The sequence below is a fragment of the Rhizobium sp. No.120 genome (assembly GCF_054558365.1).
This window is the reverse complement of record NZ_BAAJNQ010000002.1, coordinates 783,752-894,089: the sequence shown is the minus strand read 5'-3', so window position 1 is coordinate 894,089 and position 110,338 is coordinate 783,752. Positions and strand designations below refer to the sequence as shown.

The window sequence follows — 110,338 nt, the reverse complement described above, 5'->3', positions numbered from 1 at the left end:
GTTCCCAGACGTCGACGCCGAGGATCGGGTCAGCACCATGAACGAGCGGGTTTTCGCCGTTCGGGGTCTTGGAGATTTCGAGCTTGCCATTCTTGACGGAAACCCATGCCCAGCCCGAGCCGAACTGGGTAGCGCCGGCAGCGGCGAAATCGGCCTTGAACTTGTCGTAACCGCCGAGATCGGAAGCAAAGGCAGCTTCGAGCTTGCCCGGCAGCTTGTTACCGCCGCCGCCCTTCTTCATCCACTTCCAGAAGTGGATGTGGTTGTAGTGCTGGGCCGCATTGTTGAAGAGGCCGGCATTGGTGCCGAAGGACTTCTTCACGATCTCTTCGAGCGAGAGATCGGCAAGACCTGCTTCGGCAGCGAGCTTGTTGCCGTTGTCGACATAAGCCTTGTGGTGCTTGTCGTGGTGATATTCGAGCGTCTCACGCGACATGAAGGGCGAAAGTGCATCGTAATCGTAAGGAAGTTCAGGCAATTCGAAAGCCATGGTCATATCTCCTCTTGGCAAAAAATTGCGTCGGCAGGTGAAGCGGAACATAGGAGCCACCGCCTGGAAGAGCAACCGGCGACATGCCAAAAAAGTTGCGTGCGGGAGCAAAAATTGCCCTATTTTTCAATCAAGTATAGCATGTACTTAGAAATTAACCTTCCGGCATATAATGATGTCCGAATTCAGGGCGAACGCTGCACCGAAAGGTCGACAAGGCATGTTGCCGAGGCTAGGTTTACGGATCTCATGGTGTGGATGAGGAATATCTGTGACGATTGCCTGTCTGCACACGGCTGAAAGCAACATCGCCGTTTATGAAGCGGCGGCGATGGCACTTGGGCTGCCTGAGGGCATGCTGCGTCATCATGTCCGCGCCGATCTTCTTCTTGCCGCCGAAGAAGCAGGGCGCCTGACGGATGCGATTTTGGCCGAAACGGCAGCGCTACTCTGGCATCTGGCGGAGGATGCCGACGCGGTCGTGCTCAATTGCTCGACGCTTGGCCCGGCAGTGACAAAGGTCGAAGCCGGTGCCGCAGCGCCGATCATACGCGCGGATGCGACGCTGGCGGAAGAAGCGATCAAGGTCGGCGGCAAAGTCATAGTGCTCTGTACGGTCGAAACGACTATCGCACCAACATCGGCACTTTTTGAAGCGGCGGCAAAGGCAACGGGAACCGAAATCGAGGTTCGACTGGTCGCTGGCGCGTGGGCACACTTCCGGGCGGGCGATCTGTCAGCCTATCTTGTCTCCATTGCCGACGCGGTAAAGGCAGCCCATGGCGAAGGCCCCGTCACTATTGCCTTCGCGCAAGCCTCCATGACCGATGCGGCACGCCTTCTTCCTGAAGGCTGTTTGCAACCGATGACCGGTCCTGCGACTGCGCTTGCAGCCGCGATGGTGAAGATTGCGCGCTGACCGCTACACACTTCGCCCGAAATAGACATTGACCTCAGCAATGCGGTCTCCGGCGAAGCGGATCATCTCAACGTTGCGAAAGCTGCCACCGTCCATTTTCTCGGCACGATAGCCAACGATAACGTCATCGCCATCGGCGACCAGATGTTCGATATGAATGTCGCGAAAGACCTTTTCCTTCGGCCAGCAATGCTCGAAATAGCTCTTGCGATCGATATGGTCGTCGCGCGGGCTGGAAAAGGTGAAATCCTGGGTTAGCATCGGATCCACGATATCGGGATGCTGCGCCAGATATGCGGCAAAGAGACGCTTGACCGTGTCGCAGCGGGCATTTTCGAGAGAGTTCATGATGTGGCTCCTCCTTTTCAGACGCACAATGTTTGCGGTGGCGCGCCAAAACTGATTGCAAAATGCAATCAGAAAATAACACAGGCCATGCGAACCAACAAGCCGCATTGCAGGCTTGGCATCGTCGCCCGTGTGGTCCAAACTTCGAAGTCACCCCAATCAGCAGAAGGCCATCGCAGTGTCCGAGGCTCATCACCACATTTTGGAAAAGCTGCGCCGCCTGGCGGCTAAGGACAATCGTCCGGTGGCTGAGCCGACCGGCATCGGCAGCTATTCCAGCCTCTTTACCTTTGTCACTCGCGAACGCGAGCGAATTGCCAGTTGCTCGTTTTCACAGGTTTCAATCGTCGCCATTCTGGAAGGTTCCAAGGAAATCGTCAGCATGGGGCGCCAGCGGTATTTTTCCGCCGGTACGGTGCTCGTGCTGCCGGCCGGCTGGAACGGCGATGTCGTCAACGACCCCGATCCACAGACCGGCGTCTATCGTGCGATCTTCATTACTTTTCCAAAGGATTTGACACGGCGGGCGGCAAAGGCCTTTCCGCCTGCCCAGATCGCTTCTCAGGCAGACTTGCCGCTCGATCCTCTACTGGCTGCCGCCATTAATCATGCAGGCGAAGGCATTGCCGGCGGCGACATGCCCATCCCGCTCATCGAGCACAGACTTCTCGAAATCCTCATGGTGCTCGGTATGCGTGGCGCCCTCCCCGGTTCGCCCGAGACCACAGCCGAGGCGGTGCGGGCGCTGGTGCGCTGGCAGCCGGATCGAGCCTGGACAGCCGATCTCATCGCCGCAGAGCTCTGCACCAGCAACGCCACGCTACGCCGCCGCCTGTCACGCGAGGGCGCTTCCCTGCGAGAGGTACTGACAAGCGAGCGCGTGGCGCTGGCCACGACACTTCTCGCCGAGGACGGGCTGTCGCTGCGTGAAGCCGCGCTGGCCACCGGTTATCGCTCGCCGCGCCGCTTTGCCGATCGACTTCGCAGCGCGTGAGCGTTCCAAGCCGTATTTTGAGCGTTTGCGCGCACTGATGCTCGAGACGAATTTGTTACACCCTGCCCTCGAAGGCTCACAGGAGCCGCAACATGAAAGGGCACATCATGAAAACCATGCTCAACCTTCTGAACGCCATCGTCATCGCAGCAGTTGTCGCCACCCCGGCCTTGTCGGCCGATCTCAAGGTGACGTTTGCAAAGAGCAATGGCCGGATGATGCTGCCGGAAAACGCCTCCTGCATTTCGACATCTTCAGACAAGTCGGCCCCCGGCCCCAACAAAAGCCTTGCCGTCTCCTGGTCGAAAGGGCCGAAGGGAACGCGCTCCTATGCACTGACTATGGTCGACCCCGACGTTCCCGCGGATTTCTCGCTGTTCAACAAGGCCGACAAGACCATCCTAAAGGACTTCAAGCGGATGGAATTCGTTCATTGGGTGCTGGCCGATATCCCGGCATCGCGCACCAGCCTTGCCGAAGGCGTGGACGGAAACGGTCCTTCAGCCAATGGCCTACCGCTCGAGCGCACGGCCTATGGGCGGCGCGGCCAGAATGGCGCCGGCGGCGGCAATTTGAAGGATGGGCCGCACGGTGGCTATATGGGCGCCTGCCCGCCCTGGAATGACGAACGTGTCCACAGCTACCACGTTACGGTCTATGCGCTTGACGTCGACCGACTGAGCCTGCCCGATCTCTTCACCCGCGCCGATCTGCTTGCCGCCGCGAAAGGTCATATCCTCGCATCAGGCAGCCAGGAACTGTTTTATACATTGAATGCAAAGGCCGAGAAATGACCGAGACGAGATGGGATGCAGCCGCACCGGCCGAGCCGGAAACCGCCCATTGGATGCGGAACCTGATCATCTGCCTCGTCGGCTCGTTCACGACGATCGTGGCGATGACGCTGCTGCTCCCCTTCCTGCCGCTCTATGTCGAGGAACTCGGCGTCAGCGACAAGGCCGCGATCGTGCAGTGGTCCGGCATCGCCTATGGCGCCACCTTCTTTGCCGCAGCCTTGGTCGCGCCGCTCTGGGGGCGGCTCGGCGATATATACGGCCGCAAGCTGATGCTGATCCGCGCCAGCCTCGGCATGACGGTCGCGATCTCGCTAATGGGCATGGCCGGCAATGTCTGGCAACTCGTGGCGCTGCGCCTCTTCACCGGTCTTGCCGGCGGCTATGCCTCGGGATCGATGGTGCTGGTAGCCGCGCAGACGCCGAAGCATCGCTCTGCCTGGGCGTTGGGCACGCTGTCGGCGGGCATCATGGCCGGCAATCTCGTCGGACCGCTGATTGGAGGCGCGCTGCCGCCTGTTATCGGCATTCGCGGTACCTTCCTGCTGGCCGGCGGCGTGATCTTCCTAACCTTCCTGGCGACGACGTTCCTGATCAAGGAAGAGAAGTCCACGGCGCGCAAGAAAGCCGCGAAGGCCAGCGGCAGCTGGGCCTCCATTCCGGACAAACGCCCCGTCGTCGCCATGCTGTCGCTCGGCCTCTTGCTGATGCTCGCCAATATGTCGATCGAGCCGATCATCACAGTCTATGTCGCGCAGTTCGTCACGGATGCCAATGTGACGATGGTCTCCGGCGTCGTCATGGCGGCCGCTGCGCTCGGCAGCATCCTGTCCTCCTCCTGGCTCGGCAAGCTCGCCGACCGCATCGGCTACTGGAGCGTCATCATGGCGGCCCTTGCTGTTGCGGCACTGCTGTTGATACCGCAGGCCTTCGTGACCTCGGCCTGGCAATTGATCGGCTTACGCTTCCTGATGGGCGTAGCGCTCGGCGGCCTTCTGCCCTGCATCACCGCCGTTATCCGGCATAACGTTCCCGATGCGGCCACCGGCAGCATTCTCGGGCTCTCCATTTCCTCGCAATATGTCGGTCAGGTGGCAGGCCCAGTCCTGGGCGGCTTCGTCGGCGGCCATATCGGCATGCGCGCCGTGTTCCTCGGAACCTGCGTGCTGCTCGCGCTTGGAGCTATCTATTGCTGGTGGGTCAGCCCGAAGAAGGAAGCTTCCGTGTAAGGATCGATGACTTTGCTTGAGTTTGATGTCTGAAAATCGATCCGAGCAACATCAAGCCGCCCCTTGTAGCCGGCCGCAGATAAAATCGACGCCAGAACGCGCGATCGCCTCCAGCGTTTCGCGCGTATCGCCTGCACGCGCTCGAACGGCAAGCGAATGCATGACAGCGGATGCCAGCTTTGCGAGAGTTGCAGCATCCGCTTCAGCCGGAAGCTCGCCCTGCTCAACCGCAAGCTCCATGCGTTCCTTTATCGCATCGTCGAATTCATTCAAGCTGCGGCGCAATACCTCCCGTACTCGATCATGCTGAATAGCCTCTGCCGTGGCCGTGCTGATCAGGAAGCAGCCACGCGCCGCGGTGTAGCCATGCAGGTATATTTTCAGAGCCTCGGCGTAGATGCGCGCGAGATTCTCCCGCAGCGTGAGGGTCGGGTTGAGCGCCTCAGACAATATATCGAGGCTGTCCTTGCGGTAGCCTTCCAGGGTGTCAAGATAGAGGTCCTCCTTGTCACCGAACGCGCCGTATAGGCTCGGCCGGTTCAGTTTCGTCGCGGCGCTCAAATTATCCAATGAGGCGGCCGAGAACCCCCTGTCCCAGAAGACCTCCCGCGCCTGCCCGATGACTGCTTTGGCGTCAAAAGCGCGTGGACGACCCTGCTTTTTCTCGCTCTTCATATTTTATACTACTTCGCACAAAAATCTTGACCGGATGAGTTTTATGCGAAATGGTACAAATATTCAAGGGATGCCGACGTCATACCTCGCGCCTGCATCGAAAAGGAGAAAAACCCATGAAACTCTACATGCACGCCGCCGCTTGCTCCCTGTCGCCGCACATCGTTTGTCGGGAAGTGGGGCTGGATGTTGAACTCGTCGAAGTTGATCGGAAGACTCATCGGACGAGTTTGGGCGAGGACTACCTTGCCATCAACGGTAATGGCTACGTGCCGGCATTGATGCTTGATGATGGGAGGGTGCTGACCGAAGGTCCTGCGATTGTGCAATTCCTCGCGGAATGTTCACCGGAGGGATCGCGCCTCCTGCCGGAGGCCGGAACCTATGCGAGAAGCCAGGTTCAATCCTATCTGAATTTCATCACCGCCGAACTTCACAAGCCAATGGCGATGCTCTTCAACGCCGCTTATGAAGGCGCTCATGCCGGCATTTATGAACTGGTATGCAAACGACTGGATTGGCTGAACAGCCGGCTCATCGGCCCCTATTTGACCGGTGACGACTTCACGGTCGCTGACGCCTATCTCTTCGTCTGCTTGAACTGGTCGCCGTGGATCAAGATCGACGTCGCGCGGAGGCCAGCGTTACAGGAGTTCATGGCCCGCGTCAGCGCAAGACCGAGCGTCCGGCACGCGCTCCAGGCCGAAGACCTTGAGGCTTTCGAGACTGATGGCGTTTTCTTCGCGCCACGATCCTACATCTCTTCGGCAGGTCGCGTAGGAACACCCGTGCGGCCATAAACAGCCGCACTCTTCCGCAGGTCCTTCTCCTTGTGAGAAGGGTTTATTCCTCGCTGGCGCTGCGGCCATGCGCCCAATTCATGTAAAGTTCCAGTGCTTTGCGGGCGACCGGTCCCTCCTGGAACTCGCGATCATCGAGACGATTGACGCTAACGACCTTGGAATAGTTGCCCGTCGTGAAGATCTCGTCGGCCGTCATGAACTGTTCGACGGATAGAGTTTCCTCTCGCACGTCGAAGCCCTCCTGGCGCAGCAGGCCGATGACGCGGGCGCGCGTGATGCCGGCAAGGAAGGTGCGGTTGGCGACCGGCGTATAGACGATGCCGTGCTTGACCATGAAGACATTGGAGGATGCCGTCTCGACGACATTGCCGTTCAAGTCGCGTACGAGCGCATTGTTAAAGCCGCGGCTTCTCGCCTCCAGGATCATGCGGCCGCTGTTCGGATAGAGCGAACCGGCCTTGGCGTCGGTCATCGCAGTTTCCGGCGACGGACGGCGGAAGGGCGAGACGGTGAGCGTGATGCCACCGTTGCCGCCGAGCGGCGCCTCGAACAGGCAGAGCGCGAAGCGTGTCGATTCAGCGTCAACGGCAACGACACTGCCCGGCGAGCCATGCTCGCCCCAATACATCGGCTTGATATAGATCGGCGTCTTGCCGTCGAATTTCCTGATGCCTTCCCAGGCGAGCGCCTCGATCTCCTGCGAGGTCTTGACCGGCTTCAGTCCCATGGCGACGGCCGAACGATTGATGCGCTGGCAATGGAGATCGAGGTCGGGCGCGATGCCATCGAACCAGCGTGCGCCGTCGAACACGGTCGAGCCGAGCCACATGGCATGCGAGGTCGGCCCGATCAGTGGCGGATTGCCGGAGAGCCATTCTCCTTCGACATAGGTCCAGGTGGTGGTGCGGGGCGACGTATCGACGGACATGGGTGTTTCCTCTCTTAACCGGCGACGACAAAATAACCGCGCAATCTTAGGGTCAAGCATAAACTACGCGGCAAATTCCATTTGCAACAAAGCGCGCGATACCGCATTCATAACGCAATTTTCATGCGTCGAAACAACAACTTGACGAATGAGTCCATCAGCGAAAGTGATGGGCCATAGGGATCGTCAGGAGAGAGGGAAATCTCCCATGAAAGCGATGTATTACGAGGCCTTCGAGGCACCCCCCGAAATCCGCACCCTTCCAGACCCGACACCAGGCGAAGATGGCGTCGTCATCGCTGTTGGCGCAACCGGGCTTTGCCGCAGCGACTGGCATGGCTGGATGGGACATGATCCGGATATCAGGCTGCCGCATGTGCCGGGTCATGAGCTGGCCGGCAAGGTGGTGGCGACCGGGCGCGGCGTTGTCCGCTTCAAGGTCGGCGATCGCGTCACCGTTCCTTTTGTCTCCGGCTGCGGCCACTGCGCCGAGTGCCACTCCGGCAACCAGCAGGTCTGCGCCAGCCAATTCCAGCCCGGCTTCACCCATTGGGGTTCCTTCGCCGAATATGTCGCAATCGACTATGCCGACACCAATCTCGTGCACCTGCCAGAATCTGTCGATGACGCGACGGCGGCAAGCCTCGGCTGCCGTTTCGCCACCTCCTTCCGCGCCGTTGCCGATCAGGCGAAGACGCGGCCCGGTGAATGGATTGCCGTGCACGGCTGCGGTGGCGTCGGGCTATCGGCGATCATGATTGCTAGCGCCCTTGGCGCCAATGCGATCGCGATCGACATTTCCGACGAGAAGCTCGCCTTTGCCCGCGAATGCGGCGCGGTGGCAACGATCAACGCAGCTGAGGTTGCCGATGTGGCGGAGGCGGTGCGCGAAATCACCAAAGGCGGCGCCCATGTCTCGATCGATGCGCTCGGCCATCCCACGACCTGTTTCAACTCCATCAAGAACCTGCGCCGGCGCGGCCGGCATGTGCAGGTCGGCCTCATGCTCGGTGACTATGCGACACCGCAGATCCCGATGGCGCAGGTCATCGGCCACGAGCTGGAAATCTACGGCAGCCACGGCATGCAGGCCTGGCGCTACGATGCCATGCTCGACATGCTCGCCGCCGGCAAGATCGCGCCACAGAAGCTCATCGGCCGCAGGATCAGCCTGGAGGAGGCTGTTCGGGCGCTGATGTCGCTTGATAAGGCTGAGGGCAAGGGCATCAGCGTTATTACACGGTTCTGATATATCCCGGTGCTATGCGCGTCGGGAGAGACGGCAAATCCAGGAAGAGGATACGCTTATGGCATGGTCTGCCGGCCAATATGTGAAATTCGAGGATGAACGCACGCGCCCGTCGCACGATCTGCTGGCGCAGGTGCCGCTGGCCCGGATCGAGCGTGCGATCGACCTTGGTTGCGGCCCGGGCAATTCGACCGAGCTGATCGTCGAGCGCTATGGTGTTGCCAGCGTCTCCGGCCTCGATAACGACGACAATATGCTGGAGGCCGCCCGCAAGCGCTTGCCCGGCACGCACTTTGAAAAGGCCGATCTCACCACGTGGCGGCCGAAAGAACCCGTCGACCTGCTTTTTGCCAACGCCGTGTTCCAGTGGTTGCCCAATCATCTCGACATCCTCGACCACCTGATGGACGGGCTGAAGCCTGGCGGCGTTCTTGCCGTGCAAATGCCCGACAATCTCACCGAACAGAGCCATCTGATGATGGAGGAAACGGCCAAGAATGGTCCTTGGAGCGAGGCTTTTGCGAAAAAGAGCGTACGCCGCAATCCCCTGCCCGCGCCCTCGGTCTATTACAACAGGCTGATCGGCAAATCAGCTCGCGTCGATATCTGGCACACCAACTATAATCACGTGCTGAAAAATGCGGCAGCCATTGTCGAATGGGTGAAGGGCACGGGCCTGCGCCCCTATCTCGACCATGCCGGCGAGGAGCATCGCGATGCCTTCACCGCCGAATATCTGAAGCATATCGAGCAGGCCTATCCGCCGCTTGTCGACGGCAAGGTGCTGTTGCGCTTTCCGCGGCTCTTCCTGGTCGCGGTGAAGAAATAGGATATTTATCAGGCGCGAAATGCCGACTGACGACGGTGCGTCGATCCCATCGACAACCGGCGTCGGCCCGCGCTAGAACATGACAAGCCAAAGCTGAAACAGCAACAGCTCCGAGGAGATAGTCGATGTCGTCCAGAAGCCCAGAATATGGCCGCCAGAAGGAGATGCGCGCATGACCACCCCCGACGTCGCACCGGCTCCGCCGCTGACATTCGTGATCTTCGGTGCTGCCGGCGACCTTACGCGGCGCCTGCTGATCCCGACGCTCATCAACATGACCCGCAGCGGGCTTATTGGCGAGGATCTGCATATTCTCGGCATCGGCATCGAGACAGGCGGCGTCGACATGCTGCTGGATCGTCTGGAATCATTTCTGAAGACCTCCGGCGATATGGACGATCCGGAGCGGCAGGCGGCATGGCAGAGCCTGCGCAAGCGCATCAGCTATATTTCCGGCGACTTCACCCAGAACGGCGTCTACAAGGAAATCGCGGATTATCTCTCGCATGCGGCCAGCGCCAACGCGGCCTTCTATTTCGCCGTGCCGCCGCGCTTCTTCGGCGACATTGCTGAAAAACTCTCCGAAAACGGGCTGATGAACGAGGCGACCGGTGCCTTCCGCCGCATCGCGATCGAAAAACCCTTCGGCCACGATCTTGCCTCGGCACAGGCTTTGAATGCGCGGCTGCTGAACCATGTGTCCGAAAGCCAGATCTATCGCATCGACCATTTCCTCGGCAAGGAAACGGTGCAGAACATCATGACGACGCGCTTTGCCAACATGATGATCGAGGCGCTGTGGAACAATAACTATATCGACCACGTGCAGATCACGGCGGCCGAACTCGTGGATGTCGGCACGCGCGGCAAATTCTATGATGCGACCGGCGCGCTTCGCGACATGATACCGAACCATCTCTTCCAGCTGCTGGCGATGGTGGCGATGGAACCGCCAAACAGCTTCGATGCCGAATCCATCCGCAATGAAAAGGGCAAGGTGCTGAAAGCCCTGCGCGTCTACTCGCGGGAGGAGGCAATCAAGAACGGCGTGCGCGGCGCCTATACGGCCGGCCCGATTGCTGGCAGGGATCTGCCCGCCTTTACCCAGACGCCCGATGTCGCACCCGACAGCAACACCGAAACCTTCGTGGCGCTGAAGCTCTTTGTCGATACCTGGCGCTGGGCCGGCGTGCCCTTCTACCTACGCACAGGCAAGGCGATGAAAGCCCGTGATACGGAAGTGGTCATTACCTTCCGGCCAGTACCCTTCGCCCAATTCCCGCGCCACGAATCCCGTCCCGAGCTGCCGCCGAACAGACTCATCATCCAGGTGCAGCCCGACGAAGGCCTCGACATGGAAATCTCGATCAAATCGCCGGGGCTGGTGCTGAAAACCGCGCCGGTTTCGCTCGACTTCCGCTATGCCGACAGTTTCGACATCGGCAAGCAGACCGGTTACGAGAGCTTGTTCTACGAACTCTTCGTCGGCGACCAGACACTCTTCCAGCGCGCCGACGGCATCGAAGCCGGCTGGGCCGCCGTGCAGCCCTTCCTCGACCTCTGGGCAGAAGGCGGCAAACCCGATCCTTACGCCCCCGGCAGCACAGGTCCTGCCTGCGCCGACGAACTCATCGAACGCGACGGCCGCAAATGGCATGAGATCGACGGGACGCCAAAGGGCAGGAAGGTTTAGAGTTGAAAGGGCCGGTGTCCATGGATACCGGCCTATACAGCCGCAACCTTATCAGTTCTTCGCCGTCGATTTTGAACAATCCACTGCGGCGATTGTGAAATTGTCCGAATTTTGAACCGTCTCTCTAAGGACGGAACAGCCAGTCGCCGCTTCCATTGCTTTCACGTTGCCAGCGTAGATGGTCGGATCAATAACAAGCAGCGATGCTCCAGTAGGGTGATTCAGGCCCGCTTGCCAGGAGTTCTTGCTCGAAAGCGGCCTCACTGAATATTCAACGCCATCGATTTTAACCACTTTTGAGCCTGGGAAATAGCTTGAAACGCCACCTTGGCAACCAGCCAATCCAATAAGTGCAAATACTGCAAAAAACCGCTTCATCTTATACTTTTACCCCGAGAAGAACTTTAATATCGACTATAATGTGCGCGCAAGAGTTGCAAGCCCGCTTCGGGGTGGCGACGTATATACATTTGAGCGAGCAATGCCCAGCGACTATATTGGCTGGCAAATCGTTATGCCGCATAGTCCATCGAATCTGCCTCCTCAAAAGCGACGGCCCTCGCCCAAGGGCGAAGGCCGAGAGATCGAAGGAATCGATGCGTAAACTGCGGAGCGCGCCTATGAAGTCAACGGATGAAACCGACGGCTATCGGCCAGTCGGCTCTCTCGTCATCAGGAGAACGCCTCTCCAGCCTCAAATGAACTGGTGCAGGCCCGGGACGGAATTGACGACTTGGTCGACCACCTCGTCGCCGGCGTGCTGGCGAGCGGTTGCAATCGTTTCCTTGGCGAGCGAGCTGATTTCGCCCATGCTGAGACCGCTGCTCATCAGCTGCTGGCCGAGTGCCATCAGGCCGCCGCCACCGCCAACTGCGCTAAGCAGGCCGCCGAGCAGGCCGCCGCCGCCCGTTTCCTCGCCGTTATATTGTGCAACGAGATCGGAGGCGCCGGGAATGGATTCGATCATCTTGGTGACGGGACCATCCGGAGCTTCGCGCTGCAGGAAACCGAGAATCATGCCGACGGCCTTTTCCGCAAGGTCGGGAGCGATGCCGGCTTTGGTCGCGATCTGATCAATAACTTCGTTCACTGTGGCCTCCTGCCTTTATAACGTTAACGTCAACGTAACTGAATGCGGCAACCGGCACAAGACGCCCCGGCGGCTATCATTCTACCAGAAGCGGAACCGCGATGCGAATGGTTGTCCCCCTTCACGCGAGTTCTTATAACAGTGTCAGGACAAATCGATGAATGGCTCCTGCAGCTTTCAGAAGCTGCTGGGCCGCCGCCCTAGTACCGGCTGATTTTGGATCGAATCGATCCAAAATCAGCCGGTACTAGGATCAAACAGGTAGAGCATGATGTCGTCTGAAAACCGGTGACACTTTTCGGCATCATGCTTTAGAGCATTTCCGCTTTTCTTCGAATCGCGAAAACGCTCTATCTTTTTGTTTTTACGCAATTCCGGACGCAAAACCGCTTCGCACTTTTGCTGGAAGTGCTTTAAGGGAGACGACGCCATGCCGCAGCAGGATGGACAGATTTTCGTCGGCGCGAGCCGCAATCCGGATGACAGCATCAACAAGGACGAATTCCTGACGCTGAGATTCGGCAACCGTCATGGCCTCGTTACAGGTGCCACCGGCACCGGCAAGACGGTGACGCTGCAGGTTCTGGCGGAAGGATTTTCCAAGGCCGGCGTGCCCGTCTTTTGTGCCGACATCAAGGGCGATCTTTCGGGTATCGCCGTCAAGGGCGAGCCAAAGGATTTCCTGCTGAAGCGCGCGGAGGAAATCGGTCTCTTGCCCTATGAGCTCGACCAGTTCCCGGTCATCTTCTGGGACCTCTATGGCGAAAAAGGCCATCGGGTGCGTACCACCATCGCCGAGATGGGGCCACTGCTGCTGGCACGCTTGATGGATGCATCCGAAGCGCAAGAAGGCGCGCTCAACATCGCCTTCAAGATCGCCGATGAGAACGGCCTGGCGCTGCTCGATCTCAAGGACCTGCAGGCGTTGCTGAACTATATGGGCGAAAACGCCAGCGAGCTCTCCACGAAATACGGCCTGATCTCGAAATCGTCGGTCGGCTCGATCCAGCGCGCCATGCTTGTCCTGGAACAGCAGGGCGCGGAAAACTTCTTCGGCGAGCCGGCGCTGAAAATCTCCGATATCATGCGGGTGAGCAATGACGGCTACGGGCAGGTTTCGGTGCTTGCGGCCGATAAGCTGATGATGAACCCGCGCCTCTATGCCACCTTCCTGTTGTGGCTGCTCTCAGAACTGTTCGAGGAACTGCCCGAAGTCGGTGATCCGGAAAAGCCGAAGCTGGTCTTCTTCTTCGATGAGGCGCACCTGCTTTTCAACGACGCGCCGAAGGTGTTGATCGAGCGCGTAGAGCAAGTGGTGCGACTGATCCGCTCCAAGGGCGTCGGCGTCTATTTCGTCACGCAGAACCCGCTCGACGTGCCGGAAACTGTGCTGGCGCAGCTCGGCAACCGCGTGCAGCATGCGCTTCGCGCCTATACGCCGCGGGAACAGAAGGCCGTGCAGACGGCGGCCTCGACCTTCCGACCCAACCCGGCCTTCGATTGCGCCACCGTCATCACCACGCTCGGCACCGGCGAGGCGCTGGTATCGATGCTCGAGGGCAAGGGTGCACCCTCCATCGTCGAACGCACGCTGATCCGCCCGCCATCCGGCCGCATCGGCCCTGTCACGGATGGCGAGCGCCAGGCCATCGTCAACGGCAGCCCGGTTGCAGGCGTCTATGACCAGACGATCGACCGCGAATCCGCCTATGAAATCCTGACGAAGCGGGCACGCAAGGCGGCCGCGCCGCAGAACGAGAGTGCCGGCGATGGCTGGACGCTGCCGGGCTTCGGCGGGGATAGCGGCAAACCCGCCGGTCGCCGTTCGGGCTATCAGCGCGAGACGATCCTGGAAGCGACGATGAAAAGCATGGCACGCACGGTGGCGACGCAGGTCGGGCGGGCGATTGTCCGAGGCATCCTCGGCAGTCTGAAGCGGTAGAAAATCACCCTCCCCTTGAGGGGGGAGGGTCGGAGCGAAGCTCCGGGGTGGGGTGATCCTTCTAAATTCAAGAATGTCACCCCCACCCGCCGCTTTGCGGCGACCTCCCCCCTCAAGGGAGAGGTGTTACTTTAGCGCACGGGCGCAACCAGTGAGAAGAACGCGCCTTGCGGATCGGTTGCCTGGACGATCCAGCTGCCGCCGGGCACCTCCATCGGGCCGTTGACGATGCTGCCGCCGCCTTCCGTGATGCGGGTGACGGCGGCGTCGATAGCGGGGACATTGATGTAGAAATTCCAGGCAGCCATCGGCATTTCCGCCGGCTTGGTCATGATACCGCCAAAGTCTCGATCGCCGATCTTGAAGATCTTGTATTTGCCCATCGGCCCCATGTCGAAATCGGAGCTCAGCTCCCAGCCGAACATTTCGCTGTAGAAATCGAAGGCCTTTGGGCCGTCGTTGGAATAGAGTTCGTGCCAGCCGAAATAGCCCGGTGTCGCAGGCGCAGGCGGCTCCCAATCCTGGCCCGGCAGCGGGGTGAACAGGCAGAAAGCAGCGCCATAGGGATCGGAGACGACGGAGAACCGGCCGACGCCTGGAATATCCGTGGGCTCGCGATAGGTCTTGCCGCCCTTGGCGACAACGGTCTTGGTAGCTTCATCGACATTGGGAACGCCGATATAGCCGGTCCAGCAGGGCGGCGTGCCCATCGACTTCGCCTCGTCAGGCAAGATCATCAAACCGGCAACAGGGCCGGCGCCAGCGCTGAACAGCGTATAGTCCATGCCGACATCAGGCATGCCGGCATCCGCCGCATCCCAGCCGACGACCTTGGTATAGAAGGCTTCCGCCGCCTTCATGTCCGTCGTCATCAGCTCGTACCAGACAAAATATCCCTTCTCTGCCATGATCTCTCTCCCTATTGTGATTGTGACGGTCATCCGTCTCATCCTGAGCCTGATGTCGGCGCAAGCACATCATGGCCGCTGAACGTGACGGTCGAACGATGGTCAGTCGGTTGAACCGTCGTTCCCCGGCGAGCAGGCTCCATGTCTTAACTAGGCACAAGGCGTAATAATTCGACCCCTCGCGCCGCATGGCGTAAATTTGGCAGTCTCGTCATGCTTCAATGGCAGCAGGAGCCCGCTTTCGCCGCCTCCTGATATTCGTCGTGGCGGCGCACGAAATCCATGGTGTGGCCTTCATTCCGGCCCTTCGGCGCATTGTCGAGGATCATCAGCGTACCGATCATTTCCTCGCCGCCGCGGGCATAGCTGGAATAGGTGTGGAAGATATTGCCGGCTTCATCCTTGTAGAAGGCGCTAAGACCAGGCAACTCGTCGTTGCCGTCGGCGGCGTTCATATCGTTGAAATTATAGAACACCTTTTCACCGGCGAGCTGCTCTTTGGTGAAAGAGACGTGATAGTCGAAATTGAAATCGTTGGAGAAGGACGACACCCAGGGAAATTTCCAGCCCATGCGCGTCTTATAGGCTTCCACCTTCTCCAGCGGCGCGCGGGACACCGCAACCAGCGTGACATCGTGGTTGTTGAGATGCGGCAAGGTGCCATCGAAATGATCGGCAAGGAAAGAGCAGCCGGTGCATCCGGCATCCCAGTCCGGGCCGAGCATGAAGTGATAGATGATGAGCTGACTGCGGCCGTCGAAGAGATCGGCGAGCGTCTTCTTGCCGTCCGGCGTGTCGAAAATATAGTCCTTATCGACCTTTACCCAGGGCAAGGCTAGGCGTTCCGCATTGACGCGGTCGCGAAGACGCGTGGCTTCCTTTTCCTTGGCGAGCAGTTGACGGCGGGCATCGAGCCACACTTCTCTGGAAACGACCTGGTTCATTGTCCGCGCCCTCCTCCGGCGTTTTCATTTCCAAATCTTGACAAATATATTGATATCAATATTAATGAATCATGTCAAACGCAGTCGAAATCCCCTTTGAAACCACACTGTTAGTGCGCGACACCTGCCTATGCCTGCATGTTCAGCGAGCAGCGCGCGCTCTTGCCCGTCGCTTTGACGAGGCGCTGCGGCCGTTCGGCCTTACCAACGGCCAGTTCTCCTTGATGATGTCCCTGAACCGGCCCGCGCCCGCGCCCATGGGATCGGTCACGGCACTCCTGGCAATAGACCAGACGACGCTGACGGCGGCCTTGAAGCCGCTGGAACGGCGGGGATGGGTAAGCATAGTGCCCAATCCAAAAGATCGCCGCGCCCGCCTACTCAGCCTCACACCATCGGGAAAGGCGGCGCTAGCCGCCGCCGTGCCGATCTGGAAGACGACGCACGCCGCCCTCGAAGAGCGGCTGCCCGACGGCAATGGCGACCGCCTGCGCAGCGATCTCGCTATTCTGCTTTGAACTGCGCCTCAGACAATCGCGGATCACCCTCGAAATCCTGCCTTTCGAAGCCGATACGCCGCCGGGGGAATTCGCAGAGCGCCTGCACGCCGACACGCGACAGCCGGATGCGCCAGGTCTGGCGTTCGACGGGTTCGCGGGCGGAGAAGGCTTTGGCCGTGAGCAGCGCTATATTCATGCCTCCGCGAGGATCACGGACAGAACGATAGAGGATTGTCTCGATGCCGCCGGCTCGGGCCGCTTCCGCAAGCGACTGGCAAGCCTCGTAGTTGATCGGATCTGTCCAGAGTTTCAGATCGCGATCCAAGGGAGGCACTGTCAGATCGATCGCCGTGTTCGTCGCGATCGCTGCAGCAAAGGCGGTATATTCCGCGGCATTGGCGGGCAACGACGTATCGGGGGAATCACGAAAGAAGAGCAGCCGATAGAAGCTCATCTCCGCCAGGGCCGTCTCCACCTGCTCCGAGGCGTAGAAAACGCCGAGCGTACGGCCGGCGCGTCGGAAACGGGAACCGTGGGGATAAATGGCGCCATAACGGAAGGGGGTGGCAAGCAGATAGTCGAGCCCGGCGCATTCAGGCGGCAGAACCGGCTTGCTTTCTTCCAGGATGCTCTCGAGAAGGGCCTGCTCCTCCAACGTATCGACAAGCTTCAGCGTCGAGACCTGATGCTGCGATTCCACCAGCCGCCAATATTGGCCGGAAATGGCCCTCGCCTCAGACGAGAGCGCGGCGGGCGTCCAGATAGGCAAGGACATCGGTCAAACCAGAAATCGAGATGATCTTGTCGATCGGCGCTGCGCCAAAGGCGATATTGCTGTTACGCAGCCATTGCCGCGCCACAGCCTCGTCACCGCCAACGATAGCGTCGAGCGAACGGAAGAGACGAACAAGAAGCACGGCAAGTTCGAAAGGCTTGCTATCACGCTCCAACAGATGATCCTGCCGCTTCATGCGCGATACCGTCGCCTCAGATACGCCGATGATGGCCGCCAGGATACGGGCGTTCAATCCCAGCCTTTCGGCAGCGTTGACGACGGCCTTAGTTATGACGAGTGCTTCGCCGGGCATCGTCCGGCCTATTGCCTGTGCCTTTATCATGGCTATTTCCTTTCCTAAGAAAAGATATAGCATTTTTCTTGCAAAAGAAAAGAAGCGGCAGATCAAACTGCCGCTCCTTTTCAATATTTCCGCATTTTTGACCTTTAATCGGCCGACGGCGCGTTGCCTTCAAACAACAGAAACCGGCACTTCAGTCGAAGTGCGCATGGCGTGGCTGTAGGGGCATACGATGTGGGCGGCAGCGGCGAGCTTTTCAGCTTCGGCCTTGTCCATACCGGGAATGTGGACAGCCAGCGAAACTTCGATGCCGAAGCCGGTACCATCTTCGCGCGGACCGATGCCGACAGTCGCCGTGACCTTGGCGTCTTCCGGAATCTTGACCTTCTGCTGGCCCGCGACAAATTTTAGGGCACCCAAGAAGCAAGCGGAATAACCTGCCGCAAAGAGCTGCTCAGGATTGGTGCCGGCCGCGCCATCGCCGCCGAGTTCTTTCGGCACGGTGAGCGTGACATCAAGGACGCCATTTTCGGAAACTGCATGGCCGGCGCGGCCACCGGTGGCGGAAGCTTTGGTGGTATAGAGAATAGGCATGTCATGTCTCCTTCGGTTGGATGAATTTTATATACATCACGATTTAATCGCGCGCAACATATATTTCGCAATTTCATTTGGGAAAAATGGTAACGCCAGGCGTTAGAGCGAAATAACCAATCCGCACGACCAGCGCCGGCAGCCTGAGGTCAAGTTGGCAGCGGTTTGAGATCGGCTTCGGGGCGCCGGGTACTTCCTGTCGGGACCGCAAACAAAAAGGGCGCCAGCGGCGCCCCTTTTTCAATAATGTGGATCAGGCCGTGACTAGGATCGGCGCTCGTTCGGGAACGCGATCATAGAGATCGATGACATCCTGGTTGAGCAGACGGACGCAGCCGGAGGAAACGGCCTTGCCGATGGAGCGCCAATCCGGATTGCCGTGCAGGCGGTAAAGCGAATCCTGCTTGTCTTCGAAAATATAGAGAGCGCGCGCTCCCAGCGGGTTCTTCAGGCCCGGGTCCATGCCGCCATTGGCGATGGAATATTTCACGAGTTCGGGCTGGCGGGCGACCATTTCGTCCGGCGGATTCCAGCGCGGCCATTTCTTGCGCCACTGGATGACTCCCCGGCCCTGCCAGGCAAAGCCTTCACGGCCGACGCCGATGCCGTAGCGCATCGCGGTGCCGCCTTGCTCGGTGACATAGAGCATGCGCTGCGTGGTGTTGACGATCACGCTGCCGGGAGCTTCACCCGTGGGGTCGATTACCCGCTGACGATAGAAGCGCGGATCGATCTGCTGATAGGGAACCGCCGGAATGATGAAGCCGCCATCCTCGACGGAGGCATAGATTACGGCCGGATCGGGCTGCTCGCCATCATAGCTGGAGAACCAGCTGCGGAACGGCCTGGGCGAGCCGGTATATTGAACCGGGCTGACGACGGGGCCGCTGTTGATGGTGGAGGCACAGCTGGCAAGCGTCGAAACAGCGCCGAGACCAGCAAGAGCGAGGAAATTACGTCGGGATAGGGATGAAGGAAGGCTCATGTCGACAGCATAGTTCCTTTGGTGGAGGAAGCGAAACCCGCGACAACGGGCTGATTCGGTTCCCCGAGAGGTTCGCAGAGACAGAAGCAAAACTAAAGAGCGCTAATCATCGCGACTATCGCACTTATGCAACATCACGAAAATTTGTGGTAAATTACCGCTACAGAACGACAATTTCCGCCTTTTCAGGCACCCGACTGTAGAGATCCATCACATCCTGATTGAGCATGCGGACACATCCAGAGGATGCTGCCTTGCCGATCGACTGCCAATCCGGCGTACCGTGAACCCGATAAAGCGTATCGCGGCCGTTCTGATAGATATAGAGCGCACGCGCGCCAAGCGGGTTGGTCGGCCCCGGATTCATGCCGCCGCGCTCGGCCGATAGCGGCCTGATCTGCGGGTCGCGTGCAACCATCTCGGCGGGCGGAGTCCAGCGCGGCCACTTTTGCTTCCATTGGATTACGCCCCTGCCATGCCAGGCATAACCGGCGGCACCTAGCCCGACGCCATAGCGCATTGCCTTGCCGCCCGATTCGACGAAATACAGGAAATGGTCGCGCGTATCGACAACGATGGTGCCGGGCCGCTCCTTGGTCTGGTAATCCACTTCCTGCCGCAGGAAGCGCGGATCGATGCGCTTGTAGGGAATGGCCGGCAGTGTGAAATCATCCTCGCTACGCTGGGCATACATCGCCTGATGCACTGGATTAAAGGTCGGCAGACCATAGGTCTGATGGAATTGCGTCTGGAAAAGATCGCGCGCCTGCGGCACCGGCTGCACCGGCAGCCGCTTCACCCTATTCGGCTCGATACCCTCGGGACGATAGAAGACCGGCGTGGTTTCCTGCACGAAACGATCCGGGTCGGTGGCACCCGTATCGGGAATGATGCTGCACGCGGACAATGCTGTCAGAGAAGCAAGAGCGAGCAGGCGGCGGGAAACGGGCAGCAGGTCGGCCATTATCGGAACCAGTTGGGACACATCGGATCGGCCGCATAATGACTGCCGCGGCTGGAGCGAGGCTGGCGTCGATCACCAAACAGCGCGAGCGAAGATATTGCATGGATCGGCCAAACTTCTGTTTTCCCGTGCGGCATCATGGGCTAGACCATTGTCGGACGGAGGATCGCATGAATATCGACAGTCTCGACTCGAGCATCTTCGGCCAGACCGACCACAACACGTGGCTGAAGCTGGTGGAGCGGGCGCTGAAAGGCAAGGATTTCCAGGAAGCGCTGGTTTCGCGAACCGACGATGGCATCGCCATCCAACCGCTTTATGAGAGATGTCGCGATTATGCGCCGCTCTCTCGCCGGCGGGCAGACCTTCCCTGGACGGTGACGCAGCGCATGGACGATCCGGATATCGAGCGGGCAACGGCACAGCTCGGCGACGATCTTGCCAACGGCGCCAACGGCATCTGCCTCACCTCCAAAACCTCCGCCTCCGCCTTCGGCACCGGCATCGACGGGCAAGGCCCCGGCCTACCCCTCGCGTTGGTGGCGATATCGCACCAAACCGCCGTCCTGCGTTTCGACGGCTTCGCAGCTGACACCGTCGACGCTCTGGTTTCTTCGCTTGCAGATCCGGCGGCCAAGACATTGCATCTCGGTTTCGATGTCTTTTCTTATGACGGCAGGCAGGCCGACTTAACAAATGATATCAAGCGCTTCGCCGAGCACAGCCTCACGGGCACGATCGTCAACGCCGATGGCCGCGCCGTCCACAATGCCGGCGGAACCGAGGCTCAGGAGCTTGCGGTGATGGCCGCCAGCCTTGTCGGCCATTTGCGACGGCTTGAAGAGTCCGGCCTTTCGCCGGAAGCATCGCTTGCAGCAACCAGTGTCTGCCTTTCGGCCGATCAGAACCAGCTCACGACGATCGCGAAGATGCGGGCGGCGCGGCTGATCTTTACCCGGATCGCCGAGGCCTGCGGCGTCACCAACCCGCAGCCGGCGCATCTCTTTGCAGAGACGAGCTATCGCATGCTGACCCGGCTCGATCCGGAGACGAATATTCTGCGCAATACGATCGCGGTCTTTTCAGCCGGCGTCGGCGGCGCCGACGAGATCTGCGTTCTGCCGCATAGCCTGACACACGGCATTCCCGATCCGCTGGCACGGCGCCTGGCACGCAACACGCAGACGATTTTAATCGCCGAAAGCCATCTCGATCATGTCCTCGACCCTGCCGCTGGAGCCGGTGGCATTGAGGCGCAGACCGATGCACTGGCCGAGCGAGCCTGGGATATTTTCACCCATATCGAAAGTAACGGCGGATTGGCGAAGGTCATTTCCAGCGGTGGGCTGGCGGCGATGGTGGCGGAGGCGCGCGAGAGCCGCATCGCCAAGCCAATCGTGGGGACGACGCTGTTTGCGATGAAGACGGAAAGGCCGGTGGCGGTTTTGGGACCTTTGGGTGCGATTGCCGGCGGGATGGGGTTGATGCCGGTGCGGTTGGATGAGGTGGTGTCATAATGGCAATTGCTGAATTCGCTGGGAGTGCGCACCCCCCTCTGTCACTTCGTGACATCTCCCCCACAACGGGGGAGATCGTTTCGCGCAAGAATTTAACCGCAGCGGGAATGGCAATCTTTGCTGCCGCAGATGCGATATTCGCTTGGGGCAGAAAGGTTCCGCGAGTTTCCAATCTCCCCCCTTGTGGGGGAGATGTCGCGAAAGCGACAGAGGGGGGTAACGCAGCCTCCACCGTCACGGAGGCATCCGCTGCATGACCAAGATTCCCGACTTCACCACCATCCCCTGGGTCAAGCCGCAAGCAACGGCGCCAACAATCGACGCCTCCACCTGGGAGACCCCCGAAGGCATCGCCGTCAAGCGCACCTATAATGAAAGCGACCTCGCCGGCCTCAACTTTCTGGACACCTATCCCGGCGCTGCACCATTTGTGCGCGGCCCCTACCCGACAATGTATGTCCAGCAGCCCTGGACCATCCGCCAATATGCCGGCTTCTCCACTGCGGAAGAATCCAACGCCTTCTATCGCCGCAATCTTGCCGCCGGCCAGAAAGGGCTCTCCGTCGCATTCGATCTTGCCACCCATCGCGGCTATGACAGCGATCATCCGCGTGTCGCGGGCGATGTCGGCATGGCGGGTGTGGCGATCGATTCCATCCTCGATATGCGCCAGCTCTTCGACGGCATTCCGCTTGATGAGATGAGCGTCTCGATGACCATGAATGGCGCGGTGCTGCCGATCATGGCGCTTTATATCGTCGCGGCGGAGGAACAGGGCGTTTCCGAGGACAAGCTGTCGGGCACGATCCAGAACGACATCCTCAAGGAGTTCATGGTTCGCAATACCTATATCTATCCGCCGCAGCCCTCGATGCGCATCGTTTCGGACATCTTCAGCTACACCAGCCAGCGCATGCCGAAATTCAATTCCATCTCGATCTCCGGTTACCATATGCAGGAAGCCGGAGCGACGGCAGATCTGGAGCTCGCCTATACGATCGCCGACGGCATCGAATATGCGCGCGCCGGCGTTGCCGCCGGCCTCGATATCGACAGTTTCGCCCCCCGCCTTTCCTTCTTCTGGGCCGTCGGCATGAACTTCTTCATGGAAGTCGCCAAGATGCGCGCGGCACGGCTGATCTGGGCCGCGCTGATGCAGAGGAATTTCGCGCCGAAGGACCAGAAATCCTTGGCGCTCAGGACCCACAGCCAGACCTCGGGCTGGTCGCTGACGGCTCAGGACCCCATGAACAACATCATCCGTACGATGGTCGAGGCCATGGCGGCAACGCAGGGACATACCCAGTCGCTCCATACCAACTCCTTCGACGAAGCGCTGGCATTGCCGACCGATCATTCCGCTCGCATCGCCCGCAACACGCAGATCCTGCTGCAGAAGGAATCGAGGACAACAGGCATCATCGACCCCTGGGGCGGCTCGGCCTATGTCGAACGGCTCACCCATGATCTCGCCGTACGCGCCCTTGCCCATATCGAGGAAGTCGAGGCACTTGGCGGCATGGCAAAGGCGATCGAGAAGGGCATCCCGAAGCTTCGCATCGAAGAGGCCGCCGCACGCACGCAGGCGCGCATCGACAGCGGCCATCAAACGGTCGTCGGTGTCAATTTTTCCAAGCCGGAGCAGGATATCGAAGTCGACGTATTGAAGGTCGACAATTCCGAAGTACGGGCACGCCAGCTTTCCAAGCTGCAACAGCTGAAGGGCACACGCGAGACGGCCGCCGTCGAGACTGCTCTCGACGCATTGACGGATGCCGCGCGCAACGGTACCGGCAACCTGCTCGACTTCGCAGTAAGGGCGGCAAGGGCAAGAGCCACGGTCGGCGAAATTTCGCTGGCGTTGGAAAAGGCCTATGGCCGGCATGTTGCAGAGATCAGGACCATCTCGGGCGTCTATCGTCAGGAAGTAGGCGATACCGATCCCGCCTTCAACAAGGCCGTTGCCAAGGTCGAAGCCTTCCGCAAGGCACGCGGCGAAAAACCCCGCATCCTCATCGCCAAGATGGGCCAGGACGGCCATGACCGCGGACAAAAGGTGATTGCGACGGCCTTTGCCGATCTCGGTTTCGATGTGGTCGTCGGCGCCATGTTCCAGACGCCTGAGGAGGTCGCCGATGTCGCCGTTCGCGAAGGCGTCGATATCGTTGGCGCGTCGTCTTTGGCCGCAGGCCATCTGACGCTGGTGCCGGAATTGAAGGAAGCGCTCACTCGGCGCCATGCCCGCAATATTCTGATCGCGGTCGGCGGCGTCATTCCACCGCAGGATTTCGCAGCGTTAGAGGCAGCCGGCGCCGACGCGATCTTCCCGCCCGGAACCGTGATTGCGGAAGCGGCGACTGCGCTGATCGAGAAGCTGATGGCGTAAGTTCGACTCCCAGAGCGGTTCGGCTTATCTCCCGCGCTGCTTTTTTAGGGAGCTGCTTTAGACGGCCACGCTCTTGAAGAACTCGATACTCTGAGCGATTTCGCCCGGCAAAGCCGAATTGTGGCTACCCGTTACCGTCGCCATTTCGATCTTCACGCCGGCGGCCGCTGCCCGTTTCGAAAGCAATGCCAGGCGCGAATCGAAATGCCCCTCTTCCGTGCCGTGAAACAGCTTTATCGGGCTCTTGAAGCTATGCGCATAGCAGAGCGGCGAACGCATCTGGTATTCGCGCGGGTTCCTGGTGTTGAACCGAATATCCTGCGGGTAGCGGCCGAAGAAGGCATAGGCATCCGGATTGCCTGATATGGGGGCGACCGCCCGGAAGCGATGGGTCGACATGGCTGCCAGCATGGCGAGCGTGCCGCCGATGCTGTGTCCGGCCAGGAACATACGGTGCGGATCGACTCCAGGCAGATGCCGCAGCCGGTTGGAAGCGGCCAGCACATCGGCAACTTCGTCGTAAAAACCCGAAAAATTGCCCTTCTGGCCGTTTTCTCCACGCATGGAGGGGATCATGACGACGTAGCCGGCCTCGACATAGGGCTTCATCAGCTGCCAATGCCCCTGGCCGATGGCATTGCCGCCATGCAGGAACAACACGGCCGGCTTCGGCTTCTCCGAACGCGTATAGCGGGAAACCCAGGCAACGAGTTCCAGCTCCTCGCCAACGCCGCTGCGATAGAAAAGCCGCTCGGCGGTCGATGGCGTCACCAAGGGTTCATAGATATCGGGAGCAGGTCCCTTGCTCACAAGGTCGGTTCGAAACAGGCGGCGTTCCTTGGCATAGTCGCCCGAAAGGAGCGGCGGAGCATCCTCGGCCTTTTCATCGCTCCGAGCGATCGCCTTTGTCTCGGCGGGCTTGCTGCCTGTGGTGCTATCATCGGCAGCCCGAACGATGGATGGCGCAAAAAGCGTGACGGCGATGCCGGCAAGAACGCCGCGGCGATTGGGACGAAATACGTTGTCGTCAGACATGGTCATGAGCTCTGTCCAAATATCCCGGCGCAGCGCAAATCTGCACGGGTTGAAAGGCAGGGCCAACTCACTTTGTGGTGAGGAATCGCCCTGCGCTATTCATCGACAACGGGAGCCTTGGCGTCAATCATCGCGATCAAAGTTTCCAGCCTGTCGGCCTCGTAGGGCGGCTTGTCGGGCCGTAGCCTTGCAATGCGGGGAAAGCGCATGGCAACGCCAGACTTGTGGCGGGTGGAGCGATTGATACCTTCGAAGGCAACTTCGAGCACGAAGCCGAAATCGCGATCGGCGCGCACGGCGCGCACAGGCCCGAAACGATCGACCGTATTGTTGCGCACGAATTTGTCGAGCACCTCCAGCTCGGCATCGGTAAAGCCGAAATAGGCCTTGCCGACCGGAACCAGCTGCTCGCCCTCCGGCGTCAGCGACCAAACGCCGAAGGTGAAATCGGAATAGTAGCTGGAGCGCTTTCCGTGGCCGCGCTGTGCATACATCAGCACGGCATCGACATTATAGGGATCTCGCTTCCATTTGAACCAGGGGCCTTTGGCGCGGCCCGCGAGATAGGCGCTGTCTTTGCGCTTGATCATCACACCTTCGATAACCGGGTCTGGCGGCGAGGAGCGCAGCCGGTCGAGCTCCTCCCAAGAAATGAAATCGACGAGCGGCGACAGATCGAAGCGGTCGTGCGGTGCTGCGTCGATAATCTCCGTCAGCCGCTCGCGCCGATCGAGAAAGCCGCGGGCGCGGACATCCTCGGCACCATCGAAAAGAAGATCGTAGGCGCGGATGAAGGCCGGGAATTCGTCCAGCATCTTTGCCGTCACGGTCTTACGATTGAGGCGCTGCTGCAGATCGGAAAAGCTGCGTGTCGGGCTGTTGGAACGCACCGTGCCGCCGACCAGCAGCTCACCGTCCATGACGCCCTCGAAATTCATGGCATCCACAACGTCGGGAAAGGCGCCGGAAATATCGTCGCCGGAGCGAGAATAGAGCTTACTCGTTTGCCCAGATCGCGAAAGCTGAACGCGGATACCATCCCACTTCCATTCGGCGGCGAAATCGCGGGGGTCGAGCCCGTGGAGATCGCCCGGCTCGACCGGGTTTGCGAGCATGACGGAATGGAAGATCGCGGGTGTAGCCAATATCGGCCGCTCGCCCTTGCCCTCAAGCCAGTGGAACAGGCTCTCGTAGGGCGGCTGCAAGCCATGCCACAACGTCTCGATCTCCGTCACATCCTTGCCGCTCAGCTCGGCCAGCGCCTGCTTGGCGAGGCGAGCCGAAACGCCGATGCGCATCGCACCCGTCGCGAGCTTTAAAAAGGCAAACCGGCCCGACGTATCCAGCCGATCAAGCAGATCACGCACGAAGCTGCGCACCTCGGTGCGTCCAAGCGCATTCATGCGGCGGATGACATCACCGAGCTTCGGCTGCTCTCCGGCAGGACGCTCGATATCGCTCTCCTTGTCCCATACCAGCGAGATCGTTTCGGCGAGATCGCCGACATAGTCGTAGGAATAGCGGAACAGCACCTCGTCCATGCGCTCGAGAACGAGCTCGCGCAGCATCGCGGGCTTGACGTTGCGCACCTCGAGCGTGCCGGCGATGGCCGCCAGTCCATAGCCACGGTCAGGATCTGGCGTATCGCGAAAATAATCGGTCAGCAGCTTCAGCTTGCCGTTGCGGCTCGGCGTCAGCACCAGGCGGTCGAGAAGATTGGCAAAGGCTTTCATCAATCGCCCTCGTCTTCATAGCCGATAAGATGCAGCGGCTTGGCGGCGATGCCCTGCAGCTCGCACCAGCGCACCAGCGCCTCTTCGCGGCCATGGGTGACCCAGACTTCGCTCGGCTTCAGATCGGAGATCGTCTCGGTCAATTCGGGCCAGTCGCAATGATCGGAGATTACAAGCGGCAGCTCGACACCGAGCTGCTTGGCGCGCTGGCGCACCATCATCCAGCCGGAGGCGAAAGCCGGCAGAGGATCGTGAAAGCGCCGCGCCCAGCGATCCTGAAACGCGGAGGGCGGACCGACGACGACGGCACCGTGGAAGATCGACTGATCGCGGCTTTCGATGGTGGCCGGCTTGATTTCGCCGAGCGCGATGCCCTGGCTGACATAATAGTCGCAGAGCGTCTCCAATGCCCCGTGAATATAGATCGGCTTGTCGTAGCCTGCATCGCGCAGGAGGCGGATAACGCGCTGCGCCTTACCGAGCGCATAGGCTCCGATCAGATGCGTTCGCTCCGGAAACTGGCGTAGCGAGGCCAGGAGCTTGCGCGTTTCGGACATCGGATCGGGATGGTGAAAGACCGGCAGACCGAAAGTGGCCTCGGTGATGAAGACATCACAGGGGACCGGCACATAGGCTTCACAGGTCGGATCCGGCCGGCGCTTGTAATCGCCTGAGACCACGATGCGCAATCCATCCTTCTCCACTGCGATCTGAGCCGAACCCAGGACGTGACTGGCAGGATGGAACTGCACCTTGACACCGTTGATCGTCACCTCCTCGCCGAAGCCCATTGCCTGCTCAGAGCCGGCAAAATCATCGCCATAGCGAATGCGCATGATATCGAGTGTCTGGCGGGTGGCGAGCACATGCGCGTGGCCGGAACGAGCGTGGTCCGAATGGCCATGCGTGATGAGTGCGCGAGCGACCGGTTGCACGGGGTCGATATGGAAGCCGCCGATCGGGCAGAACAAGCCCTCAGGCGCCGGATAAAGCAGTTGATCGGGTCTCATGATTTAAGAGGATAGCGCGGTTTGCACGATTAGGTAGCGATGGCGGCAGCTTTTTGATCGAATCCGCGCGTCAGCTGCCGATCCGGCAGATCGAAGACGAGGACATCCTCGCAATAGGGCTTCGCCTTTGCCACGACGATGCCGTTCGGATCGACGATAGCGGTGCTGCCGTAGCTCACCCAGCCATCCTCGTTGCTGCCAATCACATCCGACGCCACGACCCAGCAGCCGGTATGCCTGGCGCAGATCTGCAGTCCTGAAATGCCCGGCTTATGCCACATCTCGGCTTTGTAGGGCCTAAGCATGAGATTGATGGGATTACAGATGAGGCCTGCGCCCTTTTGGGCGAGGCGGCGCGCGGTATAGGGGTATCGGAGATCCGCGCAGATATTGATGCCGAAGCGCCAACGCCTCTCCTCCCAAATCGGAAAATCCTTTCCGGACATGCAGCCCTTCTCTAACGGATGCGCCTTCGCATAGACCCCGATGATCCGGCCGAATTTGCCGACGAGGGCACTGTTGTAGACCCCATCATCCCTCCGCTCGAAAAAGCCGACAACCGCTGTCGTTTTCCCCGCTGCGAAACGGAAGACTAGAGCGTTCAGATGCGGATCGTCCAACGAAAGCGCGCGGCGTTTGGCAACAGCTTCGTTGTAGCTGTGCCCCTGCAGATAGCATTCTGGAAAGAGGGCGAGATCGATGCCCTGCATCTCCGCCCAGGCCAGATCGCGCGCCAAAACCTCGGCCACCTGCTCGACGGCGTCGAAAAGTGCCAGACGTTGAAAGGCCGCGATCCGCATGCGGCAGGGGTAACATGCGCGGCGAGTCGTCCCTAGCGCAAATGGATAAGGTGTGGGTCATGGCCTCCACCGGACTGATAAATGAAATAGAAAGAGGTCGAGGCTCTTGGCCGACCGAAAGCGTTTGAAGAGCGGCCTCTGTATCAAAACGGCACAGGCGGGCTTGGCATGATTTCTGCTTCGTAGGCGACGTTCCAGGAGTCCGCAATGATCGAACGCCGCGCCTTCATCGCTTCCCTCGCCGCCTCGGCGTCGGCTGGCCTACTTGCGCCACGCCTTTTCGCCGCGCCGCTCGCCAAAATGGCCGGTGCCGAGCTGCGCGGGCCGATCGACGCCATTGCGCTGAAAACCACGGCGGGAGCGAGCGATTTCAAGAGCGGCAAGCTGCAAGCGATGATCGACAATGCGGCACGGACCAACATGCCGCTCTTCCTGCCGCCGGGCACATACAATATCTCCAATCTGACATTGCCCGATAACACCCGCATGACAGGCGTTCCCGGTGCTTCTCGACTCGTCTATAGCGGCGACGGTCATCTGATGAATGCGGATAAGGCAAAGCGTATTGAGCTTTCCGGCCTCGTTTTCGACGGCGGCAATCGCTGGCTTGCCGATTATGCCGGCGGTCTGCTGCAGTTTACCGGCGTCGATGAGGTGCTCATCGACAATTGCGAGGTTACCGGCAGCCGCAAACATGGACTGCAGCTGGAGCGCTGCGGCGGCCGGATCGAACGCAGCCGCATCTCCGGCGCGGCGGAAGCCGGCATTTATTCCGTCCAATCCACCGGCGTGGCGGTGACCGGCAATCGCGTCGAGGATTGCGGCAATGGCGGTATCCTCATCCATCGCTGGGACAAGGCGGAGGATGGCAGCAGCGTCATCAACAACCGCATTTCCCGCATCCGTGCCAATGGCGGCGGCACCGGCCAGAATGGCAATGGCATCAATGTCTTCCGCGCCGACGGTGTGACTATTTCAGGCAATCAGATCAGCGATTGCGCCTTCACCGCCATCCGCGCCAATTCGGCCTCGAATGTGCAGATCTCGAACAATCAATGCCTGCGTTCCGGCGAAACGGCCATCTATTGCGAATTCGAATTCGTCGGCGCCACGATCAACAACAACCTTGTCGATGGCGCAGCGAACGGCATCTCAGTCACGAATTTCGACAAGGGCGGAAGGCTCGCATCTGTGACGGGCAATGTTATTCGCAACCTGTCGCTGACAGCACCCTACGCGCAGGATGGCGGCTTCGGCATCGGTATCTCGGCGGAAGCCGATACGCTCATTGCCGACAATGCTATCGAGAATGCGCCGCTCTGGGGCATGCGGCTCGGCTGGGGGCAATATCTCCGCAATGTCGTCGCGACCGGCAATATCGTCCGGCACGTCGGCATCGGTTGCGTCGCCTCCGTCGCCGACGGTGCGGGCTCGGCGGTGATTGCAGACAATCTCTTCCAGGAAATGCAGCAAGCCGCGATTATGGGCTTTCGCTGGGATAAGCCAGCATCGGGCGACCTCATAAAGGGAGGGGCGCAGTTTCCTCAATTGACCATTGAGAACAACAGGCTCGTTTAAGCCGATCGCCAGTTCGGCTGCCGCTTTTCGAAGAAAGCGGTAATGCCTTCCTTCGCCTCCTCGGTCTCCCAGGCATCCGCCAATTGCTCGACGACATGATCGATCATGCCATCGGTAATCGGCCTGCCGACGGAGCGCGCTAAGGCCTTGGCACGGGCCGCTGCCTGCGGCGATGCTGCGAGGAAATGACGGACTTCCGCCTCCACGGCCTCATCCAGCGCCTCCTCCGCCACCACTCGTGACAGAAGACCTGTGGCATGTGCCTGCCAGGCATCGATGATCTTGCCGGAGAGGAATAGCGGACGGGCATTCGCCTCGCCGATCCGGGCGACGACATAGGGGCTGATGGTGGCAGGGATGATGCCGAGGCGCACCTCCGTCAGGCCGAAGCGGGCCGTCGATGCCGCGATCACCATGTCGCAGACGCTGAGGATGCCGATGCCGCCGCCAAAAGCGTTGCCATGAACACGGGCGATCAGCGGCTTGGGCAGCTCGTTTAGTACCTTGAACAGCATGGCCAGCCGCCGCGCTTCGGCGATGCGCCCCTCCCGCGTGGCGTCGAACTGAGCGCGCATCCAGCCGAGATCGCCACCGGCGCAGAAGCTGGCACCCTCACTCGTGAGCACGACGACACGCACCGCTTTGTCATAGGCAAGCTCATGCGTTGCTGCCGTGAGATCATCGATCATCTTAGCTGAGAGGGCATTGTGCTTTTCGCCACGCGTCAGCGTCAGATAGGCGACACCGCGCTCGTCGTTGGTGATGCGGATCGTTGGCGATATCATGCGGCACTCCTGAGGCTGCGGGCGAAAGCGGCGGCGGCCGCAAGCTTGTCCTTGTCCAGGCCGGTTTCGTATCCCTGCGCCTCGAGATAGTCGCAGACCGCCACCGTATCGACATTGCCCTTGGCGCCGGGGGCAAAGGGGCAACCACCAAGGCCGCCGGCTGAAGCATCGAAGACGCGCAGGCCGCGCTCCAGGGCAACGGCAATATTCTCAAGCGCGCGTCCCGACGTATCGTGAAAATGCCCTGCGAGAACCATGGCGGGCAGCTCGCCCAGCACGGCGCCGAGCATATGGTCGACAGCCTCAGGCATACCTCTGCCGATCGTGTCGCCAAGGCTGATTTCATAGCAGCCAAGCGCACGAAGCTGCCAGGCCACGCTGACGACATTCTGCGGGGGCACTGCGCCCTCATAGGGGCATTCAACGACGCAGCTCACATAGCCGCGCAACGGGACGCCACGATCCCGGCTGGCAGCGGCCACCGGCCGGAAGCGCTCAATGCTCTCAGCGATCGAGCAATTGATATTGCGCATGGAAAAGGTCTCGGAGGCCGAGGCGAAGATCGCGACTTCATCGGCGCCGGCGGCAAGGGCTGCTTCGAAGCCCTGCATGTTGGGCGCCAGCGCTGCATAGCGGACGCCCGAACGCCGCTCTATGCCAGCCATGACATCGGCGGCATCGGCCAGTTGCGGCACCCATTTCGGACTGACGAAGCTCGTAACTTCGATGCGCTCGAAACCGCAATCGGAGAGTTGGTTTACCAGCTCGATCTTCCGTGCGGTATCGACCGGCTGCTTTTCATTCTGCAGCCCGTCGCGAGGCGCCATCTCGACGATGGTGACGTAGTTGGAGGACTTGTCCATCATACGGCGTCCTCCGGGCGAAGCGACAGAAGCACGGCGCTTTCGCTGGTCTGGTCTCCTTCGCCGACATGGAGGCTTTCGACGATGCCATCGCGCGCGGCCGTCAGCGTCAGCTCCATCTTCATCGCCTCCATCACGATCAGCGCCTGCCCCTTTGTCACCGGGTCTCCCTCGCGCACGCGCACGATCTTGACGAGGCCCGGCATCGGCGCGATCACGCGATCGCCGCCGCTAGCCGCTTCCTCTCCTCCGTCGAGAAGATCGAGGCGATGGAAATGATGCGTCTGCCCATCGAGGAAAAAAGTCACACCTGACAATGTCTCGAAGATATCCAGTTGTGATTGCCGGCCGTCGATCTCGACGTGGCGTGCAAGGCCCTCCCCTGCGAGCAAGCGAACGAGAATGATGCGATCGTCAAAGGCGACGCTGAACAGCGACCGGCTCCTTGCAGCTACGCGGCAATTCTGATGACCACCAGCAAAATGCAGCGTGACGGGACGGCTTGCTTCGCCCCAGAGCCGCCAAGGACCGAGCGACAGCCAAGGATCATTGTCAGTGGCTTCTGCGAACCCCCCCGCCTCGACAATGGCGGCAATGGCAAGAGCCGCATCGTCGGGTTGCCGCGCCGAGGTCAGCGCTTCCACATCTCGGTCGATCAATCCCGTATCCGGTTGGCCTGCGGCGAAATCCGGCTGGCGGCTCAATCGGATGAGGAAATCGAGATTGGTCGTGGTTCCGGCAACCTGCGTCTGCTCCAGGCCTCGCGTAAGCTTCGCGAGAGCGGTTGCCCGATCCGGCGCATGTACCGTCAGCTTGGCGATCAGCGGATCGTAGTGTGGAGTTATGCTGCCGCCCTCTCGAACGCCTGAATCGATGCGGACGTCGCCTTCGGGAAAGCGCAGGTGGGAAAGCGTGCCGGTTGCCGGCAGAAAGCCGCGCGAGGGGTCCTCGGCATAGATACGCGCTTCGAAGGCCCAGCCGTTTATAGTGAGCTCATCCTGCGTTTTCGGCAGCGGCTCGCCGCTTGCGACGCGCAATTGCCATTCGACCAGATCGACGCCAGCGATCGCCTCGGTGACAGGGTGCTCGACCTGCAACCGCGTGTTCATTTCCATGAAGAAGAAGCGATCCGGCGACAGGCCGTCGGAGACATCGGCGATGAATTCGACGGTACCGGCGCCGCGATAATCGATGGCGCGGGCGGCGCGAACGGCCGCTTCGCCCATGGCGCTGCGCATCTCTTCGGTCATGCCGGGCGCTGGCGCCTCCTCGATCACCTTCTGGTGCCGGCGCTGAAGGGAGCAGTCGCGTTCGAAGAGATGCAGAGCGTTGCCCTGGCTGTCTCCAAAGACCTGGATCTCGATGTGACGCGGCTTGATCAGATATTTTTCGATCAGCACGGCATCGTCGCCGAAAGCGGATTTCGCCTCGCGCTTCGCCGCCTCCAGGGAAGCCTCGAAATCCTCCGGCTGGTCGACTCGGCGCATGCCCTTACCGCCGCCGCCCGCCCGCGCCTTGATGAGAACGGGAAAGCCGATAGCCGCCGCCTGTTCGGCAAGAAAGCCGGGCTCCTGCCCATCGCCGTGATAACCGGGAACGACAGGCACACCCGACCGCTCCATCAACGCCTTGGCGGAATCCTTGAGCCCCATGGCCCGGATCGAGGCCGGCGACGGGCCGACGAAGACGAGACCGGCGGCTTCGACCGCCTCGGCAAAATCGGCGTTCTCCGAGAGAAAGCCGTAGCCTGGATGAATGGCCTCCGCTTGGGTGCGTTGAGCCGCCGCAATGATCTTCTCTTTCGAAAGATAGCTCTCGCTCGCCGCCGCCGGGCCGATGTGAACGGCTTCATCGGCCAGCGCCGCATGCAGCGCATCCCGATCGGCGTCTGAATAGACGGCGACCGTGCGAATGCCCAGGCGCCTCGCCGTGCGGATGACGCGGCAGGCGATTTCGCCGCGATTGGCGATCAGTATCTTCGAAAACATCGGCGGACCCTATTGCGCGGCAATGACTTCGACTTCGAGCAGCCAGGCCGTATCGAAAATACCGGCAATCACGACAGTCATGGCAGGCGTGAGCGAGCCTAGATATTCGCTACGGATCTCGCGGTTCTCAATCGTATGATGTCGATCGGCAAGGAAGGTGGTGACCTTGACGATATCGTCCTTCGTCATGCCGGCCGCCTTCAGCTGGGCGTCGATATTATGCCAGACCTGGCGTGCCTGCGCCTTAAAGCCCTCCGGCAAGGCATCATCGACATCGGTCGGTATCTGTCCGCTGATAAAAAGCAAGCGCTCGAAATTCTCGAGCTTTACGGCTTGAGCATAACCGCCGCGGGGTTGCGGCGCATTCTTGGCATTGATGGCATCGCGTTTCATCTCCGTCTCCTCACATCCTGAACAGACCGAAGCATGTATCTTCGATCGGCGCGTTGAGTGCTGCTGAAAGCGAAAGAGCCAGCACGTCGCGGCTCTTGCGCGGATCGATGATGCCATCGTCCCAGAGGCGGGCCGATGCATAGAGTGGGTGGCTCTGGATTTCGAACATCTTGAGCGTCGGCGCCTTGAAGGCAGCCTCTTCTTCTGGCGTCCAAGGCTTGCCGGCACGCGCCAGCGCCTCGCCGCGTACAGTGGCGAGCACGCCTGCCGCCTGCTCCCCGCCCATGACCGATATGCGGCTGTTGGGCCAGGTCCAGAGGAAGCGCGGCGAATAGGCGCGACCGGCCATGCCGTAATTGCCGGCACCAAAGGAGCCGCCGATCAGCATGGTGATCTTCGGGACCTTGGTCGTAGCCACAGCCGTCACCAGCTTGGCGCCATTCTTCGCGATCCCTTCGGTCTCATATTTGCGGCCAACCATGAAGCCGGTGATGTTCTGCAGGAAAACGAGCGGGATCTTGCGCTGCGAGCAAAGCTCGATGAAATGCGCGCCCTTCAACGCCGACTCCGAGAAGAGAACGCCGTTGTTGGCGATGATGCCGAGCGGGATGCCATGGATATGGGCAAAGCCGCAGACCAGCGTCGTGCCGTAGCGTGCCTTGAACTCATCGAGACGAGAGCCGTCCACCACGCGGGCGATGACCTCTCGCACGTCATAGGGCGTGCGCAGATCCGAAGGGACGATACCGAGAATATCCTCGGGATCGTAGAGCGGTGCCTCGGGCGTGCGACACTCGATACTCTCGGGCTTGCGGCGATTGAGATTGGCGACCGCCTGCCGGGCGAGTGCGAGCGCATGAGCATCGTCGCGCGCCAAATGATCGGCAACGCCGGAAAGGCGCGTATGAACATCTCCACCGCCGAGGTCTTCAGCCGAGACCACCTCCCCCGTCGCCGCCTTGACGAGCGGCGGCCCGGCGAGAAAGATCGTTCCCTGCTTTTCGACGATGATGGTTTCGTCCGACATGGCCGGCACATAGGCGCCGCCTGCCGTGCAGGAGCCCATGACGACGGCGATCTGCGGGATGCCGGCGGCCGACATATTGGCCTGATTGTAGAAGATGCGGCCAAAATGATCGCGGTCGGGAAATACCTCGTCCTGGTTCGGCAAGTTGGCACCACCGGAATCGACGAGATAGATGCAGGGGAGATTGTTTTCGGCCGCAATCTCCTGTGCGCGCAGATGCTTCTTCACCGTGATTGGATAGTAGGTGCCGCCTTTAACCGTGGCATCATTGCAGACTATCATGCAATCGCGGCCCGAGACCCTGCCGATACCCGCGATAAGGCCAGCACCGGGCGCCTCATCGCCGTATAGCCCATGAGCTGCTGTCGCACCGATTTCCAGAAATGGTGTAGCGGGATCGATCAGGCCGGCGACGCGATCGCGCGGCAGCATCTTGCCTCGGCTGACATGGCGCTCACGCGCCTGTGCCCCGCCGCCCTCCGCCGCCTGTGACGCCGCAGCCTCAGCGACGCCGATCGCCTCGAGCATGGCGGCGCGATTGTCGCGAAAGCGATCCGAATGCGTCGATATCTCTGACTTCAAAACGGTCATGCGGCCTCGCCGATCAGTAAAATGGGATTCGAAATCAGCCTGTTTCGCCGAACAGCTCGCGGCCGATCAGCATGCGCCGGATTTCGGATGTGCCGGCACCGATCTCGTAGAGCTTGGCGTCGCGCAGCAGCCGTCCGGCAGGATAGTCATTGGTATAGCCATTGCCGCCGAGCGCCTGGATACATTCGAGCGCCAGCGCCGTTGCTTTCTCGGCGGAATAGAGAATGCAGCCGGCCGCGTCCTTGCGCGTCGTCTCGCCGCGGTCGCAGGCGGCTGCCACCGCATAGACATAGGCGCGCGCGGCATTCATCGTCACATACATGTCGGCAAGCTTCCCCTGCATCAGCTGGAATTCGCCGATCGATTGGCCGAACTGCTTGCGCTCATGCATGTAGGGCAGCACGACATCCATGCAGGCGGCCATGATGCCGATGGGGCCGCCGGAGAGCACGACGCGCTCGTAATCGAGACCCGACATCAGCACGCGCACGCCGCCGTCCACCTGACCGAGAACATTCTCCTCCGGCACCTCGCAATCGAGGAAGATCAGCTCCGAGGTGTTGGAGCCACGCATGCCGAGCTTGTCGAGCTTCTGGCCGACCGAAAAGCCGGGGAAGCCTTTCTCGACGAGGAAGGCGGTGATCCCGCGAGGACCGGCATCCGGAGAGGTCTTGGCGTAAACGACGAGAACATCGGCATCCGGGCCGTTGGTGATCCACATCTTGCTGCCATTCAGCACATAATAACGACCACGCTTCTCCGCATGCAGCTTCATAGAGACGACATCGGAACCGGCACTCGGTTCCGACATCGCCAGGGCACCCACATGCTCGCCGGATATGAGCTTCGGCAGATAGCGCTCCTTCTGGGCCGTCGTGCCGTTGCGGTAGATCTGATTGACGCAGAGATTGGAATGAGCGCCATAGCTCAGGCCGACGGAGGCCGACGCGCGGCTGATTTCCTCCATCGCCACGGTATGGGCGAGATAGCCGAGGCCCGCGCCGCCATAGGCCTCATCGACGGTAATCCCCAGCAGGCCGAGATCACCCATCTCCCGCCACAGATGCATCGGGAAATTGTTGTTGCGATCGATTTCATCGGCAAACGGTGCAATACGGTTGCTGGCGAAACGGCGCACCTGCTCCCGCAGTGCGTCGATGTCCTCGCCCAGCGCGAAGTTCAATCCCCCTGCAAACATCCGGCTTCTCCTCCCGATATTCCCGAACGCGCGATCCTTACGAACCTATACCTCTTTGTGCCCGCTTCAAGTTTCGGCCGCCATCATGCGGCGTCGGCAGGCATGGGCTGCTTGCCCCGTGTCTCCACAGGCGCCTCATAGGCCTTCAGCTTGTCAGCAATTCTCACCATGATCTTGCGGGCGGCCTCCTCCTTGACCGGTCCGAAGCCCCTTATCTCATCAAATAGCGAGAGGATGGCAAGGGCCTCGGCCTCGTTGTCGTGGCGCAGACCGGTAAGCACGCGTCCGGCGATATCTTCATAATCGGCAATCAGACGACGCTCCAGCCGGCGTTCCGCCATATAGCCGAAGGGGTCGAAGGGCGTGCCACGCAGCCGCTTCATCGGCGCAAGGACGCGCAGCATCGGCAGGATCCAGGCGCCGAACTCGCGCTTCTTGGGCCGTCCGTTCGGATCCTTGCCGCCAAGGATGGGCGGCGCAAGATTGAGGGCCAGCTTGAAATCACCTTCCATCTCCTCGCGCAGATGCGCCTCGAAAGCTGGATCCGTCAGAAGACGCGCGACTTCGTATTCATCCTTGTAGGCCAAGACGCGTGCATAGGTGACGGCAACGGCAAAGGGCACCTTATTCGAAAGCCGCTCTTTTACGGCAAGCGCATTCGCGTGGGCGACGAAGGCGGCATAGCGTTCGGCAAGCGCGGCATTCTGATAAGCGGTGAGATGCGCCTTGCGATGTTTGATCAGTTCATCAAGGCTCATCTCCGCCAGCGTCTTGCCTGTCTGCGGTTCGGCCATCATGGCATGCACGGCTTGCGGATCATGCGCCAGAAGCCGGCCCCATTGGAATGCCGAGAGGCTCGCCTTGACGGCAACGCCGTTGAGCTCAATCGCCTTTTCGATCGCTTCCAAGGAGAGAGGCAGAAGGCCGCGCTGCCAGGCAAAGCCGGTCAGCAGGATATTGGTCGATATGGCATCGCCGGTCACTTCCGTTGCCACGTGGCCGAAATCGAGGAAGACGGACTTGTCGCTGACAGTCTTTGCGATCGCGTGTTGGATCGAACCGGTCTTGAAATCGAAATCGCGGTTGCGAACAAAATCGGCGACCGGCATGAGGCCAGTGTTGACGATGGCTGTCGTCCGCGTCGGCGAGCAGAGCGTGATTGCATCCTTGGAGGCGCCCACCACTTCATCTGCTGCGAACAGCAGATCGGCACCGGCATTGACGATGCGCGAGGAGGTGACATCGGCCTGATTATGGCCGATGCGCAGGTGACTCATGACCGCGCCGCCCTTCTGAGCAAGGCCGGCCATGTCGAGGATCATCGGCACCTTGCCGTCCAGATGCGCAGCCATGCCGAGGATCGCGCCAATCGTCAGGATGCCCGTGCCGCCGACGCCGGCAATCGCAATGTTCCAGGGTCGATCGCCGATGACGGGGATTTCCGGCATCGGCACATCGACATCAGCATGGTCAAGCGCTTTGCGCTTGCGGCGCTTGCCGCCGTGAACCGTGACGAAGGACGGGCAGAAGCCTTTGACGCAGGAGAAATCCTTATTGCAGCTCGACTGGTTGATCTGGCGCTTGCGGCCGAACTCCGTTTCCAGCGGCTCCACTGAAATGCAGTTGGACTGCACCGAGCAATCGCCGCAGCCTTCGCAGACGGCCGGATTGATGAAGACGCGCTTGGCCGGGTCCTCCATCAGCCCGCGGCTGCGACGACGGCGCTTTTCGGCGGCGCAGGTCTGGACATAGACGATCGCCGAGCAGCCTTCGGTCTCGCGCAGCGTCAGCATCACCTGATCGATATAGTCGCGATGCAGCACCTTGACGCCGGGCGCGAGTTCCGAAGCGCGATAGGCATCGGGATTGTCCGAGAGCAGATAGATCGGCTTGACGCCCTCATCGTGCAATTGTTTCGTCACCAGTTGCGGCGTCAGGTAACCGTCGATCGGCTGGCCGCCGGTCATGGCGACGGCGTCGTTGTAAAGCAGCTTGTAAGTGACGTTGACCTTGGACGCGACGGACTGGCGGATGGCAAGAATACCAGAGTGGAAATAGGTGCCGTCGCCGAGATTGACGAACATGTGCTTTTCGTCGGTATAGCGGGCAATTGCAGTCCACGGCACGCCTTCGCCGCCCATCTGGGTGAAGGTCTCGGTGTTGCGGTCCATCCAGGTGACCATGTAGTGGCAGCCGATGCCGGCAATGGCGCGGCTACCTTCGGGGACGCGAGTGGAAGTATTGTGCGGACAGCCGGAGCAAAAGAAGGGCGTGCGGTTCAGCGGCGCCACATGACTGCGGCTGATCTGGCCGCGCTCGGCAAGATAGGCAAGCTTGGCGGCGATGCGGTCATGCAGGCCCTGATTGAGATCGAGCTTGACGATACGCCCCGCAATCGCTCTGGCGACGGCGCCAACAGTCAAGGCCGCCGAGAGGCTGAGATAGGGCTTATCGTGCTCGTCGAACTTGCCGACGATACGCGGGCGGACATCGGCGCGCCAGTTGAAGAGCTGCTGCTTGATCTGGTTTTCGATGATCTCGCGCCGTTCCTCGACGACGAGCACTTCGTCCAACCCTTCGGAAAAATGCCGGACGGCCTCCGGTTCCAGCGGCCAGGGCATGCGGACCTTCAGGATACGCAGGCCGATCGCGGCCATTTCCTTCGGCCCGATCTCCAGCTCACGCAACGCCTGCAGCACATCCTCATAGGCCTTGCCGGACGAGATGATGCCGAGGCGGGCGTTCGGCACATCATGCGTGATTTCGTCGACGCGATTGGCACGGGCAAAGGCGATGGCCGCATAGGCCTTATAGGTCTGCAGCCGATCGTCTTGGACCAGCGGCGGATCGGGCCAGCGCAGATTGAGACCGCCGGGTGGCATTTCGAAATCGGTCGGCAGGACGAACTGCCGCCTCTCCCCCGAGAGATCGACGGCCGCCGTCGTCTCGATGGTGTCGGCGATGAACTTCATGCCGACCCAGCAGCCGGAATAGCGTGACATAGCGATGCCGAGCAGGCCGTATTCGAGGAATTCGTGGATGGACGAGGGATAGATGACCGGGATGACCGCAGACATGAAATCATGGTCGGTCTGATGCGGCATGGTGGAGGATTTGGCGGAATGATCGTCGCCGGCAATGCAGAGGACGCCGCCATATTTGGAGGTTCCCGCCGCATTGCCGTGCTTCAGCACATCGCCGGAGCGGTCGACACCGGGACCTTTGCCATACCAGATGCCGAGTACGCCATCTTTGCGGGCGCCGGGGGAAAGGCCGACCTGCTGCGAGCCCCAGACGGCCGTCGCGGCAAGATCCTCGTTGATCCCGGGCTGGAAGGTGACATCATATGCGTCAAGATAGGTTTTGGCTTTCAGGAGCTGCTGATCGTAGCCGCCGAGCGGCGAACCGCGATAGCCTGAAATGAAAGCTGCCGTATTGAGGCCGGCAGCGCGGTCGCGCCGCATCTGCGTCATGGGCAGGCGCACCAGCGTCTGCAGGCCGGTCATGAAGACGCGGCCTTCCTCTGCGGTATATTTGTCGTCTAGCGATACACTGGTCGCAAGCATCTGCTCTCCTCCCGAGATCGCAGTCACGAATTGCGCTTTCTCTTCTCGCCGGAAACCTCCTACCGCTTCCAACGAAAGTCATGATGGAATTCTAACATGCACCGGCGCTAATTTCCGAACGAAGGCTGGGCGTTGGTCGCATGATTTGTAAAGAATTGGGGTAGCTGACGGATATTTTCGTGCTTCGACGCGTCGCGTGCCGGCATTCATTACGATCTTTCATCGGAGATATCAGCCGCAAGGGGTTTTACACATCCGACTCGCTCCGTAAGGTCGCGTCGACTCGAATCTGGGAGACGCACATGCTGACGATCTACGGTGTCTATCGCTCGCGCGCTTCGCGCAACTATTGGATGGCTGAGGAGCTCGGTATCGAGTTCAAATCCGTGCCCATTATCCAGGCAAGCCGGCTGACCAACCCGCTTGCCGCCGATGCGCCGATCAACACGATGTCGCCGGAGTTCCTGGCCGTCAATCCGATGGGCATGATCCCCTGCATCAAGGATGGTGATCTCGTCCTGCATGAATCGCTCGCCATCAACCTTTACCTCGCGCGCAAGCATGGCGGTCCGCTGGCTGGCAAAACGATCGAGGAAGAAGGGCAGATGTCGATGTGGACCATGTGGGCGGCAACCGAAGTGGAGCCCTACAGTGTCGCGCTGGTCCGCATCTATGATAATGCCCAGGAAAATAGTGAGGCCGGCAAGGCTGGAATCGCAGTCGCCTGCCGCTCGCTGAAGAAACCACTCGACGTGCTCGAAAAGCACCTGCAAACCCAGGACTATCTCGTCGGCAATCGTTTTACCGCCGCCGACCTCAACCTGGCCGAAGTGCTGCGGTACGCCCAGACGGAACAGGAATTGTTCGACGCGCGCCCGAAGATGAAGGCCTGGATCGAACGCTGCCAGTCGCGCGACGCGTACAAGGCCATGCAGACGACCCGCGGCAAAGAGCCAGTCTGAGAGATCCTATTGGAAGAGACGCATGCTCTCTTCCATCTCCTCGCGAATCCAGGCCTTGAAGGCGGAGACCTTCTTCGGCTCTCGCACGCCGGGGGCGGTGACGAAATAGTGGCCGAAGCCCGTCTTTACGCGGATAGCGAAGGGATCGACGAGGCATTTCTGCTGGAGGGCATAGGCAGCCAGCGTCTGCCAGGCGAGCATTACCCCCTGCCCCGCTATGGCCGCATCAAGACAGAGCGATGCATCATTGAAAATGTGCCGCTCTTCCATGCAATGGCCTGAAAGCCCGGCCTCGCGCAGCCACACCTCCCAGCCAAACATCGCATGTGCGTCTATGACGGCGGGGACTTTCAGGAGATCGGCGGGTTCGCGGAGCGTAGCGGCGATCTGCGGTGTGACGACCGGGAACACCGTCTGGGCCAGCAGCAGTTCGGCCTTGACATCAGGCCATTGCCCGCTGCCGACACGAATGCCGATATCGACATCCGACGTCGCCGGATTGATCAGCCGTGTCGTGGCATCGATGCGCAGGCGGATATCCGGATGACGGCCGGCGAAGCGATCGAGCCGGTACACCAGCCAGCGGGCCGCGAAAACCGGTGCCACAGAAATGGTGAGGATGTTCTCATCCTTGTGCTGCGCAAGTGTGATTGCCGCCGAAAGCGCCTGAAATCCCTCGCCCAATCTTGCCAGCACTGCCAGCCCCGATGCCGTTACCGTCATCCCCTTAGGCGTCCGTTCGAACAGCGGCCGACCGAGTTGCGCCTCGGCCTTGATGACCTGCTGGCTGACCGCACCGACCGTCACGCCGAGTTCATCGGCTGCCGCCTGGAGCGAACCGAGCCGCCCGACCGCCTCAAGAGCGCGCAAACCATTCAAATGAACGTTATTGAGGTTTCTCATTATAGAATATCTATATCAGCATCTCAGCATTCTCAATTGCATCGAGCGCATATTCGCGCAATTATGCACCATGGAATTGAAGACCGCCGCCGCTCGCTCGGCTGATGCCCTCATGGTTGCATCGATGCGAGCGTCCAAGGAGGCATGTCATGTCGATCTTGAAGCTTTTCTTCAGTCATCTTCTCGAAGAGGATCGCAAACCGGACAGCGATCCGTTGCAGCATCCCATGCTTGCGGCCATGTCGCTGGAAGAACTGGCAGACTTGCCACTGATGCCAGAAAACCTGGGGCGACCTGTGGACAAGCGGACCGTTCAGCCGGAAGAATGCGCATGAGAGAGTTCATCATCGCACTCAAACGCGCATGACATTAAACGTAGGCATGGACGCCATAGCGGAACGATTGCAGCGGCTGGTGGCGCAAGCCCGGCTTCCTGAGGTCGAAACTGGCCTGCATTATGGCCTGCCGGCCTTCAAAGTTGGCGGCAGGGCCTTCGTGACGGTGAAGAATAACGAGACCATCGTGGTGTCACTACCGATCGATCGCAAGGAACAGTTGATGGAAATGGCGCCGGAGATCTATTTCCAGACGGATCATTATGTCGGCTGGCCATCCCTGCCGCTGCGCATCGCTGCGATCGGCGATGAGGAACTGGAGCTACGCTTGATCGAGGCGTGGCGATACCGCGCCCCGAAAAAACTTCTGGCAATGTTCGGCTGATCAATCAGCCCTGTTCGACGGCAAGGGCCTTCTGAATGGCCGGGCGCTCGAGCATACGCTGATAGTGCGCGCTAACCTTGGGGAACTGCTTGATATCGACATTGTCTCCCGGCAGCCACTTCTCCATGGTGAAAAGGTAGCCGTCTGCGACGGTATATTGCTCGCCCATCACCCAGGGACCCTTCAGCATTTTGTCTTCGATCAGGGCGAAGCTTTCGGTCATGGTCTGCGGCACCTTGGCCTTCATCGTCTCGATGGCTGCCGCATCGTCGGTCCAGCGGTAGCCGCGTCCCTTGTGGGAATGGTTCACATGAACGGTGGAGACGATGTAGCTGTTGAAGGATTGCATCTGCGCGAACTCGAAGGGGTCGTCGAGCGGTGCCAGCTTCGCGGCCGGTGCGATCTGGGCGATATAGGCCATGATCGCGATATTCTCGGTGAGGACGCCGCGATCGGTCACCAGCGCCGGGACGCGACCTTTGGGATTGATGGCCAGATAATCCGGCTGGCGCTGATCGCCGTTGGCGAGGTTGAGGCGTCGGGGCTCGTAGGCAAGACCGGATTCTTCCAAGGCGATGAGACTGGCGAGCGCGCAGCTTCCAGGCGCATAATAGAATGTCAGCATGTTCCGTTCCTCGATTGAATTTCCTCGAGGAAGCTAAAGCGAACCCGGGCGATACGGAAGTGGCTGGCGCTAATGGGCGCCACAAAAGGTTTTGATCGATCGGGCAAGCGTGCCCATCCCCATGGGCTGGCGTAATGGGGATGGGCAGCTCACGTTCAGGCGCAGCCGGGTACGTCTTCCAGCTTGTACCAGACAGGAATGCCGCGCTCGCGGGCGATTCGAACATCATTATCCGCGCCCTTGGAATCACCCGGCAACCTGAGAACACCCTCGCAAAGCTGCAGCAGGCGGCCGGCCGTCGGGTGGAAAATCTCCTCATAGAGATCATCGCCTATGCTCTTGCCGCCGGCGGCGTGCCAGACCGGCAGGGCAACCCATTCGCCGATCATGGGAAGATGCCCGGCCTTGAACAGGGCATAGGACGGTTCTTCCAGGCGCTTGAGGTTCTCGGCCATCTTCTTCGGATCATCGCCGGTGCCGGAGCGGTAAGGTCCAGCAATCAAGATCAACATGTCATATCTCCATTCTGAATACCTGCTTCCTGCAGGAATTTGCACGAATATGCGCATATTTTCTTGAATGTCGAATCTATTCTGATAGATATACGATTATTCGTGAGATATCGTGCAGAGATCGACATGCTGACCAGCCAACGCAAAGCCCTCATCCTCGACAGATTGCGCCAGGACGGCCAGGTCATCGCCAAGGTTCTAGCCGACGAACTCGATCTGTCCGAAGACACGATCCGCCGAGATCTGCGGGAAATGGCAACGGAGAAACTGCTGAAGCGCGTGCACGGGGGCGCCTTGCCGCTCTCGCCTGAATTGCCCGATTTCTCAGCGCGGCAGACGGTCTCATCCGATGAGAAGCGACGGCTCGGCGCCTATACGGCCAACATGATCCGGCCGGGCCAGACAGTGTTTCTCGATGGTGGCACCACCAATGCCGAGATCGCCCGGCAGCTCCCGAAGGATATTGCCGTCACCATCGTCACCCACAGCCCAACGATCGCAGGCGAATTGGAGCACCATCCTCTGGCCGAGGTGATCCTGATCGGCGGCAAGCTCTACAAGCATTCGATGGTGGCAACGGGTGCTGTCGCCATGGCAGCGATCGCCTCCATAAGGGCAGACATCTTCTTTCTGGGCGTCACCGCCATCCATCCCGTCCGCGGCTTTTCGACCGGCGATTTCGAGGAAGCGGCCATCAAGCGGCATATCGCGCAGTGTTCCGCCGAAACCTATGTGCTGGCGACAGCCGAGAAGCTCGACGCGGCCTCTCCATGCCAGATCCTGCCATTGACAGGCGTCTCCGGCGTGATCGTGCCGTCCGACATTCCGGAAGAGAGCCTGACACCCTATCGAGATATGGACGTGCCGATCTTCCTGGCCTGACCGATGGCGGGATATCGGTATGCCTTGTCGTCGTCGCTGATCAAGCCTACCTGAAAAGGCCCCAGAGGTTATGATCGCCCATGAACGAACGACGCATTCATCAGCTCTTTGAAATCAGTGTCCTGTTGAAGGGCGCGCATGCTCTGATCGAATGTCTTGGCGGCATTGTGCTGGCGCTCGTCAGCACGGAGTCCATTCTTCGTCTAGCTAATAGGATCGCGCAGCCCGAACTTCTCAACGACTCCCATGATTTCATCGCGACGCATCTGCTCGGCTGGGCGCAGGACTTTTCCGTCGGCACTAAGAACTTCTACGCCTATTACCTGCTGAGCCACGGGCTGGTGAAGGTGCTGTTGGTCATCGGCCTGCTCCGAGGCAAGATGTGGGCCTATCCGGCATCGCTTGCCGCCCTAGGGCTTTTCATCGTCTACCAGCTTTATCGCTTCACCGACACACATGGCATCGGGCTCATCATCCTCACCATCTTCGACCTCTTGGTCATGGTCCTCATCTGGCAGGAATACAAGGTCGTCCGGCACCATGTACCGACTCGGAAAACGAGCGGCGGAGGCGAAGAGTAACCTATGCCGTCAGCGCCGCTGCCGGTCTGATATCGCCGACATGGATGCCGTTCCAGTTCTTGAAGGATCGGTCGGCCATCGCCATCAGGCCAGCGTGAACAGCGCTGTCCTTCTCGAAGAAGCGAGCCAATGTTGCGGCCACCATGACCTCCGCAGCACGAGTTGTGCCGTCGTCGCATTTGAGCGCAATGGCGATGCCCTGTTCGGGGATTGCAGCGCAGAACACGCCCTCGGCGCCGGTCTTGGCGAAGATGCGGCCAGGAGCGATCTGCATCAGCTTGGTGCAGACACGGTCAGTACCGGCAACATAAAAGGGTTCGGCCATGCAAGCTTCAAACAACTGGCGCGATGCCCTGGCGCGCAGCGGCTCCAAGCCGACACCGGTCGCCATCTTGGCAAAGCCATGCGCCAGCCCCTTGAGGGGCAGGGCATAGGTCGGGATCGAGCAGCCATCCGTGCCGCAATTGTCGTGCGCCAGAACAGCGCCGGTCAGGCTCTGCATCGTCTCTCGGATCTGCTGCTGCAACGGATGATCATAGCTGACGTAGTCGGTCGGCTCGATGTCCTGATGGCAGCAGGCGCAAACGAAGCCGGCATGCTTACCGGAGCAATTGTTATGCAGCGCCGAGGGCTTGTCGATGGTGCGGGCCTGATGGATAAGGGTCTTCTGATCAAAGGACCAATGCGCGCCGCATTCAAGCGTGCCGACATCGCGGCCGGCGCGCTCCAGCATCGAGGCGGCGAGTGCAACATGCTCGTCCTCGCCATTGTGCGAGGAACAGGCGAGCGCCAATTCCTTGTTGCCGAAGCCATAGGCGTCGGCGGCACCGCTTTCGACCAGCGACAGCGCCTGCATCGCCTTGCAGGCCGAACGGGGAAAAACGCCGCTTTCGATATCGCCGAGCGAGAAAACCAGCTTGCCATCGCCATCGACGACAACGACCGAGCCACGATGATGGCTTTCGACCTGGTTGCCACGGGTGACTTCGACGCAGACGGGATTGGACATGACGGAATGCAGCCTTTGATTTGCCAGACGCCCAGTGATAACCGCTGCAATCTGCATTGCCAATTACCCATGCCGGCGGGCAGCAGCAAAAAGCGGTCTCTCAAGCTGCGTCGCGAATCCTGTAGGCGCAACGCCGGGCACCGAGCAGAATATGCTCCTCCCGTTCGACTTCGGCGCCAAGCACCATGCGGAAAGTCTCCAGCTCCGATCGGCAAAAGCCGGCACAGGCAGATGCGGCGGCGCAGATGGGACAATGGTTCTCCACCAGCACCAGCGAACCGTCATCGTCCTGCCAGTGATCGGCCATGTAGCCTTCCTGCGTGCGGATGGCGGCGAGGCTTGCGACGCGCGACGGCAGATCGGCCGAGAGGTCGATCTCGCTGCGATAGCGTCGAAGCGTCTCCGTTTCGCGTGCGGAGATCACGGTGTCGACGGCCCCCTGCCCCAACTGGCTGGCCATGGTGGCAAGCAGGGTGGCGGTCAGATCCGCATGGCCATCGGGAAACTGCCGATTGCCGGCCGCCGTCAGATGCCAGAACTGTCGTGGCCTGCCCCGGCCGGCGGCAGCCTCCGCCACGGGCTCGACCAATCCCTCTTCCGCCATCTTCGTCAGCTGCTGCCGGGCCGCCTCCGACGATATGCCGAGCGCATCGCCGACAGCGGCTGCCAGCTGCGGCCCGTCGGTTTTCAACAGGATCAGGATTCGATTGACAGGTGACTGGCGCATTTTTCCAAGTTTTCTCTTGTTTTAATCCGGCAAGGATGTAATTTTCCAAATTATAACTTGGAAAATAATCAACCGCTAGGGAAAATACCGAGGATCGCCCGATGTCCAGCATCGAAACCACCGCTCCCCTCAAATCAGCCTCCATCTTCACGTTGTTCTCGCCAAGACTTCTGCCTGCAACACTGATGCTTGGCGGAGGCGTCACGCTTTATGCCGTCGAATCCTACATCACCGCCACGATTGCCCCGTCGATCGTGCGCGACATCGGCGGCCTCGAATTGTTCTCGTGGATGACGACGCTTTTCGTCGCCGCCGGCGTGCTCGGCTCTATCACGGTTGCGACCCGGCCGAAGGGAATAGGCTTGCGTGCCGTCTATGTTGCAGCGGCACTCACCTTCGGCGTCGGCAGCCTCGCTTGCGCTATCGCGCCGGCCATGCCAGTGCTGCTGATCGGGCGCGCCGTTCAGGGCTACGGCTCCGGCATGCTGTCCGGCCTCGCCTACGCCTTCATTCGCTTCATCTATCCTGAACCCCTGTGGCGCAGGGCCTCTACGCTCTACGCTGCCATCTGGGGTGTAGCGACCGTACTCGGACCGACGCTCGGCGGCCTCTTTGCCGCAGGGAGCGCCTGGCGGGAGGCCTTTCTCATCCTCGTGCCGGTAGCTGTCCTCATGGCGCTCTCGGGACGCTGGCTGCTGCCCGATGTCGCGGACGACCGGATCGATACGAGGACGCCGCTGATCCAGATCATACTTCTGCTTGCCGCAGTTCTGTTCGTCAGCATTGCCGGCACGATCGAACACGGATTCTACAGGATGGTGCTGATCGCAGCTTCGATCGTGCTCGTCGCAACGATGGTGCTGATCGAGCGCAAGAGCGAAGTGCGCCTCCTGCCCTATGGAGCCGTCATGCTCAGCAACCCCATCGCGCGGCTCTACCTGACGATATTCACGATGATGCTGGTGCTCACGAGCGACATCTATATCCCCTACTTCCTGCAGACGCTCCACGGCGTGACGCCGCTGGTCTCGGGCTATCTCGTGGCGCTGGTAGCGCTCGGCTGGACCATCGCGGCCTTCTTCAGCGCCTCGCTTTCCGGCAAACAGGCTGTTGTGGTCATCATCAGCGGCTGCATTTTGGAGACCGCCGCGACCGCATCGCTGATCCCGTTCCTGGCAACGAATACACCCTTCGACACCATTGCCAGGTTCGCACCGGCCGTGATCGCCATGTTCCTGATGGGATTCGGCGTCGGTCTCGGCTGGGCGCATCTTGTGACGAGGATCATCGGCATCGCCCGCAGGACCGAACAGGACAAGGCCTCGGCGGCGATCTCGATGACGCAGTCGCTGGGCGGCGCATTCGGTGCCGCGCTCGCGGGCGTCATCGTCAATGGCGCAGGCCTCACCCATCCGGGTGGCATTGCCGGCGGCCTCTCTGCCGCGACCTGGCTCTATGCGCTGATGGCCATACCCGGCCTCATCGCCGTCGCCCTGTCGCTGACGATCAAGCCAGCTTCAGCATGATCTTGCCGATGTGATCGCTGGTTTCCATCAATCGATGCGCCTCGACCACATCGTCGAAAGAGAAGGTCCGATAGATGACGGGGGCGACCGTGCCCTCGTCCAGCAGCGGCCAGACCTGGGAGAGAAGGTCGTCGCGGATGGCCCGCTTTTCCTCGGCCGTGCGCGGACGCATGGTCGAACCGGTCACAGTCAGCCGCTTGACCATGATCGGCGCAAGGTTGACCTTCTCCGCCACCGCGCCGCCAAGGAAAGCAATGATGGAAAGGCAGCCGTCACGGGCAAGCGAGGCGAGGTTCTTTTCCAGATAGGCGGCGCCGATCATGTCGAGGATGATGTCGACGCCATGTTCCGTCTCGGCCTTGATGACCTCGGCGAAATCCTCTTCTTTATAATTGATCGCCCGCTTGGCGCCGAGCTTCTCGCAGGCCTCGCATTTTTCCTTTGATCCGGCGGTCGCATAGACCGTCGCGCCGAAAGCGCGGGCAAGCTGGATCGCCGTCGTGCCGATGCCGCTGGAGCCGCCGTGGATCAGCACGCTTTCGCCTTCAGTGAGGCCCGCCATCTGGAAAAGATTGGCCCAGACCGTGAAGAACGTCTCAGGCAAAGCCGCTGCGCGCACCGCATCATAGCCGTTCGGAAATCGGAGCGCCTGGCCGGCGGGAAGCACGCAATATTCGGCATAGCCGCCGCCATTGGCGAGACCGCAGACCTTATTGCCGATGGCAAAGTCCGTGACGCCGGGCGCGACATCGACCACTTCGCCGGATATTTCGAGACCGAGGATCGGGCTTGCGTCTTTTGGCGGCGGATAGGTGCCTTGCCGTTGCGCCACGTCCGGCCGGTTGACGCCGGCGGCCTCGACACGGACCAGGATCTCCCCCGGCTTTAGCACCGGAAGAGGCTTTCGGGCTATGGTCATGACCTCGGGTCCGCCAAAGGACGGCAAATCCACGAAACGCATTTCCGACGGCAAGGGCATGGCGCTATCTCCTCTCCCAGCAAAGCAGTGGAGATAGTTTAGCGCAAAGCGCTTGAAAAGGACCGAGTGCCGGAGGGCGTCAATTCGTCTCGGCCAAGCCGAGGAATGCCACGCCAATGGCGCTTTCCTTTGCCTTTGCCTTAATGCCGGCAATGGAGGTGCTGACACGGTTGATATTGTCGATCACCAAGCCCTCGGGCAGCTGCAGGATGCCGATCGAGCAACGCATTAAAGGGAATTCCGCCTCGGCACCACTGCGGTCGTGGCCGCGAATGCGGCCTGCGGCACGATCCTCCGCGGAATAGAGTTCGAGAACATCCGCATGGAAATCGGCGAGCAACCGGTCCAGAACCTCGCGAAGCTCCTGTGTACTCCAGCCGCTGACGCCGATGAAGAAATCATCGCCGCCGACATGGCCGAGAAAATGGCGCTCAGCAAAGAAGTAGCGCCGCATCAATGCCGCAAATAGCGAAATGGCATGGTCCCCGAGATGGAAGCCATAGGCATCATTGAATGGCTTGAAATTGTCGAAGTCGCAATAGCAGAAATGCCTGACGTCATCGCCATCGCGGCCGGCGCTCTGCATGAAATCATGGATCGCCCTGTTGCCGGGAAGGCCGGTCAGCGGGTTCTGATCCTGGGCGATCTTCAGCTGCTTCTCGTTGATGACCTTGATGAGCGAGGCAGCAGAGACGATGCCGGCATAATGCGTGCCCTCGGTGACGATCAGGCAATCGCTGCTCTCCATATTGGCGAAAATTGTCATCAGCGTATCGGCATCGGAATCAAGCCCGACGATCGGCGCCATCTCGACGAAATGCGAAATCGACCGTTTATAGACTTTGTTCTTCAGTAGGTCGCGGCCGAAGGGCTGATAGATATATTCCTTGAGTTGGTACTCGTGGATGATCCCGCGCGGCTCGTCATTGGCGTTGACGACCGGAAAATAGGCGCGGCGCGGGTTGCGGCGGAAGAGTTCGAAGACGCTATCGATACTGTCGCTCTCGCGGATGGTCGGCAGCACCTCGATCTGCTTGCGGATGAGGATTTCATCGAGCGACTGGCTATTGCGCGTGGTCTTGCCGAGATCCTGCAGATGCGGAAAGCTCGGTTTCAGCTCGTTGACCAGCACAGCTGGGCGAGCAATGAACCAGCCCTGGACGAGATCGACGCCGAATTCGCGGCAGGTCAGGAACTCCGCCTCGGTCTCGATGCCCTCAGCGATGACGCGCGTGCCGAGGACATGGGCGATATTGACGAGGTTCCTCAGGATATGGCGCTTGCGGGCGCTGCGGTCGATATCGACGATGAAATGCCGGTCGATCTTGAGATAGTCGACCGGATAATCGGACAGCAGCTTCATCTCGCCACGGCCGACGCCGAAATCGTCGATCGCCAGTTTGAAGCCGGCATTGCGCATCTTGGCAACCAGCGCCGAAAATTCCGGCACGATGGTATTGTCGAAACGTTCGGAGAATTCGAAGCAGACGGAGGACGGCGCGATGCCGGCCTTTCTCATATGCTGCAGCAGGCCGTCGACCAGGGCCGCGCCTTGCGCAATCAGCCGGACATCCAGATTGAGGAAAAGCGTCGTGGCGGCGGTATTGGGCAGGGTGGCAAACTTCGCCAGCGCGCGGCTCGTGACCATCTGCTCCAGCCCGAGAAGCTGGCCGGTGCGCTCGGCTTCGTCGAGTATCTCCACAGGACTGCCGAAGCCGATGCGTTCCTGGCCGCGCATTAGGGATTCATAGCCGAAAACCGCGCCGGTGCCAGCCTCCACGATCGGCTGAAATGCGTTTTCGATGACGAGTTTGGCGAGAGTGACGATCTGGTCGCTGGCATATCGGCGCAAGACGCCCGGATCGATTGCGGCAGTCATGGACATGCCTATCTCCACTTGCGGATTCTGATCTAATTTATTTGAGTAAAACTTTGGATTTACCGTATTTTTCAACCTAAGATGCCTCATAAGGCGTCAACGAAACCTTTCCCGTATGTGAAAGTTTCGTGAATGGTAAAGCAATGTTAACCATTCGCGGGACGCGGACCCAGCACACGGCAGCCGAGAGGCTGCTGTCATGAGCGAGGGTTCAGTGCTGATTGATCGAGTGCCGCTCTGCCTCGTAGTCGGCAAACATATCGGCGACGCAGCGGCCGCTCTTTGCCGTCTCCCCGCCATCGTTGGCGGCATGGGGTACGTCGCAAATGTCGCCGCGCTTGCGCGCCGCATCCCACATGCGCAGCGCTTCTCGCACAACTTCGCTGCTCGAGGCATAAGTGCCGGTGTCGACCGCTGCCCGGATGCCGGCAGCTTGAAGCGGAGAGATGGAAACCGTTACCATCGGCATGATATTCCTCCCTTGACGTCGTTACGCGGAAATTTGTCTGGAAGCATGTTCCGCGGCTTCGACCAGTTTCTTCGGGCATGTCTATCGACACACACACTTTCGGATGAAGATACTGTCGTTACATCAACGCAACGCCGCTCTGCCCTACATGGCAGAGGGCTAAGAGTAACGCCGCTCACGTTCCTTGTCAAAAAGTAGCAGTCCGTTACCCCTTTCGAGCGGCGTTCTACCGCCTAAGCACAAGGCCGAAGGCCACCAGCGTCCATCCTTGGAAAATCAGGTCAAAGGCCAGGAAAAGACCAAGAATCCAGAGGCTGTTGACCGGCCAGCCAACTGCAATGGCAATGCCGGCGGCGGCGGTTGCAAGGCCGCTGATAACAATCCAAACCCAACCACGTCCCGGCTTCAGCTTGCGGCCGACCCAGACGCGAAACGTGCCGGCGATGAGCAGCGCGATGGCAAGGAACAGCGTCAATGCCTCGGAGGCCAACAGCGGATTGACGAAAGCGAGGGCACCGGCAACAGTATAGAGCAGACCGCTCAGCATCCAGAATAGAATGTGCTCCCAGCCCCTTACCTGAAAGGCATGGGCCAGATGCACGATGCCGCCGATCAGCATCAGCATGCCGATATAATAGACCGAAGCGACGGTGGCGATGAACAGATTGCCAAGCGCGATACCGCCGCAGATCAGCAGCAAGATTCCAAGCCCGACAAACCATCCCCATTTGTCACGCATCGCCGATGGGGGAACTTCATCAAGAATATCGACCATGACTGCACCTCCTCCTCTCGGGGAGTATGGCACAGAAATGTCTCGCGGAAAGAGGCTGCGAATTTTTCGTCGGTATGGCCGGCCGCGTCATTTTTTTATTGATTGATCAATCAATCAAAAATACACTCTCTTCAAGTTCGAGGATTGACGCATGCCGAAAGTCGGAATGGAACCGGTGCGCCGAAAGGCGCTGGTGGATGCTGCAATGCGCGTGATCGGCGATCACGGCTCGCTGACCGTCACCATGTCCGAAATCGCCAAGCAGGCTGGCGTTTCCCCTGCCCTTGCGCACCACTATTTTGGCAGCAAGGAACAGCTGCTGATCGAGACTGTCCGCGTGCATCTACAGCGGCTGCGCGACAGCGTCGTCACAGCGCTACGAGCCGCGAAAACGCCGCGCGAAAAGCTCTCGGCCGTCATCCGCGTCAGCTTCCAGCCCGATCAGTTCGCGCCGGAAACGATCGCTGCCTGGCTCGCCTTCTATGCCGAAGCGCAACGCTCGGAGGAGACGCGGCGCTTTCTCGTCATCTACGCACGCCGCCTGCATTCAAATCTCGTTGCCAACCTCAAGGCTCTGTGCCCTGCGGAGGATGCCGGGCGGATTGCCGAAGGTGCAGCCGCGATGATCGATGGGCTCTATATCCGGCAGGGCCTCAGATCCGCGCCGATCAGCACCGAGGCCTCGATCGCTCTGACCGAAGACTACCTGACGACCCATCTCGACGCGTTGAAAGGCTGAAGCGATGCTGACCGTCTGGGGCCGCAAATCGTCATCAAATGTGCAGGCGCTGATGTGGTGCATCGGTGAACTCGGTCTTGCATATGAGCGCATCGATGCGGGCTTTACCTATGGCGTCAACGACACGCCTGAATTCCTGGCGATGAACCCGAACGGCACCGTTCCGGTGCTACGGGATGGCGATGACGATCCGCTCTGGGAAACCGGCGCCATCCTGCGCTACCTTGCCACGCAATATGGCGAGGATGCCTTCTGGCCGAAAGACGAGCGGCGTCGCGCCCAGATCGACAAATGGGCGGAATGGGCCAAGATCAATATCGCCCTGAATTTTACCGGCCCGGTATTTTGGCGCGTGGTGCGCACGGCACCTGCTCTCAAGGACGAGAAGGCGATCGTTGCGGCTGTAGCAGCACTTGGTGCGAAGCTTGACATCGCCGAGTCGCAGTTCGGACGGCATCGCTTCCTTGCGGGCGATACTCTGACGTTGGCCGACATCCAGTTCGGGCACGTTCTCTACCGCTATTTCGACATCGGCATCCAGCGCCCTGCCCATCCACGGCTGCAGCGCTATTACGAAAACCTCACCGAGCGGCCTGCTTTCCAAGAGCATGTCATGGTGTCCTACGAAGAATTGAGGGTTCTATAATGCGCGCACAACCGAAAGCCTCGCATTTCATCGACGGAGAATATGTCGAGGACACCGACGGCACTCTTATCGAAAGCATCTATCCGGCGACCGGCGAAGTCATCGCCCGCCTGCACGCAGCAACGCCCGCCATTGTCGAAAAGGCGATCGCTAGCGCCAAGCGGGCCCAGCCGGAGTGGGCCGCCATGAGCCCGACGGCACGCGGCCGCATCCTGAAGCGGGCAGCCGAGATCATGCGCGAGCGTAACCGCGAGCTTTCGGAACTGGAGACGCTGGATACGGGCAAGCCGATCCAGGAAACCATCGTCGCCGACCCGACCTCCGGCGCCGACAGCTTCGAATTCTTCGGCGGCATCGCGGCAGCCGGCCTCAACGGCTCCTACATTCCGCTCGGCGGAGATTTCGCCTATACGAAGCGTGTGCCGCTCGGCGTCTGCGTCGGCATCGGCGCATGGAACTACCCGCAGCAGATCGCCTGCTGGAAAGGTGCACCGGCGCTGGTCGCCGGCAATGCCATGGTGTTCAAGCCTTCGGAAAACACGCCGCTCGGTGCGCTGAAGATTGCCGAAATCCTGATCGAGGCAGGCCTGCCGAAGGGCCTCTACAATGTCATCCAGGGTGACCGCGAAACCGGGCCGCTGCTGATCAACCATCCGGATGTTGCGAAGGTATCGCTGACCGGCTCGGTACCGACGGGCCGCAAGGTGGCAGCTTCTGCCGCCGGCAACCTCAAGCATGTCACCATGGAACTCGGTGGCAAGTCGCCACTAATCGTTTTCGAGGATGCCGATATCGACAGCGCCATCGGCGGCGCGATGCTCGGCAATTTCTATTCGACCGGCCAGGTCTGCTCGAACGGCACGCGCGTCTTCGTCAACCGCAAGATCAAGTCCGAATTCCTGAAGCGCCTGAAGAGCCGTACAGACGCCATGCTCATCGGTGACCCGATGGACGAGACAACGCAGATTGGACCGATGGTCTCCTGGGCGCAGCGCGAGAAGGTGCTGTCTTACATCGAAAAGGGCAAGGCCGAAGGGGCGACGCTGCTGACCGGCGGCGGCATTCCGAACAATGTCTCCGGCGAAGGCTATTACATCCAGCCGACCGTTTTTGCCGATGTCACCGACGACATGACGATCGCCCGCGAGGAGATCTTCGGGCCAGTCATGTGCGTGCTCGATTTCGATGACGAGGCCGAGGTGATCGCCCGCGCCAATGCCACCGAATTCGGCCTTTCCGGCGGCGTCTTCACCGCGGATCTCACCCGCGCCCACCGCGTCGTCGACCAGCTTGAGGCCGGTACGCTCTGGATCAACACCTACAATCTCTGCCCGGTCGAAATCCCCTTCGGTGGCTCCAAACAATCCGGCTTCGGCCGCGAGAACTCGCTGGCGGCGCTGGAGCATTATTCGGAACTGAAGACCGTTTACGTGGGCATGGGACCGGTACAAGCGCCTTATTGATCCACCTCCCCTTGAGGGGGAGGTCGTCGCAAAGCGGCGGTGGGGGTGGCCAGCCGCAACGCGTATAGCAGCAATCACCCCACCCCTGCCTGCGGCCGACCCTCCCCTTCAAGGGGAGGGTGTAGACCCTTCGATTTACGCCTATTGCCACCTGGAGCACATCGTCATGCAAGCAGATTTCGTCATCGTTGGTTCAGGCTCAGCCGGCTCCGCCATGGCTTACCGCTTGTCGGAGGATGGCAAGCATTCGGTCATCGTTCTGGAATTCGGTGGCAGCGACTTCGGCCCCTTCATCCAGATGCCGGCAGCCCTTGCCTGGCCGATGAGCATGGACCGTTACAATTGGGGCTATCTCTCCGAGCCCGAACCGCAGCTCAATAATCGCCGCATCACCGCCCCACGCGGCAAGGTGATCGGCGGGTCCTCCTCGATCAACGGCATGGTCTATGTGCGCGGTCATGCGGAGGATTTCAATCGCTGGGAGGAGCTAGGCGCCCAAGGCTGGGCCTATGCCGACGTGCTGCCCTACTTCAAGCGGATGGAGCATTCGCATGGCGGCGAAGAGGGCTGGCGCGGCAAAGATGGCCCGTTGCATGTGCGCCGGGGCGATGCCCGCAACCCGCTGTTCCACGCTTTCATCGAGGCCGGCAAGCAGGCGGGCTTCGAGGCGACGGAGGATTATAACGGCAGTAAGCAGGAAGGCTTCGGTCTGATGGAGCAGACGACGTGGATGGGCCGGCGCTGGTCTGCGGCGACGGCCTATCTCAAGCCAGCTCTGAAGCGGCCGAACGTAAACCTCATCCGCTGCTTCGCCCGCAAGATCGTCATCGAAAACGGCCGCGCGACAGGTGTCGAAGTCGAGCGGAACGGCAAGATCGAGATCATCAAGGCAAACCGCGAGGTCATCATCTCCGCCTCCTCGTTCAATTCTCCGAAGCTGCTGATGCTGTCCGGCATCGGGCCTGGGCAGCATCTGCGCGACACGGGGATCGAGGTGAAGGCCGACCGGCCGGGCGTCGGCGCCAACCTGCAGGACCATATGGAATTCTATTTCCAGCAGACCAGCTTGAAGCCGGTGTCGCTCTATTCCTGGCTGCCCTGGTACATGCAGGGGATCGCCGGCGCGCAATGGTTGTTCTTCAAGAAGGGGCTCGGCACCTCCAATCAGTTCGAGGCTTGCGCCTTCCTGCGCTCGGCGCCCGGCGTCAAACAGCCCGACATCCAGTACCACTTCCTGCCCGTCGCCATCAGCTATGACGGCAAGGCAGCGGCCAAGAGCCATGGCTTCCAGGTGCATGTCGGCTACAACCTGTCGAAATCGCGCGGCAACGTCACGCTGCGCTCCGCCGATCCAAAGGCGGATCCCGTTATCCGCTTCAACTATATGAGCCATCCGGAAGACTGGGAGAAGTTCCGCCACTGCGTGCGCCTCACCCGCGAGATCTTCGGGCAGAAGGCCTTCGACGAATATCGTGGACCGGAAATCCAGCCCGGACCGAACGTTCAGACCGACAACGAGATCGACGCGTTCCTGCGCGAACATCTGGAAAGCGCCTATCATCCCTGTGGCACCTGCAAGATGGGCTCGAAGGACGATCCGATGGCGGTAGTCGATCCCGACACCCGCGTCATCGGCATCGACGGCCTGCGCGTCGCCGACAGCTCGATCTTCCCGCATGTTACCTACGGCAACCTGAACGGTCCTTCGATCATGACAGGCGAAAAAGCGGCCGATCATATCCTCGGCAAACCGAGGCTGGCGCGCTCGAACCAGGAGCCTTGGATCAATCCGCGGTGGGAGACGAGCGATCGGTAAGATGGGCAGGCGTCAATGATAGTCTTCTTCGCGCTGATGCCTGATCGCCAGTATCGTCACCGTCTCGCTATCCTCGATTTCGAATAGAGCGACATAACCTGACGAGCCGAAAGGAATGACGAGTTCGCGGATAAATGCGTCGTCTGCCGACGCTTTGCGGCAACTGAACGGAAAATTCTCCAGAAATTCCGTTGCCTTGGCGATCGCCTGATAGGCTTTTTCCGCAAGCTCGATGTCTCTTACCAAGAGATAGTCATAGAGTCGTTCGAGATCATCGAGCGCGCCTTGGGAGTAACGCACTGCAAAGGTCATTTTTGTCCGGACGCTTTTGCAGCTTCAAGTTTGCGCTTCAGCATTCCCAGCACGTCGTCAGCGCTATGATACACGCCTGTTTTCCTCGCATCCTCCCGCGCAGCAAGGCCGCGAGCGATGAATTCGGCCCTCGTTCGCCGGTGTTCAATCTGCGCACGCAGCGAACTTTCCACAAATGCTGACAATGACTCACCCTCTCGCAGCACGCTTTCAGCAGCGGCGCGCAAGGCTGGATCAACCCTTAAGGGGGGTATGGAAGCGGATTTCATTCATCGGCTCCTTTTGCATTGCAATTGCGATACATTTTATTCGATCACTCGAAAGGGTCAACACATGGATTAAGCCTTGGCCGCAAAGGGAAATTCTGTAAGAAAGATCGCTATCGCAATTCTCTCTACGAGGTGAGCGGCCCGGAAAAATGCCTTCAGAGGGCATGCCGGCCAGCCTAACGGTCACACGTCCCATGCCCCCTATCTACCGCAAGTCCAAGCTGCTCCGCCGTTCCCGTGTTTTCTGGGGTTCCTTCAATCTCTGGCGGCCGCGTTTGGTGTTCTGGACGGGGGCTCTGGCGATCGGCGTTATCAGCGTCGGCTTTGCCAAGCTTGCCGATCTGGCGCAGCGGGCTTTTGCCGGCGTGACGCAATCGGGTGAGTGGATGTGGTTGCTGCCGCTGCTTTTGACGCCGCTCGGTTTCGTCCTGTCGGCGTATCTGGCCGCGACGCTGTTTCCCAATTCGCAAGGGAGCGGCATTCCGCAGGCGATTGCCGCGCGGCACCTGCATCATGAAGAGGATCGAACAAAGCTGCTCTCGCTCAGGCTGGCTTTCGGCAAGATCGTGCTGACCATATTGGGCCTTTTGAGCGGCGCCTCGATCGGCCGCGAGGGGCCGACGGTGCAGGTCGGCGCTTCCTTCATGCTAGCCGTTGCACGCTTCGGCGGAATGGCGCAGGCGAAGGGGCTGATCCTTGCCGGCTCCGCTGCCGGTATCGCGGCCGCCTTCAATACGCCGCTTGCGGGTATCGTCTTTGCCATCGAAGAAATGAGCCGCACCTATGAATCGCGCGCCAATGGCCTTGTGCTGACCGCGGTCATTCTTTCCGGCCTTGCCGCACTCGGCCTTTCCGGCAGTTACAACTATTTTGGCGCGGCCGACGCTGCGCCGACGATGTTTCGAGATTGGATCGTCATGCTGATCTGCGGTGTCGGCGGTGGCGCGCTTGGTGCCACTTTCAGCGGGCTGGCGCTCTATGCCGGCATCCGCATCCGCCGCTGGGCACAACCACAGCCGCTCCAGCGAATGCTGATCGTTGCCGGCCTCTGTGGCCTTGTCGTTGCCGCCGTCGGCGTGCTCTCCGGCGGGCAAACCTTTGGCACCGGTTATGAGCAAGCCCGCGGAGCCGTGGAAGGACATGCCCTACCCCTGTTCTTCTTCGTCGAGAAGCTGCTGGCAAGCTTCCTGTCGATGATCTCGGGTATTCCCGGCGGCATCTTTGCCCCATCGCTTGCAGTGGGTGCCGGTTTCGGCGGCACGGTCGGCACGCTGGTCGGCGGCAGCATCGCGCTCGCTGCGATCCTCGGCATGGCCGGTTATTTCGCCGGCGTGGTGCAGGCGCCGATGACCGCCTTCGTCATCATCCTGGAAATGACGGGCGATCATCAGGCCGTCATCCCGATCATGGCTGTATCGATGATCGGCTATGTCACGTCCCGGCTGCTTTCGCGCGAGCCCTTGTATCATGGGTTGTCCCGCGTCTTTATTGCGGCAGCGATCCGCGCCCGGCGTGCCATGGAAAAGGAAAGCAACGAAGAACCCGCCACCCACTGAATGCCGAAGCTCTGCGGAGCCTAGGCCATTAGCCTGGCGACTTCTGCATCATCAGGCTGAGCGATGGCATCGGCGATGGTTGTCGAAAAGAGGACCTTGCGGGTCGCGTCCGCCACTCGGGCAAAGACGTGGCGGATCTCGCAGGTCTGCTCACCGTCGCAATCGTCGCAGCGGCGATAGGCTGTCAATGATAGACACGGCAGCGGCGCCAAGGGGCCATCGATGACCCGCAGGATTTCGCCAAACGTGATCTCGTCCGCCGGTTTGCGCAGGAGATAACCGCCCTGCTTGCCGCGGCGACTAATGACAATGCCCTGATGCTTCAGGTCGAGAAGGATCTGTTCCAGGAATTTCTTCGGAATCTTCTGCTGGGCGGCGATGTCGGAAATCATCATCGGCTCGCCCAACTCGGATTGGGCCAAGGCAGACAGCGCCCGCAGCGCATATTTTGCTTTCTGAGTAATCATTTCGAACCGCTTCACACACACATGCGATACGTCCGGTCGAGCGATTCGGCCGGTCCGCTCCAGAACTCCTCAGCCCTCGTCCCCGGGGCGATTTCGAAGCACTCACACCCCTGGCGCACAGCCAGGAAACGTTAGCAACCCAGACTTGTTATCATTCTTCGTCGCTATGCCAATAGTTTAGCGCAAAATCCACCGCAGCGCATCATTTTGGGCATCACTTCGGATTTCCATTTGACAAGCTATGTGTAACTCTACTATTTCTATAGACATTAAAGCAAGCACTTAAACATGATCAGCCATATCAAGTGCTTCCGAAGGGCCGCTTCAGGCGGCAAAACGCCTTGGTTAACAGCCGAGGCGGCTGCTTTTCCTTATTAGCGCAGCTTCATGGAGATATTTACTCTCCAGCCGCTCCCTTTCGAAATCTATTTTTCTGTCCGCTGCCGTTGCGAACTGCGATACTCCCGGCGACATCAGGACAGGATTCCCATGACCGCCATTACCCTTATTGAAGATGCCGCGACGCTCAACAGCCAGCTTGCATCGCTCGATCTTGCCGGCCGTCTTTCTCTGGTGGCCGGTCTCGGCGGCCGCGCCGTGTTCACGACGTCGCTCGGCATCGAGGATCAGGTGATCACGGCGGAAATCGGCAATCATCGCCTGCCGATCGAAGTGGCGACCCTGCAGACCGGCCGCCTCTTCCCGGAAACGCTCGCCCTGATAGACGAGACGGAAAGCCAATACGATATTAAGATCGTCCGCTATGAGCCGGAACAGGCCGATGTAGACGCCTATGCGGAAAAATACGGCCTCAACGGTTTCTACGAAAGCGTCGAAGCCAGGCATGCCTGTTGTGGCGTGCGCAAGCTGAAGCCGCTTGCGCGAGCGCTCTCCGGCGCCAGCATCTGGATCACTGGCCTGCGCCGCGGCCAGTCCGCCAATCGCGCCGATACGCCCTTTGCGGAGTTCGATCCCGAGCGCAACCTGATCAAGATCAACCCGCTTGCCGACTGGGACATCGAGGTTATCCGCGCCTATGTCGCCGACAACAGCGTTCCGGCGAACCCGCTGCATGCACGCGGCTATCCCTCGATCGGCTGCGAACCCTGCACTCGCGCCATCAAGCCGGGCGAACCTGAGCGCGCCGGCCGCTGGTGGTGGGAAAATGATGAAAAGCGCGAATGCGGCCTGCATGTTCACGAGGAAGGCCCTGGCGCATCAGCGCAATAAAACACCCCCCGGCTCCCGCTTGTCGATCAAAGGTGCGTTTGCTACGCCGCCGATCTAGTGGGAACCAAAACATCCATTTTTTCCGGCCAAGTTTCGGTCGGGACATTTGAAAGTTCTGGAGTCATCTATGCCCGATAGCCGTCCGGATACGGAAATCTCCAATCCGCAAAGCATCAAGCCGCCCCTCGATCCGCATCTGAAAGCGCTCGAAAATGAGGCGATTCACATCTTCCGCGAAGTTGCCGCCGAGTTCGAGCGTCCCGTCATGCTCTATTCGATCGGCAAGGATTCGTCGGTGTTGTTGCATCTGGCGCGCAAGGCCTTCTATCCCGGCCGCGTTCCCTTCCCGCTCCTGCATGTGAACACCGGCTGGAAATTTGCCGAGATGATCACCTTCCGCGACGAGATCGTGAAGAAGTATGATCTCGACCTCATCGAGCACATCAATCCGCGCGGCAAGGCTGAGAATATCACGCCCTTCACGTATGGCTCGGCCGGCTATACCGACATCATGAAGACAGAAGCGCTGCGCCACGCGCTCGATGCGGGTCAGTTCGACGCCGCGTTCGGCGGCGCTCGCCGCGACGAGGAAGCCTCGCGCGCCAAGGAGCGCATCTACTCCTTCCGCACGCCGGACCATCGCTGGGATCCGCGCAACCAGCGCCCGGAACTCTGGAACATCTATAACGGCCAGATCCGCAAGGGCGAAAGCGTTCGCGTCTTCCCGCTCTCCAACTGGACCGAAGTGGATATCTGGCGCTACATCCAGGCCGAAGAGATCCCGATCGTACCGCTCTATTTCGCGGCGAAGCGTCCCATCGTCGAGCGTGACGGCATGATGATCATGGCAGCCGACCCGCGGCTGGAACTGCTGCCGGGCGAAACCAAGCGCGAGGAAGTAATCCGCTTCCGCACGCTCGGCTGCTTCCCGCTGACGGGCGCCATCCGCTCCACCGCCACGACCCTTGAAGACATCATTGCAGAGCTGGAAATCGCCACGGTTTCCGAACGTCAGGGCCGCGCCATCGACCGCGACCAATCCGGCTCCATGGAAAAGAAGAAGCGTGAAGGATATTTCTGAGATGACCGCAAACGCCAACGTCGTCACGATGCCCGTTGTTGGGCCCGCTGTTGGGTCTGCCGCCGAACCGGCCAAGGCTCTCCGCGATTCGCGCCCGCTTCGCCTGATCACCTGCGGCAGCGTCGACGACGGCAAATCGACGCTGATCGGCCGTCTCCTCTGGGATACCAAGGCGGTCAAGGAAGACCAGGCAGCCACGCTCCAGCGCGATTCCACCGGCAAGCAGAACGATCTCGGCCTTCCCGACTTCGCATTGCTGCTCGACGGTCTGCAGGCCGAGCGCGAACAGGGCATCACCATCGATGTCGCCTATCGCTATTTCTCGACCGACAAGCGCTCCTTCATCGTTGCCGACACACCCGGCCACGAGCAGTACACCCGCAACATGGCAACCGGCGCCTCGACCGCCGATCTCGCCGTGCTGCTGGTCGATGCGCGGATGGGCATCCTCGAACAGACCCGCCGCCATGCGACGATCGCGTCGCTGCTCGGCATCAGGCAGTTCGTACTCGCCGTCAACAAGATCGACCTGACGAATTACGACCGCGCCGGCTTCGAGAAGATCTCCAACGACTTCCGCGAATTCGCATTGTCGCTCGGCGTCAAGCAGATCACCGCGATCCCGATGTCGGCGCTGAAGGGCGAAAACGTCGTCTATTCCGGCCAGGCGGCCATGCCGTGGTACACCGGCCCGACGCTGGTCGAGACGCTGGAACTGGCGACCGTACGCTCGGCTCAGACGGTCGGCTTCCGTCTTTCGGTGCAGCGTGTCTCCCGACCGGGTGAGAGCTTCCGCGGCTATCAGGGCACGGTTGCCGGCGGCTCGGTGAAGCCGGGCGATAGTGTCATGATCCTGCCGTCGGGCATGGTCGCCAATGTCTCGAAGATCGTCACCTTCGATCTCGTGCGCAACGCCGCAGTCGCCGGCGATGCGATCACGCTCGTTCTCGACCGCCAGGTGGACGTATCGCGTGGCGACATGATCGTCGCCATCGACAGCCAACCGCAGACCGGCCTTTCCTTCGATGCCCAGATCGTAGCACTGCAGCCGGAAGGCATCGAGCCCGGCAAGCGCTATTGGCTGAAGAGCGGCAGCCGCCGCCAGCGCGTCCAGGTGCAGCCGATCGCCCAGCTCGAGCTCAAGACAGGTGCATGGGCACCGGCGCAGGCGCTCTGGATGAACGCGATCGGCAAGGTTCGCCTGACCTTCGACGAGACCGCCATCTTCGACCCCTATGAGCAGAACCGCTCGACCGGCTCCTTCATCCTGATCGATCCCGAAAGCAACAACACGGTTGCGGGCGGCATGATCACTGGCAAGCGTTCCGATGTCGGCGGCATCCATAAGGATGGCCAGCGCGTTCTCCTGTCCCTGCCCGCCGATCTAGCCGAGCAGATCATGGCGAGCGAACTCTTCGCCAGCCGCCGCGACGAAACGGACGTGCGCCGCGTCACCGCCGCGCAGGCTGCGGAAATCTGGGCGAACGCGGCAAGCGATATCTGATCGGCATCACATGTGATGACGGAAGGCGGCGGGCTCGGCTCCGCCGCCTTTTTTTCAATTGCAGGGCTACTCACCCAATCGCCCAATCAGCCGTGTAGCAATCGCTCCACGCGTGAGATCACTACAATATCTCGACAAGCGCCGACACCAGCCGATCGCACTCCCCATCCGTTCCAATAGTGATGCGCAGGAAGTCGTCGATACGCTCGGCGGAAAATCGTCTTACCAAAATGTTCCTGTTCCGCAGCTCTGTCGCCAGCTCCGCGCCTGGCCGGCTCGGATGCCGCGCGAAAAGAAAATTGGTGGATGACGGGAGGACTTGAAAGCCCAGCTCCCTAAGATCGGCAGCTAGCCGTTCCCGACTGGCGATGATCATGGCGCGATGGCGCTCGAACCAGTCCCGATCCTTCCAGGCCGCTACAGCACCTGCCTGCGCAAGCCGATCGAGAGGGTAGGAATTGAAGCTGTCTTTGACCCTTTCCAGTGCCTCAATGAGCGGCCTCTGCCCGACGGCGAAGCCCACTCGCAAGCCGGCAAGGCCGCGCGATTTCGACAGGGTCTGAATGACAAGCAGATTCGGATATGTGCGGACAAGTGGAACCGCGCTCTCGCCGCCGAAATCGACATAGGCTTCGTCGATAACAACGACCTGATCGGGATGATCCTTGAGGAGGCTTTCGATATCGGCCAGAGGCAGGCCGATCCCTGTTGGCGCGTTGGGATTGGGCAGAATGATTGCGCCACAGGGCTGGCGATAATCGTCAATGCGGACGCACATTTCGGCATCGACCGGAACCTGCCGGAACTCGATCGCATAGAGACGACAATAAGTCGGATAGAAGCTGTAGCTGATATCGGGGAAAAGCAGCGGTTCCTCATGGTTCAGCAGCGCCTGGAACGTATGGGCCAAAATCTCGTCCGATCCATTGCCGACGAAGACCTCGTCCTTATCGCGCCCGAAGCTTTCCGCAATTGCGACGCGCAACTCCCGCGCCGTCGGATCGGGATAGAGCCGCAGCGTGTCGGATGTAGCTTTCGAGATCGCCTCCAGGGCAAACGGCGAAGGACCGTAGGGGCTCTCGTTGGTGTTGAGCTTGATTATTCCGCCCGTGGCCGGCTGCTCGCCGGCGACATAGGGGGTCAGGGAATGAACAATAGGGCTCCAAAAGCGGCTCATCGTGATTTTCCGAATTTTGGCGGTTGGGAACCGCGGATTGCTGCGGCAGGTCTGCATAGGACGCCAACACCGTCGCAAAATCGAACTTCCGCGACAACTGTCTCTCAGGCAATTTCAGAAATTATCATTATGACCAACAGACGGTGTTCGAGCCGGCCCCAAAAGCCTCTGCCCTAAGCGGCAGTGGTCGCCGGCAAAACATCGCAACTTTTCGCAAAAAGCCGCTCGCTGAGAAAATCGACGAAAACGCGGACCTTGGGCGACATATGGCGGTTGGATGGCCAGAGCAGATGGAAATGACCGGGTTCATCAATAAAATCGTCGAGAACGGTTCTGAGCTTTCCTTCCGCAAGCGTACTGCGCACGAGGAAATCCGGCATGCAGCCGATGCCGAGGCCGGCAACGGTCGCGCCGCGCACCGCCTCCATATTGTTGCAGGAGAAAGCCGTCCGCATGCGCAGATCCGGCTCGCCCTCCGGCATGGTTAGGGGCCAGTCCAGCAGCTTACCGCTATTGGGAAAGCGAAACCTGACGGCCAGATGCTCGTTGAGAGTGCGGGGGCAATCGGGAATGCCGAAACGTTCGAGATAGCTGGGCGCCGCACAGAGCAGCATCTGAAACGGCCGCAAAGTGCGCGATATCAGCCGTGAATCGGGCAGATCCCCGCTGCGGATGGCAACATCGACTCCTTCTTCGATCATGTCGACGATGCGGTCGTTGAAATCGATGTCGAGTTCGACCTCGGGATAACGAGCAACGAATTCCGGCACGACAGGCAAGAGGAAGTGATAGCTGACGATCGGCACGCTGACGCGCAGCCGCCCGCGCGGTACGGCGACCGCCTGCGCAAGCGAGGCCTGTGCATCCTCGAGATCGTCGAGCACCCGTCGGCAGCGCTCGTGGAAAAGACGTCCTTCCTCGGTGAGCCGGATACTGCGTGTGGAACGCTGCAGCAGCCGGACGCCAAGCTGATGCTCCAGATTGCTGACCGCCTTGCCGACGGCGGAGGGGGAAAGGCCAAGCACACGTCCAGCGGCCGCAAAACTGCCGAGATCCGCAGTGCGAACGAAGGCCGTCAATCCGCTTAAACGATCCATAGACGCGCTCCATTCGAGAGTTTTCTTCCAGTATGCAAGGACGAATAGCGCAATTATCATGTGATTACAGCAAATATATCTTTCTCAGGTCATTCGAAGCGCGCAGGCGGCGGCCTTTTGGCCAGCACTCCCAGGATTGCCTGCCGCTTCCTCCCTTGCTCGAACCCAACGGTAATCCGATGACCTCTCCCCAGATAAAGGTCGCAAGTCCGACCGAGAAATTCTTCGTCCTCGTCGCCGTCTGCTGCGCGGCGGCAGCGATGCCGCTGACATTCACCGGCCCGGCCGTTGCATTGCCGGCCATCAGCCGCACGCTCGGTGGCAGCCCGATCGCACTCAACTGGGTCACCAACGCCTTCATGCTGACCTTTGGCAGCTGCTTGATGGCATCGGGGGCGCTGGCAGACAGCTTCGGCCGGCGGCGCATCTTCCTGGCCGGCGTCGCCTGCTTCGCGCTATTCTCAGCCGGACTCGCACTCGCCGGCAACATCATCTGGTTTGACATATTGCGCGCCTTGCAAGGGCTCGGCGCCGCGGCCGCCTTTTCCGGTGGCATGGCATCGCTGGCTCAGGAGTTCGAAGGAACAGCAAGAATGCGTGCCTTCAGCATCGTCGGTTCCAGCTTTGGCATCGGCCTCGCCTTCGGACCGATCGCCTCCGGCCTGATGATCGATGCCTTTGGCTGGCCATCTATCTTCATTCTCGTAGTCGCCCTGGCGTTGCTCGCACTTGGTTTCGGCGCCTGCTTTCTGCGCGAATCCAAAGATCCCGACGCAGCGGGGCTGGATTGGCCGGGCGCACTGAGCTTCACACTCGCCTTGACGCTCTTTACCTATGGCGTTCTGCGCGCACCGGAAACCGGCTGGAGCGACCCGCTCGTCCTCGCCCTTCTGGCCGGCGCCGCATTGTTCTTCCTTGCTTTCGGTATCATCGAGCGCGTGGTGAAACGGCCCATGCTGGATCTCAGCCTCTTTCGCTATCCGCGCTTCGTCGGCGTACAACTTCTCGCGGCAGCACCTGCTTACGCCTTCGTCGTATTGCTGATCCTGCTGCCGGTACGCTTCGTCGGCATCGAAGGCATGAGCGAGATTGCCGCCGGGCGGATGATGATCGCGCTTTCAGCGCCGCTGCTTATCCTGCCGATCGTTGCAGGGCTTCTCACCCGCTGGTTCAGTCCTGCAACGATCTGCGGCACCGGCCTTATCATCTCGGCGACAGGCCTTTTCTGGCTCAGCCATTTTAACGCAGGCTCGGCTCCGTCCGCCCTCATCGGCCCGCTACTGGCGATCGGCGTCGGCATCAGCTTGCCCTGGGGTTTGATGGATGGGCTCGCCGTCAGTGTCGTTCCCAAGGAGCGCGCTGGCATGGCGACCGGCATCTTCAGCACCACCCGCGTCGCCGGTGAAGGGGTCGCGCTTGCCATTGTCAGCGCCGTTCTCTCCGCCTTTATCCAGTCGAAACTTGCCGCATCGTCAGGTGAACATGCCGCTATGGCTGCACAGCAGCTCGTAACCGGCAACCTGGCAGCGGCAGCATCAAATGTGCCCGCGATAGGCCACGGAGCTCTTATCCAAGGCTATGGCGACGCCTTCAGCACCCTGCTCTGGCTCCTGACAGGCATCACTGTTCTGACAGCCGTCGTCGTCTTTTCCTTCCTCGGCCGATCCTCGGCCAGCGCTGTTGCAGCAGATGCCAAGCCACTGGAAGAAGATGAAGATAGGCTGTGCGTATCGAACGCCTGAGGAACGGTGGCGGCTGGCCGGAAAATCGCCCGGTCAGTTCCCCCGGCACCAGCATAGCAAGAAGGCCGATCGAAGGCCTAGAAACACGCCGCGTTGCAACAGAATGTTTCGAAGCCACATAAAATGTGCGCGCCAGATCCGCTGGTGAACGCTCTCCGCAGCAGCGCCAGGCTGGCGTTTACATCCGCCGCTGCTATATCATATCCCCATGATATCAGACCGGTTTTTGAAGATTATTGCCTGGACCTACATAGTGGCGCTCGTCGTCGTGACGTTCGCCCATCTCAATTGGCAGGCCGCTTTGGGCAATCCCTTCGACGTATTCCGCGCCGGTGCACTCTGCTTGGCCGGCATGCTGGCCCGGCTCGCCTATCCGCAATCGCCTTCCTTCACATGCCTCCTGATGATCGGCAGCGTATCGGCACTTTCCGTCTCGCATTTCCTGGCAAACGGCAATTATGGCTCAACGTTCGATATCATCGTCGGCATGACCAGTGGCCTCTGGGGCATCATGATTGGCTCGGCCTTGAACAAGCTCATCGGTTCAGCTTCCAAGCGGTCGGCGTCATACTAATCAAATTATAAATTACCGCTCGTTTCGCAATACAGACGGTGATGTTGCGTGGGTAGGCTCATCGTTGCTTGAACGGAGCTGGACGGCTTTTTTGAGATGCGCTACGCCCGCTCAGGTATTATTCAAGAATATTCAAATAACAAAATGCTGCGTATTGTACCATAAAATGATTATTGCGTAGCCAATATTATGCAGGACTTATCATTTCTATTCGCACATGTTGCATTTGTGCAACTTGAATTTAAAAACCACGAAAAAGTCATTCCGAGAAAAATATATCATATAACTTTGCAGGAAATCGTCTTTAATAACGACCAGAAGCGGGTGGGGCCCGTTTCTCCCGAGTCGGGGTTTTAAACAGGGATAGGGTTGAGGTACGTCGATTTTTCGGCGCGATTGCCTATGCCCAATCTATATTGGATTGGAGTTTTTATGAACATCAAGAGCCTTCTTCTCGGCTCCGCTGCTGCTCTGGCAGCAGTTTCTGGCGCTCATGCAGCCGACGCTATCGTTGCTGCCGAGCCGGAACCGCTCGAATACGTCCGCATCTGCGACGCATACGGTGCAGGCTACTTCTTCATCCCGGGCAGCGAAACCTGCCTCAAGATCGGTGGTTATGTCCGTACCGAAGGCAAGTGGTACGATGCCTACAACCCGGACAGCCACAATGGCACTCTCTGGCACACGCGCGCTCATCTGAGCGTTGATACAGCGACCGACACCGAATACGGCCCGCTGAAGACCAACACCGTCATCCGCTTCGACTGGCAGGATGGCGGCGCAACCACCACGAAGCTGCTGTTCGCAAACATCAGCCTCGGTGGTTTCCTCGTCGGTAAGGCTGACTCCCAGTACAACTCGTACATCGGTTACGCCGGCGGCGTCATCAACGACGACGTGGTCAATGACGGCCCGTACGAACTCAACCAGTTGACCTACAACTACGACGCCGGCAACGGCTTCACGGCTGTGGTCTCGGTTGAAGACAGCAACTCCGGTTCCGGCGCCAAGGGTGCCAACGGCGAAGACAGCACCAACCACTACCTGCCCGACGTCGTTGCCGGCGCTGGTTACAAGGCTGGCAACTTCGGCTTCAAGATTGTCGGTGGTTATGACTCCATCGTCGAAGAAGGCGCAATCAAGGCTCGCGTCGATGCGGACTTCGGCGTCTTCAAGGCCTTCTTGATGGGCGGCTGGAACACCGACGGCGACAAGCTCAACAAGTATGCCAACGCCAACGGCGCCGGCCCTGCCAAGGGTATCGGCTGGGGCGACTGGGCTGTTTGGGGCGGTGTGACTGTTCCGATCAACGAAAAGCTGCAGGCTAACGCTCAGGTTGCCTACACCGACTCGAAGATCTTCGCAGCGACCGCAAACGTCAAGTGGAACCCGGTCAAGAACCTCCAGATCACGCCGGAAGTTTCCTACACCAACTGGGACTCCATCAATCAGGACCAGTGGGCTGGCGTTCTCCGCTTCCAGCGCAGCTTCTAATAGCTCGTTTACGAGATCTGATCTGACTTGACCCCTGATCGGATGGAGATCGGCCTGACTTCCAGCGAAGTCAGGCCGATCCTTCCGATGCAGGGGTTAGTTATTTTTCTTGTCGGCCTGATAGCCGCCGCGCGGGAAGAGGCCCGCTAGGCCGTGCCAGATCTGGCGAGTTGCCGCAAAATGGACAACGATCTGCAATCCACAATGTGACGCCTCCATTTTTTTCTTACGCCTCATCGACACCAGGCATTTTTTATCGTAGAGACAACCCATGTCGAACATCTATGCATATTCCGCACGATTTTATTCGTACCGCTGCTCTCAGCGGAGGCGGGCCTGTGCGTAGTTAAAAGAGACACGACAGCAAAGACCCGAACCAGCCGCTAGTCTACCTGGCGGCTTTTTTTGTCGCCACGGTATGACCCCAAAAGGAACCGATACCGTGTTGAATTCCACTGATGACCTGCGCATTGTCGAGATCACGGCGCTGACGCCGCCCTCTCGGATCATAGGCGAAATCCCCCGCGACGAGGCTGTGACGGCGACCGTTACCGGCGCACGCAATGCCGTTCACAACATCCTGCATGGCGGGGACGACCGGCTGATCGTCGTGATCGGCCCCTGCTCCATCCACGATCCGGTTGCTGCGCTCGACTATGCCGCGCGGCTGAAGGAACAAAGAGATCGCTTCGCTGATGATCTCGAAATCATCATGCGCGTCTATTTCGAGAAACCGCGCACGACCGTGGGCTGGAAGGGCCTGATCAACGACCCGCATCTCGATGGCAGCTACCGCATCGAAGAAGGCCTGCGCATTGCCCGTAAGCTGCTGTTCGATGTCAACGAGATCGGCTTGCCGGCAGGCTGCGAATATCTCGATACGATCACGCCGCAATATATTTCCGACTTGGTGAGCTGGGGTGCCATCGGCGCGAGGACGACGGAAAGCCAGGTGCACCGGCAGCTGGCATCCGGCCTCTCCTGCCCGGTCGGCTTCAAGAACGGCACGAATGGCGACGTGCGCATCGCGCTCGATGCCATCATCGCGGCATCGCAGCCGCATCATTTCCCGGCCGTGACCAAGGAGGGTCTTGCCGCGATCGCCTCCACCCGCGGCAACGAGGACTGCCACATCATCCTGCGCGGTGGCAAAGAACCCAACTATGACGCCGAAAGTGTGCAGTCGACGGCAGAACAGTCCCTCAAGGTCGGGCTCGAGCCACGCATCATCATCGACGCCAGCCACGCCAACAGCAGCAAAAACCCGGAAAACCAGCCGCTTGTCGTGACATCAGTCGCGGAACAGGTCGCAGCCGGCGACCGGCGGATCATGGGCATGATGATGGAGAGCAATCTCGTGGCCGGCCGCCAGGATCTCATGCCGGGCAAGCAGCTGGTCTATGGCCAGAGCATCACCGACGGCTGCATCGACTGGCCAACCTCGGTGCGCACGCTGGAAGATCTGGCGAAGGCTGTTCGAGCACGGCGTCAGGCGCGCTGACACCTCTCTCATTCTGGGGACAGGTTCCCATCAAATGCGTCGGTAGTGTGCGAGGCTCAGATAATTTTTTCTTGGCCCGCGCACATGCCACAACTCAGCCCAGGCATCCGGCGAGCGAAAAAACAGATGGCCACAATAGAGATCGGGACCGCAATGATGGATGACGCGCTGCGAGGCGCTGTCTCCAATGCGAATGAATTCCGAAAGATTGGGGAAGCGCACGATGAGATCACCATCCGCGTCATCGAGCCGATAGGTTCGGCTGCTTCTCAGCGTCGCGTGGTCGCTTCGCGTATCGCCATGTTCCTCGAACTGGACAGGCGTGACGAACGCCTGCCCTTCGAATGTGATCAGGGAGCGATTGAAACGGTCGATGATCCGCCGCTTCACTTCCCATGCACCGAGGAAGGGGCTCAGCCGGCCAGCGCCGGCCGATCCTTTCATCAGGACGCCGCGCGCTGCGCCGCGTCAGCCTGCCGGCGGGGCAGTTTCCAGCCCGGCCGGATAAAGTGGCAGGTATAGCCGTTCGGATAGCGCTCCAGATAATCCTGGTGCTCCGGCTCTGCTTCCCAGAAATCGCCGGCCGGTGCGACCTCGGTGACGACCTTGCCGGGCCACAGGCCGGAAGCGTCGACATCGGCAATCGTATCCAGCGCGACCTGCTTCTGCTCTTCGCTGGTGTAGAAGATCGCCGAGCGGTAGCTCAAGCCGACATCGTTGCCCTGCCGGTTGCGCGTGGTCGGATCATGGATCTGGAAGAAAAATTCCAGCAGATCGCGATAGCTGATCTTCTGCGGATCGAAAATAATTTCGATCGCCTCGGCATGGGTGCCGTGATTGCGATAGGTGGCGTTACGGACATCGCCGCCGCTGTAGCCAACGCGCGTCGAGATGACGCCGTTATAACGGCGGATGAGATCCTGCATACCCCAGAAGCAACCGCCGGCGAGAACTGCACGTTCCGTTGTCATCTTACATCCTCCACTTGATCGATGTAGTCACCATAGCCTTCTGCTTCCATGCGGTCACGCGGCACGAAGCGAAGCGAGGCGGAATTGATGCAATAGCGCAGGCCGCCGCGATCGATCGGTCCGTCCGGAAAAACATGGCCGAGATGGCTGTCGCCATTCGCCGAGCGCACTTCCACGCGCACCATGCCATGCGACATGTCGGTCAGTTCGCTGACATTGGCGGGTTCGATCGGCTTGGTGAAGCTCGGCCAGCCGCAGCCGGAATCAAACTTGTCGGCGGAGGCAAAAAGCGGCTCGCCCGAGACGATATCGACATAGATGCCCGGCTGTTTGTTATAGAGATATTCGCCGGAGCCGGGACGTTCCGTGCCGCTCTGCTGCGTCACCCGATACTGCTCAGGGGTAAGCTTGGCGATGGCCTCTGCCGTCTTGCTGTATTTGCCCATTGTTGTTCTCCTTGCCCCTTGGCACGCCTTTCGAGCTTGGCCTGATGTCCTCGATGAGGACTGGAGAAGGCCGGAATAGATCGATCAACGCTAAGGGAGTGGTTGCAGAGCCAATATAGGCACCACGTGATCGATTTGCCATATCGATCACGACGGCGTGACGCCTCGCCCTTCCCGCACCCTACCTATTCGCCTCGCTCAAGGCGACATAGATCGCAGCGAGCCTCTCGATGCCAGCTTGATCGTCACCATCGAAACGGCCGGGCAGCGGGCTGTCGAGATCGATGACGCCGAAGACCTTCCCATCGCGAAAGAGCGGTACGACCAGTTCCGATCGCGAGGCGGCATCGCAGGCGATGTGCCCGGGAAAGGCGTGCACATCCTCGACGAGGACCGAACGCGCTCTTTCGACCGCCGTCCCGCAGACGCCACGACCCACAGCGATGCGCACGCAGGCCGGCTTGCCCTGAAACGGCCCCAGCACAAGCTCGTCTTCCCGCTGAAGGAAATAGAAGCCAGCCCAATTGAGGTCCGGCAGCATCTGGTAGATCAATGCGGAGGTGTTGGCCGCATTGGCAATCCAATCTTGCTCACCATCGAGCAAGGCCTTCAGCTGTTCCGCAAGTTCTCGATAGAATTCGGGCTTGCTGTCGTGCTGGATCGCTTTTTCCACGAACATGGAGTTGCTCTTTCGAAGTTCTGTCGCGAAGAAACTATCAGTCCTTCTCATCCGGCGGGCAAGGCCAGCTGGACGGCGCCTTCAGCCATGACGGCAATATGGTCGTATTGTCTCCGCAAGCCAGATTGATCTGCGCCTGCTGCAGACCGCTTGCCTTCGACAGATCGAGCCCCTCTATGCGCGTCAGATACATGAAGGCGCCACTGAAAGAGGTGGCCCCATCCATTACCGCGCCGTTCAGGGTCGCGCGCGAGAGATTGGCAAAGGAGAAATTCGCCCCCGTCAGCACCGCCTTGTCGAAATCAGCGCGGCCGAGCTCCGCCTTCTGAAAATCGGCGTTGTTGAGCTGCGCTCCGGCGAATTCGGCCCGCTGCAATTCCGCATTGGCAAACGAGGCGCCGTTAATCGAGGCGTTGCTGAAATCGGAACGATAGGCCTCGATCTTCGCGAAATTCGCGCCATCGGCCTTGGCATTTTTCAGCCAGGCACGCACCAGCGTCGCCTTTTCGAGATTGGCCGAGGTCAGGTTGGTGTCGCTGAGATCGGTGCTATCGAAATGTGCGCCAGCAAGATTGGCACCGTGAAGATCACTGCTCTGTAACATAATATTGGCCTTGCTGCAGCCGCTCCAATCCAGCCCCGGCCCGGCGACATTGCCGCAATCGGCGGCACTCAGGATATTGCTGCCGGAACCCAAAAGAAATGCGGCGCTCAACGCGAGCACTCCAAAGCAGGTTGCGATTCCCAATCTCTTCCCGACGGCATTATCACGCAAGGCATTGCTACGCCGGCGCCGCCCCATGATTGTCTCCCCGGCCAATCTGGCCACCCCGTTAACAAGACCCATTCCGCTACTCCGCTCCAGCACCTGCCAGCCGAACTCTCACCTGAGTCGGATGCACGTCCCTCTTCTTTGTATATGGTGCTTCAGGCGACAAAAAGAGCCGGTTTTATAAAAGCATATCTAAGTGCGATTGACGTTGATCCACAATGCCGGCGGCGACACGCACCTAGGCTCTCAGCCAACCATACAGCGGGCTGAAGATGATCTCAGGCCAGCCAACCTCCAGGCAGCCATATAGCGGAACGGGGCGCAGATGTTTCAGGCGATAACCACCCAATCTTCGGGCAGGATCTCGCAGCTTATTTCGGGAGAGACATTTTTCGGGAAGAAAATCAGTATTTTAGACTGGTCGGAGTGGAGTGATTCGAACACTCGACCCCCACGTCCCGAACGTGGTGCGCTACCAGACTGCGCTACACTCCGTGACCAGCGGCGCTTCTATAGACCAGCCATTTTTGATGCACAAGCACCAAATTCAAAAAAAGCATCTGATTTTTGACGAAAAGATTACAACGACATCTGCCTAGAAAATCGGCAGGAAACAGCGGCCAAAAATCCTGGCGTGCAAAAGACGCAACAGATTGAGTAAAATCCCGTTTGTACACGCGGATGGGAATTTTCTTTTGCCGGCTTTGGCGGTAAAGCCCTAAGCGGGACAGATGGAAAATGTCGTGGGACAGCGCGGCTTTTCCGCGACCTTTGCGTGACAGAAGCTCAAGGACGACACGATGAATATCCGCATGATCACCGCGGCTGGACTGTTGCTGGCACTGGCCGGTTGCAGCACCACGACGACAACAACGAAAGCAGCCCTGCCGCTACTGGCAAAGAACCCAGTTCAGGATCGCTGGCAGGGCCAGTCTGCAGGCCGCTTCTTCGCAGCTTACGGCCCGCCGATCTCCGACCGCGACGAAGGCGGCAATCGCGTCTACACCTGGCGTGGCGGCTATAAGAACGTCACCATCGTTAACAAGGAAGGCAAGAAGGCCGGCAAGCGCTCCCTGAGCTGCAAGGCCGACATCGTCACCAACCAGAGCTACGAAATCCGCTCCGTCAAAATCCTTGGCGACCAGCCTGGTGTCAGCGGACCATCCTATTGCGCCGAGCTTCTGGCGCCGCCGGAAAAGGCTGCAAAAGCTGAACAAACGGACTGAAGCCAGAAGCTTTATCCTGAGACAATATCAGCAGGCAGCCTGCGAGGGCTGCCTGTTGCTTTGCGAACAATAGTGATAGAGCAAGCGCGAAATCAAACGTCCGAGGCGCTCGAAGCGGATCTTAAAGGCTGTGAGCTTCAGATCTGTGGCGGATGCGAACAGCTCTGCGAGGACGGGCCATCGGCCGCGGGCATAAACGCCTTGTCGATCGCGTAGAGCTTGGCAAACCGCGTATCGGCAATGAGCCTCAGGCCAGGGGGAAGCTTGTCGCCGTATTGATCGGGTATGTCGGCATTGATAACCAAAAGGAAATCGAAACGACGCCTCCAGTCGACGAGATAAGGCGCTACCTCGATGAAAACCTTTAGCTCTGAAGGGCAACTCAGCAGGCCAGGGGAAATGAGATTACCCTCCGGCACGGCGATATCTCGCCATGGTGGCAAGACGTTCAGCGGCTGCTTGCCGACGGCAGTGAAAACCGTGGGCACGAAGGCATGGGCGTAAGGGATCGCAAGTGTCGGCAGATGCCGGAATGTATCCTCGTCCCAGGCATAATATCGTGTGCTTATGTTAATCGGCTTATTCGCGGGCTTATGAGCCATCGGTAAAATTGCCGATCCCTCCGGAACATGTTCGAGCACGGTGGCGACATCGGCAACGACGGCCTGGCCATGCCACCAGTTGGCCCCGATCCAGATTGTTCTGCCGAGCGCAACGGCAACCATCCCAGTGACAACGAGAACCGCTTGGCGCCGGGGCAGATTGGGCAAGGGGCACACCATAACCATCGCTGCAAGGGCCGCCATAATCGGGAAACGCCAGCTGATCCAGCCTGTTTCCATAACATGGCGTGGGGATAGGCAGGAGAGGATCAGCAAGCCAACGACTGTGACAGCCAGCCCTGCATGCAGGCGCAGCCGGTGGGTTCGAACGGCATTGGTCACGACAAGCACGAGGGGGATCAGGAACAGCATATCCGCCGGCAGCGTATAGCTCCAGAATGCCGACACCAAATTGGCGACGATGAGGAGCGGCGTATCGTTCCAGGCTGTATTGATACCACTGCCATCGCCGGGCAAGACGCGCTGGTAGAAGAACAGGCAAGTCGCCGGCAGGGCGCAGGCCAAAATAGCAACCAGAAGCCTGCAACATAGGCGCAGGAAATCGCGACATGACTTCAATGCCGCTGTCGTTGGCGAGAATTCGAGACCGCAGATAAGCGCCATGTAGAAGCCTAGCGAAAAGATATGCATGATAGTGAGCAGCAAGCCGGCGAACAGGCGCCAAACGAAGAGCACGGCCGGCTTGCTCGATTGCAGAGCATGATCGACGCTCGCGAAAAGCAGCGCCATGCCGAGCCCGATCTGAAAATTGATGAAGCCGCCGATCAGCGTCGCGCACCAGGCGAAATACAATATGCCGATCTGCCAATAATAGCCGCCGCCGTGCAGGCGCCGATGCAGGGCGATAGCCCCAAGAGGCGGCAGAACGATCGCCAGGAAGAGAACGCTGCGCGCCAGCAGCGGAACACCGACCAGCGGCCCCAGCCAATAGGCGGCGAGATCAATACCGACATTGGTGAAGGTCCTGTTCCAATCGACCGCATAGATTTCGTGAAAGGGGGGTGTGTCGATGCCGCCAGCAAGCAGCCACATGCGGGCATAATGATTAGGATAATCGAGGATCGGCGGGAATTGGAAGGCGGTGACTAAAATCGCAACCACGATCAGAAAGGCAACAATTGCCAGACCCGGCTTCTGCTTGACAATGGCGGCATCCGTATCGGCTGCTTCGCGCACGGTCGCGGAAACAGCCGCATCTTCCGATGACGGCGCGCTCGCGGATAGCTGCGGCATCAACCGTTCGCCCTCACCTGCTCCGTATTGTCAGCCGTCCCGCGAGTGCCGCTCAAGGCGCGTTCGAGCGCACGCCGCTTACCGACCGCGTCCAGATCGGAGAAGTCGCTGGGAATATCTAGCGACCGGCCCTTCTGCAGGAGGCTTTCGATCATGAACATCGGCCGCCGCTTGTTCTCCTGCACCAGACGGCCGACATATTCGCCGATAATGCCGATACAGATGAGCTGGATGGCGCTGAAGGCCGTGATGGCGGCCATGATACTCGACCAGCCGACGATCGTTTCGCCCGCAAACCAGCGAACGAGCGTGTAGAGCAGCAGCAAGGCCGCACAGCCGGCGCTGGCAAGGCCGAGCCAGGTGCTGATGCGCAAGGGCACGGTGGAGAAGCTGGTGATGGCGTCGATCGCGAAATTGATCATCTTGCGCAGCGGATATTTGGTCGTGCCGGCAAAGCGCTCATCGCGCTCATAGGGCAGTGCCACCTGCTTCCCGCCGATCCAGCTTACCATGCCGCGGATGAAACGATCCCGCTCCGGCATCGCCAGCAGAATATCGACGACGCGACGGCGCATCAGCCTGAAGTCGCCGACATCGCGCGGGATCGCCACCGACGCAAACCGCGACAGCAGCCGATAGAAGAGCCAGGCGGAGGCGAGCTTGAACCAGCTCTCTCCCTGCCGGCGCACGCGCTGGCCATAGACGACATCCGCGCCGCGATCCATAATCGGCATCATCATGAGCAACAATTCCGGCGGATCCTGCAGATCGGCATCGATCAACAGCACCCGCTCGCCGCGCGAGGCGGCAAGACCGGCGGTCGTCGCAAGCTGATGCCCGTGATTGCGCATCAGGCGTACGCCCAGCACCTGCGGCGTCTCAGCCGCGGCAGAGGCGATCACCTCCCAGGTGCCATCGGTCGATCCGTCATCCACCAGGACGATCTCGAAGGCCTCGCCGGCGATGCCCCTCGCTGTTGCCTCCGCCCGCCGGCAAAATTCGCCAAGCCCCTCCTCCTCATTGTGGCAGGGGGCAACGATGGAAAGCAGCAATTCTTCGGGGTTTTGATTCATGATCGCCTGTATCGAGATGATGGCGACTACAATGGGGGAAAATGGTCAAGCAAGGTTTAAGGATGGAAACGACCGGCTCCATATGGAAGGCAACCGAATGCCAATAGAGAGGTTGGGTCGAAATTAATCAGCGGGCCGAACGATTACAGCACAACCACTTTCCTGGTCCGATACTTTGCTCGATTTACGATCGTGAATTACTTTTGCTGCCTGACGTCCATATTCATCCGGGATATCGTTCGACGCCGCGGCAATATGCCTTTCCGTAAGACCCGGCTGAGGAGCGGGCGTTCCGGAGAGACTGATGGCCATGTTCTGAGTTTATCCGCTGAAAATTGTTACCTATCTCTCAGGAATAAAACGCAACATGTGTCCCGAACGGATTCTGATGTGGCTGGGGCGCCAGGATTCGAACCTGGGAATGCCGGTACCAAAAACCGGTGCCTTACCGCTTGGCGACGCCCCAACAGAGGAAATGGCGGTCATGCCAGCCAAATCGGCGTCTGATTAGCAAAGGTCGCATCTCGCTACAATGATTAAGTGATGCGCGGATGCATATTTCTGTGTGCTTTCTGCGCCGCTATGATAGGTCTTGCTGCACCGCATTTGAAGTGAAGAGGTCCGATGAGCCAGTTTCGCGCCCGCCCTCCGGCTATGGCCACCGTGCTTCTCGATGATGCCGTCTGCCGCATTACGCGCTGGGATTTCGAGCCGGGTGCCGATACTGGCCATCATGTCCATGGCCTTGGCTATGTCGTGGTGCCGATGACGGATTGCCAGTTTCTGCTGGAGGAACCGGGCGGCAACAGGCGCGTCGATATCGCCAAGGGCGCTGCGTATCGGCGCGAGGCGGGCATCGAGCACAATGTCGTCAATGCCGGCTCCGAGCCGATGTCATTCATCGAAATCGAATACAAGCAATCATGAGTACGCCTGACTTCGACCTTGCCTTCGAACCCGCCTATGGCCGCGCCATCCCCGTCGCGCCTGGTATCGAGCGGATGACGGTCAACAATCCCAGCGCTTTCACGTTCCACGGCACCAATAGCTACATCGTGGGCGGCTCTTCCGTCGCCGTCATCGACCCCGGCCCGGAGAATGAAGAGCATTTCGCTGCCCTGCTGGCGGCGCTGAAGGGGCGCGAAGTCACACATATCTTCGTCAGCCACACCCATCGCGATCACTCGCCGCTGGCTAAGCGATTGAAGGAAGCAACGGGGGCACTGACCGTCGGCGAAGGGCCGCACCGCGCTGCGCGCCCGCTCCATCAGGGCGAGGTCAATCCCTTTGCCGAAAGCTCCGACATGGAGTTTCAGCCGGATATCGTACTCGCCGATGGTCAAAGCGTCTCGGGAGACGGCTGGCAGCTGACGGCGCTGCTGACGCCGGGCCATACGGCCAACCACGCCTGCTTCGCGCTCGAGGGCACGGGCATCGTCTTTTCCGCCGATCATGTCATGGCCTGGGCGACCTCGATCGTCGCACCGCCTGACGGCTCCATGGCGGATTACATGGCTTCGCTGGAGCGGCTGCTTGCCCGGGAAGACCGGCTGTTTCTGCCTGGACATGGCGGGCCGGTGAAGGAGCCTGCCTCCTTCATGCGAGGATTACGGACCCACCGGCGCATGCGCGAGCGGGCCGTGCTGGAGCGCATCAAGGCAGGCGACCGGCTGATCCCGGACATGGTGAAAGCCATTTATCGCGAGACGGATCCGCGGCTGCATGGCGCAGCAGCCCTTTCGGTGCTGGCACATCTGGAAGACCTGGTCGAGAAAGGTCAGGTGGAAACCGATGGGCCGCCGGCGCTTTTGGGGGCTTATCGCCCGGCTTGAGTCTGCTCAGCTTCCGGCGATGCCGAGCAGTTCCGCATCCAGTGCCTTCAGATAGTCATCGGCCAGATCGGCGCTGACGCCGAGATCGTCCTGGCCATAGCGGGAGGCGACGCGAATATCGACGAGCGTCGTTTCCGCCTCCTCGCGAATGCGGATCAATATATCGCATGGCAGGCCGAAGATGCGGGTTCGCGTTTCGCCTTGCAGGATGACATCGGTATTCTGACGGATGAGTTCCGCCACTCCATCACGGAAGGGACGCGGGGTCGGCACTGGAATGATGGCGGGCACATCGCCGGCGACGCTGCCGTCCTGCGCCGGATTGACTGTCTGCGGGCGCGTGCGACGTTTCGGCTTTACGTTGCCATTCGGGTCCGCGACGTCGGCGCCTTCGGCCTTGACGATGGTGATGCGGCGATCATGCGCGACCTTGCGCACCGCATCCAGCACGCGGTCGGACGCACCTTCGTAACGCCGGCTGATCAAGGCGGGATAGGCCTCGAACTGCGCCTCGCGTTCCTGCTGCGTCACCAGATGGCGCGGCGGCAGCCATAGCTGCGGCGCATCCGGTGTCGCCAGCCATTCCGGCGGATCGTTGAGGTCTGTCGAAATCTCATAGATATGCGGGCGCGTCCAGTAGCGCTCGGCGCCGAGGCCGAGGATGGCGAGCGGCAGAGCGGCATAGACAAGCGCCTTGACGGCTGAGACGCCGCCGATGGCAGCGCTCTGCCAGAGCTGCGCAAGGCCTACCACCGCGAGCAGCACCGCCAGGATCGCGCAGCCGGCGGAAATCAGAAGTAGCAGCACGAAATAAGGCGTTTCCAGCGGCGCGAAACGGTGGCCGATCAGCGTCACGCCACAGAGCACCAATGCAAATGAAGCGATCAAACGCGCGGCACGGGCAGCATGTGAAACAGGACGGTCGAAACGAATGGTCATCAAAGGCTCGTCGGCACGTCGGATCGGAAGCCGGATGCACCGAATCCCGGAAAGCGACTTATGTTTAGATCAAGAAATGCCGAAAATAAATCGAATGTCACGGCATCGGTGTCCAATGTTTCGTCCAAGCTCAAACCAGTAACGCCTAGACCAAAAACGTGAGCACTTGCTTAAATTCCTAAAAAAGGCCATTCTTTAGCGTTTTATCGAGGCTGTGAAAGGACTTGATGAGATGGAACCGATGCTTTCTCAAGACGTCACTGCCAAATCAGTGCCGGCTATTGCCGGAACCGAGACGACCGACCCGTTCTTGCCGCTGGAGCTGCTTGAACTGGAGCTTTCGCTTGAGGGTTTTTCCGGTGGCGAACCTGGCTTTTGCGAAGCCGTCCGCAAGGCAGCTTCGGCCGTGCAGGGCGATTTTCTGTTCGATCTGCCAGCAGAAGGGCTGATACCCGATTGCCGCAGATTGGCGGTGCTGCGAATTCCGGAAGGAAACGCGACGATGCGCACCCTCTTTGCCGCTCTGGACGAAGATGGCGCGGAAATCCGTTTACTGCAGCCCGCTGAGGAGACCGAGCACCTTTTGCGTTTTGCCGATGCCTTCGTCGATCTTTTGCAGCGGATGCCGGCGAAGCCAAAGGAAGCGGCCTAAGCAACCTGGCTGCGGTGGCAATACGCCTTTCGCGCCACCACGCGCGACGCTATAGTCTGTGCCTGTAAATCCGCATTCAGGATAACATGTCATGCGTATCGCAGCTTCCACACTATCTCTTCTCGCCATTATGCTTGCACTCTCCTCCTGCCAGACGGCCGAGGAAATCCGGGCGGCCGACGCGTCAAGATGCAGCGGCTATGGCTTTAAGCCAGGCACCCAGAACTTTGCCAATTGCCTGATGAATCAGGATCTTAGCCGGCGCGCAGACCAGCGTGCCTTCATGGAAAGCAATGACGATTTCTTCTGGGGTCCGACCATCGTCGTCGGCGGTCCGGGATATTACTATCATCGCGGCTACTGGCGCCACTGATCCACGAACATCCAGATGTGGAGAATCAGGCTCGTCCCCTGATTGCCGCCTGGGCTGCGGCTAACCGCGCGATCGGCACGCGGAACGGCGAACAGGACACGTAGTCCAGCCCGATATCCTCACAGAAATGGATAGACGCGGGATCGCCGCCATGCTCGCCGCAGATGCCGAGCTTCATGTCGTTGCGCGTACGGCGGCCGCGCTCCGACGCGATGCGAATGAGTTCGCCGACCCCGTCGAAATCGAGCGATATGAAAGGATCATGCTCGATAATTCCCTTGCGCTGGTATGTCGGGATAAAGGCGGCAGCGTCATCGCGTGACATACCGAAGGTCGTCTGCGTCAGATCGTTCGTGCCGAAAGAGAAAAACTCGGCAGCCTCCGCGATGATATGGGCCCGCAAGGCGGCACGTGGCAGCTCGATCATCGTACCGACGAGATAGTCGATCTTCATCTTCGCTTCGGTCATCACGGCACGCGCCACCTCGTCGATGCGGGCCTTGACGTAATCCAGTTCCGAGCGCAGGCCGACGAGCGGCACCATGATCTCGGGCACGACCGCCGCGCCCGTTTCACGCGCGGCCAGAACCGCGGCCTCGAAGATAGCGCGAGCCTGCATCTCGACGATCTCCGGATGGGAAATCGCCAGACGACAGCCGCGATGGCCAAGCATGGGATTGAACTCGTGCAGCGCATCCACCCGCTGGCGCAGCGCGGCCGGCTCCATGCCCATGATGCCGGCAACCTCGGCGATCTCCTCATCCGTTTTCGGCAGGAACTCGTGCAGTGGCGGATCAAGCAGGCGGATCGTCACGGGCAAGCCATGCATGATGGTGAAGAGGCCAGTGAAATCGAGCCGCTGCATTGGCATGAGCTTGGCGAGGGCGGCGCGGCGCCCCGCTTCGTCCTCCGCAAGGATCATCTCGCGCATCACATGGATACGGTCGCCTTCGAAGAACATGTGCTCGGTGCGGCAAAGGCCGATGCCTTCGGCGCCGAAGGAACGGGCCGCGCGCGCATCGGCAGGTGTGTCGGCATTGGTGCGTACCGTCATGCGGCGCGAGCGGTCCGCCCAGGCCATGATGCGGCCGAAATCGCCTGAGAGTTCCGGCTGGATCATCGGCACTTCGCCCTTCAGGACCTGGCCGGTAGAGCCATCGATCGTGACGATATCGCCCTTCTTCAAGGTGACGCCAATGCCGATCAGCTTTTCATTGCGCATGTCGATGCGCATGGTTCCGGCACCGACGACGCAAGGAATGCCCATGCCGCGGGCAACGACGGCGGCGTGACTGGTCATGCCGCCGCGGGTGGTCAGGATCGCCTCGGCGGCATGCATGCCGTGAATATCTTCAGGGCTCGTCTCGATCCGTACGAGAATGGCTTTGCGGCCTTCTTCCTCGGCAATGATCGCCTCTTCGGCGGTGAAGACGATTTCGCCCGTGGCGGCCCCCGGAGATGCGGGCAGGCCGGAGCCGATGACCTCGCGGCGGACACGCGGGTCAATTGTCGGATGCAGAAGCTGGTCCAGCGACGTCGGATCGATGCGGGAAACAGCTTCGTCCTCCGTGATCAGCCCCTCGTCGACCATGTCGACGGCGATCTTCATCGCGGCCTTGGTGGTGCGCTTGGCATTGCGGGTCTGCAGCATCCAGAGCTTGCCGCGCTCGATGGTGAATTCCAGGTCCTGAACGTCGCGGTAGTGCGCTTCCAGCTGCGCGCAGATGTTCCTGAACTCGGCAAAGGCTTCCGGCATCAGCTTTTCCATCGATGGCTTGTCATAGCCAGACGCGATGCGGGCGGCTTCCGTGATGCTTTGCGGCGTGCGGATGCCGGCAACGACATCCTCCCCTTGCGCATTGACGAGGAATTCGCCGTAAAGCTCCTTCTCCCCCGTCGACGGATTGCGCGTGAAGGCGACGCCGGTGGCCGACGAATTGCCGAGATTTCCGAACACCATTGCCTGAATGTTGACGGCGGTTCCCCAACCCTCGGGAATATTGTGCAGATGACGATAGGTGACGGCGCGGGCATTCATCCAGCTGGCAAAAACGGCGCCGACAGCGCCCCACAGCTGAACCTCCGGCTCCTGCGGAAAGGCCTCGCCCAATTCTTCCTCGATGACCGCCTTATAGGTCGAGACGACGTGCTGCCATTCGACGGCGGTGAGATCGGTGTCGAACTCATGGCCGAACCGCGCCTTTTCATCCTCCAGAATCTCTTCGAAAACCTCGTTATCGAGACCCATGACGACATCGGCATACATCTGGATGAAGCGGCGGTAGCTATCCCAGGCAAAGCGGGCGTCGCCGGCATCGTGGCCGAGCGCCTGCACCGTGGCGTCATTGAGCCCGAGATTGAGAACCGTATCCATCATGCCCGGCATCGAGGCGCGGCCGCCCGAGCGCACGGATACCAGCAGTGGCCGCTCGGTATCGCCGAACTTGCGTCCGGTAATGGCCTCCATCCGCTGCAAACCCCGCATGACCTGGGGCTTCAGTTCTTTGGGAATCTTGCGGCCGTTCTTGTAATAGAAAGTGCAGACATCGCTGACGATCGTCAGCCCCGGCGGGACCGGCAGGCCGAGATTGCACATTTCCGCAAGATTAGCGCCCTTGCCGCCGAGCCGCTCAAAATCGCCGGCGCCCCCCTCGGCCTTGCCGTCGCCGAATGTGTATACCCAATTCGTCATTGTCTCCGTCCAACTCCTCCGGTTGAACTTAATTCACTGCAGCACAAATGAAAATCGACAAATACGGCAAAATGTTGCACCGCACAATAAATATGACTCGAAAGCTCCCGATTTCAATCGATTGATCGAAATCGAGAGCCTTCCGGTCCATGGCTAAGCTTGCGGCGCGCGCTTGGCGAGAATCTTGTCGATGCGCATACCGTCGAGATCGACAATCTCGAAATGCCAGTCACCGTAGGAGAAACTCTCCCCCACCTCGGGCAGATGGCCGAGCTGGTAGAGAGCAAAGCCGGCGAGCGTATGGAAATTGACCTCCTCCTCGCTGAAACGAAGGCCCAGCCGCGCGAAGGCATCATAGACGGGCATCATGCCTTCCATCAGCAGCGATCCGTCGGCCCGCTCGACGACATCAGGCGTGTCGTTGTCCATATCGGGCAGATCGCCCGCGATCGCCTCCAGCAGGTCCGTCTGCGTGACGATGCCTTCCAGACTGCCATATTCGTCGATGACCATGGCAAGGCGGACTGGCGCGCGCTTGAAGTTTTCCAGCACCTTGAAGACGGCCGTGGATTCATGAACGACCAGGGGCTGGCGGATGACGGCCATCGGGTTCAGCGGCTCGCCGTTCAGAAGCTGGTCAAGCAGATCCTTCTTCAGAATCATGCCAATCGGCTCGTCGATCGATCCGCGTCCGACGAGAAGCTGCTCAAACCGGCTTTCGCGGATGGTTTTCTGCATTTCCTCCGGCGGGTCCTCAGCATCGATCCATTCAACCTCGAGCCGCGGCGTCATGATATCGGACACATCGCGGTCGCCGATATTGAAGACGCGCTCGACCAGATCCTGCTGCGCCTGTTCCAGCAGGCCGGCCTCCTGGCTTTCGGCGATCAGGAGCTTGATCTCGGCCGGCGAATGCAGCGAACCCTCGCCTGCGCCAGGGCGCAGCCCGAAGAGGCGAAGCACGAGATTGCCGAGGCCGTTCAGTACCGAGATGGCCGGCCGCAGCAGGAAGAGGAACAGGCCGAGCGGGCGCACGACACCGAGAGCTGTGCCCTCGCTGCGCTGCAATGCCAGGCTCTTCGGCGCAAGTTCGCCAAGGACGATATGCAGCGCCGTGATGATGATGAAGGAAATGGCGACGGCAATCGCGTGCGATCCGGCAGCTGCCCATGTCCCGGGAAGAAAATCAAGCAGCGGCTCGAGCAGATGAGCAAGAGCGGGTTCGCCGACCCAACCAAGAGCGAGCGAAGAAATGGTGATCCCGAGCTGCGTGGCGGCAAGGTTGGCATCGAGATTATCGACCGCCTTCTGCAGCGCCTTGGCGTTCATGCGCCCTTCGGCAACGAGCTCCGTCACGCGGCTGCGGCGAACGGAAACCAGAGAGAACTCGGCCGCAACGAAAAAACCGTTGGCAGCGACGAGGAGCAATACGGCAAGTATTCCGAGGATATCGAAAATACCGCCAGTCGAGTCAGACATACTTCCCTTCCGGGCGGATCAGCGCCCATGTTGTTGATCGAAAAACGAAACTAGCACGCTTTCACGACGCGCGGCAGCCGACACGGCAATTTCTTGTCGAAACGGGAATAGTTTTCTCAATCCAGGCGTGGAACAGCGCTCAAGCAATTTCGCGCAGCTGCTCGGCGGTTTGCAGATCGACGGATACAAGCTGCGAGACGCCCTGCTCCGCCATGGTCACCCCGAAGAGCCGGTTCATGCGCGCCATGGTGATGGGATTGTGGGTGATGACCACGAAACGGGTCTCCGTGGAGGCAGCCATCTCGTCCATGAGGTTGCAGTAGCGCTCGACATTATGGTCGTCGAGCGGCGCGTCCACTTCGTCCAAAACGCAGATCGGCGCGGGATTGGTGAGGAACACGGCAAAGATCAGTGCCATGGCCGTCAGCGCTTGCTCGCCGCCCGAAAGCAGCGTCATTGTCTGCGGCTTCTTGCCCGGCGGGCGGGCAAGGATTTCCAGGCCGGCCTCCAGCGGGTCATCCGACTCGATCAGCTGCAACTCCGCGGTGCCACCGCCGAATAGATGGGTGAACAGGCGCTGGAACTGGGCATTGACAACGTCGAAGGCAGCGATCAGGCGCTCGCGCCCCTCGCGATTGAGGCTCTGGATCGCGCCGCGCAGCTTCCGGATGGCGTCAATAACGTCATCGCGCTCCTTGATTAGCGCCTGCAGCCGCTCCGTCAGCTCCTTGCTTTCCTCCTCGGCACGCAGATTGACGGCACCGAGACGCTCGCGCTCGATCTTCAGCCGCTCCAGCTCGCGCTCGACTTCGCGGAGGTCGGGCACGTTTTGCGATACTGAAAGCCCGGTCAGGCGCATCGCCTCATGCGGCTCGACATTGAGGGACTGGCGGATGCGCAATTCGCTTTCCTGCCGACGCTCACGCGCCGACACCAGCCGCTCCTCGACGCGGCCGCGCTTTTCCCGGCTTTCGGCGAGCTCGGAGAGTGCCGTCGCCGCATGGCGATCGGCTTCGCGCTGGATGCCTTCAGCTTCAGCAAGACGGGCTGCGGCCTGGCGGCGGGCTTCCTCCGCCTTCTGAAGCTCGTTCATCAAGGCGCGACGCTTGTCATCGAACTCATCGGGGGCGAGATCGAGTTCAGCCGCTTCGTCTCGCGCTTCCTCTTCACGGTCGCGCAGCGTCTGAATGTGTTCCTCGGCGCTGGCGGCGCGCTGGCGCCAGGTATCGCGCTCCTGCCGGATGGCCAAAAGACGGCGCTGCCGCGCTTCGTTTTCGCGGTTCAAACCCTCATGGCGGGCGCGGGCTTCGGCCAGGACGCCACGATCCATCGCGACTTCGGCCTGCTGGTCACGCAGCTTCAGATCGATAGCATCGAGATTCGGCGCATCTTCCAGTTCGATGCGAGCATTTTCATCTTGCATGACAACATCTTCCAGCTGCTCCTGCAGCCGGCTGACGGCCTCGACGATCACGTCGCGGCGGCGGATGAGATCGCCGGAAGCGCGCTCTGCGGCGGCGAGCGCTTCGCGCGCCTCGGCCAAATGCCGCACTGCAAGGCGGCTGGCGTCACGGGCAGTTGCGAGATGTCCTTCTTCTGCCCGGATCGCATCAGCGGCTGCCGACAGGCGCTCCTCGGCCTCGGCTAGCACATCGCGCGCAAGCTCCGCTTCAGCTTCCAGCTCTGAAAGACGGTTCTTCTGCGCGAGCCGCAGGGCAGCCGCACTCGGCGCGTCCGCGCCGGTGACATGACCATCCCAGCGGAACACGGCGCCATCCCTGGTCACCAGCCGCTGCCCCGGCTTCAGTTCCGGCATCAGCCGCAGAGCGTTTTCAGCCGAAACGATGCCAATCTGGCGCAGGCGCCGCGTCAGCGCGGCCGGCGCGCCGACATGGGTGATCAAGGGTGCGGCACCTTCCGGCAGGGCCGGATCGCCGGCACCGCTGCCATTGTCGGACCAATAGACCGGCGCCTTGGAGTCGAGCGAGGATTCCAGATCATCCCCGAGCGCTGCGCCAAGCGCCGTCTCAAAGCCGCGGTCAACGCGCAGCTCCTCAGCCACGGATGAAAAAGCGCCTGACGTATCGCCCGCCGCCAGCATCTTGGAAATTGTCCGCGCTTCGGTTTCCAGCGCATTCAGGCGCGCCCGCGCCTGCTCGACCGGACCACGCGACAGCGCTTCGGTTTCACGCGCCCTGGCAAGAACGGCTTCGACGCGCTGAATCTCACCTTCAGTATCCGCAACGACATTCTCAGCCGCTTCGACCATGTCGCGCTTCTCACTGGGGTCGGGCAGATCAGCCATTTTTTTGTCGATGGCGGCAAGCTCGTTGTTTGCTTCGTCGACCTGCCGCTCAAGTCGCATCTTGCGATCGGCGAGATCGCGGATGGCGCGCTCCAGCTGATTGCGGGCGGCCGCGGCTTCGGCGCGCTCCGCAGTCAGAGCAGTAAAGACTCGCTCGCTGTCGGCGAGCTTGGCGGCGGCCTCCTCGAAGGCGATACGCGTCTCTTCCGCAAGCCTGCCGGAATCGGCAAGAACATCAGCGAGGTCGGCTTCTTCGGCGTCCAGCTTTGCCAGAATAGCGGCATTGTCGGCGACAAGGCGCTGTTCGCGACTGATGTCCTCCGCCAGCTGTGCCAGCCGTCGGATCAATTCATCGCGCCGGCGCAGGATGCGGTTGACATCTTCCTCCAGCTGCGAGCGGGCAATCTGCAGACGCTGCAGGGCGGCAGCGGCCTTCGCCTCATCGTCACGCAGCTCCGGCAGCTTGAAGCTGGCAATACCCTGCGCTTTTGCCGCCTCCATCTGGATCTGCGCCTTTTCGGCGACGAGTATGGTTGCCTGGTTCAGCGCGCTATCTGCCTCGGCCTCTGCTTCCTTGGCCTGCACCCAGCGGATATGCAGCAGCATGGCTTCGCGGGCGCGGATGTCGGCCGAGAGCATCTTGAAACGGTTGGCCTGGCGTGCCTGGCGTTTCAGGCTCTCGATCTGGCTTTCAAGCTGCGACGTCACATCATCAAGCCGCTCGAGATTGCTTTCGGCCGCACGCAGGCGCAGCTCGGCTTCATGACGGCGCGAATGCAGGCCGGAAATGCCCGCCGCCTCTTCCAGAAGCTGGCGTCTTGCTTGAGGCTTTGCCTGAATCAGCTCGCCGATACGCCCCTGCCCGACCATAGAGGGCGAGCGGGCGCCGGTGGAGGCATCGGCGAACAGCAGCTGCACATCCTTGGCGCGCGCTTCCTTGCCGTTGATGCGATAGATCGAGCCCTGCTCACGCTCGATGCGGCGTGTCACCTGGATTTCGTCGCTGTCGTTGAAGGCGGCGGGAGCGGTGCGATCGCTATTGTCGAGATAGAGGCCGACTTCTGCGGTGTTGCGAGCCGGGCGGTTGCCAGATCCGGAAAAGATCACGTCGTCCATGCCGGAAGCGCGCATGTTCTTATAGGAATTCTCGCCCATGACCCAGCGCAGCGCTTCGACAAGATTGGACTTGCCGCAGCCATTCGGGCCGACCACACCGGTCAGGCCGCGCTCGATGACGAATTCCGCCGGTTCGACGAAAGATTTGAAGCCGACAAGTCTCAGCCTGTTGAATTTCATAGGCTGATCTCCACCCTCGCCTCGAGGGGGCGGATCGGACCGAAGGTCCGGGGTGGGGTGATCAAGCGTTCACCCCGGGAATCACCCCCATCCGCGCGTTCCGCGCGACCTCCCCCCTCAAGGGGGAGGTGATAGAAGGTGGGCGTGCGGCCTCGGCCGCCCGCCTGTAATCGATAAAGGCGCGGATCAGAGCAGGCTGTCGATAAGCTTCGACATGGCAGCAACAGACATGTCCCCTGCATAGCGCTTGCCATTGATCAGGAAGGTCGGCGTGGCATTGACGCCGAAATCCTTGGCTGCGCGTTCCCGTACAGAGTTGACATCATCCAGAAGCTTCTGGTTCGTCAAGCATTTCGTGAAGCTATCCTCAGTAAAACCAGCGAGTTTCGACATCTGGAGCAATGCGGCACGGCCGTCGACATCTGGAGAAGCCCAGGCGATCTGCTGCTTGAACAGCATTTCGACCATCGGCATGTACTGTTCCTGCGGGGCGCAGCGAGCCAGCATGAAGGCCGCGGCAGCGCGCGGATCGAACGGGAATTCGCGGATGATGAAGCGAACCTTGCCTGTATCGACGTATTTCTGCTTGATGGTGTCGAAAGTCGTGACGGCAAAATGCGCGCAGTGTGGGCAGGTCAGCGACATATATTCGACGATCTTGACGGGCGCATCTTCCTTGCCGAGTGCGATCTCCGGCAGCGCGCCGGGCTTCAGCACTTCGTTCATGTCGACATTGCCGTCCGACGGTGGCACTTCATCTTCTGCAGTCGCAGCGGATGCGGAGCCTGCAACGGCAGAAAACGCCACGGAGAGGGCTGCAACGGCAGAGCCGCCCAGCAGGTGGCGTTTGGTCAAGAGCATGTCGGACATCGGCATAGAGTCACCCGTCGTTAAAGAGGTCTTCGAATGTTTCATGCGATATAACGGCAGCTTGCCGCTAACAAGGCACGGTTGGCCAACTTTCTTCAAAGAATTGTGACCTGGGAAAGACAGACAACTTAAATTCTGTCCACAATCGGCCAAACCGACCGTCTAGCCTACCTTATCGCCGCCTCCAGGCCATCGCAGTGCCCAAGCGCTGAACGGCGGCTCTGATCTTCTCGTCCTCGATGCCATCCATCATATCGGCCAGCTTGCGCGCCGCCTCGCCCTTCAAGGGCGGTGGTGTGCGGGAGCGTTTCGAGGCGACCGAGACCGGCTTCTGCACGATACGGATCTGATTGACGGCATAGAAGCCGAAGAAGCTGTTGATGCGCTGGATGAGCTCGCCTTGCGCATGGGTCAGGAAGAGTGCGCGGGCGCCCTCGCAGGCGATCGTCAGCACGCCGGGCTGATAGCGGTCGTCCATGCCTGGGCCGGTTCGCTTCGCCCAGGCAATCTTCTCCGGCCGCGTGCAATCCGCAAAGTCCTCGCCGGCGATCTCGTCCCAGCAGCCAAGCAGCGTCGTGTTGATGCCCGCGCGCTTTGCCAGCACCGGATCGACGATGCCGTTGGTCAGCTCGGAAATCTGCTTTTCGCCTTTTCGGGGATAACTCATTTCAACCGGGTCTCTACACAGGCTTTATGCGTCCGGCACCTTGATCGCCCGACGCAGCTTGGCCAAGTATAGAGCACTTCCTCTCGACGCGGCAAATCATGACCACGACTTTAGAATCCCCCACGGCCGCATCGCTGCTTGCCTGGTACGACCGCCACCACCGCGACCTGCCCTGGCGGGTCTCGCCGTCGATGGCCGCGCGCGGCGTCAAGCCCGATCCCTATCGGGTCTGGCTGTCGGAAGTCATGCTGCAGCAGACGACGGTGCCCGCGGTCAAAGCCTATTTCGCGAAATTCCTGGAGCGCTGGCCGACTGTCAATGATCTCGCTGCCGCGGCAAATGAAGACGTCATGGCGGCCTGGGCAGGGCTCGGCTACTACGCGCGTGCCCGCAACTTGAAGAAATGCGCCGAGGCGGTTGCAGCCGATCATGGCGGTCACTTTCCAGATACTGAGGAAGGTCTGCGCGCGCTGCCCGGCATTGGCGATTATACATCTGCCGCCGTCGCCGCCATTGCCTTCGATCGCCAGGCGGCCGTGATGGACGGCAACGTCGAGCGCGTCATTTCGAGACTCTGTGCGATTTCGGCGCCTTTGCCCGGCGCCAAGCCGCTGATGAAGCAGAAGGTAGCCGCGCTGACGCCCGCCGACCGGCCGGGCGATTTCGCTCAGGCGATGATGGATCTCGGCGCGACGATCTGTACGCCGAAGCGCCCGGTCTGTTCGCTCTGTCCCTTCAACGGCGCCTGTCAGGCGCTGGCTGCACATGATCCCGAACGTTTCCCGGTCAAGGCAGCCAAGAAGGAGAAACCGGTGCGCCAAGGTGCGGCCTTCGTCGCCGTCAATGACGACGGGGAGATCTTCCTGCGCCGCCGCATCGACAGCGGGTTGCTGGGTGGCATGACGGAAGTGCCGACAACCGGCTGGACGGCGCGGACCGACGGCGAGACCGGCATCGAGGCAGCCCCCTTCCCGGCTGACTGGCAGCCGGCAGGCACGGTGACGCATGTCTTCACGCATTTCGAATTGAGATTGTCGATCTGGCGTGCCAAGTCGGTGTCGCAGAATGACAACCATGACGGATGGTGGGCGCCGGTTACAAATCTTGAAGACGAGGCACTGCCGACAGTCATGAAAAAAGCGATCACGCAGGCTATTCCAAATGCGTTCGCAAAAATGCCTTTAGAGCAGAAATCAGGAATTCATTCATGACGACGGAAATACGGCATATCGTTTTCGATATCGGCAAGGTTCTCCTCCACTATGATCCAAACCTTCCGTACAGCCGGATCATTCCGGACGATGCCGAGCGCCAATGGTTTTTCGCCAATGTCTGCACTCATGAATGGAACCTTGAGCAGGATCGTGGCCGCACCTGGAGCGATGCCGAGGCGCTGCTGATCGCCGATCATCCCGAACGGGAGGAACAAATCCGCAGCTTCCGCAAATATTGGCACGAGATGGTTCCGCATGCCTATGACGACAGCGTCGCCATTCTGGAACAGCTTATCGCGGAAGGCCGCGACGTCACCATGCTGACCAATTTTGCCTCCGATACGTTTCGTGAGGCGCAGGAGCGCTATCCCTTCCTCAAGAAGCCACGCGGCGTGACGGTTTCCGGTGATATCGGGCTGATCAAGCCGGATGTCGCGATTTATGATACCCACGCCAAGAGCTTCGACCTCGATCCGGCCTCGACGATCTTCATCGATGATTCCTATCCGAACGTCGAAGGCGCGCGGGCTGCCGGATGGCATGCAGTTCACTTCACCGGTGCCGAGAAGCTGCGCAGCGATCTCGCCGGCCATGGCATAAAGGTATGAACCGATGACCTTCGATCCCGCACAACGTATCGACCTGTTCCATGACGCAATCAATCGCCTCGACTATGAGGCGATCGAGAACTTCTTCGCCGAGGATGCCACCTATGTTTCGAACGGCGTCGGCAGTCTTGCCGGCCGTGCGGCGATCATGGAAGCCTTCCGCGGCTATTTCGATACGTATCCAGATCAGACCGCATCAAACTCCCTGGTGGAGACGCTGACGCCGCTATCCGGCCGCGCCGTCTGGTCGGTGCGGGCAACCAACAGCAAGACGGGCAAGCCGCTGATCCGCGAAGGCGAGGAAACGATCACGTTTAACGAAGACGGCCGTGTCGTGCGCGTCGATGTCACGGATTATCAGGACTTCTAAAATCTGAGACTAAAGACGCGCAGGGCCTTGCCGGATAGATCGTCCGGCAAGGCCCTGCGCATTTCACCTTCTTCCCTGACTGGAGGTACACGGCGGAAGAAGGCGGATATGTTTGCGGGAAATGGCTGAAGCTACTCAACCTTGGCCAGATCGCTGCGGATTATGGCTCTGAGTTCATCGATCGGACGCAGGGAACGGCCGTCGTCGAAATGCCAGAACATCCACCCATTGCATGCATCAAGGCCTTGAACTTTCGCGCCAAGGCGATGAATGGAACCGGCCTCGCCGCCGGAAGCGACCGTGCCGTCGGCGCGCACGATGGCGCTATAGCGGCGCTTGGCATCCGTCAGCACCTGGCCCGGCTTGATGAGGCCACTTTCGATGAGCACGTTGAAGGCGACGCGGACTTCGGCCTTCTTGCCGGTCATGACGGTCAGTTCCGCCTTGCCGAGCGGTTCGACGGCGGCGATACGGGCGCTTGCTGCGTCGATGTAGTCCTGCTCACGCTCGATGCCGACGAAGTGGCGGCCGAGACGCTTGGCAACCGCACCGGTCGTGCCCGATCCGAAAAAGGGATCGAGAATGATGTCGCCAGGCTTGGAAGACGCCATGATGACACGGGCCAGTAGCGCTTCCGGCTTCTGCGTCGGATGCACTTTCTTGCCGTCGTCGCCCTTCAGCCGCTCATTGCCGTTGCAGATCGGAAATAGCCAGTCGGAGCGCATCTGCACATCGTCATTGGCGGCCTTCATGGCATCGTAGTTGAAGGTATAGCCCTTGGCCTTGGCGTTCGGGCTTGCCCAGATCATCGTCTCATGCGCGTTCTGGAAGCGGCGGCCCTTGAAATTCGGCATCGGGTTGGTCTTGCGCCAGACGATGTCGTTCAGGATCCAGAAGTTCAGATCCTGCAGCGTAGCGCCGACGCGGAAGATATTGTGATAGGAGCCGATGACCCAGATCGTGCCCGTCGGCTTCAGCACGCGGCGGCAGGCGAGTAGCCAGGCGCGGGTGAAGGCGTCATAGGCTTCGAAGGAGGCGAACTGGTCCCATTCGTCATCGACAGCGTCGACCAGCGACTGATCGGGACGGTGCAGCGTACCGCCAAGCTGGAGATTGTACGGCGGGTCGGCGAAGATGACGTCGACGGATTGATTGGGCAGTGCCTCAAGAGCGGCCACGCAATCGCCCTTGATGATCGTGTCGATCCAGGACCCCGGAACGGCTGAAGTCCTGAGGTCGGCAAGCGGGAAAACTGACGCCATGTGATACTCGCTGTTACACTTACTCGGTGCTCTTAACTGAGTGTTATGGTTACCCAACTTGGTTACCAAAGGCTAAAGCGGCGTCATATTTTCTGCATTCCCGAGGAAACTTTCGGGAATGCAGGCCTCATCGAAAAGCGCTATCGCGTTGAAAGCCCTAGATATCGTGGACTGCGTGACTGTCGTCGGGCGCTTCCGCGCGTTCCGTCATACCGTAATCGCGAAGCACCTGTGCGACACGCAAACGATAGTCGGTAAAGACCGTCTTGCGCCCCGCTTTCTGGGCGGCGCGATGCGCCTCCCGGTTTCGCCACTCACGAACAGCCGTCTCGTCGCGCCAGAAGGACAGCGACAGGATCTTGCCCGGCTGGGTGAGGCTCTCGAAGCGTTCGATGGAGACGAAACCGTCGATCGCTTCCAGTTCTGAACGCAGCCTTGCGGCAATGTCGAGATAGTGCTGGCGTTCGTCTGGATGGGGAATAACTTCGAAAATGACTGCGATCATGGCGATATCCTCGGAGCATGCGGCAGGGAGATATTTTTCAGGAAGATGCGATCCTCCTGCAAGATGAAACGCTCGCGGCGGGCAAAATCGAGATTGGCCTGCGCTAGGGGATCGGTGGCGAGGCTCTTGCGATAAGCCTCGTAGGCGGCGAGATTTTCGATGTTGTAGATGCCGTAGGCCGTCGTCAGCGAGCCCTCGTGCGGGGCGAAATAGCCGATCAAGTCGGCGCCATTGCGCGGAATGATCTGGCCCCAGGCCTTGCCATATTCCGCGAAGGCTTCCTGCTTGAACGGATCGATCTGATAGCGGATAAAACAGGTAACCATTGGCTTTCTCCTTTGCTGATGCTGCTGTTTTCTCACATTGCAGCACGGAGATGGTTCGGTTACGATCGAAGTATGAAAGAAGGTCCAGACATAGCACAGATCGGCTCGCTGATCGGCGATCCCGCGCGAGCGAATATTTTGACAGCGCTGATGGGCGGCCGGGCGTTGACGGCAACGGAACTGGCGGCGGCGGCCGGCGTGACGTTGCAGACCGCGAGCGCCCATCTTTCCAAGCTCGAAGCGGGCGGCTTGCTGGCACAGCGCAAGCAGGGCCGCCATCGCTACTTCACGCTGGCAGACGATCGCGTCGGCAAGCTGCTCGAGGGTATCATGGGTTTTGCCGCAACGCGCGGCCACCTGCGCCATCGCCCCGGCCCGAAGGAGCCGGCCTTGCGCAAGGCACGCATCTGCTACGACCATCTAGCCGGCGATTACGGCGTGCGCATGCTCGACAGCCTGATCGAGGCCGGGTCGATCTCCGCGGTGGGCGAAGGTCTGAGCCTGACGGCCGATGGCGAAAGGCATTTGGAATCGATCGGCATCGACGTCTCCGGGTTGCGTTCGAGCCGCCGCCCGCTTTGCCGATCCTGCCTGGACTGGAGCGAGCGGCGCGCGCATCTCGCCGGCAGTCTCGGCAAGGCGCTGCTTTCGAATTTCCTAGACAAGGGATGGGCGCGGCGCACCGAAAACAGCCGCTCGATCTTCTTCACGCCCGAGGGCGAGCGCCGCTTCCTGGCGCTCTTTCCTATCGAAATGGGCGATGAGAGTTCGCCGCCAAAGCGGATAATGGGTTCTAAACTGTCCCGACCAGAACACCGCTGAAATTGCCGGCGGCAATGCGGCTACAAAGCTCGCTCCATTCACAGCCGCGACAGGCATGACGTATCTCGCCGTTCGCGAAGTTGCGCCGCAACTTTGCAAGCAGGCTGGCATCGGGCACCAATACAGCGCCGATGCCGATCTCCTCGCCCAGCAAAGCCGCGATATCGGCAAGGGCAGCCGCATCCCGTTCGATAACGGAGGCCTTGAAGCAATGCGGCTCCTCCTCGCCGAGCAGCGGCGCGCAGATATCGTCGGGATCGGAAACCAGCTTGATCTCCTCCCCTTTCGACAGCCGCTCGGCGATGCGTCGATAGTTGTCGGTGAAGGCAGGCGTATAGCCTTCACCGACGAAGGTCAGCATGCACAGCAGATGGTGGGCGCGAAGCCTGACGGTCAATTCAGGCGCGCCTTGCCGCCATAGACCTGAACGGTCTTCAGCACGGCGGCCGCAAGGGCTGACTTCAGCACTGCGCCTAGAATGAAGGGCGCCACGCCAAGCAGCCAGCCCTTTTCCGCACCGATCAGCGCTGCAAGCCAAGCCCCGCCAATCGCAAGGCAGAGAAGGTTGGCAGAGAGATGCGCGAGAAAGCTGCGCACGACACGATTTCCGCTCCAGCCACGCTCGGCAAGCCAGCCAACAAGGGCGGCGATGATCGGGAAGGAGGCCAGATAGCCCGCTGTCGGCCCCATGAAGGGCGCAACGCCGCCTGCCCCGCCAGCGAGCACCGGAAAACCGATCGCGGCTTCGCTCAGCCAGGCGAGAACCGTAACTGCGCTAAGACGCCAGCCATAAAGCGCGCCGATCATGGTGATCGCGAATGTCTGCATGGTGATCGGCACCGGCACCATTGGAACCGAGATTCGCGATGCGAGCGCCAGGATCAGTGTTCCGGCGAGGACAAATACGGTCTTGGCAACAAGCGAACGTTGACCAAGGCGAAGCGGATCGAAAGCGACTTCATCATGATGCTGCGACAGGGACATAGGCTCTCCTTTCAAAATTATAGATAATTTTTTAGTACGATCTATTTTATGAGAGAGATCGAGAAACCAGGCAAGTGGCCACGACGCCAATTTCCGACAACACGCGGGATCACATTGAAAAATAAGGCCAATAAAATTCCAGAAGCGCGGCCGACTGCCATCGATCATCGAACAAAGCAGCCACGTCGACGTGGCGAGCATTCTCTCGGAGCACCGCCTCCTAGAGAGCGCTCGATCATCTGCCTTGAAATTATCTATAATTTTTACCCAACGATTGCGAAGGCGTCGCGTGTCGATCCCGAAGGCGTGCGCACCGGCGCGCGGCCGATCCATTGCACATGCTTCTGCAGGATAGCAGCCGCCTCGTCGGCCCGCCCCTGGCGGAGTGCCGCCAGAATGGCGCGGTGGTCATGATCGGTGCGTTTTTCCCAGCCGGATTGCCAGGCGGAAAAGAGAAAGCGGGCGCTGGCGGCATGCAGGTCATCGATGGCGGCAAGCAGACGTGCCATGCCGCAGGGCGCCAGGATCAGGCGATGGAAGCGACGATTGGCCTCCTCCCAGGCGTGGACATCACCGGCGGCATCGCCATCACGCGTCGCCTGCTCGGCCTCGTCCAGAATGGCTGACGTCAGATGAGGAGCCGCGTGCTTGAGCGCAAGGCCTTCGAGGGCTGCGCGCATCTCAGCGACCTCACGGACCTCCTTGAGATCGAAGGAGGCGACACGAACGCCGCGGCGCGGCAGGCTGATCGCCAACCCCTGCGCTTCCAGCCGCCGGAACGCCTCGCGCACGGGCACATGGCTGGTGCCGAACTCCTCGGCGATGTGATCCTGCCGCAGACGGGCATCGGGCGCGATCTCGCCGCGGATGATGCGGTCGGCTAGCACCCGGCTGATGCGGCTGGCAATAGTGTCGTCGCGCTCCTTGGCCATGGCCGATCCTTAAAGGTGGGTCAATCCGATGTCGAGGGCCGATGTCGAGGGCCGATCTCGGGCGACAAGAAATCATCATCACCTCCTTTGCGCATTTCGACCCTTTCTCTCACTGCAGCGCAGCCATGCCCGCCAATTGGTTGAGCTTTGCCGACATATCGTGTAAAGCCCGGCGGTCATTTTCAGAGCATGTCCCGAAACACCAATGGTTTCCTGGTGCGTGCCGAACCCAGCCACATCAAAGGCAGCAATTTCATGAGCAATGGCTTCGACCTCATCATCTTCGACTGCGACGGCGTTCTGGTCGATTCGGAAATCATCGCGGCGCAGGTAGAATCGAAGCTGCTGACCGATGCCGGCTATCCGATCAGCACCGAGGAAATGGGCGAACGCTTCGCCGGCATGACCTGGCGCAACATCCTGTTCGAAGTCGAGCGCGAGGCCAGCATCCCCCTCTCCGCATCGCTGCTTGATAAATCCGAAAAGCTGGTCGACCTGGCGCTTGCCAGCGACGTTCAGCCTATCCCTGGCGTTCCGCTGGCGCTGTCGCGCCTGCCAATGCCGCGCTGTATCTGCTCGAATTCCGGTTTCGCCCGCATCGAGATGATGCTGACGAAAGTCGGCTACTTCAAACTGTTTGCTCCGAATATCTTTTCCGCCAAGGATCTCGGTGCCGACCGCGTAAAGCCCAAGCCGGACATCTTCCTGCATGGCGCCAAGCAGATGAATGTCAGCCCGACCAATACGATCGTCGTCGAAGATTCGATTCACGGCGTTCAGGCGGCGCGCGCCGCCGGCATGCGCGTCATCGGCTTCACCGGCGCATCACACACTTATCCCTCTCACGCCGATCGTCTGACCGACGCTGGCGCCGAAACGGTCGTCAGCCGCATGACCGACCTGCCGGGCGTCGTCATGGCGCTCGCGGAATGGGATGGCGTCCTTTAAGACGGACTGAGATGCAGACCAAAGGAAAAGGCCCCGCCGATCGGTGGGGCCTTTTCCTTCAACCCATAGCTGACCCTCGCACGCTAAGCGGGAGTCGCAGTCAAAAGCTCAGAACGTGATGCCGAAAAGTGTAGGGCTTTCGGACGACATCACACTTTACTTCTTTGACTGTAGAGCGGATTTAGATTTTAGGTCGAATAGACCTGAAATCATCCGGCTCTAGTGACGCTTCTTGCGCGCCGGCTTCGCACCCTTCACAGGCTTCTGCGGGCCTTGATCAAAGCCGATCTGGACGATGGTGAAGCCGCCGGAGCCGCTTGCAACTTGGATGTCGTTATCGGTGAAAAGGAACTGCGCCGTCGTCTCGCCCGGCGGGATTTCCGCCGTGTACATAATAGTCTTGCTATAGAGCGCATTGTCGTTGTCCATGACGGCAACGTGGATCGGCAAGGTTATCTTGCCGGAGCTACCCATGGGACCGGAAACCACGCGTCCCTGCGCCACGACATGAATGCCGAGGTTGGTGCCATCCGTGGTGCACTGGCGGGTCGCCTCAGCCAGCGAAGCTTGATAGATCAGCTGTTTCGGATCGTCCTTGGCACCTTTGGCGTAGGTGCGATAGACCGAATCCTCGTCGCGGATGACAGCCTGAGGGCACTTGCCCGCAACATAAGACTGGCCACCGGTCGGAGCTGCCGTCGCGGCGCTCGCCTGCGGCGCTACCGTGACATCCGTTGCCGGCTGCTTTTCATTGTTGCCACCGATGCCAAGAGTGCTGCAGCCCGTCAGCAATGCCAGAAGCGAAGCGGAGAAAAGACGACGCGAAACCTTGCCAAACACTATTATTCCACCCTCTCCATATATTTCACATTATCGGCCCGCAGCCTGTCAAACGGGCCTTTTATGACACTTGGCGATGGTCTATACCAGCGACGCAGCGAAAAATCGATTGGGTAGACACCGTTTTGGCTCACTTTTCGAGATCGACAGATTGCCACAAACGGCCTCCGCCCGACGCACATCCCACGCGCCTTGCGCAAACGCGAAAACCACGCGGCTGATCCGACGCAAAAAGACCGGCCGCCGCCGCTTCGTTCCTCTACCCTCTCTATCGATCACTCAGGCAATTTTGCGACCAAAGGAATTCTAAACCGTGGACTACATTTCAACGCGGGGAGAAGCCCCTGCCCTTGGCTTCTGCGACGCCCTCCTGGCCGGCCTTGCTCGTGATGGCGGGCTTTATGTTCCCCGTGAATGGCCTGTTTTGACGAAGAAGGAAATCCGCGCGTTCCGCGGCAAGAGCTATCAGGATGTTGCCTTCGCCGTCCTTTCGCCCTTCACCAACGGCGAGATCCCGGCTGACCTCTTCCGCGGCATGATCGATGATGCCTACGCCACCTTCCGGCATCCGGCCGTGGCGCCGCTCGTCCAGACCGGCCCGAACAGCTTCGTCATGGAGCTTTTCCATGGCACCACGCTCGCCTTCAAGGATGTGGCCATGCAGCTGCTGGCGCGGCTGATGGACTATGCGCTGGAGAAGCGCGGCCAGCGAGCCACCATCGTCGGTGCGACCTCGGGCGATACCGGCGGTGCGGCGATCGACGCCTTTGCCGGACGCGAGCGCACCGATATCTTCATTCTCTTCCCGCATGAGAAAGTCTCGCCGGTGCAGCAGCGGCAAATGACCACCTCGACGGCGGCAAATGTTCACGCGCTGGCGATCAAGGGCAATTTCGACGATTGCCAGAACCTCGTCAAAGCCATGTTCAACGACGTAGCCTTCCGCGACAAGGTCAGGCTTTCGGGAGTCAATTCCATCAACTGGGCGCGAATCATGGCGCAGGTAGTTTACTACTTCACGACAGCTGTCGCCCTCGGTGGCCCTGACCGAAAAATCTCGTTCACTGTGCCAACAGGCAATTTCGGCGATATTTTCGCCGGTTACGTCGCCAAGCGCATGGGCCTGCCGATCGAAAAGCTTGTTATCGCCACCAACGAGAACGATATCCTCGCACGCATGCTGAAGACCGGCCGCTATGAGATGCGTTCCGTCAAGGCAACTACCTCGCCGTCGATGGATATCCAGATCTCCTCCAACTTCGAGCGGCTCCTGTTCGAAGCGAACGGCCGGGACGCCTCCAAGGTGCGCGCCGCGATGGAGAGCCTGAAGCAGTCGAACGGATTTTCGGTCAGCGAAGAGGCTCTGAAGTTCATCAAAAAGGATTTCCGCGCCGGCCGCGCCAGCGAGAAGCAGGTGGCCGAAACGATCCGCAAAACCCTTGCCGACACAGGCTATCTGCTCGATCCGCATACGGCGATCGGCGTCTTCATTGCCGACAAGAACGAGCGTCCCAGCAGCCCGATGGTGACGCTTGCGACAGCACACCCGGCAAAATTCCCCGCCGCAGTAAAATCCGCATCCGGTATTGACCCGGCGCTTCCGACGTGGCTTGCTGGTCTGATGACCAGGGAGGAGCGTTTCGACATTCTCGATCCGGAACTTAAAGCGGTTGAAAGCTTTATCGGCAAGCATATCCGGACCGGCGAATAACAGACGCGGAAAGACAAGCGATGACAGTGGAGTGCACCCGGCTAGCGTCCGGGCTGACAGTAGCGACCCAATCGATGCCACACCTCGAAAGCGTGGCACTCGGCGTTTGGATCAAGTCGGGCTCGCGTAACGAAACCGAAGCAGAACACGGTATCGCGCATCTGCTCGAACATATGGCGTTCAAGGGCACGGCGCGGCGCTCCGCCCGGCAGATCGCCGAGGAAATCGAGAACGTCGGCGGCGAAGTCAATGCCGCCACCTCGACCGAAACAACTTCCTATTATGCCCGCGTGCTGAAGGATCATGTGCCGCTCGCCGTCGATATCCTTGCCGATATTCTGACTGAGTCGGCCTTTGACGAGGAAGAATTGGCGCGCGAAAAGCAGGTCATCCTGCAGGAAATCAATGCCGCCAACGACACGCCAGACGATGTCGTCTTCGACAAGTTTTCCGAGGTCGCCTATCGTGGCCAGACGCTCGGGCGCGCCATTCTCGGGACGCCGGAGACCGTCGTCTCCTTTTCGCCGGAACAAATCCGCCATTACCTCGGCCGCAACTACACCACCGACCGCATGTTCGTCGTGGCGGCCGGCGCGGTCGACCATGAAAGCTTCGTGCGCCAGGTCGAGGAGCGGTTCTCCAGTCTTCCGACGAAACCGTCAGCTCCGCCCGTTATCGAGCCTGCGCGCTACATCGGCGGCAACATTCGCGAGACGCGCGACCTGATGGATGCGCAGATCCTGCTCGGCTTTGAAGGCCGCGCCTACCACACCCGCGATTTCTACTGTTCGCAGATCCTCGCCAACATTCTCGGCGGCGGCATGTCCTCGCGCCTGTTCCAGGAAGTGCGCGAATTCCGCGGCCTCTGTTATTCGGTCTATGCCTTTCACTGGGGCTTCTCCGACACGGGCATCTTCGGCATCCATGCCGCGACCGGCGGCGAGAACCTGCCGGAACTGCTGCCGGTCATCGTCGACGAGCTGCACAAGTCGTCGCATGATATCCAGCAGCAGGAAATCGAGCGCGCCCGCGCCCAGATCCGCGCACAGCTGCTGATGGGTCAGGAAAGCCCTGCCGCCCGTGCCGGCCAGGTCGCAAGGCAGATGATGCTTTACGGCCGCCCCATCCCGAACCAGGAGATGCTGGAGCGCCTGGAAGGCATTACGATCGACCGCCTGACGGATCTTGCCGGCCGCCTGTTCTTCGATACAGTACCGACGCTTTCTGCGATCGGGCCGCTGGAGCAGCTCGCGCCGATGGAGGACATTGTCACCTCTCTGTCGTCGCCGGTCCCTGCCTCCAGAAGCGCAAGCGGCTAAGGGCATGCCGCGGGCCTATGGGTGCAATTCTCGGGGGAGTGCTTGGCGGCATGCAAAAATCTGTCTTTCGGTTTCTCTCACGTCATTCGGACGCGGTTGAACTCGAAAACGACAATTATTTGCTGCGGCTGCCGCGCTACTCCGATTTCAATCAATGGCACAAGCTTCGGGCGGAAAGCCGTCGCTTTCTCGAACCCTGGGAACCCACCTGGCGACATGACGAGCTGACCGAGGGCGCCTATCGGGCGCGCATCATTCGCGGCAAGCAGGAATACAGCTCCGGCCAGGCCATACCGCTCTTCATTTTTCTCCGGGAAAACATGACGCTGGTTGGCGGCATCACGATCGGCTATATTCGCCGCGGTGCCGCGCAGAGCTGCATGATCGGATATTGGATGGGCGAGCGCTACTCCGGTCAGGGCCATATGTTCGCCGCACTTCAGTTGGTTATACCCTATATCTTTTCCGGACTTGAGTTGCACCGAATTGAAGCAGCCTGTATTCCGGATAACGAGCGTAGCATGCGGCTTTTGCAAAAAGCCGGTTTCCAGCGGGAAGGTCATTTGCGCGGTTATCTTAAAATCAACGGTCAGTGGCGCGACCATGTGATGTTTTCAAGGTTGGCATCCGACACCAACCCGAACCGAAGCCCCGACCAGCGATGATCGCCGGATCCCTGCAGACGTGGCCGATGGGCCGGCGGCTACGCGCCGTAATCGCAACGCTTGCGGCCGCCATGCTGATGTTGATCGCCGGAATGGCTGACGCAGCCGAGCCCGTGAAGATCTCACGCGACGATACGGCGCTCGATCTCACAGCGACGACCGAAATCTACACCAATCAGGGTGAAGCCTTCCAGGTTTCGACGGCAGCCGGTGCCGACGGCATCCGCCGCCGCATCGAGGTTCGCTCCTCCTCGCCCAATCATCAGGGCGACTGGGCGGTTTTCGCGCTCGCCAACGTTTCCGAAGAGCAGCTGGAGCGCGTCATCGTCGCACCGCATTTCCGTCTCGTGAATTCAAAGGTCTTCTGGCCCGATCTCGGCTCGCAGCGCATCGTCGCGATCACGCCGAGCGAAGGCTTCGCCCTCGACCGCCAGCCGAGCGACGAAGCCGACGTCTTCCGCATCACGCTCAACCCCGGCGCCGTCGTCACCTTCGTTGCCGAGCTTTCGTCGCCGAACCTGCCGCAGCTCTATCTGTGGGAACCGAACGCCTACAAGGATACGGTCAACGCCTTCACGCTCTATCGCGGCATCGTGCTCGGCATTGCCGGGTTGCTGGCGGTGTTCCTGACCATTCTTTTCGTGGTTAAGGGAACTTCCATGCTGCCGGCGACGGCCGCACTCGCCTGGGCGGTGCTCGGCTATATTTGCGTCGATTTCGGCTTCCTCGGCAAGCTCATCAGCATCACGTCAAGCGACCAGCGAATATGGCGCGCCTGCGCGGAGGTAGCGCTCGCGTCGAGCCTGGTGATCTTCCTCTTCACCTATCTCAATCTCAATCGCTGGCATGCCCATCTCGGTTATGTGACACTTGCCTGGGTGCTCGGTCTCGCACTGCTCTTCGGCGTGGCGATCTACGATCCGTCGATTGCGGCCGGCATTGCGCGGCTGTCGCTGGCGCTAACGGCAACGGCCGGCCTGCTGCTCATCATCTATCTCGGCTTCAGCCGTTATGATCGGGCCATCCTGCTCGTGCCCGCCTGGGCGCTGATCCTCGTCTGGCTGTTCGGCGCCTGGATGACGGTCATGGGCAAGCTCGACAACGACATCATCCAGCCTGCCCTCGGCGGCGGCCTCGTTCTCATCGTCCTGCTGATCGGCTTCACCGTCATGCAGCACGCCTTTGCCGGCGGCGCATTCCAGCAGGGCCTGTTCTCGGATCTGGAGCGGCAGTCCCTGGCGCTCACAGGTTCCGGCGATACCGTCTGGGACTGGGACGTGGCGCGCGACCGCGTGGTGACGACGCCGGATATTTCAATGAAGCTCGGCCTTTCGCCCGGAACCATGCATGGTGCGGCGCGCAACTGGCTGCCGAGACTGCATCCCGACGACCGAGACCGGTTCCGTGCCACACTCGACGTTCTCCTGGAACATCGACGCGGCCGGCTGAACCACGAATTCCGCATTCGTGCGGAGGATGGGCATTTCCATTGGCTGTCGATCCGCGCCCGGCCGGTCCTGGGCTCCAACGGCGAGATCATTCGCTGCGTCGGTACGATCGTCGACATCACCGAACAGAAGAATTCGATCGAGCGGCTACTGCACGACGCCGTGCACGACAATCTCACGGGACTGCCAAACCGTCAGGTCTTCCTCGATCGCCTGCAGGCGGTTCTAACACTTGCCTCAGATGGCAATCAGCTCAGGCCGACGGTCATCGTCATTGACATCGACCGCTACAAGCTTGTCAACGATACCCTTGGCTTTGCCGCGGGCGACAATATCCTGATCGCGCTGACGCGGCGTCTTCGCCGGTTGATGAAGCCGCAGGATACGCTCGCCCGCCTTTCGGGCGACCAGTTCGGCCTCATCCTCGTTTCCGAACGCGACCCCGCTAAGGTCGCCGACTTCGCCGATGCGATCAGCAAGGCGATCATGGTACCGATCAATTTCGCCAACCGCGAAATCATCCTGACGGCATCTGTGGGACTGACGTCCTGGGTGGATCAGCAGGAGAACGCGGCGGGTATGCTGAGTGACGCGGAACTTGCCATGTACCGCGCCAAGCGCGCCGGCGGCAACCGCGTCGAGCCTTTCCAACCGGCCTTCCGCAGCTTCGGCACCGATCGGCTGCAGCTCGAAACCGATCTGCGCCGTGCAGTCGAACGCAAGGAACTCTCGCTTGTCTATCAGCCCATTGTTCGGCTTGAGGACGCAGAGGTCGCTGGCTTCGAGGCGCTGATGCGCTGGGAGCATCCGAAGCGCGGCAATATTCCACCATCAGAATTCATCCCGATCGCCGAGGCCTCCGACATCATTGGCCCGCTCGGCATGTTTGCGCTGGAGCAGGCAACGAACGATCTGATGGCATGGCAACGGCAGACCGGCGATCTGCCGCTGTTCGTCTCCATCAATCTTTCCAGCGTGCAGCTGCTCAACAACGAGCTTTACGACGATATCCGGGCTCTGCTCGCCAAAACCCATTGCGATCCGAGCCGTATCAAACTGGAGCTGACGGAATCGCAGGTGATGGAGAATCCGGAACAGGCGCGCCTCGTGCTCGACAAGCTGCGGGATGCGGGCATCGGCCTGGCGCTCGACGATTTCGGCACCGGCTATTCCTCGCTCGCCTATCTCACCCGCTTCCCTTTCGATACGATCAAGCTCGACAAGGCGATGGTCCGCGACGATAGCGACAAGAAGGCTGTCCTGTTGCGCTCGGTCATTTCCATGGCGCGCGAACTCAACATGCGCGTCGTCGCTGAGGGCATTGAATCGGAAGAGGACGCGCTGGAACTCGCCAAGATCGGCTGCAGCTACGGCCAAAGCTTCATCTTCGGGCCGCCTATGGGATCGGATTCGGTAATCCGTCTGCTCAAGGAACGCTTTCCGCTAACGAAGCGCGCTTAGCGTCATCAGTAACGGCAGCGCCGATCAGGCGCTGTCGATCAATTCCCTGATATAGTCGAGCTTGGCGACCACCGGCGGCGAGAGGATGAAGGGATAGGAATCCGGCTGCCCCATGCTGCGCTGGATGGAATTGATCGCTACGCTCAAAGGGATCCAGGCGCTGACGAGCTGCTCGGCGCTGTCAGCCTTGTAAGGATTGAAATCTACTTCCGCCGCCATCTCGTGATAGCGATGGGGATCAATCGCCAGGCCGAAGGAGCGCGCCGTTTCCAGCGTATCGACGATGTGCAGATAATGCGCGAAACATTCGGCGAAATCCTCCCAGGGATGGGAGCTGGCATAGGCGCTGATGAAACTTTCCTGCCAGTTCGCCGCAGGCCCGTTCTCGTAGTAAGCCTGAAGTGCTGCGCCATAATCGGCGCGCTCATCGCCAAAGACGGCGCGAAAGGCATCGAATTGCTCGCGATCGCGGACAAGCTTGTTCCAGATGAAATGGCCGGTCTCGTGACGGAAGTGGCCGAGTAAGGTGCGATAAGGCTCGTTCATGGAGGTGCGCGCCTGTTCGCGCGTCACATCATCGGCCTCGGCGGCACGAATGGCGATCAGTCCCTCCTCATGGCCCGTCATTGCCGGGACCACAGTATCGCCCTGCACTTCATCTTCGAGGAAATCGAAGACGAGCCCACCTTCGGGGTCCTGCTGACGATCCGGATGCGGCAGATTCCACCGCAGGAGCGAATAAAACAAATGCCGCTGCGCCTGGCTGATGCGCCGCCAGCGATCTATGCCCTGTTGCATGCCGGTATTCGGCACGAGACGATTGTGTCGGCAAGCGATGCAATAGAGTTGCGGGTCGTCCACATCGATGAGCCAATTGCAGATGTCGAGTTCGGCATTCGCGCAAAACCGAACATGCTGGGCTGGCTCGGATACCAGATGCCAATTTGCAGCATCTTCAGCTTCCAATGCATATACCGCCAAGCGATCAGGGGCAAAACCGAGCTGATGGCCGCAGCGGATGCATTGCCTGTTATCGAAGTGGACGGGTTGGCCGCAATGATCGCAGGTGAAAAGCCGCATGCTTCCCCTCGGAAAAACTATTGGCTGACAGTAAAGAGCCTGCCACGTTTCCGTAACAGGCCCTTCCTCCCATTACCGCCACTGCAACGTCAGTGCTGACGGAGCGGCGATCTTGGTTTCGCAAATTCAAGCAGTCACATCCGGTCGACTGCGCCCTTGACCTTATCCTTAGCCTTGCCGACGGCGCTCTGCACCTTGCCTTTGGCTTCCTGGGCAGAACCCTTGGCGCGCATTTCCTTGTCGTTGGTCGCTTTACCGGCTGCCTGCTTGGCTTTGCCGGCGATTTCGTTGATCTTACCGGACACCTTGTCGGTCGTACTGCTCATCTCTGACGCCTCCTGGTCTGGGACGGCGGAATTGCCGTCGCTGACAGGAAAACGTCCCCTATGCTATTTCGTTCCAAAATAGCGGCATATCGGCTTAGCTATGGCCCGCCTGCAGCGACAGCATCGCAGGATTGATGCCCATCAGAGCCAGAGCACGATCATACTTGTTGTCAAGGCTGCGATCGAAGATTAATTCTTCGTTTGCCGGGCAGTTCAGCCAGCCATTGTTGCCGATCTCGGCTTCGAGCTGGCCAGCGCCCCAGCCGGCATAGCCGAGCAGCATGGTGGCGCGCTTCGGGCCGCTCCCCTTGGAAATCGCCCGAACGATATCGAGCGTCGCCGTCAGGCTGATGTCATCACTGACCGGGATGCTGCTGTCGCTGATGTAATCGTCAGAATGCAGGACGAAACCGCGGCCGCTTTCGACGGGGCCGCCGGTCTGAATGGGGAAATCGCGCGCCCTCTGCGGCAGCACGATGGCATCGTCGTCCTTGATCATTTCGAGATGCAGTAGAACATCGGTGAATGTCAGCTTCTGAGCCCGGTTGATGACGAAGCCCATGGCTCCGGCATCGGAATGGGCGCAGATATAAACCACCGTTCGATGGAAATTCCGATCCTCCATGCCCGGCATGGCGATCAGGAACTGACCGTCGAGAAAACCTCTTTCGCGTCTATTCTTCAGCGTCGATAGGGACATCGTGCCTCCTGACCGCAGCTCGTAACTGCGCCGCCTATGATCAAGATGGGGCAATGTCATAAATCAATCAACTGAAAATGATCATTTGCTTCTGCGGCCGTGCTGGCTCCCGGCAGCTCGATCGGCTAAATCCTTGTGGCATGATCGAATTCAGGACCATTACCCGCCTGTCGGGGCTTCTCGCCACTTTGTTTTTCAGCGCCTTAGCGGCCCGCGCCGCAACAAGCGAGTGGATGGACAATCAGGGCGGCAGAATGCGCCTGATCGCACTGGCGCCGGACGCAGAAGGGCATATCCGTGCCGCCTTGCAGATCGAGCCGGAGCCGGGCTGGATCACCTATTGGCGCGAGCCTGGTCAGGGTGGAATTCCGCCGCAGATAACGCCGGCACCCGGCAGCGGCGTAACATTGGAAAGGGCGGCGTACCCGGTCCCGAAGCCGATCAGCGTCGGCCCTATCCAGGAAATCGGCTACGACGCGCCTGTCACCTTTCCGCTCGATCTGCGTGTCACCGGGAAGGCGCCGGAAAAGCTCGAGCTGACGGCTTTCATCGGCCTCTGCAAGGATATCTGTATCCCTTTCCAAGCGGGATACTCCCTGCCCTTGCCGGCAAATGCACAGCCGACCTCGCGTGAGCTGGCCTTGCTCGATGCGGCAAAGGCGGTGCTACCCCAAGCTCCCTCCGCGGATTTCGCCATCCAGAGCCATCAGCTCTCCGCCGATACCAAGAGCCTTTCGCTGCAGCTGACGCTGCCGGGAGCGAGTGGAAAGGCACCCGAAATCTACGTCACGGGGCCATCGGGCTACGTGTTCTTTCAACAGGCAAATGCAAAGCGGGAGGGAACCGCCTTCTCGGTGGATATGGAGATCGGCAAGCTGCCGAAGGATTATGATCCGAGGGGCAAAAGCTGGGGCATCCTCGTCGTCGATGGCGATCGGGCGATGGAAACCACCCTTGCACTTGAGTAGACCGGGCCTATAGTTCTCTAGACCTTTTTCAAGCCATCGGCGGCCGTTCGAGCGCCCCGAAACAACGACCCAAGGAGAGA

General features: G+C 60.1%; 108 protein-coding genes and 2 tRNA genes (1 of these 110 only partly in view). 46 read left to right on the top strand and 64 right to left on the bottom strand.

The window, feature by feature from the left end; translation table 11 throughout:
- On the bottom strand, nt 1-490 hold the 5' portion of the coding sequence (locus ACYJRZ_RS10055; protein WP_015339177.1) for a superoxide dismutase. The gene continues 113 nt to the left of window position 1, outside the view; 490 of the gene's 603 nt are visible here — the first part of the coding sequence; the start codon lies at nt 488-490; its stop codon lies off the left edge, out of view.
- Between the two features lie 271 nt (nt 491-761).
- Between ACYJRZ_RS10055 and ACYJRZ_RS10050 the strand changes: the two genes are divergently transcribed.
- The gene (locus ACYJRZ_RS10050; RefSeq protein WP_459458473.1) at nt 762-1,409 is read left to right on the top strand and encodes an aspartate/glutamate racemase family protein; all 648 of its coding nucleotides are present in this window, start codon (nt 762-764) and stop codon (nt 1,407-1,409) included.
- A gap of 3 nt (nt 1,410-1,412) precedes the next feature.
- Here the strand turns inward: ACYJRZ_RS10050 and ACYJRZ_RS10045 are convergent, their stop codons facing one another.
- Nucleotides 1,413-1,757 (bottom strand): nuclear transport factor 2 family protein, encoded by a 345-nt coding sequence (locus tag ACYJRZ_RS10045; protein WP_459458471.1) that lies wholly within the window; start codon nt 1,755-1,757, stop codon nt 1,413-1,415.
- A 178-nt stretch (nt 1,758-1,935) separates the two neighbouring features.
- Here ACYJRZ_RS10045 and ACYJRZ_RS10040 point away from each other — a divergent pair, with 178 nt between their 5' ends.
- The 3 genes from ACYJRZ_RS10040 (at nt 1,936) to ACYJRZ_RS10030 (ending at nt 4,774) form a co-directional block, all read left to right on the top strand.
- Nucleotides 1,936-2,751: a helix-turn-helix domain-containing protein gene (locus ACYJRZ_RS10040; RefSeq protein WP_459458469.1), complete on the top strand. Its 816-nt coding sequence runs from the start codon at nt 1,936-1,938 to the stop codon at nt 2,749-2,751.
- A 107-nt stretch (nt 2,752-2,858) separates the two neighbouring features.
- On the top strand, nt 2,859-3,545 hold the full coding sequence (locus ACYJRZ_RS10035) for a YbhB/YbcL family Raf kinase inhibitor-like protein (RefSeq protein ID WP_459458744.1): 687 nt from the start codon (nt 2,859-2,861) through the stop codon (nt 3,543-3,545).
- On the top strand, nt 3,542-4,774 hold the full coding sequence (locus ACYJRZ_RS10030) for an MFS transporter (protein WP_459458467.1): 1,233 nt from the start codon (nt 3,542-3,544) through the stop codon (nt 4,772-4,774). The genes ACYJRZ_RS10035 and ACYJRZ_RS10030 overlap by 4 nt, the downstream gene beginning before the upstream one ends.
- Before the next feature lie 51 nt (nt 4,775-4,825).
- On the opposite strand, the gene ACYJRZ_RS10025 is transcribed toward ACYJRZ_RS10030, so the two are convergent.
- The gene (locus tag ACYJRZ_RS10025) at nt 4,826-5,449 is read right to left on the bottom strand and encodes a TetR/AcrR family transcriptional regulator (protein ID WP_459458465.1); all 624 of its coding nucleotides are present in this window, start codon (nt 5,447-5,449) and stop codon (nt 4,826-4,828) included.
- A 116-nt stretch (nt 5,450-5,565) separates the two neighbouring features.
- Between ACYJRZ_RS10025 and ACYJRZ_RS10020 the strand changes: the two genes are divergently transcribed.
- The gene (locus tag ACYJRZ_RS10020) at nt 5,566-6,249 is read left to right on the top strand and encodes a glutathione S-transferase N-terminal domain-containing protein (RefSeq protein ID WP_459458463.1); all 684 of its coding nucleotides are present in this window, start codon (nt 5,566-5,568) and stop codon (nt 6,247-6,249) included.
- A gap of 43 nt (nt 6,250-6,292) precedes the next feature.
- On the opposite strand, the gene ACYJRZ_RS10015 is transcribed toward ACYJRZ_RS10020, so the two are convergent.
- On the bottom strand, nt 6,293-7,180 hold the full coding sequence (locus ACYJRZ_RS10015) for a branched-chain amino acid aminotransferase (protein ID WP_459458461.1): 888 nt from the start codon (nt 7,178-7,180) through the stop codon (nt 6,293-6,295).
- Between the two features lie 208 nt (nt 7,181-7,388).
- Between ACYJRZ_RS10015 and ACYJRZ_RS10010 the strand changes: the two genes are divergently transcribed.
- The 3 genes from ACYJRZ_RS10010 to zwf all read left to right on the top strand — a co-directional run bounded on the left by ACYJRZ_RS10010 (nt 7,389) and on the right by zwf (nt 10,951).
- Nucleotides 7,389-8,429 (top strand): zinc-dependent alcohol dehydrogenase family protein, encoded by a 1,041-nt coding sequence (locus tag ACYJRZ_RS10010; RefSeq protein WP_459458459.1) that lies wholly within the window; start codon nt 7,389-7,391, stop codon nt 8,427-8,429.
- Between the two features lie 58 nt (nt 8,430-8,487).
- A complete protein-coding gene (gene tam, locus ACYJRZ_RS10005; protein WP_459458457.1) occupies nt 8,488-9,258 on the top strand; it encodes a trans-aconitate 2-methyltransferase in 771 nt (256 codons plus the stop codon).
- Between the two features lie 172 nt (nt 9,259-9,430).
- Nucleotides 9,431-10,951, top strand: coding sequence for a glucose-6-phosphate dehydrogenase (gene zwf, locus ACYJRZ_RS10000; RefSeq protein ID WP_459458455.1), 1,521 nt, complete (start codon nt 9,431-9,433; stop codon nt 10,949-10,951).
- A 51-nt stretch (nt 10,952-11,002) separates the two neighbouring features.
- On the opposite strand, the gene ACYJRZ_RS09995 is transcribed toward zwf, so the two are convergent.
- Entirely contained in the window at nt 11,003-11,329 is a 327-nt protein-coding gene (locus ACYJRZ_RS09995) for a hypothetical protein (RefSeq protein WP_459458453.1), read from the bottom strand.
- A gap of 316 nt (nt 11,330-11,645) precedes the next feature.
- A complete protein-coding gene (locus tag ACYJRZ_RS09990; RefSeq protein WP_112398226.1) occupies nt 11,646-12,041 on the bottom strand; it encodes a hypothetical protein in 396 nt (131 codons plus the stop codon).
- A 430-nt stretch (nt 12,042-12,471) separates the two neighbouring features.
- On the opposite strand from ACYJRZ_RS09990, the gene ACYJRZ_RS09985 reads away from it, so the two are divergent.
- Nucleotides 12,472-13,983: a helicase HerA-like C-terminal domain-containing protein gene (locus tag ACYJRZ_RS09985; RefSeq protein ID WP_459458451.1), complete on the top strand. Its 1,512-nt coding sequence runs from the start codon at nt 12,472-12,474 to the stop codon at nt 13,981-13,983.
- A gap of 131 nt (nt 13,984-14,114) precedes the next feature.
- Here the strand turns inward: ACYJRZ_RS09985 and ACYJRZ_RS09980 are convergent, their stop codons facing one another.
- On the bottom strand, nt 14,115-14,891 hold the full coding sequence (locus ACYJRZ_RS09980) for a VOC family protein (RefSeq protein ID WP_459458449.1): 777 nt from the start codon (nt 14,889-14,891) through the stop codon (nt 14,115-14,117).
- Nucleotides 14,892-15,109: 218 nt separating this feature from the next.
- Nucleotides 15,110-15,835 carry a DUF899 domain-containing protein gene (locus tag ACYJRZ_RS09975; protein WP_459458447.1) on the bottom strand — a complete coding sequence of 242 codons (726 nt, stop codon included), beginning with the start codon at nt 15,833-15,835 and terminating at the stop codon, nt 15,110-15,112.
- A 71-nt stretch (nt 15,836-15,906) separates the two neighbouring features.
- On the opposite strand from ACYJRZ_RS09975, the gene ACYJRZ_RS09970 reads away from it, so the two are divergent.
- Nucleotides 15,907-16,353 carry a MarR family winged helix-turn-helix transcriptional regulator gene (locus ACYJRZ_RS09970; protein WP_069613861.1) on the top strand — a complete coding sequence of 149 codons (447 nt, stop codon included), beginning with the start codon at nt 15,907-15,909 and terminating at the stop codon, nt 16,351-16,353.
- Here the strand turns inward: ACYJRZ_RS09970 and ACYJRZ_RS09965 are convergent.
- The 5 genes from ACYJRZ_RS09965 to ACYJRZ_RS09945 form a co-directional block, all read right to left on the bottom strand.
- Nucleotides 16,340-17,110 carry an RES family NAD+ phosphorylase gene (locus ACYJRZ_RS09965; protein ID WP_459458444.1) on the bottom strand — a complete coding sequence of 257 codons (771 nt, stop codon included), beginning with the start codon at nt 17,108-17,110 and terminating at the stop codon, nt 16,340-16,342. The genes ACYJRZ_RS09970 and ACYJRZ_RS09965 overlap by 14 nt on opposite strands.
- On the bottom strand, nt 17,070-17,453 hold the full coding sequence (locus tag ACYJRZ_RS09960) for an antitoxin Xre/MbcA/ParS toxin-binding domain-containing protein (protein WP_459458442.1): 384 nt from the start codon (nt 17,451-17,453) through the stop codon (nt 17,070-17,072). Before ACYJRZ_RS09960 ends, ACYJRZ_RS09965 begins: the two co-directional genes overlap by 41 nt.
- A gap of 129 nt (nt 17,454-17,582) precedes the next feature.
- Entirely contained in the window at nt 17,583-18,005 is a 423-nt protein-coding gene (locus tag ACYJRZ_RS09955; RefSeq protein WP_459458440.1) for an organic hydroperoxide resistance protein, read from the bottom strand.
- 253 nt (nt 18,006-18,258) lie between these two features.
- On the bottom strand, nt 18,259-18,990 hold the full coding sequence (locus ACYJRZ_RS09950) for a L,D-transpeptidase family protein (protein WP_459458438.1): 732 nt from the start codon (nt 18,988-18,990) through the stop codon (nt 18,259-18,261).
- Nucleotides 18,991-19,150: 160 nt separating this feature from the next.
- Nucleotides 19,151-19,954: a L,D-transpeptidase gene (locus ACYJRZ_RS09945; protein ID WP_459458436.1), complete on the bottom strand. Its 804-nt coding sequence runs from the start codon at nt 19,952-19,954 to the stop codon at nt 19,151-19,153.
- A 170-nt stretch (nt 19,955-20,124) separates the two neighbouring features.
- Here ACYJRZ_RS09945 and ACYJRZ_RS09940 point away from each other — a divergent pair, with 170 nt between their 5' ends.
- Complete coding sequence (locus ACYJRZ_RS09940; RefSeq protein WP_459458434.1) at nt 20,125-21,471, top strand: methylmalonyl-CoA mutase family protein; 1,347 nt, start codon at nt 20,125-20,127, stop codon at nt 21,469-21,471.
- Between the two features lie 253 nt (nt 21,472-21,724).
- Nucleotides 21,725-23,857 (top strand): methylmalonyl-CoA mutase, encoded by a 2,133-nt coding sequence (scpA, locus tag ACYJRZ_RS09935; RefSeq protein ID WP_459458432.1) that lies wholly within the window; start codon nt 21,725-21,727, stop codon nt 23,855-23,857.
- Between the two features lie 57 nt (nt 23,858-23,914).
- Here scpA and ACYJRZ_RS09930 read toward each other — a convergent pair whose 3' ends face one another.
- From ACYJRZ_RS09930 to ACYJRZ_RS09915, 4 genes are all read right to left on the bottom strand, one after another.
- Nucleotides 23,915-24,898, bottom strand: coding sequence for an alpha/beta hydrolase family protein (locus ACYJRZ_RS09930; protein ID WP_459458430.1), 984 nt, complete (start codon nt 24,896-24,898; stop codon nt 23,915-23,917).
- A gap of 89 nt (nt 24,899-24,987) precedes the next feature.
- Complete coding sequence (locus tag ACYJRZ_RS09925; RefSeq protein WP_459458428.1) at nt 24,988-26,625, bottom strand: cisplatin damage response ATP-dependent DNA ligase; 1,638 nt, start codon at nt 26,623-26,625, stop codon at nt 24,988-24,990.
- Entirely contained in the window at nt 26,625-27,635 is a 1,011-nt protein-coding gene (locus ACYJRZ_RS09920) for a ligase-associated DNA damage response exonuclease (RefSeq protein WP_459458426.1), read from the bottom strand. Before ACYJRZ_RS09920 ends, ACYJRZ_RS09925 begins: the two co-directional genes overlap by 1 nt.
- Before the next feature lie 29 nt (nt 27,636-27,664).
- Nucleotides 27,665-28,435, bottom strand: a complete 771-nt coding sequence (locus ACYJRZ_RS09915) for a carbon-nitrogen hydrolase family protein (RefSeq protein WP_459458424.1) — start codon at nt 28,433-28,435, stop codon at nt 27,665-27,667.
- A 207-nt stretch (nt 28,436-28,642) separates the two neighbouring features.
- Here ACYJRZ_RS09915 and ACYJRZ_RS09910 point away from each other — a divergent pair, with 207 nt between their 5' ends.
- A complete protein-coding gene (locus ACYJRZ_RS09910; protein WP_459458422.1) occupies nt 28,643-30,013 on the top strand; it encodes a TIGR03808 family TAT-translocated repetitive protein in 1,371 nt (456 codons plus the stop codon).
- Here the strand turns inward: ACYJRZ_RS09910 and ACYJRZ_RS09905 are convergent.
- The 7 genes from ACYJRZ_RS09905 to ACYJRZ_RS09875 form a co-directional block, all read right to left on the bottom strand.
- A complete protein-coding gene (locus ACYJRZ_RS09905; protein WP_459458420.1) occupies nt 30,010-30,798 on the bottom strand; it encodes a crotonase/enoyl-CoA hydratase family protein in 789 nt (262 codons plus the stop codon). The two genes, ACYJRZ_RS09910 and ACYJRZ_RS09905, sit on opposite strands and share 4 nt — an antisense overlap.
- On the bottom strand, nt 30,795-31,664 hold the full coding sequence (locus ACYJRZ_RS09900) for a hydroxymethylglutaryl-CoA lyase (protein ID WP_459458418.1): 870 nt from the start codon (nt 31,662-31,664) through the stop codon (nt 30,795-30,797). Before ACYJRZ_RS09900 ends, ACYJRZ_RS09905 begins: the two co-directional genes overlap by 4 nt.
- Nucleotides 31,661-33,649 (bottom strand): acetyl/propionyl/methylcrotonyl-CoA carboxylase subunit alpha, encoded by a 1,989-nt coding sequence (locus tag ACYJRZ_RS09895; RefSeq protein WP_459458416.1) that lies wholly within the window; start codon nt 33,647-33,649, stop codon nt 31,661-31,663. The genes ACYJRZ_RS09900 and ACYJRZ_RS09895 overlap by 4 nt, the downstream gene beginning before the upstream one ends.
- 9 nt (nt 33,650-33,658) lie before the next feature.
- On the bottom strand, nt 33,659-34,042 hold the full coding sequence (locus ACYJRZ_RS09890) for a RidA family protein (RefSeq protein WP_113331893.1): 384 nt from the start codon (nt 34,040-34,042) through the stop codon (nt 33,659-33,661).
- Nucleotides 34,043-34,052: 10 nt separating this feature from the next.
- Complete coding sequence (locus tag ACYJRZ_RS09885; RefSeq protein WP_459458413.1) at nt 34,053-35,660, bottom strand: carboxyl transferase domain-containing protein; 1,608 nt, start codon at nt 35,658-35,660, stop codon at nt 34,053-34,055.
- A 34-nt stretch (nt 35,661-35,694) separates the two neighbouring features.
- The gene (locus tag ACYJRZ_RS09880; protein WP_459458411.1) at nt 35,695-36,858 is read right to left on the bottom strand and encodes an isovaleryl-CoA dehydrogenase; all 1,164 of its coding nucleotides are present in this window, start codon (nt 36,856-36,858) and stop codon (nt 35,695-35,697) included.
- An 83-nt stretch (nt 36,859-36,941) separates the two neighbouring features.
- Nucleotides 36,942-40,424 carry an indolepyruvate ferredoxin oxidoreductase family protein gene (locus ACYJRZ_RS09875; RefSeq protein ID WP_459458409.1) on the bottom strand — a complete coding sequence of 1,161 codons (3,483 nt, stop codon included), beginning with the start codon at nt 40,422-40,424 and terminating at the stop codon, nt 36,942-36,944.
- 302 nt (nt 40,425-40,726) lie between these two features.
- Here ACYJRZ_RS09875 and ACYJRZ_RS09870 point away from each other — a divergent pair, with 302 nt between their 5' ends.
- A complete protein-coding gene (locus tag ACYJRZ_RS09870; RefSeq protein ID WP_459458407.1) occupies nt 40,727-41,386 on the top strand; it encodes a glutathione S-transferase family protein in 660 nt (219 codons plus the stop codon).
- Nucleotides 41,387-41,392: 6 nt separating this feature from the next.
- Here ACYJRZ_RS09870 and ACYJRZ_RS09865 read toward each other — a convergent pair whose 3' ends face one another.
- Entirely contained in the window at nt 41,393-42,289 is an 897-nt protein-coding gene (locus tag ACYJRZ_RS09865) for a LysR substrate-binding domain-containing protein (RefSeq protein ID WP_459458405.1), read from the bottom strand.
- A 149-nt stretch (nt 42,290-42,438) separates the two neighbouring features.
- Between ACYJRZ_RS09865 and ACYJRZ_RS09860 the strand changes: the two genes are divergently transcribed.
- Complete coding sequence (locus ACYJRZ_RS09860) at nt 42,439-42,624, top strand: hypothetical protein (protein ID WP_459458403.1); 186 nt, start codon at nt 42,439-42,441, stop codon at nt 42,622-42,624.
- A gap of 28 nt (nt 42,625-42,652) precedes the next feature.
- Nucleotides 42,653-43,009 carry an MmcQ/YjbR family DNA-binding protein gene (locus tag ACYJRZ_RS09855; RefSeq protein ID WP_459458401.1) on the top strand — a complete coding sequence of 119 codons (357 nt, stop codon included), beginning with the start codon at nt 42,653-42,655 and terminating at the stop codon, nt 43,007-43,009.
- A 4-nt stretch (nt 43,010-43,013) separates the two neighbouring features.
- Here ACYJRZ_RS09855 and ACYJRZ_RS09850 read toward each other — a convergent pair whose 3' ends face one another.
- Nucleotides 43,014-43,634, bottom strand: coding sequence for a glutathione S-transferase family protein (locus ACYJRZ_RS09850; RefSeq protein ID WP_459458399.1), 621 nt, complete (start codon nt 43,632-43,634; stop codon nt 43,014-43,016).
- A gap of 155 nt (nt 43,635-43,789) precedes the next feature.
- Nucleotides 43,790-44,146, bottom strand: coding sequence for a DUF4406 domain-containing protein (locus ACYJRZ_RS09845; protein WP_184701129.1), 357 nt, complete (start codon nt 44,144-44,146; stop codon nt 43,790-43,792).
- Between the two features lie 126 nt (nt 44,147-44,272).
- On the opposite strand from ACYJRZ_RS09845, the gene ACYJRZ_RS09840 reads away from it, so the two are divergent.
- Both ACYJRZ_RS09840 and ACYJRZ_RS09835 read left to right on the top strand, forming a co-directional pair.
- On the top strand, nt 44,273-45,028 hold the full coding sequence (locus ACYJRZ_RS09840; RefSeq protein WP_459458397.1) for a DeoR/GlpR family DNA-binding transcription regulator: 756 nt from the start codon (nt 44,273-44,275) through the stop codon (nt 45,026-45,028).
- Nucleotides 45,029-45,108: 80 nt separating this feature from the next.
- Nucleotides 45,109-45,609 (top strand): DUF2127 domain-containing protein, encoded by a 501-nt coding sequence (locus ACYJRZ_RS09835; RefSeq protein WP_459458395.1) that lies wholly within the window; start codon nt 45,109-45,111, stop codon nt 45,607-45,609.
- 1 nt (nt 45,610) lies between these two features.
- On the opposite strand, the gene ACYJRZ_RS09830 is transcribed toward ACYJRZ_RS09835, so the two are convergent.
- Together ACYJRZ_RS09830 and ACYJRZ_RS09825 are read right to left on the bottom strand one after the other, a co-directional pair.
- Nucleotides 45,611-46,618 carry an asparaginase gene (locus ACYJRZ_RS09830; protein ID WP_459458742.1) on the bottom strand — a complete coding sequence of 336 codons (1,008 nt, stop codon included), beginning with the start codon at nt 46,616-46,618 and terminating at the stop codon, nt 45,611-45,613.
- Between the two features lie 100 nt (nt 46,619-46,718).
- Complete coding sequence (locus ACYJRZ_RS09825; RefSeq protein WP_459458393.1) at nt 46,719-47,345, bottom strand: helix-turn-helix transcriptional regulator; 627 nt, start codon at nt 47,343-47,345, stop codon at nt 46,719-46,721.
- Nucleotides 47,346-47,446: 101 nt separating this feature from the next.
- Here ACYJRZ_RS09825 and ACYJRZ_RS09820 point away from each other — a divergent pair, with 101 nt between their 5' ends.
- On the top strand, nt 47,447-48,871 hold the full coding sequence (locus tag ACYJRZ_RS09820; RefSeq protein WP_459458391.1) for an MFS transporter: 1,425 nt from the start codon (nt 47,447-47,449) through the stop codon (nt 48,869-48,871).
- Here ACYJRZ_RS09820 and ACYJRZ_RS09815 read toward each other — a convergent pair.
- The 4 genes from ACYJRZ_RS09815 to ACYJRZ_RS09800 form a co-directional block, all read right to left on the bottom strand.
- The gene (locus ACYJRZ_RS09815) at nt 48,852-49,850 is read right to left on the bottom strand and encodes an NAD(P)H-quinone oxidoreductase (RefSeq protein ID WP_459458389.1); all 999 of its coding nucleotides are present in this window, start codon (nt 49,848-49,850) and stop codon (nt 48,852-48,854) included. The genes ACYJRZ_RS09820 and ACYJRZ_RS09815 overlap by 20 nt on opposite strands.
- A gap of 79 nt (nt 49,851-49,929) precedes the next feature.
- The gene (locus tag ACYJRZ_RS09810) at nt 49,930-51,735 is read right to left on the bottom strand and encodes a GGDEF domain-containing protein (RefSeq protein ID WP_459458387.1); all 1,806 of its coding nucleotides are present in this window, start codon (nt 51,733-51,735) and stop codon (nt 49,930-49,932) included.
- Between the two features lie 205 nt (nt 51,736-51,940).
- Nucleotides 51,941-52,198 (bottom strand): ribbon-helix-helix domain-containing protein, encoded by a 258-nt coding sequence (locus tag ACYJRZ_RS09805; protein ID WP_459458385.1) that lies wholly within the window; start codon nt 52,196-52,198, stop codon nt 51,941-51,943.
- Between the two features lie 226 nt (nt 52,199-52,424).
- The gene (locus ACYJRZ_RS09800; RefSeq protein ID WP_459458383.1) at nt 52,425-52,973 is read right to left on the bottom strand and encodes an HdeD family acid-resistance protein; all 549 of its coding nucleotides are present in this window, start codon (nt 52,971-52,973) and stop codon (nt 52,425-52,427) included.
- A gap of 151 nt (nt 52,974-53,124) precedes the next feature.
- Between ACYJRZ_RS09800 and betI the strand changes: the two genes are divergently transcribed.
- From betI to betA, 4 genes are all read left to right on the top strand, one after another.
- Entirely contained in the window at nt 53,125-53,712 is a 588-nt protein-coding gene (betI, locus tag ACYJRZ_RS09795; RefSeq protein ID WP_459458381.1) for a transcriptional regulator BetI, read from the top strand.
- 4 nt (nt 53,713-53,716) lie between these two features.
- Nucleotides 53,717-54,358 carry a glutathione S-transferase family protein gene (locus ACYJRZ_RS09790; RefSeq protein WP_459458379.1) on the top strand — a complete coding sequence of 214 codons (642 nt, stop codon included), beginning with the start codon at nt 53,717-53,719 and terminating at the stop codon, nt 54,356-54,358.
- The gene (betB, locus tag ACYJRZ_RS09785; RefSeq protein WP_459458377.1) at nt 54,358-55,821 is read left to right on the top strand and encodes a betaine-aldehyde dehydrogenase; all 1,464 of its coding nucleotides are present in this window, start codon (nt 54,358-54,360) and stop codon (nt 55,819-55,821) included. Before ACYJRZ_RS09790 ends, betB begins: the two co-directional genes overlap by 1 nt.
- A 166-nt stretch (nt 55,822-55,987) precedes the next feature.
- Nucleotides 55,988-57,637, top strand: a complete 1,650-nt coding sequence (gene betA / locus ACYJRZ_RS09780; protein ID WP_459458375.1) for a choline dehydrogenase — start codon at nt 55,988-55,990, stop codon at nt 57,635-57,637.
- Between the two features lie 12 nt (nt 57,638-57,649).
- Here the strand turns inward: betA and ACYJRZ_RS09775 are convergent, their stop codons facing one another.
- Both ACYJRZ_RS09775 and ACYJRZ_RS09770 read right to left on the bottom strand, forming a co-directional pair.
- Entirely contained in the window at nt 57,650-57,949 is a 300-nt protein-coding gene (locus ACYJRZ_RS09775) for a type II toxin-antitoxin system RelE/ParE family toxin (protein ID WP_459458373.1), read from the bottom strand.
- Nucleotides 57,946-58,218, bottom strand: coding sequence for a YlcI/YnfO family protein (locus ACYJRZ_RS09770; protein ID WP_459458371.1), 273 nt, complete (start codon nt 58,216-58,218; stop codon nt 57,946-57,948). The genes ACYJRZ_RS09775 and ACYJRZ_RS09770 overlap by 4 nt, the downstream gene beginning before the upstream one ends.
- A 194-nt stretch (nt 58,219-58,412) precedes the next feature.
- Here ACYJRZ_RS09770 and ACYJRZ_RS09765 point away from each other — a divergent pair, with 194 nt between their 5' ends.
- Nucleotides 58,413-59,774, top strand: a complete 1,362-nt coding sequence (locus ACYJRZ_RS09765) for a chloride channel protein (protein ID WP_459458370.1) — start codon at nt 58,413-58,415, stop codon at nt 59,772-59,774.
- A gap of 20 nt (nt 59,775-59,794) precedes the next feature.
- Here ACYJRZ_RS09765 and ACYJRZ_RS09760 read toward each other — a convergent pair whose 3' ends face one another.
- On the bottom strand, nt 59,795-60,241 hold the full coding sequence (locus ACYJRZ_RS09760) for an RrF2 family transcriptional regulator (RefSeq protein ID WP_459458368.1): 447 nt from the start codon (nt 60,239-60,241) through the stop codon (nt 59,795-59,797).
- Between the two features lie 489 nt (nt 60,242-60,730).
- Here ACYJRZ_RS09760 and ACYJRZ_RS09755 point away from each other — a divergent pair, with 489 nt between their 5' ends.
- The 3 genes from ACYJRZ_RS09755 to cysN all read left to right on the top strand — a co-directional run bounded on the left by ACYJRZ_RS09755 (nt 60,731) and on the right by cysN (nt 64,056).
- Nucleotides 60,731-61,471: a phosphoadenylyl-sulfate reductase gene (locus tag ACYJRZ_RS09755; protein WP_459458366.1), complete on the top strand. Its 741-nt coding sequence runs from the start codon at nt 60,731-60,733 to the stop codon at nt 61,469-61,471.
- A gap of 127 nt (nt 61,472-61,598) precedes the next feature.
- Nucleotides 61,599-62,552 carry a sulfate adenylyltransferase subunit CysD gene (gene cysD / locus ACYJRZ_RS09750; protein ID WP_459458364.1) on the top strand — a complete coding sequence of 318 codons (954 nt, stop codon included), beginning with the start codon at nt 61,599-61,601 and terminating at the stop codon, nt 62,550-62,552.
- A 1-nt stretch (nt 62,553) separates the two neighbouring features.
- Nucleotides 62,554-64,056, top strand: coding sequence for a sulfate adenylyltransferase subunit CysN (cysN, locus tag ACYJRZ_RS09745; protein WP_459458362.1), 1,503 nt, complete (start codon nt 62,554-62,556; stop codon nt 64,054-64,056).
- 121 nt (nt 64,057-64,177) lie between these two features.
- Here the strand turns inward: cysN and hisC are convergent, their stop codons facing one another.
- Nucleotides 64,178-65,233 (bottom strand): histidinol-phosphate transaminase, encoded by a 1,056-nt coding sequence (gene hisC / locus ACYJRZ_RS09740; RefSeq protein ID WP_459458360.1) that lies wholly within the window; start codon nt 65,231-65,233, stop codon nt 64,178-64,180.
- 173 nt (nt 65,234-65,406) lie between these two features.
- A complete protein-coding gene (locus ACYJRZ_RS09735) occupies nt 65,407-66,330 on the bottom strand; it encodes a LysR family transcriptional regulator (protein WP_459458358.1) in 924 nt (307 codons plus the stop codon).
- A 179-nt stretch (nt 66,331-66,509) separates the two neighbouring features.
- Here ACYJRZ_RS09735 and ACYJRZ_RS09730 point away from each other — a divergent pair, with 179 nt between their 5' ends.
- The 3 genes from ACYJRZ_RS09730 (at nt 66,510) to ACYJRZ_RS09720 (ending at nt 70,140) form a co-directional block, all read left to right on the top strand.
- A complete protein-coding gene (locus tag ACYJRZ_RS09730) occupies nt 66,510-68,072 on the top strand; it encodes an MFS transporter (protein WP_459458356.1) in 1,563 nt (520 codons plus the stop codon).
- A 226-nt stretch (nt 68,073-68,298) separates the two neighbouring features.
- On the top strand, nt 68,299-68,646 hold the full coding sequence (locus tag ACYJRZ_RS09725) for a hypothetical protein (RefSeq protein WP_459458354.1): 348 nt from the start codon (nt 68,299-68,301) through the stop codon (nt 68,644-68,646).
- A 432-nt stretch (nt 68,647-69,078) separates the two neighbouring features.
- Complete coding sequence (locus ACYJRZ_RS09720) at nt 69,079-70,140, top strand: porin (RefSeq protein WP_459458352.1); 1,062 nt, start codon at nt 69,079-69,081, stop codon at nt 70,138-70,140.
- A gap of 96 nt (nt 70,141-70,236) precedes the next feature.
- Here the strand turns inward: ACYJRZ_RS09720 and ACYJRZ_RS09715 are convergent, their stop codons facing one another.
- Complete coding sequence (locus tag ACYJRZ_RS09715; protein WP_459458350.1) at nt 70,237-70,422, bottom strand: hypothetical protein; 186 nt, start codon at nt 70,420-70,422, stop codon at nt 70,237-70,239.
- 136 nt (nt 70,423-70,558) lie between these two features.
- Between ACYJRZ_RS09715 and ACYJRZ_RS09710 the strand changes: the two genes are divergently transcribed.
- Nucleotides 70,559-71,641, top strand: coding sequence for a 3-deoxy-7-phosphoheptulonate synthase (locus ACYJRZ_RS09710; RefSeq protein ID WP_459458348.1), 1,083 nt, complete (start codon nt 70,559-70,561; stop codon nt 71,639-71,641).
- A 30-nt stretch (nt 71,642-71,671) separates the two neighbouring features.
- On the opposite strand, the gene ACYJRZ_RS09705 is transcribed toward ACYJRZ_RS09710, so the two are convergent.
- From ACYJRZ_RS09705 to ACYJRZ_RS09680, 6 genes are all read right to left on the bottom strand, one after another.
- The gene (locus tag ACYJRZ_RS09705) at nt 71,672-72,085 is read right to left on the bottom strand and encodes a DUF6314 family protein (protein WP_459458346.1); all 414 of its coding nucleotides are present in this window, start codon (nt 72,083-72,085) and stop codon (nt 71,672-71,674) included.
- The gene (msrA, locus tag ACYJRZ_RS09700; protein ID WP_459458344.1) at nt 72,085-72,612 is read right to left on the bottom strand and encodes a peptide-methionine (S)-S-oxide reductase MsrA; all 528 of its coding nucleotides are present in this window, start codon (nt 72,610-72,612) and stop codon (nt 72,085-72,087) included. Before msrA ends, ACYJRZ_RS09705 begins: the two co-directional genes overlap by 1 nt.
- Complete coding sequence (msrB, locus tag ACYJRZ_RS09695) at nt 72,609-73,058, bottom strand: peptide-methionine (R)-S-oxide reductase MsrB (protein ID WP_095434197.1); 450 nt, start codon at nt 73,056-73,058, stop codon at nt 72,609-72,611. Before msrB ends, msrA begins: the two co-directional genes overlap by 4 nt.
- Before the next feature lie 181 nt (nt 73,059-73,239).
- On the bottom strand, nt 73,240-73,737 hold the full coding sequence (locus tag ACYJRZ_RS09690) for a GAF domain-containing protein (protein WP_459458341.1): 498 nt from the start codon (nt 73,735-73,737) through the stop codon (nt 73,240-73,242).
- Between the two features lie 37 nt (nt 73,738-73,774).
- Nucleotides 73,775-74,485, bottom strand: a complete 711-nt coding sequence (locus ACYJRZ_RS09685; RefSeq protein WP_459458740.1) for a pentapeptide repeat-containing protein — start codon at nt 74,483-74,485, stop codon at nt 73,775-73,777.
- A 442-nt stretch (nt 74,486-74,927) separates the two neighbouring features.
- A tRNA-Pro gene (locus tag ACYJRZ_RS09680) sits at nt 74,928-75,004 on the bottom strand.
- Between the two features lie 305 nt (nt 75,005-75,309).
- On the opposite strand from ACYJRZ_RS09680, the gene ACYJRZ_RS09675 reads away from it, so the two are divergent.
- On the top strand, nt 75,310-75,735 hold the full coding sequence (locus tag ACYJRZ_RS09675; protein WP_459458340.1) for a hypothetical protein: 426 nt from the start codon (nt 75,310-75,312) through the stop codon (nt 75,733-75,735).
- A gap of 137 nt (nt 75,736-75,872) precedes the next feature.
- Here ACYJRZ_RS09675 and ACYJRZ_RS09670 read toward each other — a convergent pair whose 3' ends face one another.
- The 3 genes from ACYJRZ_RS09670 to ACYJRZ_RS09660 form a co-directional block, all read right to left on the bottom strand.
- Complete coding sequence (locus tag ACYJRZ_RS09670; protein ID WP_459458338.1) at nt 75,873-77,591, bottom strand: hypothetical protein; 1,719 nt, start codon at nt 77,589-77,591, stop codon at nt 75,873-75,875.
- On the bottom strand, nt 77,591-78,664 hold the full coding sequence (locus ACYJRZ_RS09665; RefSeq protein ID WP_459458336.1) for a glycosyltransferase family 2 protein: 1,074 nt from the start codon (nt 78,662-78,664) through the stop codon (nt 77,591-77,593). The genes ACYJRZ_RS09670 and ACYJRZ_RS09665 overlap by 1 nt, the downstream gene beginning before the upstream one ends.
- 391 nt (nt 78,665-79,055) lie before the next feature.
- Nucleotides 79,056-79,130: transfer RNA gene (locus ACYJRZ_RS09660), tRNA-Gln, on the bottom strand.
- Nucleotides 79,131-79,288: 158 nt separating this feature from the next.
- On the opposite strand from ACYJRZ_RS09660, the gene ACYJRZ_RS09655 reads away from it, so the two are divergent.
- Together ACYJRZ_RS09655 and ACYJRZ_RS09650 are read left to right on the top strand one after the other, a co-directional pair.
- Nucleotides 79,289-79,591 (top strand): cupin domain-containing protein, encoded by a 303-nt coding sequence (locus ACYJRZ_RS09655; protein ID WP_459458334.1) that lies wholly within the window; start codon nt 79,289-79,291, stop codon nt 79,589-79,591.
- Entirely contained in the window at nt 79,588-80,496 is a 909-nt protein-coding gene (locus ACYJRZ_RS09650; protein ID WP_459458332.1) for an MBL fold metallo-hydrolase, read from the top strand. The genes ACYJRZ_RS09655 and ACYJRZ_RS09650 overlap by 4 nt, the downstream gene beginning before the upstream one ends.
- Nucleotides 80,497-80,502: 6 nt before the next feature.
- Here the strand turns inward: ACYJRZ_RS09650 and ACYJRZ_RS09645 are convergent, their stop codons facing one another.
- Nucleotides 80,503-81,435 carry a DUF1499 domain-containing protein gene (locus ACYJRZ_RS09645; protein ID WP_459458330.1) on the bottom strand — a complete coding sequence of 311 codons (933 nt, stop codon included), beginning with the start codon at nt 81,433-81,435 and terminating at the stop codon, nt 80,503-80,505.
- 241 nt (nt 81,436-81,676) lie between these two features.
- Here ACYJRZ_RS09645 and ACYJRZ_RS09640 point away from each other — a divergent pair, with 241 nt between their 5' ends.
- Together ACYJRZ_RS09640 and ACYJRZ_RS09635 are read left to right on the top strand one after the other, a co-directional pair.
- Nucleotides 81,677-82,087: a hypothetical protein gene (locus ACYJRZ_RS09640; protein WP_459458328.1), complete on the top strand. Its 411-nt coding sequence runs from the start codon at nt 81,677-81,679 to the stop codon at nt 82,085-82,087.
- Nucleotides 82,088-82,178: 91 nt separating this feature from the next.
- Complete coding sequence (locus tag ACYJRZ_RS09635; protein ID WP_459458326.1) at nt 82,179-82,460, top strand: hypothetical protein; 282 nt, start codon at nt 82,179-82,181, stop codon at nt 82,458-82,460.
- A 25-nt stretch (nt 82,461-82,485) separates the two neighbouring features.
- Here ACYJRZ_RS09635 and ppdK read toward each other — a convergent pair whose 3' ends face one another.
- The 5 genes from ppdK to ACYJRZ_RS09610 all read right to left on the bottom strand — a co-directional run bounded on the left by ppdK (nt 82,486) and on the right by ACYJRZ_RS09610 (nt 91,769).
- On the bottom strand, nt 82,486-85,152 hold the full coding sequence (gene ppdK / locus ACYJRZ_RS09630) for a pyruvate, phosphate dikinase (protein ID WP_459458324.1): 2,667 nt from the start codon (nt 85,150-85,152) through the stop codon (nt 82,486-82,488).
- A 153-nt stretch (nt 85,153-85,305) separates the two neighbouring features.
- Nucleotides 85,306-86,631, bottom strand: coding sequence for a hemolysin family protein (locus tag ACYJRZ_RS09625; RefSeq protein WP_459458322.1), 1,326 nt, complete (start codon nt 86,629-86,631; stop codon nt 85,306-85,308).
- A 139-nt stretch (nt 86,632-86,770) separates the two neighbouring features.
- The gene (locus ACYJRZ_RS09620; RefSeq protein ID WP_459458320.1) at nt 86,771-90,232 is read right to left on the bottom strand and encodes a chromosome segregation SMC family protein; all 3,462 of its coding nucleotides are present in this window, start codon (nt 90,230-90,232) and stop codon (nt 86,771-86,773) included.
- Between the two features lie 186 nt (nt 90,233-90,418).
- On the bottom strand, nt 90,419-91,108 hold the full coding sequence (locus ACYJRZ_RS09615; RefSeq protein WP_459458318.1) for a DsbA family protein: 690 nt from the start codon (nt 91,106-91,108) through the stop codon (nt 90,419-90,421).
- Nucleotides 91,109-91,274: 166 nt separating this feature from the next.
- Nucleotides 91,275-91,769: a DUF721 domain-containing protein gene (locus ACYJRZ_RS09610; protein ID WP_459458316.1), complete on the bottom strand. Its 495-nt coding sequence runs from the start codon at nt 91,767-91,769 to the stop codon at nt 91,275-91,277.
- Nucleotides 91,770-91,864: 95 nt separating this feature from the next.
- On the opposite strand from ACYJRZ_RS09610, the gene mutY reads away from it, so the two are divergent.
- The 3 genes from mutY to ACYJRZ_RS09595 are packed head-to-tail and all read left to right on the top strand — an operon-like array spanning nt 91,865 to nt 93,961.
- Nucleotides 91,865-92,980, top strand: coding sequence for an A/G-specific adenine glycosylase (gene mutY / locus ACYJRZ_RS09605; protein WP_459458738.1), 1,116 nt, complete (start codon nt 91,865-91,867; stop codon nt 92,978-92,980).
- Nucleotides 92,977-93,591, top strand: coding sequence for an HAD family hydrolase (locus ACYJRZ_RS09600; RefSeq protein ID WP_459458314.1), 615 nt, complete (start codon nt 92,977-92,979; stop codon nt 93,589-93,591). The genes mutY and ACYJRZ_RS09600 overlap by 4 nt, the downstream gene beginning before the upstream one ends.
- A gap of 4 nt (nt 93,592-93,595) precedes the next feature.
- A complete protein-coding gene (locus ACYJRZ_RS09595) occupies nt 93,596-93,961 on the top strand; it encodes a nuclear transport factor 2 family protein (protein WP_459458312.1) in 366 nt (121 codons plus the stop codon).
- Nucleotides 93,962-94,092: 131 nt separating this feature from the next.
- On the opposite strand, the gene ACYJRZ_RS09590 is transcribed toward ACYJRZ_RS09595, so the two are convergent.
- From ACYJRZ_RS09590 to ACYJRZ_RS09580, 3 genes are all read right to left on the bottom strand, one after another.
- Nucleotides 94,093-95,223, bottom strand: coding sequence for a site-specific DNA-methyltransferase (locus tag ACYJRZ_RS09590; protein WP_113232078.1), 1,131 nt, complete (start codon nt 95,221-95,223; stop codon nt 94,093-94,095).
- Between the two features lie 157 nt (nt 95,224-95,380).
- Nucleotides 95,381-95,728 carry an antibiotic biosynthesis monooxygenase family protein gene (locus ACYJRZ_RS09585; protein WP_459458310.1) on the bottom strand — a complete coding sequence of 116 codons (348 nt, stop codon included), beginning with the start codon at nt 95,726-95,728 and terminating at the stop codon, nt 95,381-95,383.
- The gene (locus ACYJRZ_RS09580) at nt 95,725-96,054 is read right to left on the bottom strand and encodes an NIPSNAP family protein (protein WP_459458308.1); all 330 of its coding nucleotides are present in this window, start codon (nt 96,052-96,054) and stop codon (nt 95,725-95,727) included. The genes ACYJRZ_RS09585 and ACYJRZ_RS09580 overlap by 4 nt, the downstream gene beginning before the upstream one ends.
- A gap of 72 nt (nt 96,055-96,126) precedes the next feature.
- On the opposite strand from ACYJRZ_RS09580, the gene ACYJRZ_RS09575 reads away from it, so the two are divergent.
- Nucleotides 96,127-96,876 (top strand): ArsR/SmtB family transcription factor, encoded by a 750-nt coding sequence (locus tag ACYJRZ_RS09575; protein WP_459458306.1) that lies wholly within the window; start codon nt 96,127-96,129, stop codon nt 96,874-96,876.
- On the opposite strand, the gene ACYJRZ_RS09570 is transcribed toward ACYJRZ_RS09575, so the two are convergent.
- The 3 genes from ACYJRZ_RS09570 to ACYJRZ_RS09560 form a co-directional block, all read right to left on the bottom strand.
- Complete coding sequence (locus tag ACYJRZ_RS09570; RefSeq protein WP_459458304.1) at nt 96,848-97,273, bottom strand: DUF1284 domain-containing protein; 426 nt, start codon at nt 97,271-97,273, stop codon at nt 96,848-96,850. The two genes, ACYJRZ_RS09575 and ACYJRZ_RS09570, sit on opposite strands and share 29 nt — an antisense overlap.
- Nucleotides 97,270-97,860: a biotin transporter BioY gene (locus tag ACYJRZ_RS09565; RefSeq protein ID WP_459458302.1), complete on the bottom strand. Its 591-nt coding sequence runs from the start codon at nt 97,858-97,860 to the stop codon at nt 97,270-97,272. Before ACYJRZ_RS09565 ends, ACYJRZ_RS09570 begins: the two co-directional genes overlap by 4 nt.
- 263 nt (nt 97,861-98,123) lie before the next feature.
- A complete protein-coding gene (locus ACYJRZ_RS09560) occupies nt 98,124-98,792 on the bottom strand; it encodes a GntR family transcriptional regulator (RefSeq protein WP_459458300.1) in 669 nt (222 codons plus the stop codon).
- 255 nt (nt 98,793-99,047) lie between these two features.
- Between ACYJRZ_RS09560 and ACYJRZ_RS09555 the strand changes: the two genes are divergently transcribed.
- Nucleotides 99,048-99,740 (top strand): HAD family hydrolase, encoded by a 693-nt coding sequence (locus tag ACYJRZ_RS09555; protein WP_459458736.1) that lies wholly within the window; start codon nt 99,048-99,050, stop codon nt 99,738-99,740.
- Between the two features lie 219 nt (nt 99,741-99,959).
- On the opposite strand, the gene ACYJRZ_RS09550 is transcribed toward ACYJRZ_RS09555, so the two are convergent.
- Nucleotides 99,960-100,580: a hypothetical protein gene (locus ACYJRZ_RS09550; protein WP_459458298.1), complete on the bottom strand. Its 621-nt coding sequence runs from the start codon at nt 100,578-100,580 to the stop codon at nt 99,960-99,962.
- A 313-nt stretch (nt 100,581-100,893) separates the two neighbouring features.
- Here ACYJRZ_RS09550 and thrC point away from each other — a divergent pair, with 313 nt between their 5' ends.
- From thrC to ACYJRZ_RS09530, 4 genes are read left to right on the top strand one after another with little or no spacing between them, the layout of a single operon-like run.
- On the top strand, nt 100,894-102,291 hold the full coding sequence (thrC, locus tag ACYJRZ_RS09545; protein WP_459458296.1) for a threonine synthase: 1,398 nt from the start codon (nt 100,894-100,896) through the stop codon (nt 102,289-102,291).
- Between the two features lie 20 nt (nt 102,292-102,311).
- Complete coding sequence (locus ACYJRZ_RS09540; protein ID WP_459458294.1) at nt 102,312-103,610, top strand: M16 family metallopeptidase; 1,299 nt, start codon at nt 102,312-102,314, stop codon at nt 103,608-103,610.
- A 50-nt stretch (nt 103,611-103,660) separates the two neighbouring features.
- Nucleotides 103,661-104,275 carry a GNAT family N-acetyltransferase gene (locus ACYJRZ_RS09535; protein ID WP_459458292.1) on the top strand — a complete coding sequence of 205 codons (615 nt, stop codon included), beginning with the start codon at nt 103,661-103,663 and terminating at the stop codon, nt 104,273-104,275.
- Nucleotides 104,272-107,184, top strand: a complete 2,913-nt coding sequence (locus ACYJRZ_RS09530; protein ID WP_459458290.1) for an EAL domain-containing protein — start codon at nt 104,272-104,274, stop codon at nt 107,182-107,184. Before ACYJRZ_RS09535 ends, ACYJRZ_RS09530 begins: the two co-directional genes overlap by 4 nt.
- A gap of 24 nt (nt 107,185-107,208) precedes the next feature.
- Here the strand turns inward: ACYJRZ_RS09530 and ACYJRZ_RS09525 are convergent, their stop codons facing one another.
- The 3 genes from ACYJRZ_RS09525 to ACYJRZ_RS09515 all read right to left on the bottom strand — a co-directional run bounded on the left by ACYJRZ_RS09525 (nt 107,209) and on the right by ACYJRZ_RS09515 (nt 109,290).
- Nucleotides 107,209-108,264, bottom strand: coding sequence for a zinc-binding metallopeptidase family protein (locus ACYJRZ_RS09525; RefSeq protein WP_459458288.1), 1,056 nt, complete (start codon nt 108,262-108,264; stop codon nt 107,209-107,211).
- Between the two features lie 134 nt (nt 108,265-108,398).
- On the bottom strand, nt 108,399-108,590 hold the full coding sequence (locus ACYJRZ_RS09520) for a CsbD family protein (RefSeq protein ID WP_459458286.1): 192 nt from the start codon (nt 108,588-108,590) through the stop codon (nt 108,399-108,401).
- Between the two features lie 94 nt (nt 108,591-108,684).
- A complete protein-coding gene (locus tag ACYJRZ_RS09515) occupies nt 108,685-109,290 on the bottom strand; it encodes a YqgE/AlgH family protein (protein ID WP_459458284.1) in 606 nt (201 codons plus the stop codon).
- 140 nt (nt 109,291-109,430) lie between these two features.
- On the opposite strand from ACYJRZ_RS09515, the gene ACYJRZ_RS09510 reads away from it, so the two are divergent.
- Nucleotides 109,431-110,258, top strand: a complete 828-nt coding sequence (locus ACYJRZ_RS09510; RefSeq protein WP_459458282.1) for a protein-disulfide reductase DsbD domain-containing protein — start codon at nt 109,431-109,433, stop codon at nt 110,256-110,258.
- The last annotated feature ends 80 nt before the right edge of the window (nt 110,259-110,338 follow it).

What these genes read in the sequence shown, in the direction of transcription:
- ACYJRZ_RS10045 (WP_459458471.1), bottom strand. Translation starts at nt 1,757, where the DNA reads ATGAACTCTCTCGAAAATGCCCGCTGCGACACGGTCAAGCGTCTCTTT.
- ACYJRZ_RS10035 (WP_459458744.1), top strand. Translation starts at nt 2,859, where the DNA reads ATGAAAACCATGCTCAACCTTCTGAACGCCATCGTCATCGCAGCAGTT.
- ACYJRZ_RS10030 (WP_459458467.1), top strand. Translation starts at nt 3,542, where the DNA reads ATGACCGAGACGAGATGGGATGCAGCCGCACCGGCCGAGCCGGAAACC.
- ACYJRZ_RS10025 (WP_459458465.1), bottom strand. Translation starts at nt 5,449, where the DNA reads ATGAAGAGCGAGAAAAAGCAGGGTCGTCCACGCGCTTTTGACGCCAAA.
- ACYJRZ_RS10020 (WP_459458463.1), top strand. Translation starts at nt 5,566, where the DNA reads ATGAAACTCTACATGCACGCCGCCGCTTGCTCCCTGTCGCCGCACATC.
- ACYJRZ_RS10015 (WP_459458461.1), bottom strand. Translation starts at nt 7,180, where the DNA reads ATGTCCGTCGATACGTCGCCCCGCACCACCACCTGGACCTATGTCGAA.
- ACYJRZ_RS10010 (WP_459458459.1), top strand. Translation starts at nt 7,389, where the DNA reads ATGAAAGCGATGTATTACGAGGCCTTCGAGGCACCCCCCGAAATCCGC.
- tam (WP_459458457.1), top strand. Translation starts at nt 8,488, where the DNA reads ATGGCATGGTCTGCCGGCCAATATGTGAAATTCGAGGATGAACGCACG.
- zwf (WP_459458455.1), top strand. Translation starts at nt 9,431, where the DNA reads ATGACCACCCCCGACGTCGCACCGGCTCCGCCGCTGACATTCGTGATC.
- ACYJRZ_RS09995 (WP_459458453.1), bottom strand. Translation starts at nt 11,329, where the DNA reads ATGAAGCGGTTTTTTGCAGTATTTGCACTTATTGGATTGGCTGGTTGC.
- ACYJRZ_RS09985 (WP_459458451.1), top strand. Translation starts at nt 12,472, where the DNA reads ATGCCGCAGCAGGATGGACAGATTTTCGTCGGCGCGAGCCGCAATCCG.
- ACYJRZ_RS09980 (WP_459458449.1), bottom strand. Translation starts at nt 14,891, where the DNA reads ATGGCAGAGAAGGGATATTTTGTCTGGTACGAGCTGATGACGACGGAC.
- ACYJRZ_RS09975 (WP_459458447.1), bottom strand. Translation starts at nt 15,835, where the DNA reads ATGAACCAGGTCGTTTCCAGAGAAGTGTGGCTCGATGCCCGCCGTCAA.
- ACYJRZ_RS09970 (WP_069613861.1), top strand. Translation starts at nt 15,907, where the DNA reads ATGTCAAACGCAGTCGAAATCCCCTTTGAAACCACACTGTTAGTGCGC.
- ACYJRZ_RS09965 (WP_459458444.1), bottom strand. Translation starts at nt 17,110, where the DNA reads ATGTCCTTGCCTATCTGGACGCCCGCCGCGCTCTCGTCTGAGGCGAGG.
- ACYJRZ_RS09960 (WP_459458442.1), bottom strand. Translation starts at nt 17,453, where the DNA reads ATGATAAAGGCACAGGCAATAGGCCGGACGATGCCCGGCGAAGCACTC.
- ACYJRZ_RS09955 (WP_459458440.1), bottom strand. Translation starts at nt 18,005, where the DNA reads ATGCCTATTCTCTATACCACCAAAGCTTCCGCCACCGGTGGCCGCGCC.
- ACYJRZ_RS09950 (WP_459458438.1), bottom strand. Translation starts at nt 18,990, where the DNA reads ATGAGCCTTCCTTCATCCCTATCCCGACGTAATTTCCTCGCTCTTGCT.
- ACYJRZ_RS09945 (WP_459458436.1), bottom strand. Translation starts at nt 19,954, where the DNA reads ATGGCCGACCTGCTGCCCGTTTCCCGCCGCCTGCTCGCTCTTGCTTCT.
- ACYJRZ_RS09940 (WP_459458434.1), top strand. Translation starts at nt 20,125, where the DNA reads ATGAATATCGACAGTCTCGACTCGAGCATCTTCGGCCAGACCGACCAC.
- scpA (WP_459458432.1), top strand. Translation starts at nt 21,725, where the DNA reads ATGACCAAGATTCCCGACTTCACCACCATCCCCTGGGTCAAGCCGCAA.
- ACYJRZ_RS09930 (WP_459458430.1), bottom strand. Translation starts at nt 24,898, where the DNA reads ATGACCATGTCTGACGACAACGTATTTCGTCCCAATCGCCGCGGCGTT.
- ACYJRZ_RS09925 (WP_459458428.1), bottom strand. Translation starts at nt 26,625, where the DNA reads ATGAAAGCCTTTGCCAATCTTCTCGACCGCCTGGTGCTGACGCCGAGC.
- ACYJRZ_RS09920 (WP_459458426.1), bottom strand. Translation starts at nt 27,635, where the DNA reads ATGAGACCCGATCAACTGCTTTATCCGGCGCCTGAGGGCTTGTTCTGC.
- ACYJRZ_RS09915 (WP_459458424.1), bottom strand. Translation starts at nt 28,435, where the DNA reads ATGCGGATCGCGGCCTTTCAACGTCTGGCACTTTTCGACGCCGTCGAG.
- ACYJRZ_RS09910 (WP_459458422.1), top strand. Translation starts at nt 28,643, where the DNA reads ATGATCGAACGCCGCGCCTTCATCGCTTCCCTCGCCGCCTCGGCGTCG.
- ACYJRZ_RS09905 (WP_459458420.1), bottom strand. Translation starts at nt 30,798, where the DNA reads ATGATATCGCCAACGATCCGCATCACCAACGACGAGCGCGGTGTCGCC.
- ACYJRZ_RS09900 (WP_459458418.1), bottom strand. Translation starts at nt 31,664, where the DNA reads ATGATGGACAAGTCCTCCAACTACGTCACCATCGTCGAGATGGCGCCT.
- ACYJRZ_RS09895 (WP_459458416.1), bottom strand. Translation starts at nt 33,649, where the DNA reads ATGTTTTCGAAGATACTGATCGCCAATCGCGGCGAAATCGCCTGCCGC.
- ACYJRZ_RS09890 (WP_113331893.1), bottom strand. Translation starts at nt 34,042, where the DNA reads ATGAAACGCGATGCCATCAATGCCAAGAATGCGCCGCAACCCCGCGGC.
- ACYJRZ_RS09885 (WP_459458413.1), bottom strand. Translation starts at nt 35,660, where the DNA reads ATGACCGTTTTGAAGTCAGAGATATCGACGCATTCGGATCGCTTTCGC.
- ACYJRZ_RS09880 (WP_459458411.1), bottom strand. Translation starts at nt 36,858, where the DNA reads ATGTTTGCAGGGGGATTGAACTTCGCGCTGGGCGAGGACATCGACGCA.
- ACYJRZ_RS09875 (WP_459458409.1), bottom strand. Translation starts at nt 40,424, where the DNA reads ATGCTTGCGACCAGTGTATCGCTAGACGACAAATATACCGCAGAGGAA.
- ACYJRZ_RS09870 (WP_459458407.1), top strand. Translation starts at nt 40,727, where the DNA reads ATGCTGACGATCTACGGTGTCTATCGCTCGCGCGCTTCGCGCAACTAT.
- ACYJRZ_RS09865 (WP_459458405.1), bottom strand. Translation starts at nt 42,289, where the DNA reads ATGAGAAACCTCAATAACGTTCATTTGAATGGTTTGCGCGCTCTTGAG.
- ACYJRZ_RS09860 (WP_459458403.1), top strand. Translation starts at nt 42,439, where the DNA reads ATGTCGATCTTGAAGCTTTTCTTCAGTCATCTTCTCGAAGAGGATCGC.
- ACYJRZ_RS09855 (WP_459458401.1), top strand. Translation starts at nt 42,653, where the DNA reads ATGACATTAAACGTAGGCATGGACGCCATAGCGGAACGATTGCAGCGG.
- ACYJRZ_RS09850 (WP_459458399.1), bottom strand. Translation starts at nt 43,634, where the DNA reads ATGCTGACATTCTATTATGCGCCTGGAAGCTGCGCGCTCGCCAGTCTC.
- ACYJRZ_RS09845 (WP_184701129.1), bottom strand. Translation starts at nt 44,146, where the DNA reads ATGTTGATCTTGATTGCTGGACCTTACCGCTCCGGCACCGGCGATGAT.
- ACYJRZ_RS09840 (WP_459458397.1), top strand. Translation starts at nt 44,273, where the DNA reads ATGCTGACCAGCCAACGCAAAGCCCTCATCCTCGACAGATTGCGCCAG.
- ACYJRZ_RS09835 (WP_459458395.1), top strand. Translation starts at nt 45,109, where the DNA reads ATGAACGAACGACGCATTCATCAGCTCTTTGAAATCAGTGTCCTGTTG.
- ACYJRZ_RS09830 (WP_459458742.1), bottom strand. Translation starts at nt 46,618, where the DNA reads ATGTCCAATCCCGTCTGCGTCGAAGTCACCCGTGGCAACCAGGTCGAA.
- ACYJRZ_RS09825 (WP_459458393.1), bottom strand. Translation starts at nt 47,345, where the DNA reads ATGCGCCAGTCACCTGTCAATCGAATCCTGATCCTGTTGAAAACCGAC.
- ACYJRZ_RS09820 (WP_459458391.1), top strand. Translation starts at nt 47,447, where the DNA reads ATGTCCAGCATCGAAACCACCGCTCCCCTCAAATCAGCCTCCATCTTC.
- ACYJRZ_RS09815 (WP_459458389.1), bottom strand. Translation starts at nt 49,850, where the DNA reads ATGCCCTTGCCGTCGGAAATGCGTTTCGTGGATTTGCCGTCCTTTGGC.
- ACYJRZ_RS09810 (WP_459458387.1), bottom strand. Translation starts at nt 51,735, where the DNA reads ATGTCCATGACTGCCGCAATCGATCCGGGCGTCTTGCGCCGATATGCC.
- ACYJRZ_RS09805 (WP_459458385.1), bottom strand. Translation starts at nt 52,198, where the DNA reads ATGCCGATGGTAACGGTTTCCATCTCTCCGCTTCAAGCTGCCGGCATC.
- ACYJRZ_RS09800 (WP_459458383.1), bottom strand. Translation starts at nt 52,973, where the DNA reads ATGGTCGATATTCTTGATGAAGTTCCCCCATCGGCGATGCGTGACAAA.
- betI (WP_459458381.1), top strand. Translation starts at nt 53,125, where the DNA reads ATGCCGAAAGTCGGAATGGAACCGGTGCGCCGAAAGGCGCTGGTGGAT.
- ACYJRZ_RS09790 (WP_459458379.1), top strand. Translation starts at nt 53,717, where the DNA reads ATGCTGACCGTCTGGGGCCGCAAATCGTCATCAAATGTGCAGGCGCTG.
- betB (WP_459458377.1), top strand. Translation starts at nt 54,358, where the DNA reads ATGCGCGCACAACCGAAAGCCTCGCATTTCATCGACGGAGAATATGTC.
- betA (WP_459458375.1), top strand. Translation starts at nt 55,988, where the DNA reads ATGCAAGCAGATTTCGTCATCGTTGGTTCAGGCTCAGCCGGCTCCGCC.
- ACYJRZ_RS09775 (WP_459458373.1), bottom strand. Translation starts at nt 57,949, where the DNA reads ATGACCTTTGCAGTGCGTTACTCCCAAGGCGCGCTCGATGATCTCGAA.
- ACYJRZ_RS09770 (WP_459458371.1), bottom strand. Translation starts at nt 58,218, where the DNA reads ATGAAATCCGCTTCCATACCCCCCTTAAGGGTTGATCCAGCCTTGCGC.
- ACYJRZ_RS09765 (WP_459458370.1), top strand. Translation starts at nt 58,413, where the DNA reads ATGCCCCCTATCTACCGCAAGTCCAAGCTGCTCCGCCGTTCCCGTGTT.
- ACYJRZ_RS09760 (WP_459458368.1), bottom strand. Translation starts at nt 60,241, where the DNA reads ATGATTACTCAGAAAGCAAAATATGCGCTGCGGGCGCTGTCTGCCTTG.
- ACYJRZ_RS09755 (WP_459458366.1), top strand. Translation starts at nt 60,731, where the DNA reads ATGACCGCCATTACCCTTATTGAAGATGCCGCGACGCTCAACAGCCAG.
- cysD (WP_459458364.1), top strand. Translation starts at nt 61,599, where the DNA reads ATGCCCGATAGCCGTCCGGATACGGAAATCTCCAATCCGCAAAGCATC.
- cysN (WP_459458362.1), top strand. Translation starts at nt 62,554, where the DNA reads ATGACCGCAAACGCCAACGTCGTCACGATGCCCGTTGTTGGGCCCGCT.
- hisC (WP_459458360.1), bottom strand. Translation starts at nt 65,233, where the DNA reads ATGAGCCGCTTTTGGAGCCCTATTGTTCATTCCCTGACCCCCTATGTC.
- ACYJRZ_RS09735 (WP_459458358.1), bottom strand. Translation starts at nt 66,330, where the DNA reads ATGGATCGTTTAAGCGGATTGACGGCCTTCGTTCGCACTGCGGATCTC.
- ACYJRZ_RS09730 (WP_459458356.1), top strand. Translation starts at nt 66,510, where the DNA reads ATGACCTCTCCCCAGATAAAGGTCGCAAGTCCGACCGAGAAATTCTTC.
- ACYJRZ_RS09720 (WP_459458352.1), top strand. Translation starts at nt 69,079, where the DNA reads ATGAACATCAAGAGCCTTCTTCTCGGCTCCGCTGCTGCTCTGGCAGCA.
- ACYJRZ_RS09715 (WP_459458350.1), bottom strand. Translation starts at nt 70,422, where the DNA reads ATGTTCGACATGGGTTGTCTCTACGATAAAAAATGCCTGGTGTCGATG.
- ACYJRZ_RS09710 (WP_459458348.1), top strand. Translation starts at nt 70,559, where the DNA reads ATGACCCCAAAAGGAACCGATACCGTGTTGAATTCCACTGATGACCTG.
- ACYJRZ_RS09705 (WP_459458346.1), bottom strand. Translation starts at nt 72,085, where the DNA reads ATGAAAGGATCGGCCGGCGCTGGCCGGCTGAGCCCCTTCCTCGGTGCA.
- msrA (WP_459458344.1), bottom strand. Translation starts at nt 72,612, where the DNA reads ATGACAACGGAACGTGCAGTTCTCGCCGGCGGTTGCTTCTGGGGTATG.
- msrB (WP_095434197.1), bottom strand. Translation starts at nt 73,058, where the DNA reads ATGGGCAAATACAGCAAGACGGCAGAGGCCATCGCCAAGCTTACCCCT.
- ACYJRZ_RS09690 (WP_459458341.1), bottom strand. Translation starts at nt 73,737, where the DNA reads ATGTTCGTGGAAAAAGCGATCCAGCACGACAGCAAGCCCGAATTCTAT.
- ACYJRZ_RS09675 (WP_459458340.1), top strand. Translation starts at nt 75,310, where the DNA reads ATGAATATCCGCATGATCACCGCGGCTGGACTGTTGCTGGCACTGGCC.
- ACYJRZ_RS09670 (WP_459458338.1), bottom strand. Translation starts at nt 77,591, where the DNA reads ATGCCGCAGCTATCCGCGAGCGCGCCGTCATCGGAAGATGCGGCTGTT.
- ACYJRZ_RS09665 (WP_459458336.1), bottom strand. Translation starts at nt 78,664, where the DNA reads ATGAATCAAAACCCCGAAGAATTGCTGCTTTCCATCGTTGCCCCCTGC.
- ACYJRZ_RS09655 (WP_459458334.1), top strand. Translation starts at nt 79,289, where the DNA reads ATGAGCCAGTTTCGCGCCCGCCCTCCGGCTATGGCCACCGTGCTTCTC.
- ACYJRZ_RS09650 (WP_459458332.1), top strand. Translation starts at nt 79,588, where the DNA reads ATGAGTACGCCTGACTTCGACCTTGCCTTCGAACCCGCCTATGGCCGC.
- ACYJRZ_RS09645 (WP_459458330.1), bottom strand. Translation starts at nt 81,435, where the DNA reads ATGACCATTCGTTTCGACCGTCCTGTTTCACATGCTGCCCGTGCCGCG.
- ACYJRZ_RS09640 (WP_459458328.1), top strand. Translation starts at nt 81,677, where the DNA reads ATGCTTTCTCAAGACGTCACTGCCAAATCAGTGCCGGCTATTGCCGGA.
- ACYJRZ_RS09635 (WP_459458326.1), top strand. Translation starts at nt 82,179, where the DNA reads ATGCGTATCGCAGCTTCCACACTATCTCTTCTCGCCATTATGCTTGCA.
- ppdK (WP_459458324.1), bottom strand. Translation starts at nt 85,152, where the DNA reads ATGACGAATTGGGTATACACATTCGGCGACGGCAAGGCCGAGGGGGGC.
- ACYJRZ_RS09625 (WP_459458322.1), bottom strand. Translation starts at nt 86,631, where the DNA reads ATGTCTGACTCGACTGGCGGTATTTTCGATATCCTCGGAATACTTGCC.
- ACYJRZ_RS09620 (WP_459458320.1), bottom strand. Translation starts at nt 90,232, where the DNA reads ATGAAATTCAACAGGCTGAGACTTGTCGGCTTCAAATCTTTCGTCGAA.
- ACYJRZ_RS09615 (WP_459458318.1), bottom strand. Translation starts at nt 91,108, where the DNA reads ATGCCGATGTCCGACATGCTCTTGACCAAACGCCACCTGCTGGGCGGC.
- ACYJRZ_RS09610 (WP_459458316.1), bottom strand. Translation starts at nt 91,769, where the DNA reads ATGAGTTATCCCCGAAAAGGCGAAAAGCAGATTTCCGAGCTGACCAAC.
- ACYJRZ_RS09600 (WP_459458314.1), top strand. Translation starts at nt 92,977, where the DNA reads ATGACGACGGAAATACGGCATATCGTTTTCGATATCGGCAAGGTTCTC.
- ACYJRZ_RS09595 (WP_459458312.1), top strand. Translation starts at nt 93,596, where the DNA reads ATGACCTTCGATCCCGCACAACGTATCGACCTGTTCCATGACGCAATC.
- ACYJRZ_RS09590 (WP_113232078.1), bottom strand. Translation starts at nt 95,223, where the DNA reads ATGGCGTCAGTTTTCCCGCTTGCCGACCTCAGGACTTCAGCCGTTCCG.
- ACYJRZ_RS09585 (WP_459458310.1), bottom strand. Translation starts at nt 95,728, where the DNA reads ATGATCGCAGTCATTTTCGAAGTTATTCCCCATCCAGACGAACGCCAG.
- ACYJRZ_RS09580 (WP_459458308.1), bottom strand. Translation starts at nt 96,054, where the DNA reads ATGGTTACCTGTTTTATCCGCTATCAGATCGATCCGTTCAAGCAGGAA.
- ACYJRZ_RS09575 (WP_459458306.1), top strand. Translation starts at nt 96,127, where the DNA reads ATGAAAGAAGGTCCAGACATAGCACAGATCGGCTCGCTGATCGGCGAT.
- ACYJRZ_RS09565 (WP_459458302.1), bottom strand. Translation starts at nt 97,860, where the DNA reads ATGTCCCTGTCGCAGCATCATGATGAAGTCGCTTTCGATCCGCTTCGC.
- ACYJRZ_RS09560 (WP_459458300.1), bottom strand. Translation starts at nt 98,792, where the DNA reads ATGGCCAAGGAGCGCGACGACACTATTGCCAGCCGCATCAGCCGGGTG.
- ACYJRZ_RS09555 (WP_459458736.1), top strand. Translation starts at nt 99,048, where the DNA reads ATGAGCAATGGCTTCGACCTCATCATCTTCGACTGCGACGGCGTTCTG.
- ACYJRZ_RS09540 (WP_459458294.1), top strand. Translation starts at nt 102,312, where the DNA reads ATGACAGTGGAGTGCACCCGGCTAGCGTCCGGGCTGACAGTAGCGACC.
- ACYJRZ_RS09535 (WP_459458292.1), top strand. Translation starts at nt 103,661, where the DNA reads ATGCAAAAATCTGTCTTTCGGTTTCTCTCACGTCATTCGGACGCGGTT.
- ACYJRZ_RS09530 (WP_459458290.1), top strand. Translation starts at nt 104,272, where the DNA reads ATGATCGCCGGATCCCTGCAGACGTGGCCGATGGGCCGGCGGCTACGC.
- ACYJRZ_RS09525 (WP_459458288.1), bottom strand. Translation starts at nt 108,264, where the DNA reads ATGCGGCTTTTCACCTGCGATCATTGCGGCCAACCCGTCCACTTCGAT.
- ACYJRZ_RS09520 (WP_459458286.1), bottom strand. Translation starts at nt 108,590, where the DNA reads ATGAGCAGTACGACCGACAAGGTGTCCGGTAAGATCAACGAAATCGCC.
- ACYJRZ_RS09515 (WP_459458284.1), bottom strand. Translation starts at nt 109,290, where the DNA reads ATGTCCCTATCGACGCTGAAGAATAGACGCGAAAGAGGTTTTCTCGAC.
- ACYJRZ_RS09510 (WP_459458282.1), top strand. Translation starts at nt 109,431, where the DNA reads ATGATCGAATTCAGGACCATTACCCGCCTGTCGGGGCTTCTCGCCACT.